Origin of the sequence: Paenibacillus sp. XY044, assembly GCF_002257645.1 — a bacterium.
Lineage (GTDB): Bacteria > Bacillota > Bacilli > Paenibacillales > Paenibacillaceae > Paenibacillus_AQ.
Genome location: NZ_NQMO01000002.1, coordinates 284,502 through 394,770 on the forward strand (window position 1 = coordinate 284,502; position 110,269 = coordinate 394,770).

Annotated in this window: 153 protein-coding genes and 2 pseudogenes (1 of these 155 running past the window's edge); 135 read left to right on the forward strand and 20 right to left on the reverse strand. The window is 47.1% G+C overall.

Annotated elements, in window-relative coordinates:
- The 9 genes from CJP46_RS09485 to CJP46_RS09520 all read left to right on the forward strand — a co-directional run.
- A protein-coding gene (locus CJP46_RS09485; protein WP_094595366.1) for a hydantoinase/oxoprolinase family protein crosses the window boundary here: on the forward strand, positions 1–197 show its 3' end. The gene continues 1,354 nt to the left of window position 1, outside the view; only the last 197 of its 1,551 coding nucleotides appear in the window; its start codon lies off the left edge, out of view; the stop codon is at positions 195–197.
- Between the two features lie 692 nt (positions 198–889).
- Positions 890–1,276, forward strand: coding sequence for a VOC family protein (locus CJP46_RS09490; RefSeq protein WP_094595367.1), 387 nt, complete (start codon positions 890–892; stop codon positions 1,274–1,276).
- 35 nt (positions 1,277–1,311) lie between these two features.
- Positions 1,312–2,124, forward strand: a complete 813-nt coding sequence (locus tag CJP46_RS09495) for a class I SAM-dependent methyltransferase (RefSeq protein ID WP_094595368.1) — start codon at positions 1,312–1,314, stop codon at positions 2,122–2,124.
- A gap of 59 nt (positions 2,125–2,183) precedes the next feature.
- Positions 2,184–2,663, forward strand: coding sequence for a GNAT family N-acetyltransferase (locus CJP46_RS09500; RefSeq protein WP_094595369.1), 480 nt, complete (start codon positions 2,184–2,186; stop codon positions 2,661–2,663).
- Positions 2,660–3,721 carry a CHAP domain-containing protein gene (locus CJP46_RS09505; RefSeq protein ID WP_094595370.1) on the forward strand — a complete coding sequence of 354 codons (1,062 nt, stop codon included), beginning with the start codon at positions 2,660–2,662 and terminating at the stop codon, positions 3,719–3,721. The genes CJP46_RS09500 and CJP46_RS09505 overlap by 4 nt, the downstream gene beginning before the upstream one ends.
- Positions 3,722–3,966: 245 nt before the next feature.
- Positions 3,967–4,062, forward strand: a complete 96-nt coding sequence (gene comI / locus CJP46_RS37030) for a competence inhibitor ComI (RefSeq protein WP_019639195.1) — start codon at positions 3,967–3,969, stop codon at positions 4,060–4,062.
- A 375-nt stretch (positions 4,063–4,437) separates the two neighbouring features.
- Positions 4,438–5,184 carry a class I SAM-dependent methyltransferase gene (locus CJP46_RS09510; protein ID WP_094595371.1) on the forward strand — a complete coding sequence of 249 codons (747 nt, stop codon included), beginning with the start codon at positions 4,438–4,440 and terminating at the stop codon, positions 5,182–5,184.
- A gap of 222 nt (positions 5,185–5,406) precedes the next feature.
- Positions 5,407–6,423 (forward strand): serine hydrolase domain-containing protein, encoded by a 1,017-nt coding sequence (locus CJP46_RS09515; RefSeq protein ID WP_094595372.1) that lies wholly within the window; start codon positions 5,407–5,409, stop codon positions 6,421–6,423.
- 48 nt (positions 6,424–6,471) lie between these two features.
- On the forward strand, positions 6,472–6,780 hold the full coding sequence (locus CJP46_RS09520) for a hypothetical protein (protein ID WP_094595373.1): 309 nt from the start codon (positions 6,472–6,474) through the stop codon (positions 6,778–6,780).
- Positions 6,781–7,126: 346 nt separating this feature from the next.
- On the opposite strand, the gene CJP46_RS09525 is transcribed toward CJP46_RS09520, so the two are convergent.
- Entirely contained in the window at positions 7,127–7,354 is a 228-nt protein-coding gene (locus CJP46_RS09525) for a DUF6199 family natural product biosynthesis protein (protein WP_094595374.1), read from the reverse strand.
- A 954-nt stretch (positions 7,355–8,308) separates the two neighbouring features.
- Here CJP46_RS09525 and CJP46_RS09535 point away from each other — a divergent pair.
- The 3 genes from CJP46_RS09535 (at position 8,309) to CJP46_RS09545 (ending at position 9,972) form a co-directional block, all read left to right on the forward strand.
- Positions 8,309–8,608 carry an NUDIX hydrolase gene (locus CJP46_RS09535; protein ID WP_256992328.1) on the forward strand — a complete coding sequence of 100 codons (300 nt, stop codon included), beginning with the start codon at positions 8,309–8,311 and terminating at the stop codon, positions 8,606–8,608.
- A 274-nt stretch (positions 8,609–8,882) separates the two neighbouring features.
- Positions 8,883–9,239, forward strand: a complete 357-nt coding sequence (locus tag CJP46_RS09540) for a hypothetical protein (protein ID WP_094595377.1) — start codon at positions 8,883–8,885, stop codon at positions 9,237–9,239.
- 154 nt (positions 9,240–9,393) lie between these two features.
- Entirely contained in the window at positions 9,394–9,972 is a 579-nt protein-coding gene (locus CJP46_RS09545) for a GNAT family N-acetyltransferase (RefSeq protein WP_094595378.1), read from the forward strand.
- A 218-nt stretch (positions 9,973–10,190) separates the two neighbouring features.
- On the opposite strand, the gene blaOXA is transcribed toward CJP46_RS09545, so the two are convergent.
- Complete coding sequence (blaOXA, locus tag CJP46_RS09550; protein ID WP_094595379.1) at positions 10,191–11,000, reverse strand: class D beta-lactamase; 810 nt, start codon at positions 10,998–11,000, stop codon at positions 10,191–10,193.
- 180 nt (positions 11,001–11,180) lie between these two features.
- Here blaOXA and CJP46_RS09555 point away from each other — a divergent pair, with 180 nt between their 5' ends.
- The 5 genes from CJP46_RS09555 (at position 11,181) to CJP46_RS09580 (ending at position 15,645) form a co-directional block, all read left to right on the forward strand.
- Complete coding sequence (locus tag CJP46_RS09555) at positions 11,181–12,545, forward strand: aminotransferase-like domain-containing protein (RefSeq protein ID WP_094595380.1); 1,365 nt, start codon at positions 11,181–11,183, stop codon at positions 12,543–12,545.
- A 712-nt stretch (positions 12,546–13,257) separates the two neighbouring features.
- Positions 13,258–13,647, forward strand: coding sequence for an SRPBCC family protein (locus tag CJP46_RS09565; protein ID WP_094595382.1), 390 nt, complete (start codon positions 13,258–13,260; stop codon positions 13,645–13,647).
- A gap of 199 nt (positions 13,648–13,846) precedes the next feature.
- Positions 13,847–14,266, forward strand: a complete 420-nt coding sequence (locus tag CJP46_RS09570; protein ID WP_094595383.1) for a GNAT family N-acetyltransferase — start codon at positions 13,847–13,849, stop codon at positions 14,264–14,266.
- A 221-nt stretch (positions 14,267–14,487) separates the two neighbouring features.
- Entirely contained in the window at positions 14,488–14,928 is a 441-nt protein-coding gene (locus CJP46_RS09575) for a pentapeptide repeat-containing protein (RefSeq protein ID WP_094595384.1), read from the forward strand.
- 222 nt (positions 14,929–15,150) lie between these two features.
- The gene (locus CJP46_RS09580; protein ID WP_094595385.1) at positions 15,151–15,645 is read left to right on the forward strand and encodes an NUDIX domain-containing protein; all 495 of its coding nucleotides are present in this window, start codon (positions 15,151–15,153) and stop codon (positions 15,643–15,645) included.
- A 24-nt stretch (positions 15,646–15,669) separates the two neighbouring features.
- Here the strand turns inward: CJP46_RS09580 and CJP46_RS09585 are convergent, their stop codons facing one another.
- Positions 15,670–16,134, reverse strand: coding sequence for an AraC family transcriptional regulator (locus tag CJP46_RS09585; protein ID WP_094595386.1), 465 nt, complete (start codon positions 16,132–16,134; stop codon positions 15,670–15,672).
- Positions 16,135–16,246: 112 nt separating this feature from the next.
- Between CJP46_RS09585 and CJP46_RS09590 the strand changes: the two genes are divergently transcribed.
- From CJP46_RS09590 to CJP46_RS09945, 75 genes and pseudogenes are all read left to right on the forward strand, one after another.
- Positions 16,247–16,852, forward strand: coding sequence for a GyrI-like domain-containing protein (locus tag CJP46_RS09590; protein ID WP_256992281.1), 606 nt, complete (start codon positions 16,247–16,249; stop codon positions 16,850–16,852).
- The gene (locus CJP46_RS09595; RefSeq protein ID WP_094595387.1) at positions 16,836–17,339 is read left to right on the forward strand and encodes a 2,4'-dihydroxyacetophenone dioxygenase family protein; all 504 of its coding nucleotides are present in this window, start codon (positions 16,836–16,838) and stop codon (positions 17,337–17,339) included. Before CJP46_RS09590 ends, CJP46_RS09595 begins: the two co-directional genes overlap by 17 nt.
- A gap of 8 nt (positions 17,340–17,347) precedes the next feature.
- Positions 17,348–17,806, forward strand: coding sequence for a WapI family immunity protein (locus tag CJP46_RS09600; RefSeq protein ID WP_094595388.1), 459 nt, complete (start codon positions 17,348–17,350; stop codon positions 17,804–17,806).
- A gap of 231 nt (positions 17,807–18,037) precedes the next feature.
- On the forward strand, positions 18,038–18,643 hold the full coding sequence (locus CJP46_RS09605; RefSeq protein WP_094595389.1) for a hypothetical protein: 606 nt from the start codon (positions 18,038–18,040) through the stop codon (positions 18,641–18,643).
- A 94-nt stretch (positions 18,644–18,737) separates the two neighbouring features.
- A complete protein-coding gene (locus tag CJP46_RS09610; RefSeq protein ID WP_094595390.1) occupies positions 18,738–19,316 on the forward strand; it encodes a histidine phosphatase family protein in 579 nt (192 codons plus the stop codon).
- Positions 19,317–19,499: 183 nt separating this feature from the next.
- Positions 19,500–20,069: a signal peptidase II gene (gene lspA, locus CJP46_RS09615; RefSeq protein WP_094596121.1), complete on the forward strand. Its 570-nt coding sequence runs from the start codon at positions 19,500–19,502 to the stop codon at positions 20,067–20,069.
- Between the two features lie 116 nt (positions 20,070–20,185).
- The gene (locus CJP46_RS09620; protein WP_094595391.1) at positions 20,186–20,641 is read left to right on the forward strand and encodes a GNAT family N-acetyltransferase; all 456 of its coding nucleotides are present in this window, start codon (positions 20,186–20,188) and stop codon (positions 20,639–20,641) included.
- Between the two features lie 438 nt (positions 20,642–21,079).
- Positions 21,080–21,685, forward strand: coding sequence for a zinc dependent phospholipase C family protein (locus tag CJP46_RS09625; protein ID WP_094595392.1), 606 nt, complete (start codon positions 21,080–21,082; stop codon positions 21,683–21,685).
- 42 nt (positions 21,686–21,727) lie between these two features.
- Entirely contained in the window at positions 21,728–22,084 is a 357-nt protein-coding gene (locus tag CJP46_RS09630; RefSeq protein WP_094595393.1) for a RidA family protein, read from the forward strand.
- A 117-nt stretch (positions 22,085–22,201) separates the two neighbouring features.
- Positions 22,202–22,504 carry a histidine phosphatase family protein gene (locus CJP46_RS09635; protein WP_256992284.1) on the forward strand — a complete coding sequence of 101 codons (303 nt, stop codon included), beginning with the start codon at positions 22,202–22,204 and terminating at the stop codon, positions 22,502–22,504.
- A gap of 103 nt (positions 22,505–22,607) precedes the next feature.
- Positions 22,608–23,087: a DinB family protein gene (locus CJP46_RS09640; RefSeq protein WP_094595394.1), complete on the forward strand. Its 480-nt coding sequence runs from the start codon at positions 22,608–22,610 to the stop codon at positions 23,085–23,087.
- Positions 23,088–23,179: 92 nt separating this feature from the next.
- The gene (locus tag CJP46_RS09645) at positions 23,180–23,554 is read left to right on the forward strand and encodes a VOC family protein (protein ID WP_094595395.1); all 375 of its coding nucleotides are present in this window, start codon (positions 23,180–23,182) and stop codon (positions 23,552–23,554) included.
- A gap of 141 nt (positions 23,555–23,695) precedes the next feature.
- Positions 23,696–24,244, forward strand: a complete 549-nt coding sequence (locus tag CJP46_RS09650; RefSeq protein ID WP_094595396.1) for a GNAT family N-acetyltransferase — start codon at positions 23,696–23,698, stop codon at positions 24,242–24,244.
- A 300-nt stretch (positions 24,245–24,544) separates the two neighbouring features.
- Positions 24,545–24,640: a competence inhibitor ComI gene (comI, locus tag CJP46_RS37035; RefSeq protein WP_019639195.1), complete on the forward strand. Its 96-nt coding sequence runs from the start codon at positions 24,545–24,547 to the stop codon at positions 24,638–24,640.
- Positions 24,641–24,932: 292 nt separating this feature from the next.
- Positions 24,933–25,523, forward strand: coding sequence for an NUDIX hydrolase (locus CJP46_RS09655; protein ID WP_094595397.1), 591 nt, complete (start codon positions 24,933–24,935; stop codon positions 25,521–25,523).
- A 203-nt stretch (positions 25,524–25,726) separates the two neighbouring features.
- On the forward strand, positions 25,727–26,311 hold the full coding sequence (locus CJP46_RS09660; protein ID WP_094595398.1) for a sigma-70 family RNA polymerase sigma factor: 585 nt from the start codon (positions 25,727–25,729) through the stop codon (positions 26,309–26,311).
- Positions 26,301–27,056, forward strand: a complete 756-nt coding sequence (locus tag CJP46_RS09665; RefSeq protein ID WP_094595399.1) for a DUF3600 domain-containing protein — start codon at positions 26,301–26,303, stop codon at positions 27,054–27,056. Before CJP46_RS09660 ends, CJP46_RS09665 begins: the two co-directional genes overlap by 11 nt.
- Positions 27,057–27,206: 150 nt before the next feature.
- Entirely contained in the window at positions 27,207–28,145 is a 939-nt protein-coding gene (locus CJP46_RS09670) for a P-loop NTPase family protein (RefSeq protein WP_094595400.1), read from the forward strand.
- A gap of 223 nt (positions 28,146–28,368) precedes the next feature.
- Positions 28,369–28,857 carry an NUDIX domain-containing protein gene (locus CJP46_RS09675; protein WP_094595401.1) on the forward strand — a complete coding sequence of 163 codons (489 nt, stop codon included), beginning with the start codon at positions 28,369–28,371 and terminating at the stop codon, positions 28,855–28,857.
- Between the two features lie 100 nt (positions 28,858–28,957).
- Positions 28,958–29,551, forward strand: a complete 594-nt coding sequence (locus tag CJP46_RS09680; protein WP_094595402.1) for a YdeI/OmpD-associated family protein — start codon at positions 28,958–28,960, stop codon at positions 29,549–29,551.
- 188 nt (positions 29,552–29,739) lie between these two features.
- Positions 29,740–30,279: a GNAT family N-acetyltransferase gene (locus tag CJP46_RS09685; protein WP_094595403.1), complete on the forward strand. Its 540-nt coding sequence runs from the start codon at positions 29,740–29,742 to the stop codon at positions 30,277–30,279.
- A 214-nt stretch (positions 30,280–30,493) separates the two neighbouring features.
- Positions 30,494–31,678, forward strand: coding sequence for an alanyl-tRNA editing protein (locus CJP46_RS09690; RefSeq protein WP_094595404.1), 1,185 nt, complete (start codon positions 30,494–30,496; stop codon positions 31,676–31,678).
- A gap of 153 nt (positions 31,679–31,831) precedes the next feature.
- Entirely contained in the window at positions 31,832–32,089 is a 258-nt protein-coding gene (locus CJP46_RS09695; protein ID WP_094595405.1) for a hypothetical protein, read from the forward strand.
- On the forward strand, positions 32,079–32,456 hold the full coding sequence (locus CJP46_RS09700) for a retropepsin-like aspartic protease (protein ID WP_094595406.1): 378 nt from the start codon (positions 32,079–32,081) through the stop codon (positions 32,454–32,456). Before CJP46_RS09695 ends, CJP46_RS09700 begins: the two co-directional genes overlap by 11 nt.
- A gap of 111 nt (positions 32,457–32,567) precedes the next feature.
- A complete protein-coding gene (locus CJP46_RS09705; RefSeq protein ID WP_094595407.1) occupies positions 32,568–33,092 on the forward strand; it encodes a DNA topology modulation protein in 525 nt (174 codons plus the stop codon).
- A gap of 53 nt (positions 33,093–33,145) precedes the next feature.
- Positions 33,146–33,583, forward strand: a complete 438-nt coding sequence (locus CJP46_RS09710; protein ID WP_094595408.1) for a GNAT family N-acetyltransferase — start codon at positions 33,146–33,148, stop codon at positions 33,581–33,583.
- Between the two features lie 38 nt (positions 33,584–33,621).
- On the forward strand, positions 33,622–34,179 hold the full coding sequence (locus CJP46_RS09715) for a GNAT family N-acetyltransferase (RefSeq protein ID WP_094595409.1): 558 nt from the start codon (positions 33,622–33,624) through the stop codon (positions 34,177–34,179).
- Positions 34,180–34,202: 23 nt separating this feature from the next.
- Positions 34,203–34,895, forward strand: a complete 693-nt coding sequence (locus CJP46_RS09720) for a tetratricopeptide repeat protein (protein WP_094595410.1) — start codon at positions 34,203–34,205, stop codon at positions 34,893–34,895.
- A 13-nt stretch (positions 34,896–34,908) separates the two neighbouring features.
- Complete coding sequence (locus CJP46_RS09725; protein ID WP_094595411.1) at positions 34,909–35,751, forward strand: P-loop NTPase family protein; 843 nt, start codon at positions 34,909–34,911, stop codon at positions 35,749–35,751.
- 16 nt (positions 35,752–35,767) lie between these two features.
- Entirely contained in the window at positions 35,768–36,274 is a 507-nt protein-coding gene (locus CJP46_RS09730; protein ID WP_094595412.1) for a DUF6886 family protein, read from the forward strand.
- A gap of 19 nt (positions 36,275–36,293) precedes the next feature.
- Positions 36,294–36,782: a GNAT family N-acetyltransferase gene (locus CJP46_RS09735; RefSeq protein ID WP_179281108.1), complete on the forward strand. Its 489-nt coding sequence runs from the start codon at positions 36,294–36,296 to the stop codon at positions 36,780–36,782.
- A 61-nt stretch (positions 36,783–36,843) separates the two neighbouring features.
- Positions 36,844–37,350: a hypothetical protein gene (locus tag CJP46_RS09740; RefSeq protein WP_256992285.1), complete on the forward strand. Its 507-nt coding sequence runs from the start codon at positions 36,844–36,846 to the stop codon at positions 37,348–37,350.
- Between the two features lie 192 nt (positions 37,351–37,542).
- A complete protein-coding gene (locus tag CJP46_RS09745) occupies positions 37,543–37,926 on the forward strand; it encodes a hypothetical protein (protein WP_094595415.1) in 384 nt (127 codons plus the stop codon).
- Positions 37,927–37,987: 61 nt separating this feature from the next.
- Positions 37,988–38,506, forward strand: coding sequence for a DinB family protein (locus tag CJP46_RS09750; protein ID WP_094595416.1), 519 nt, complete (start codon positions 37,988–37,990; stop codon positions 38,504–38,506).
- Positions 38,507–38,649: 143 nt separating this feature from the next.
- On the forward strand, positions 38,650–39,087 hold the full coding sequence (locus CJP46_RS09755; protein ID WP_094595417.1) for a VOC family protein: 438 nt from the start codon (positions 38,650–38,652) through the stop codon (positions 39,085–39,087).
- Between the two features lie 36 nt (positions 39,088–39,123).
- A complete protein-coding gene (locus CJP46_RS09760; RefSeq protein ID WP_094595418.1) occupies positions 39,124–39,492 on the forward strand; it encodes a VOC family protein in 369 nt (122 codons plus the stop codon).
- A gap of 360 nt (positions 39,493–39,852) precedes the next feature.
- On the forward strand, positions 39,853–40,068 hold the full coding sequence (locus CJP46_RS09770) for an immunity protein Imm33 domain-containing protein (protein ID WP_483874439.1): 216 nt from the start codon (positions 39,853–39,855) through the stop codon (positions 40,066–40,068).
- A gap of 318 nt (positions 40,069–40,386) precedes the next feature.
- Positions 40,387–41,076, forward strand: a complete 690-nt coding sequence (locus tag CJP46_RS09775) for a class I SAM-dependent methyltransferase (protein WP_094595420.1) — start codon at positions 40,387–40,389, stop codon at positions 41,074–41,076.
- 88 nt (positions 41,077–41,164) lie between these two features.
- Positions 41,165–41,494 (forward strand): DUF3024 domain-containing protein, encoded by a 330-nt coding sequence (locus CJP46_RS36485; RefSeq protein WP_179281109.1) that lies wholly within the window; start codon positions 41,165–41,167, stop codon positions 41,492–41,494.
- Between the two features lie 51 nt (positions 41,495–41,545).
- On the forward strand, positions 41,546–42,070 hold the full coding sequence (locus CJP46_RS09785; protein WP_094595421.1) for a DinB family protein: 525 nt from the start codon (positions 41,546–41,548) through the stop codon (positions 42,068–42,070).
- A 73-nt stretch (positions 42,071–42,143) separates the two neighbouring features.
- The gene (locus tag CJP46_RS09790; RefSeq protein ID WP_256992286.1) at positions 42,144–43,184 is read left to right on the forward strand and encodes an NAD(P)-dependent alcohol dehydrogenase; all 1,041 of its coding nucleotides are present in this window, start codon (positions 42,144–42,146) and stop codon (positions 43,182–43,184) included.
- A gap of 96 nt (positions 43,185–43,280) precedes the next feature.
- Complete coding sequence (locus CJP46_RS09795; RefSeq protein ID WP_094595422.1) at positions 43,281–43,715, forward strand: VOC family protein; 435 nt, start codon at positions 43,281–43,283, stop codon at positions 43,713–43,715.
- A 40-nt stretch (positions 43,716–43,755) separates the two neighbouring features.
- On the forward strand, positions 43,756–44,193 hold the full coding sequence (locus CJP46_RS09800; protein ID WP_094595423.1) for a GNAT family N-acetyltransferase: 438 nt from the start codon (positions 43,756–43,758) through the stop codon (positions 44,191–44,193).
- 26 nt (positions 44,194–44,219) lie between these two features.
- Positions 44,220–44,744, forward strand: a complete 525-nt coding sequence (locus CJP46_RS09805; RefSeq protein ID WP_306431038.1) for a GNAT family N-acetyltransferase — start codon at positions 44,220–44,222, stop codon at positions 44,742–44,744.
- Positions 44,745–44,803: 59 nt separating this feature from the next.
- Positions 44,804–45,580, forward strand: coding sequence for a Cof-type HAD-IIB family hydrolase (locus CJP46_RS09810; RefSeq protein ID WP_094595425.1), 777 nt, complete (start codon positions 44,804–44,806; stop codon positions 45,578–45,580).
- Positions 45,581–45,619: 39 nt separating this feature from the next.
- Entirely contained in the window at positions 45,620–46,264 is a 645-nt protein-coding gene (locus CJP46_RS09815) for an HAD-IA family hydrolase (RefSeq protein WP_094595426.1), read from the forward strand.
- A gap of 113 nt (positions 46,265–46,377) precedes the next feature.
- Entirely contained in the window at positions 46,378–46,761 is a 384-nt protein-coding gene (locus CJP46_RS09820; RefSeq protein WP_094595427.1) for a hypothetical protein, read from the forward strand.
- 43 nt (positions 46,762–46,804) lie between these two features.
- The gene (locus CJP46_RS09825) at positions 46,805–47,284 is read left to right on the forward strand and encodes a hypothetical protein (RefSeq protein WP_094595428.1); all 480 of its coding nucleotides are present in this window, start codon (positions 46,805–46,807) and stop codon (positions 47,282–47,284) included.
- A gap of 137 nt (positions 47,285–47,421) precedes the next feature.
- Complete coding sequence (gene comI, locus CJP46_RS37040; protein ID WP_256992287.1) at positions 47,422–47,517, forward strand: competence inhibitor ComI; 96 nt, start codon at positions 47,422–47,424, stop codon at positions 47,515–47,517.
- A 230-nt stretch (positions 47,518–47,747) separates the two neighbouring features.
- Entirely contained in the window at positions 47,748–48,185 is a 438-nt protein-coding gene (locus CJP46_RS09830) for a GyrI-like domain-containing protein (protein ID WP_094595429.1), read from the forward strand.
- Positions 48,186–48,201: 16 nt separating this feature from the next.
- Positions 48,202–48,762, forward strand: coding sequence for an HAD-IA family hydrolase (locus CJP46_RS09835; RefSeq protein ID WP_094595430.1), 561 nt, complete (start codon positions 48,202–48,204; stop codon positions 48,760–48,762).
- Between the two features lie 36 nt (positions 48,763–48,798).
- The gene (locus CJP46_RS09840; protein ID WP_094595431.1) at positions 48,799–49,293 is read left to right on the forward strand and encodes a DinB family protein; all 495 of its coding nucleotides are present in this window, start codon (positions 48,799–48,801) and stop codon (positions 49,291–49,293) included.
- 146 nt (positions 49,294–49,439) lie between these two features.
- Positions 49,440–49,676 carry a hypothetical protein gene (locus CJP46_RS09845; protein ID WP_094595432.1) on the forward strand — a complete coding sequence of 79 codons (237 nt, stop codon included), beginning with the start codon at positions 49,440–49,442 and terminating at the stop codon, positions 49,674–49,676.
- A gap of 41 nt (positions 49,677–49,717) precedes the next feature.
- On the forward strand, positions 49,718–50,104 hold the full coding sequence (locus CJP46_RS09850) for a VOC family protein (protein WP_094595433.1): 387 nt from the start codon (positions 49,718–49,720) through the stop codon (positions 50,102–50,104).
- Between the two features lie 41 nt (positions 50,105–50,145).
- Positions 50,146–50,631, forward strand: a complete 486-nt coding sequence (locus tag CJP46_RS09855; RefSeq protein ID WP_094595434.1) for an NUDIX hydrolase — start codon at positions 50,146–50,148, stop codon at positions 50,629–50,631.
- Positions 50,632–50,701: 70 nt separating this feature from the next.
- Positions 50,702–51,349, forward strand: coding sequence for an HAD family hydrolase (locus CJP46_RS09860; protein WP_094595435.1), 648 nt, complete (start codon positions 50,702–50,704; stop codon positions 51,347–51,349).
- 58 nt (positions 51,350–51,407) lie between these two features.
- Positions 51,408–51,872, forward strand: coding sequence for an NUDIX hydrolase (locus CJP46_RS09865; RefSeq protein WP_179281110.1), 465 nt, complete (start codon positions 51,408–51,410; stop codon positions 51,870–51,872).
- Positions 51,873–51,890: 18 nt separating this feature from the next.
- Positions 51,891–52,277, forward strand: a complete 387-nt coding sequence (locus CJP46_RS09870; protein ID WP_094595437.1) for a hypothetical protein — start codon at positions 51,891–51,893, stop codon at positions 52,275–52,277.
- A gap of 14 nt (positions 52,278–52,291) precedes the next feature.
- Positions 52,292–52,678 carry a VOC family protein gene (locus CJP46_RS09875; protein ID WP_179281111.1) on the forward strand — a complete coding sequence of 129 codons (387 nt, stop codon included), beginning with the start codon at positions 52,292–52,294 and terminating at the stop codon, positions 52,676–52,678.
- The gene (locus CJP46_RS09880) at positions 52,675–53,229 is read left to right on the forward strand and encodes an ATP-binding protein (RefSeq protein ID WP_094595439.1); all 555 of its coding nucleotides are present in this window, start codon (positions 52,675–52,677) and stop codon (positions 53,227–53,229) included. Before CJP46_RS09875 ends, CJP46_RS09880 begins: the two co-directional genes overlap by 4 nt.
- Positions 53,230–53,290: 61 nt before the next feature.
- The gene (locus CJP46_RS09885; RefSeq protein WP_094595440.1) at positions 53,291–53,887 is read left to right on the forward strand and encodes a GNAT family N-acetyltransferase; all 597 of its coding nucleotides are present in this window, start codon (positions 53,291–53,293) and stop codon (positions 53,885–53,887) included.
- 64 nt (positions 53,888–53,951) lie between these two features.
- Entirely contained in the window at positions 53,952–54,533 is a 582-nt protein-coding gene (locus CJP46_RS09890; protein WP_094595441.1) for a DJ-1/PfpI family protein, read from the forward strand.
- A gap of 136 nt (positions 54,534–54,669) precedes the next feature.
- On the forward strand, positions 54,670–55,602 hold the full coding sequence (gene cysK / locus CJP46_RS09895) for a cysteine synthase A (RefSeq protein ID WP_094595442.1): 933 nt from the start codon (positions 54,670–54,672) through the stop codon (positions 55,600–55,602).
- Between the two features lie 51 nt (positions 55,603–55,653).
- Positions 55,654–56,040 carry a tautomerase family protein gene (locus CJP46_RS09900; protein ID WP_094595443.1) on the forward strand — a complete coding sequence of 129 codons (387 nt, stop codon included), beginning with the start codon at positions 55,654–55,656 and terminating at the stop codon, positions 56,038–56,040.
- A gap of 60 nt (positions 56,041–56,100) precedes the next feature.
- Positions 56,101–56,871, forward strand: a complete 771-nt coding sequence (locus tag CJP46_RS09905; RefSeq protein ID WP_094595444.1) for a nucleotidyltransferase domain-containing protein — start codon at positions 56,101–56,103, stop codon at positions 56,869–56,871.
- A 33-nt stretch (positions 56,872–56,904) separates the two neighbouring features.
- On the forward strand, positions 56,905–57,042 hold the full coding sequence (locus tag CJP46_RS36490) for a hypothetical protein (RefSeq protein WP_179281112.1): 138 nt from the start codon (positions 56,905–56,907) through the stop codon (positions 57,040–57,042).
- Between the two features lie 106 nt (positions 57,043–57,148).
- The gene (locus CJP46_RS09910; protein ID WP_094595445.1) at positions 57,149–57,694 is read left to right on the forward strand and encodes a GrpB family protein; all 546 of its coding nucleotides are present in this window, start codon (positions 57,149–57,151) and stop codon (positions 57,692–57,694) included.
- A 129-nt stretch (positions 57,695–57,823) separates the two neighbouring features.
- Positions 57,824–58,030, forward strand: a pseudogene (locus CJP46_RS09915) (KGG domain-containing protein); the annotation flags it as partial.
- Positions 58,031–58,248: 218 nt separating this feature from the next.
- The gene (locus tag CJP46_RS09920) at positions 58,249–58,686 is read left to right on the forward strand and encodes a GNAT family N-acetyltransferase (RefSeq protein ID WP_094595447.1); all 438 of its coding nucleotides are present in this window, start codon (positions 58,249–58,251) and stop codon (positions 58,684–58,686) included.
- Between the two features lie 250 nt (positions 58,687–58,936).
- A pseudogene (locus tag CJP46_RS37045) lies at positions 58,937–59,488 on the forward strand (O-acetyl-ADP-ribose deacetylase); the annotation flags it as partial.
- Positions 59,474–59,857 (forward strand): nuclear transport factor 2 family protein, encoded by a 384-nt coding sequence (locus tag CJP46_RS37050; protein WP_256992329.1) that lies wholly within the window; start codon positions 59,474–59,476, stop codon positions 59,855–59,857. The pseudogene CJP46_RS37045 and the gene CJP46_RS37050, both read left to right, overlap by 15 nt.
- A 50-nt stretch (positions 59,858–59,907) precedes the next feature.
- Positions 59,908–60,513, forward strand: coding sequence for a dienelactone hydrolase family protein (locus CJP46_RS09930; protein WP_094595448.1), 606 nt, complete (start codon positions 59,908–59,910; stop codon positions 60,511–60,513).
- Positions 60,510–61,010, forward strand: a complete 501-nt coding sequence (locus CJP46_RS09935) for an NUDIX domain-containing protein (protein WP_094595449.1) — start codon at positions 60,510–60,512, stop codon at positions 61,008–61,010. The genes CJP46_RS09930 and CJP46_RS09935 overlap by 4 nt, the downstream gene beginning before the upstream one ends.
- An 87-nt stretch (positions 61,011–61,097) precedes the next feature.
- On the forward strand, positions 61,098–61,493 hold the full coding sequence (locus CJP46_RS09940; RefSeq protein WP_094595450.1) for a VOC family protein: 396 nt from the start codon (positions 61,098–61,100) through the stop codon (positions 61,491–61,493).
- 37 nt (positions 61,494–61,530) lie between these two features.
- The gene (locus CJP46_RS09945; protein WP_094595451.1) at positions 61,531–62,091 is read left to right on the forward strand and encodes a histidine phosphatase family protein; all 561 of its coding nucleotides are present in this window, start codon (positions 61,531–61,533) and stop codon (positions 62,089–62,091) included.
- A gap of 34 nt (positions 62,092–62,125) precedes the next feature.
- Here the strand turns inward: CJP46_RS09945 and CJP46_RS09950 are convergent, their stop codons facing one another.
- Complete coding sequence (locus CJP46_RS09950) at positions 62,126–62,395, reverse strand: excalibur calcium-binding domain-containing protein (protein WP_094595452.1); 270 nt, start codon at positions 62,393–62,395, stop codon at positions 62,126–62,128.
- A 107-nt stretch (positions 62,396–62,502) separates the two neighbouring features.
- Here CJP46_RS09950 and CJP46_RS09955 point away from each other — a divergent pair, with 107 nt between their 5' ends.
- The 5 genes from CJP46_RS09955 (at position 62,503) to CJP46_RS09975 (ending at position 65,501) form a co-directional block, all read left to right on the forward strand.
- On the forward strand, positions 62,503–62,958 hold the full coding sequence (locus tag CJP46_RS09955) for an NUDIX hydrolase (protein WP_094595453.1): 456 nt from the start codon (positions 62,503–62,505) through the stop codon (positions 62,956–62,958).
- An 83-nt stretch (positions 62,959–63,041) separates the two neighbouring features.
- Entirely contained in the window at positions 63,042–63,497 is a 456-nt protein-coding gene (locus CJP46_RS09960) for a hypothetical protein (protein WP_094595454.1), read from the forward strand.
- 15 nt (positions 63,498–63,512) lie between these two features.
- A complete protein-coding gene (locus tag CJP46_RS09965) occupies positions 63,513–63,953 on the forward strand; it encodes a hypothetical protein (RefSeq protein WP_094595455.1) in 441 nt (146 codons plus the stop codon).
- Between the two features lie 34 nt (positions 63,954–63,987).
- The gene (locus CJP46_RS09970) at positions 63,988–64,998 is read left to right on the forward strand and encodes a serine hydrolase domain-containing protein (protein WP_094595456.1); all 1,011 of its coding nucleotides are present in this window, start codon (positions 63,988–63,990) and stop codon (positions 64,996–64,998) included.
- Positions 64,999–65,024: 26 nt separating this feature from the next.
- Positions 65,025–65,501 carry an SRPBCC family protein gene (locus CJP46_RS09975; protein ID WP_094595457.1) on the forward strand — a complete coding sequence of 159 codons (477 nt, stop codon included), beginning with the start codon at positions 65,025–65,027 and terminating at the stop codon, positions 65,499–65,501.
- 54 nt (positions 65,502–65,555) lie between these two features.
- Here the strand turns inward: CJP46_RS09975 and CJP46_RS09980 are convergent, their stop codons facing one another.
- Both CJP46_RS09980 and CJP46_RS09985 read right to left on the reverse strand, forming a co-directional pair.
- Positions 65,556–66,473, reverse strand: coding sequence for an aldo/keto reductase (locus CJP46_RS09980; protein WP_094595458.1), 918 nt, complete (start codon positions 66,471–66,473; stop codon positions 65,556–65,558).
- 316 nt (positions 66,474–66,789) lie between these two features.
- Complete coding sequence (locus tag CJP46_RS09985) at positions 66,790–67,173, reverse strand: RidA family protein (RefSeq protein ID WP_094595459.1); 384 nt, start codon at positions 67,171–67,173, stop codon at positions 66,790–66,792.
- Positions 67,174–67,278: 105 nt separating this feature from the next.
- Here CJP46_RS09985 and CJP46_RS09990 point away from each other — a divergent pair, with 105 nt between their 5' ends.
- The 3 genes from CJP46_RS09990 to CJP46_RS10000 all read left to right on the forward strand — a co-directional run bounded on the left by CJP46_RS09990 (position 67,279) and on the right by CJP46_RS10000 (position 69,076).
- Positions 67,279–67,617, forward strand: a complete 339-nt coding sequence (locus CJP46_RS09990) for a winged helix-turn-helix transcriptional regulator (RefSeq protein ID WP_094595460.1) — start codon at positions 67,279–67,281, stop codon at positions 67,615–67,617.
- Between the two features lie 328 nt (positions 67,618–67,945).
- Positions 67,946–68,485, forward strand: coding sequence for a methylated-DNA--[protein]-cysteine S-methyltransferase (locus tag CJP46_RS09995; RefSeq protein ID WP_094595461.1), 540 nt, complete (start codon positions 67,946–67,948; stop codon positions 68,483–68,485).
- A 138-nt stretch (positions 68,486–68,623) separates the two neighbouring features.
- Positions 68,624–69,076: a GNAT family N-acetyltransferase gene (locus CJP46_RS10000; RefSeq protein WP_094595462.1), complete on the forward strand. Its 453-nt coding sequence runs from the start codon at positions 68,624–68,626 to the stop codon at positions 69,074–69,076.
- 136 nt (positions 69,077–69,212) lie between these two features.
- Here CJP46_RS10000 and CJP46_RS10005 read toward each other — a convergent pair whose 3' ends face one another.
- Positions 69,213–69,560, reverse strand: a complete 348-nt coding sequence (locus CJP46_RS10005) for a winged helix-turn-helix transcriptional regulator (protein WP_094595463.1) — start codon at positions 69,558–69,560, stop codon at positions 69,213–69,215.
- Positions 69,561–69,748: 188 nt separating this feature from the next.
- On the opposite strand from CJP46_RS10005, the gene CJP46_RS10010 reads away from it, so the two are divergent.
- The 3 genes from CJP46_RS10010 to CJP46_RS10020 all read left to right on the forward strand — a co-directional run bounded on the left by CJP46_RS10010 (position 69,749) and on the right by CJP46_RS10020 (position 72,503).
- Complete coding sequence (locus CJP46_RS10010; protein ID WP_256992288.1) at positions 69,749–70,666, forward strand: alpha/beta fold hydrolase; 918 nt, start codon at positions 69,749–69,751, stop codon at positions 70,664–70,666.
- 23 nt (positions 70,667–70,689) lie between these two features.
- The gene (locus tag CJP46_RS10015; protein ID WP_094595465.1) at positions 70,690–71,199 is read left to right on the forward strand and encodes a dihydrofolate reductase family protein; all 510 of its coding nucleotides are present in this window, start codon (positions 70,690–70,692) and stop codon (positions 71,197–71,199) included.
- Positions 71,200–71,531: 332 nt separating this feature from the next.
- Entirely contained in the window at positions 71,532–72,503 is a 972-nt protein-coding gene (locus CJP46_RS10020; RefSeq protein WP_094595466.1) for a phosphotransferase family protein, read from the forward strand.
- A 51-nt stretch (positions 72,504–72,554) separates the two neighbouring features.
- Here the strand turns inward: CJP46_RS10020 and CJP46_RS10025 are convergent, their stop codons facing one another.
- Positions 72,555–73,136 (reverse strand): TetR/AcrR family transcriptional regulator, encoded by a 582-nt coding sequence (locus CJP46_RS10025; RefSeq protein WP_094595467.1) that lies wholly within the window; start codon positions 73,134–73,136, stop codon positions 72,555–72,557.
- Between the two features lie 323 nt (positions 73,137–73,459).
- Between CJP46_RS10025 and CJP46_RS10030 the strand changes: the two genes are divergently transcribed.
- Positions 73,460–74,683: an MFS transporter gene (locus tag CJP46_RS10030; protein ID WP_094596124.1), complete on the forward strand. Its 1,224-nt coding sequence runs from the start codon at positions 73,460–73,462 to the stop codon at positions 74,681–74,683.
- A gap of 4 nt (positions 74,684–74,687) precedes the next feature.
- On the opposite strand, the gene CJP46_RS10035 is transcribed toward CJP46_RS10030, so the two are convergent.
- The 3 genes from CJP46_RS10035 to CJP46_RS10045 all read right to left on the reverse strand — a co-directional run bounded on the left by CJP46_RS10035 (position 74,688) and on the right by CJP46_RS10045 (position 77,608).
- A complete protein-coding gene (locus tag CJP46_RS10035) occupies positions 74,688–75,446 on the reverse strand; it encodes a hypothetical protein (protein WP_094595468.1) in 759 nt (252 codons plus the stop codon).
- Positions 75,447–75,522: 76 nt separating this feature from the next.
- Positions 75,523–76,269, reverse strand: a complete 747-nt coding sequence (locus tag CJP46_RS10040) for a hypothetical protein (RefSeq protein ID WP_143812952.1) — start codon at positions 76,267–76,269, stop codon at positions 75,523–75,525.
- A 31-nt stretch (positions 76,270–76,300) separates the two neighbouring features.
- A complete protein-coding gene (locus CJP46_RS10045) occupies positions 76,301–77,608 on the reverse strand; it encodes an SPFH domain-containing protein (protein WP_094595470.1) in 1,308 nt (435 codons plus the stop codon).
- 312 nt (positions 77,609–77,920) lie between these two features.
- Between CJP46_RS10045 and CJP46_RS10050 the strand changes: the two genes are divergently transcribed.
- Positions 77,921–78,415, forward strand: a complete 495-nt coding sequence (locus CJP46_RS10050; protein ID WP_094595471.1) for a cysteine hydrolase family protein — start codon at positions 77,921–77,923, stop codon at positions 78,413–78,415.
- Between the two features lie 82 nt (positions 78,416–78,497).
- Here the strand turns inward: CJP46_RS10050 and CJP46_RS10055 are convergent, their stop codons facing one another.
- The gene (locus tag CJP46_RS10055) at positions 78,498–79,718 is read right to left on the reverse strand and encodes an MFS transporter (RefSeq protein ID WP_094595472.1); all 1,221 of its coding nucleotides are present in this window, start codon (positions 79,716–79,718) and stop codon (positions 78,498–78,500) included.
- Between the two features lie 120 nt (positions 79,719–79,838).
- Here CJP46_RS10055 and pdxR point away from each other — a divergent pair, with 120 nt between their 5' ends.
- A complete protein-coding gene (pdxR, locus tag CJP46_RS10060) occupies positions 79,839–81,260 on the forward strand; it encodes a MocR-like pyridoxine biosynthesis transcription factor PdxR (RefSeq protein ID WP_094595473.1) in 1,422 nt (473 codons plus the stop codon).
- A 60-nt stretch (positions 81,261–81,320) separates the two neighbouring features.
- On the opposite strand, the gene CJP46_RS10065 is transcribed toward pdxR, so the two are convergent.
- Together CJP46_RS10065 and CJP46_RS10070 are read right to left on the reverse strand one after the other, a co-directional pair.
- On the reverse strand, positions 81,321–81,980 hold the full coding sequence (locus CJP46_RS10065) for a peroxiredoxin-like family protein (protein WP_094595474.1): 660 nt from the start codon (positions 81,978–81,980) through the stop codon (positions 81,321–81,323).
- A 108-nt stretch (positions 81,981–82,088) separates the two neighbouring features.
- Complete coding sequence (locus CJP46_RS10070; RefSeq protein ID WP_094595475.1) at positions 82,089–83,054, reverse strand: helix-turn-helix transcriptional regulator; 966 nt, start codon at positions 83,052–83,054, stop codon at positions 82,089–82,091.
- A 128-nt stretch (positions 83,055–83,182) separates the two neighbouring features.
- Here CJP46_RS10070 and CJP46_RS10075 point away from each other — a divergent pair, with 128 nt between their 5' ends.
- Positions 83,183–84,157, forward strand: coding sequence for a phosphotransferase family protein (locus CJP46_RS10075; RefSeq protein ID WP_094595476.1), 975 nt, complete (start codon positions 83,183–83,185; stop codon positions 84,155–84,157).
- Between the two features lie 21 nt (positions 84,158–84,178).
- On the forward strand, positions 84,179–84,949 hold the full coding sequence (locus CJP46_RS10080; protein ID WP_094595477.1) for an AAA family ATPase: 771 nt from the start codon (positions 84,179–84,181) through the stop codon (positions 84,947–84,949).
- A gap of 58 nt (positions 84,950–85,007) precedes the next feature.
- Here CJP46_RS10080 and CJP46_RS10085 read toward each other — a convergent pair whose 3' ends face one another.
- Positions 85,008–86,240: a cytochrome P450 gene (locus CJP46_RS10085; RefSeq protein ID WP_094595478.1), complete on the reverse strand. Its 1,233-nt coding sequence runs from the start codon at positions 86,238–86,240 to the stop codon at positions 85,008–85,010.
- Between the two features lie 222 nt (positions 86,241–86,462).
- Between CJP46_RS10085 and CJP46_RS10090 the strand changes: the two genes are divergently transcribed.
- The gene (locus tag CJP46_RS10090; RefSeq protein WP_094595479.1) at positions 86,463–86,984 is read left to right on the forward strand and encodes a PadR family transcriptional regulator; all 522 of its coding nucleotides are present in this window, start codon (positions 86,463–86,465) and stop codon (positions 86,982–86,984) included.
- 61 nt (positions 86,985–87,045) lie between these two features.
- Positions 87,046–87,888, forward strand: coding sequence for a GNAT family N-acetyltransferase (locus tag CJP46_RS10095; RefSeq protein WP_179281114.1), 843 nt, complete (start codon positions 87,046–87,048; stop codon positions 87,886–87,888).
- A 57-nt stretch (positions 87,889–87,945) separates the two neighbouring features.
- On the opposite strand, the gene fabV is transcribed toward CJP46_RS10095, so the two are convergent.
- A complete protein-coding gene (gene fabV / locus CJP46_RS10100; protein ID WP_094595481.1) occupies positions 87,946–89,139 on the reverse strand; it encodes an enoyl-ACP reductase FabV in 1,194 nt (397 codons plus the stop codon).
- A 246-nt stretch (positions 89,140–89,385) separates the two neighbouring features.
- On the opposite strand from fabV, the gene CJP46_RS10105 reads away from it, so the two are divergent.
- From CJP46_RS10105 to CJP46_RS10175, 15 genes are all read left to right on the forward strand, one after another.
- On the forward strand, positions 89,386–90,462 hold the full coding sequence (locus tag CJP46_RS10105) for a M42 family metallopeptidase (RefSeq protein ID WP_373557977.1): 1,077 nt from the start codon (positions 89,386–89,388) through the stop codon (positions 90,460–90,462).
- A gap of 57 nt (positions 90,463–90,519) precedes the next feature.
- Positions 90,520–91,125, forward strand: a complete 606-nt coding sequence (locus CJP46_RS10110) for a hypothetical protein (protein ID WP_143812953.1) — start codon at positions 90,520–90,522, stop codon at positions 91,123–91,125.
- The gene (locus tag CJP46_RS10115) at positions 91,106–91,942 is read left to right on the forward strand and encodes an MBL fold metallo-hydrolase (RefSeq protein WP_094595483.1); all 837 of its coding nucleotides are present in this window, start codon (positions 91,106–91,108) and stop codon (positions 91,940–91,942) included. Before CJP46_RS10110 ends, CJP46_RS10115 begins: the two co-directional genes overlap by 20 nt.
- Before the next feature lie 125 nt (positions 91,943–92,067).
- Entirely contained in the window at positions 92,068–92,622 is a 555-nt protein-coding gene (locus CJP46_RS10120) for a hypothetical protein (protein WP_094595484.1), read from the forward strand.
- Positions 92,623–92,624: 2 nt separating this feature from the next.
- The gene (locus tag CJP46_RS10125; protein ID WP_094595485.1) at positions 92,625–92,837 is read left to right on the forward strand and encodes a helix-hairpin-helix domain-containing protein; all 213 of its coding nucleotides are present in this window, start codon (positions 92,625–92,627) and stop codon (positions 92,835–92,837) included.
- 44 nt (positions 92,838–92,881) lie between these two features.
- Positions 92,882–93,394, forward strand: coding sequence for a GrpB family protein (locus tag CJP46_RS10130; protein ID WP_094595486.1), 513 nt, complete (start codon positions 92,882–92,884; stop codon positions 93,392–93,394).
- Positions 93,395–93,421: 27 nt separating this feature from the next.
- Positions 93,422–93,880 (forward strand): NUDIX domain-containing protein, encoded by a 459-nt coding sequence (locus CJP46_RS10135; protein WP_094595487.1) that lies wholly within the window; start codon positions 93,422–93,424, stop codon positions 93,878–93,880.
- A 4-nt stretch (positions 93,881–93,884) separates the two neighbouring features.
- The gene (locus CJP46_RS10140; RefSeq protein WP_094595488.1) at positions 93,885–94,328 is read left to right on the forward strand and encodes a GNAT family N-acetyltransferase; all 444 of its coding nucleotides are present in this window, start codon (positions 93,885–93,887) and stop codon (positions 94,326–94,328) included.
- Positions 94,315–94,854, forward strand: coding sequence for a YfiT family bacillithiol transferase (locus CJP46_RS10145; protein ID WP_094595489.1), 540 nt, complete (start codon positions 94,315–94,317; stop codon positions 94,852–94,854). Before CJP46_RS10140 ends, CJP46_RS10145 begins: the two co-directional genes overlap by 14 nt.
- Positions 94,855–94,886: 32 nt before the next feature.
- Positions 94,887–95,684 carry a GNAT family N-acetyltransferase gene (locus CJP46_RS10150; protein ID WP_094595490.1) on the forward strand — a complete coding sequence of 266 codons (798 nt, stop codon included), beginning with the start codon at positions 94,887–94,889 and terminating at the stop codon, positions 95,682–95,684.
- A 76-nt stretch (positions 95,685–95,760) separates the two neighbouring features.
- The gene (locus CJP46_RS36500) at positions 95,761–96,213 is read left to right on the forward strand and encodes a hypothetical protein (protein WP_179281115.1); all 453 of its coding nucleotides are present in this window, start codon (positions 95,761–95,763) and stop codon (positions 96,211–96,213) included.
- Positions 96,210–96,788 (forward strand): ribonuclease FAU-1 family protein, encoded by a 579-nt coding sequence (locus CJP46_RS10160; RefSeq protein ID WP_094595491.1) that lies wholly within the window; start codon positions 96,210–96,212, stop codon positions 96,786–96,788. The genes CJP46_RS36500 and CJP46_RS10160 overlap by 4 nt, the downstream gene beginning before the upstream one ends.
- The gene (locus tag CJP46_RS10165; RefSeq protein WP_094595492.1) at positions 96,785–97,102 is read left to right on the forward strand and encodes a hypothetical protein; all 318 of its coding nucleotides are present in this window, start codon (positions 96,785–96,787) and stop codon (positions 97,100–97,102) included. Before CJP46_RS10160 ends, CJP46_RS10165 begins: the two co-directional genes overlap by 4 nt.
- A 40-nt stretch (positions 97,103–97,142) precedes the next feature.
- Entirely contained in the window at positions 97,143–98,372 is a 1,230-nt protein-coding gene (locus tag CJP46_RS10170) for an aminopeptidase (protein ID WP_094596126.1), read from the forward strand.
- A gap of 3 nt (positions 98,373–98,375) precedes the next feature.
- A complete protein-coding gene (locus CJP46_RS10175) occupies positions 98,376–98,855 on the forward strand; it encodes an NUDIX hydrolase (RefSeq protein ID WP_094595493.1) in 480 nt (159 codons plus the stop codon).
- Positions 98,856–98,903: 48 nt separating this feature from the next.
- On the opposite strand, the gene CJP46_RS10180 is transcribed toward CJP46_RS10175, so the two are convergent.
- From CJP46_RS10180 to CJP46_RS36150, 3 genes are read right to left on the reverse strand one after another with little or no spacing between them, the layout of a single operon-like run.
- Positions 98,904–99,776 (reverse strand): alpha/beta fold hydrolase, encoded by an 873-nt coding sequence (locus CJP46_RS10180; protein WP_094595494.1) that lies wholly within the window; start codon positions 99,774–99,776, stop codon positions 98,904–98,906.
- Between the two features lie 31 nt (positions 99,777–99,807).
- A complete protein-coding gene (erm, locus tag CJP46_RS10185; RefSeq protein ID WP_094595495.1) occupies positions 99,808–100,668 on the reverse strand; it encodes a 23S ribosomal RNA methyltransferase Erm in 861 nt (286 codons plus the stop codon).
- Positions 100,641–100,898 (reverse strand): hypothetical protein, encoded by a 258-nt coding sequence (locus CJP46_RS36150; protein ID WP_179281116.1) that lies wholly within the window; start codon positions 100,896–100,898, stop codon positions 100,641–100,643. The genes erm and CJP46_RS36150 overlap by 28 nt, the downstream gene beginning before the upstream one ends.
- Positions 100,899–101,607: 709 nt before the next feature.
- Here CJP46_RS36150 and CJP46_RS10190 point away from each other — a divergent pair.
- The 7 genes from CJP46_RS10190 (at position 101,608) to CJP46_RS10220 (ending at position 105,686) form a co-directional block, all read left to right on the forward strand.
- Positions 101,608–102,339: a Type 1 glutamine amidotransferase-like domain-containing protein gene (locus tag CJP46_RS10190; protein WP_179281159.1), complete on the forward strand. Its 732-nt coding sequence runs from the start codon at positions 101,608–101,610 to the stop codon at positions 102,337–102,339.
- Between the two features lie 19 nt (positions 102,340–102,358).
- Positions 102,359–103,033, forward strand: coding sequence for an HAD family hydrolase (locus CJP46_RS10195; protein ID WP_094595496.1), 675 nt, complete (start codon positions 102,359–102,361; stop codon positions 103,031–103,033).
- Between the two features lie 45 nt (positions 103,034–103,078).
- Complete coding sequence (locus CJP46_RS10200) at positions 103,079–103,426, forward strand: glyoxalase superfamily protein (protein ID WP_179281117.1); 348 nt, start codon at positions 103,079–103,081, stop codon at positions 103,424–103,426.
- Positions 103,423–104,001 (forward strand): CDP-diacylglycerol--glycerol-3-phosphate 3-phosphatidyltransferase, encoded by a 579-nt coding sequence (gene pgsA, locus CJP46_RS10205; RefSeq protein ID WP_094595498.1) that lies wholly within the window; start codon positions 103,423–103,425, stop codon positions 103,999–104,001. Before CJP46_RS10200 ends, pgsA begins: the two co-directional genes overlap by 4 nt.
- A 105-nt stretch (positions 104,002–104,106) precedes the next feature.
- Entirely contained in the window at positions 104,107–104,676 is a 570-nt protein-coding gene (locus CJP46_RS10210; RefSeq protein WP_094595499.1) for a GNAT family N-acetyltransferase, read from the forward strand.
- Positions 104,663–105,142, forward strand: a complete 480-nt coding sequence (locus tag CJP46_RS10215; protein ID WP_179281118.1) for a DinB family protein — start codon at positions 104,663–104,665, stop codon at positions 105,140–105,142. The genes CJP46_RS10210 and CJP46_RS10215 overlap by 14 nt, the downstream gene beginning before the upstream one ends.
- 127 nt (positions 105,143–105,269) lie before the next feature.
- Entirely contained in the window at positions 105,270–105,686 is a 417-nt protein-coding gene (locus CJP46_RS10220) for a GNAT family N-acetyltransferase (protein WP_094595501.1), read from the forward strand.
- A 79-nt stretch (positions 105,687–105,765) separates the two neighbouring features.
- On the opposite strand, the gene CJP46_RS10225 is transcribed toward CJP46_RS10220, so the two are convergent.
- Positions 105,766–107,226 carry a PAS domain-containing sensor histidine kinase gene (locus CJP46_RS10225; RefSeq protein WP_094595502.1) on the reverse strand — a complete coding sequence of 487 codons (1,461 nt, stop codon included), beginning with the start codon at positions 107,224–107,226 and terminating at the stop codon, positions 105,766–105,768.
- Between the two features lie 157 nt (positions 107,227–107,383).
- On the opposite strand from CJP46_RS10225, the gene CJP46_RS10230 reads away from it, so the two are divergent.
- Genes CJP46_RS10230 through CJP46_RS10240 form a run of 3 tightly spaced genes read left to right on the forward strand, consistent with a single transcriptional unit; the run spans position 107,384 to position 110,052 of the window.
- A complete protein-coding gene (locus CJP46_RS10230) occupies positions 107,384–107,893 on the forward strand; it encodes a GNAT family N-acetyltransferase (RefSeq protein WP_094595503.1) in 510 nt (169 codons plus the stop codon).
- Between the two features lie 21 nt (positions 107,894–107,914).
- Positions 107,915–109,402 carry a serine hydrolase domain-containing protein gene (locus tag CJP46_RS10235; protein ID WP_256992289.1) on the forward strand — a complete coding sequence of 496 codons (1,488 nt, stop codon included), beginning with the start codon at positions 107,915–107,917 and terminating at the stop codon, positions 109,400–109,402.
- A complete protein-coding gene (locus CJP46_RS10240; RefSeq protein WP_094595504.1) occupies positions 109,399–110,052 on the forward strand; it encodes an HAD family hydrolase in 654 nt (217 codons plus the stop codon). Before CJP46_RS10235 ends, CJP46_RS10240 begins: the two co-directional genes overlap by 4 nt.
- Positions 110,053–110,269 lie beyond the last annotated feature (217 nt).

A 110,269-nucleotide genomic window follows, 5' to 3' on the forward strand; every position in this document is an offset into this window, starting at 1 on the left:
AACAAATTTATATTTATTCTACAGAGCCCCGTGAGGATTCATTAAGAGATGCGCAAGAAAAAGCCGTGAAGCAGGCGGTGCTGGCTGGCGCTGATCCGGCAACGGTTGAGCTTGTGGAAGTGGAAGAAACCCCGCTGGCTTATCATCCAGGAAATGCGACGAGACTGCGAGTGAAAGTAGTAGGAAACATGAAGTAGATGAGAGGCTTCACACGAGTTATATAACTTGTGTGAGGCTCTTTTTTTGTTAAGAGATCAGAAAGTATAAGTTTCGGAGCTTCACCTTCCTGATCTACAAGAAAAGCTTCCGCTAAACGTGGTCTGTCTTCTTTGAAGGTACGTCGATAGACGTTTTTCTTATCCAAGTGGTGCAACGTGATGAGGGGAAAAGAGGTTTCACTCATTCTATAAGAACGCATTGAGCGTAAATATGATAAAAGGTAAAATATAGTATATTATAGCTACAATAAAATCTTGGGCGGGCATGGTTTCCCTGCGTAAGGAGGTGGGGCCATGGAAGTGAAAGATGCATTAACACAACAAGAGAAAGTAAAAACCCACCCAAAGGTTGAGGCCAGAGGTGGGGGTTGTTCATGTACTACTTAGAGTGGGAATAAGCCATCCATGCCAATTGTACTGACCAAGTGTTCGCAGCATTTGGTCTTTATTACATATATAATAACACAATAAAAAATGTATCAAAGCGTGCATCCCCATCACATAACATTGTATCTACGCTGCGGGCTCTGCCTCTTGATTCGCAAGATATGGAAAGCAGGGAAGCTGATTCAGCTCACAACCTTGCAAGGCTAAGTCCGTCGGATCCAGGACTGAGATGACACCATCAACAGAATGGTAAAGTATTACCATAACAAAAGGGGCTGATTAGAATAAACATCAATCGTTTAGATCATTTAGTGTTGACTGTTTCAGATATTGATCAAACATGTGAGTTTTATTCTCGAGTCTTAGGAATGCGAACTATAACATTTGGAGAAGGACGAAAGGCACTGCATTTTGGGCATCAGAAAATAAACCTACATGAAGCAGGCAAAGAGTTTGAACCAAAAGCGAAAATGCCTATGCCAGGCACTGCTGATTTATGTTTTATAACCGATGTTCGGATACCCGATGTTATACATCATTTGGAATATTGCAACGTAATGATTGAGGAAGGTCCTGTATTAAGAACAGGAGCATTAGGATCGATAACGTCAGTTTATCTTAGGGATCCAGATGGGAATCTAATCGAAATCTCTAATTACAACGGATCCTAGATGATAGTTTTAAAAGGGAATCAAGGGGGATAGCTATGGAAATGAATGACAAGTATATTTTTCCGGATCCTTCAAAACATCCAGATTGGATCACCCCTCATAGTCCGGAATGGTATTCGAAATTAAATAGTAGTGTTGGTGCATATCGATATCCATGGAATTCCACATTTGAAATGCCGAATGCAGAAATGATGTTTGCTGAGCATCTATCTTCCCGCATAACTCCAGACTCTCGAGTGTTAGATGTTGGTTGCGGGCATGGAGATTTTACAAGTATCTGGGGTTATAAAGCGAAAGAAGTAATCGGAATCGATAATAGAGAAAACTTTATTAAAAGGGCTGAAATAAACAATAACCATGAATCAACTAAATACTTAGTAGTTAACGCAGATGATGAATTGCCCTTTCCAGATCATTATTTCGATATTGTTTACACCAAGAAAGGTCCATGGTTATATAAAGAGGCATCTCGTATCTTAAAGCAAAGCGGAATTATTCTGGGATTATATCATGGAGGAACGGATGGGGGGTTAAGAGACCTGTTCCCCGGATTGTTTTCTCCGTTACCTTATGACCCGTACAACTTGGATGCCGTAGAAGAACGATATAAATTATATCAAAGCGTGGGTTTATCCCAAGTGAGGATTCGTCTACTGGAGGAAGTGGAGTATCTTTCTGCACCTGAAGATGTTTTGATCAAAAAGTGTTTTGGTCAGAGTGAGGAACTAAAAGATTTTGTTTGGAGTCAATGTCTTAAGGGAGTAAAAGAAATCTTCTATAAGCATGCGACTGAGAAAGGGATAAGAGTTATCAATTATCATCATTTAATAACTGCGAAAGTCGGATAAGGGAACTTATTGTTAGCCGATATCAACGAAATAGGGATTAATCGAAAGGGATATAAAGTATGAATTTAATCCGCATTGAACCAATAGGTAAAAGTAATTGGGAAGAAGCTCTTTCGATATCTTTACTTCAATCACAAGAGAAGCTTGTACCCTCTGTTATCGAATCTTTAGCATGGGCTTATATAAAACCGTGGGATGAGGCTTTTGATCCCTATATTTTGTGTAAGGATGATAAGACATTCGGATTCTTCTATCTTTCTTATACACCTAATAGTACGAATAATTACTGGATCGGTGGTTTTCAAATAAGCAAAGAATATCAAGGGATTGGATTAGGAACACAATCTCTAGAAAGAATAGTAGCATTTATTCAGGAAATGCACAGACCATGCGAATTAATTTCTCTGACAATCGAAAAAAGTAATGTTCACGCTCGAAAGCTTTACGAGAAATTAGGATTTGTAAATCAGGATAGAGAGAATCAATATGGCGAGATTATATATAAACTAAGGTTAAAACCAAGGAGACAAAAGCTTTGAATAATAAACGGCTGGAGAGCATTCGTATACTTGTTCAAGAAATGATCAGTTCAATGGATCGTGAAGCACAGCGACAGGAAGCTTGTGTTCAATTATATGGGGCGTCCAACACGGCCTCTCTGCTTGCAAAGAGAAGGGATCAAAATCAAGAAATCGCAGCAATTAGCGGCCTTCTTCATGATTATTATCGTTATAATACTGGAATTATTGAATTCCCTGGCACCAATAGTGCTGAATCTGTAAGACCCATATTGAGAGAGCTGAATGCCTTTACTACAGAAGAGCAAATCACTATTTTGCAGGCAATCTTTTATAGGGATTACAGAGATCGGATTCATGGTCCTCTTGATGAAATCCTTAAGGATGCATATGTTCTGCATTTATATTTACAAAATCCGAGTTGTATCGTACAGCAACAAGATGCCGACAGACTGCGGAAGGTTTTTCGTGAACTGGCAATCCCGGGGGATTGCACAGTTGAGGAGAGCAACAAAGAAGAAGGTGTTTTCAGTAGCGTAGATAAGCGAATCAGGATGGCTGAAATTGCAGAAGACCTGGGAAGAGCAAACATCATCGGATTGCCAGGAGATCAGCGGTATCGGGAAATCTGTAAATATTGGCCTGATCGAGCAATCTATACAGTTTTACAGAACAGTTGGTGTGCTGCTTTTGTGTATCATTGTTGTTTTAAAGCCGGATTTTTAATGCCGATCCGCCACCCTAATGGTAAATATCGACTTGCTGGTGTAGGAGCGTTGCTGGAATGGGCGCAGTTACCTGAAACGGGTTATTTTTATATAGATAAGGATAATGGATTTACCCCTCAACGTGGCGATATCGTGATATATGAAAAATTACTTTCCAATGATTCACATGACCACACGGGTATTGTACTGGCATGCAATGAGAATGAAATTTTAGTTGCCGAAGGGAATAGGGATAATCAGAATTACTCCAGTGTTTTTTACAGGAACAGGTGGCATTGTATATTAGGGTATATCCGGATAGATAACAACTATGAATATCATTTTAATGGCACTTACAACCCGATGATATGAGTACGTAAACTGATAAAGTGGGAATTTCAAAGAAGGTGCTTATGTTCAGTTATACGGAGTGTCTAACACTGCCTTGATGCTTGTAAAAAGAAAGGATCAAAATCAGGAAATCGCAGCAATTAGTAGCCCTCTTGATGATTATTATCGTTTCACAGAACACTTGTACGTAGATGTAAATAAAGGTAAAATATAACTACAATTGAATCTTGGGTGGGCATGGTTTCCCTTCGAAAGGAGGTGAAGCCATGGAAGTGAAGGATGCATTAACGATCATGTTCCTCTTTGGGACGTTCATTCTTGCTCTTTTAACATACATTAATAATAACAACAAGAGAAAGTAAAAAACCCACCCAAAGGTTGAGGCCAAAGGTGGGTTTTGTTCCCATGCGACTTAGAAGGGAATAAACCATCCAAGCCAATTGTATTGACCAAGTGTTCACAGCACTTGGTCTTTATTACATATATAATAGCACAAAGAAAAAAATGTATCAAAGCGTGAAATAAAATTGAAGGTGGTATTAAGAAAAAAGGATAAGTTGAAAGGTAAAATGAAGAAGGCATCTCCATCTTATAACATCGTGCGGGCTTTGCCCTTGGTTCAGAATCTGCGAACAACCCTGTGAGGATAAGCCCGTCGGACCCAGTATAACAATCACGCATCGGAGCCTGAAACGTATGAGCAACGAACAAAATTTATATTAGAGGAGGTCATCATGATGAACAAGCATAGTGTTTATGAAACAAACAGCTTCTATTGGGATACAAAAGGAAATGACTTTTTAAGAGCCATCGTGCTTCCTTTTTATGGAGCATTCGTCTCGGAAGAAAAATGCCAACTGTTTGGCGATGTTTCAGGAAAAAAGATGTTAGAGATAGGCTGTGGAAACGGCCAATCCTTGCAATATCACGGGGATCGCAAAGCATCTGAACTGTGGGGCATAGATTTATCAGAAAAACAAATTGAAAAAGCAAAGCAACATTTGACGGAGTGCGGTCTTTCAGCAACATTGATCTGTTCCCCCATGGAAGAAGAGTGTAACATACCCGTGGATTATTTTGACTTTGTTTATTCGATCTACGCCATAGGCTGGACAACCGACCTAGAAGGAACTTTTAGTCGGATCGCTTCTTACTTAAAAAAAGACGGCGTATTTATTTTCAGTTGGTCTCATCCGATACACAAATGTGTTGTTGAAGATAATGATAGGTTTGCTTTTAACAAGAGTTATTTCGATGAATCTTGGTATTCGGTATCTCCTGATTTTTGCCAAGGCGCGCTAACCTTATCTGACCGTAAACTATCAACCTATATCAATGCGTTGGCGAAAACAGGGTTTGTTATTGAACAAATGATTGAAGAAACCGACAATGAAATCATACAATCGCACGATGAAAATAATAATTTCGTAAAACGAGCGAAGATGTTTCCTGTAACCTTTGTTATTAAAGCAAGAAAACTTTAAAATTGCTGACGCCTTAAGTCTGAGGGATGTCAATTTATATGAAAAGAAGATTTGTGAGTAAGCCAGAAACAGTGTAATGCCCATCGAAGCTTACGGATAACCGGATATTTAGCTGGATACAAACCGTACCACCTAACATCGCGGCCGTTCACTGCCGAGTCCTTAGGGGGTTGGCTTGCGTAATGAATATTGGTAAAGTTGCTAAAAATCAAATGAAAAGAGATGATAAAGATCGTTTCAATCGCTCAAGAAATTGATCAATATATGGTATCCTTCTTAACCTGGGAATCATATTTCTCTGGATACTTTAATGGGGCTGTGCTTGTAGCCCAAAAAGGAGAAGTATTGCTATCTAAAGGGTATGGATTCTCTAACATGGAACATAATGTTCCTAACTATTCGAAAACAAAATTTAGAATTGGATCAATGACGAAACAGTTTACGGCTGTTGCGATATTACATCTTTTTGAAGTGAATAATTTAAATATCCATGAAGGGATAAATAAGTATCTTCCCGATTACCCCAATGGACAATCCATCACTGTTCACCATCTTTTAACACACACTTCCGGTATTTCAAACCTAAATTATTTTCATTCGATGAGGTTGTATATTACAACTGAGAAGTTAGTTGAGCGCATTAAAGAATTGCCACTATTGTCTGAACCAGGCGAACAATTTTCTTACAGCAATGCCGGTTATATTTTATTGGCCTATATACTTGAGAAGATTTCTGGAATGAGCTATGAGGATTACTTAAGAATCAATCTTTTGGAGCCGCTTTCAATGAATTCAACCGGATGTGATAATTTCAGAACTATACTTAAAGATAGAGCATCTGGTTATAGTAAGTGGGAGGAAGTAAATAATACAGAATTTATAGATATGTCTACTGCTCATGGAGCCGGGAATTTATTTTCCACAGTTGAGGACCTCTTTTTATGGGATCGGGCTATATCTGAAAAAAAGTATTTATTCTCTGAAGAATTCACGAAATTATTATTTACCCCATTTTTGAATAACTACGGATATGGTTGGTTTATTACAGAAAATAATTATACAAATTCCCCCCAAAATAAGTTAAGAGTTCACCACTCCGGCGGAATAAATGGCTTTAGTGCTGAGTACAGTCGAATTATACCGGATGATATAACTATTATCCTGCTAAGTAATTTTGACTCAACTCCTGTGTATACAATAACAAAACGACTAATTGAAATCGTTCTTGAAAGCAATTAGAAGGGGTCTTAACACCTAATAACGTCGATACAGAAATGAGGAATATCAATGAAGACAAGATTAATATTGATTGATGGAATGCCTGGGTCAGGTAAGTCAACAACCGGAAGCTTTATAAGTGAAAGATTGAATGAGCGGAATGTTCTGAATAGGTTTTATCATGAACTAGAAGACAATCATCCCTTGCGAATATACGACAAGCAGTTTACTTCTTTTACTAATTTAGAAGAAGCAGAATCGTTTACTGCAAGAGTTGAACAGCTATTTACTAATTTTGTTAATGAAAGAGCAGATAGAGATGTAATCACAATCATAGAGAGTTACGTATTTCAGGATACGATTGGTTTTAGTGTCTAAATCAATTCTCATAAAGAGAGTAACAATGAAAATTGGATCAAAAAATGTTACCACTGTATTGTTTGAAGCAAGACGGAATTAACATTAAAGTCAAAGAAGAATTAGGGCATTTATTAATAATAGAAGCAGCTGATTGTGATGAAATGTTCTTTCTGGCCGTTTATTTCGACACTCTATGAAAAGCCGAGAGTCCTTATGCACATAATAGAAAAACTCATAAACATAGATTTTCGAATTGAGCCGGTTTAACAAATGAAGAATTGATGCAGGTAGATAGCGAGTATAAACCACAGATTTTCTTGAATTTTGTAATGACTGGGCTTCCTACCTTCATTACAATGAGAGCTTAATATATGAATATGAGTAGAACTCCAAGTGCAAAGAAAAATGAACCAATCACTATTGCAATAAACCCACCGAATTTTCGGGCTTCAATGTAGGCGTCACTTGGCTCGGAATCATCTTTTACTTTCCACGCTTCATTCATATTCCAACCAAGCGTGGGTTTAATACGACTCAGGATACCGAGTGCAATAAATATAGCACCGAAAACAATGAAGGTTGCTTGAACCATGGGTAAATCAGCTCCTATTATAACAATGCCTACCGACGAGGAGGAAACCCGTCGATAAGTTAACAACGCAAGGCGCTTCTTAATGTTTATTTAGGATAATTGAGAAGATGAACAACGCACCTAAAATCAAAGACAATATTCCACGAATCCGGGTGAACTTATAACGTTTCTCTGTGGCATAGGGATCGCCAAATAAAACGAACCATCTTGCATTTGGTCTTAAGATCGCAGATAGACCGTAAGCCAATACAAAAATACCAAACAGTATCAAAGCCACGCGAATCAACTCCTACTTATATAAAATGCAAGAACTAAGGAATAGTTAGATGAGCAGAGGAGGGGACGATTGGCATCTCCTATTTTTTTCGACGCTGAATAAAGAATATTCTTACAGCTATTAATGTGGGAATCACAATAATTGGCCAGATAGGACTGATCATAAAACCAAGCTCCTAATAAATAATGGGTAACTGACGGATCGAGGTACCGCCACAGCAATGAATATAAGCAAGGGAGAGGTGAACGCAACTCAATGTCTATTGAGTTGGTGGTTCCGCCGTCGCCAAAAAATAGGCTCCAATCAACCCGATTTCGATAATTATGAAAATGAGGACTACCAACAGGAAAAATTTTTTACCACTCATGTTATCACCTCCCAATAGACTGTAACAGGGGAATATTCAGGGAGAGTGGATGGAAGCAGAAGTTAGATTCGAAAACGCCGGTGCCGATATTTATGAATTAAAAGCAAACCATATGATCAAATAAATTAACCCATAGATAGCTATTAATCCACATACACAGATAAGCACGATCAAGAGCACAAGTTTTTTACCATTCATGGATGCACCTCATATAGACCTTAGCATAGAATAGGGGATTTATTCCATCAATCATCATTAACAATCCATCATCAATTAGGATAGCGGTAATAAGAAGACATAAAACATTGCCATACCTAATTGGGAATTAGCCGGTGGCATGACCGAACCAGGGGAAACACTGAGAGAATGTGCATTAAGGGAAATGCTCGAAGAAACCAATCAGATTCCAGAAAGAATGAGATTTAAGGGGTTGATGAAATTTACGCTAAAGAGTGGAAAGGTTGAATATGGGGGGCTTTTCAGTGCGGACATTGAAGTTGAAAGGCCTTTTATCAAAAATGATGAAGCAAATAAGATGATTTTTTGGGACGGAATGAAAGACATTGGATATATTGATGAAATTGATATGGAATTATTAAAGTACTATTAGCATGCTATTGTAGTTCATTCGAAGAGACTCAACACTGCACGTCGCGGTCCGGCTGGCTGTCGCTGTCGCGTCTAGGCTTAAAGGTTCTCAGCTCTTACAAAACCGTTATAGGCAATCCTCGAGAGAGAGGGAAAATCATGAACACAGTCAGTAAGGCAACAAAGGTGCTCTTTTATAAGATACATAAGGGAATTGCTTTAGGCTCAGATTACTTGAAATGGGCATACAAAATGATTGAAGAAGAGAAATCATCAAATTCCATATACTGTCGTCGATGGACAAAAATGATAACATATTTGAATTTGAAGAATATCTCAAAAGATCATTAGGCGAACTAAATGTCACTGTCCCACCATTTGAAGAATGTGCCAGGGTAATTATAGAAGATCTTTGCCTGGAGATTATCAAGAATAAAAGAGACTCATTTGATATTACTAAGGAGATATTTAAAGTTACAGTTGAAATTGATAACCCCTTAGAGTTATCTGTTTGGAACGAATTAGATGATGGGGTCGATCGTATTTTCTATGATGATGAGTATTATAAACCTGACGAGAGAGAACTAAGAGAAAGAATCAAGTTAGAAGCAAGGAGGTATTTAGCATCACAGGATTCCGAGGGCATCCGATAACATAATATTTTACGCAGAGGGACTGATGCCCCTCGGCCATAGGATGTATAATCATGGAGGATGTTCCAGATGACATAAGAGCCGTTTCAAGATAGGTTCGATCTATATACCGAAATTGATGAAGTATTAAAAAATCGCAAACCGGAGGATCCATATGCCTTTTAAAGATGTATTTACTACTTTTCCTAAGCTTGAAACTGAAAGATTTGTATTGAGAGAATTACATTCCGATGATGCCAAGGAATACTACAGTTATTTCTCAGATGATGAAGTAACAAAATATTGGGGATATCCAGGACCCAAAAATATGGAGACAGCCTCAAAGACATTTACGCGGTTTCAAAACGCATTTACTAGAAAAGAAATGATCACTTGGGGAATAGCTGCGAAAGAGGATGATCAAATTATTGGGACCTGCATATTGAACGATTTCGTTAGAGCATCCATGGTTAACTTATCCTATAACTTATCAAGAGATTATTGGGGGAAAGGAATCATGACCGAAGTGCTCAAAACGATTATTCCTTTTGCATTTCATGAGCTGGATATGAATCGAATACAAGCTAAAGTAATGCCGGAAAACAATGCATCTGTAAAGCTTTTATCAAAGTTGGGTTTTGTACAGGAGGGTTTACTTCGGGACTTTATATTTGGTGAGTTCATTACGGATACATTAATATTCTCCATGCTAAAGAAAGATTTAATTGAAAGGCACTATGAGTCAATTCAGTGATGTCATCAACGTCAGTTAACTAGAAAAATGTTCGCTCGTTGGAGCAGCGAGCAGCCTCAGTCTAAATAAAGCTATTATTTGTAGATTATCCATGGAAAACAGGGTCCTGACGAATTATTCGTCAGGACCCTGTCTTGTTTCGCTGAATGAATCAAGGCTTCATTCCGGACCTCTTAAGTGTACGAGTAATCGAACAGAAGGACCATCAACTCAAATTCCTACTGATTCAAGATCTTCATCTTTTCCAATGTTGCCAGAGTCAGTTGCTTAGCGAAAGCACCGCTGCCGGCTACATTCGCTGCGAACACCCAGGTGTTCTTATCCGTTTCGACATAACCGACATACCAGCCAAGCCCCATATCGGACAGCCTCGAACCGGTTTTTCCATGAATCGTATATTCATCCTGCTCATCATCGATCATGATCCGCTTGACCGTTTTCATCGTTTTCTTCTGAAAGGGCAGATCCTCTTTAACCAGCTTTTCGATAAAATCCGCTTGTTCTACGGCAGAGATCTTCAAGCTGCTGTTTAACCAGAATGTATCGATGCCTCCGCTGATGTCGCGGTTACCATAATCGATCCGATTCACGTATTTCCGCATCTGTTCTTGGCCGATATCGCGAGCCATCGCTTGGTAATACCAAATCGCTGAATCCCTCATACCCGAAGCAAGCGAATGATCCCGGTTCCAAACCGGGAATTCTCTGACGATACCGTCCCATCTCTTGACTTCATATTCGTCAGCGACAGCCTTGACTTCCAGACCGATAAGGGCATTGGCTACTTTGAAACTGGACTCTGGTGTAAACCGCTGTTTACTTCGTTCAGGATTGAATGTATATACTTGATTGGTGTTCAAGTTCTTGAGGACGAGGGTCCCGTTGATTTTACGGAAATTTTGTTCCAGTTCAAGTCGAGGAGAGCTTGGCTTTGCTTCGGCATTGGGCGAGTACGTGAACAAGCAAACGACTGCAAGGAAGATAAGTACAAATGCTGATAGGAGGTTATTCTTTTTTATCTGTAACACGGCTGTATCACTCCTTGTATAACTTATTTCGGGAATGGTCTCGATGGCCATCGAATCGAACAAGTTCCCCTTATCAAATGCATTTTGATACTATTAGTCTATGGTGTCAGGTGCTGCAAGTAAATCTGGTTATTTAAGGTTTGTACCTATACAGATTGATGATAGGAAGAGGGGATACATGTGATCTATGCCGAGGTCATGAATCAGATCGAACAGCTCATCGACAGCGGGGAGTTGAAACCGGGTAAGAGACTCCCATCCATACGATCGCTGGCTAAGAGGTTCGGCTGCAGCGTCAATACCATCATCAAAGCGTATTCCGAATTGGAAAAGAAGCATAAAATCTATTCCGTCTCGAAGAGCGGTTATTACGTTGTGGAGCGCGTTCCCTCAGGCCATTCAGATTCAACTAACACGGGATTCATCGATTTTCTGTCGGCGGGTCCCGACAAGAACGCCATGCCTTACCGGGACTATCAGCACTGCATCAATCAAGCCATTGAAGTATATAAAGAAGAGATGTTTACCTATTCGGAGATCCAAGGGCTGCCTTCGCTAAGAGAGGAACTGGCCCGACATCTGCGCGACCTGCAAGTGTTTACGGTTTCTGATCGAATCTGCGTGGTATCCGGATCACAGCAAGCGATTCATCTGTTGATTTCGCTTCCTTTTCCGAATGGCAAAAAGAATATCTGCGTAGAACAGCCCACGCATGTCAGTATGATCGAATCGATCAAGTATCAGCAGGCCACGACATACGGAATCGAAATCACGGACAAAGGACTCGACATGGACCGGCTGGAGCATCTGTTTAAATATCATGAAATTAAATGCTTTTACACGGTGACCCGATTTCAAAATCCGACAGGCTACAGCTATTCGAATAAGGAACGACGGAAAATCGTGGAGTTGGCCCAAAAATACGATGTTTATATCATTGAGGACGATTATTTAGGCGATCTCGATCCTGACAAGAATCAGGACCCGATGTTCACATACGATCCATCAGGAAGGGTCATTTATATCAAAAGTTTTTCCAAAGTGATGCTCCCCGGCTTAAGATTGGGGCTTGCAGTCATTCCGGACTTCCTGCGTGACTCATTCTTAAGCGCCAAATTCGCTACTGATCTGCATACGCCGGTCCTTACGCAAGCGGCATTGGAAATATATTTGAAGAGCGGCATGTTCAAGGCTCATATTCAGCGCATGAGATCCATCTACAGAAGGAAAGCGGCCTTATTGCAAAAGGCATATCAAGAGAAGCTGCCGCCCGGCGCGGCATATTCGGGATCGGATTCGGGATTCTATTCGACGATCCGGTTACCTAGTCCGCTGAAGGCTAGGACATTTATTGAGGATCTGAAGAAGGAAAACGTATACGTTGACGATGCACGAAAAATGTATCTGCCCGAGTTTGTCCAGGATTCAGTGATCCGTTTGAGCGTATCGCAGGTGGAGGAGAAGCACATCGAGATCGGGGTTCAAACCATAGCTCGCGTCATACAAGAGCAACTCAGCAGCGTGCATACTGTGAAATTTATATGATTATGGAGAAAAGACTGCTTTTGTAAACGTGTACTCCATATCTGTACGGGTACAGTGCCTTAAAACAATCATTCCCGCCGTATGACTCTCAAGGTATACTCACGATACAACATGAATCGAGTGCGATGGAATGTTTTTTATAAGAATGCGGGGTGTTGGGAGTAGATTTGTTCTTATCGTATGAAGGTTATGGAGTTTACGCTCTTATTGGATGCTATCAGGCGTGGGCTTATTGGTCACGAAGATCCACCAAAGTAAAATTGCTCCCCTTATGGATTTTGTTGTTTGGGAGTGTTGTCATCCAAGCTGCTGCCGCCTCACTCCTATGGTTTGTGCTTCTGTTCCCGATTACCGAAGCCTTGCTGTGGTGCCTGACTGGGGTAACGCTGATTGAAGCCATCGTTGCCGTCTACCGGAAGCAGTACTGGAAGTGTGCGGGGTTATTCATCTTGGTGCTTATGTTAATGTTCCTGCTTAACCTGTTATCAAGGGCTTTTTAGAATAATTGCCCGGATGTTAGCTGTTTTGATTGCATTTAATCAAGGGGCAAATGGATCAAGTTGGTTTTTCTCGAAGGATTTTCGTGATTTTGTTGAGAAGTTGACTACGTGAAAAATAAAGGTACGGAAATCCTTAGTGAGATAAAACACTTTGAAGGTATTTATAAGTTAGGTACTGTCGGAGACAAGAGAATCATAGGAGGGAAAGAGCTATGGCAACCATCTATCGAGAAGTAGAAGTGAATTGCAGCCTCGATAAGGCTTGGGGAGAGCTTCGGGACTTCGGAAACGCCGCTAGACTATTCGCTGGCGTCCTTGTGGATTGCAAGGAGGCCTCGGGTCAGCGAACGGTGACCTTTAACAACGGATATGTGGTCCAGGAGCAACTTGTAACCCTAGATGAGGAGACATGCCGTCTGGCCTATACTGTAATTAATGGCGACTTCACTCATCACAGCGCGTCTATGCAGATGCTCCCGACTGCTGAAGGAGTAAAATTCGTTTGGATCAGTGACTTCTTGCCAGATGAAGCGACACAGAGCGTCGAACCTCTAGTCGAGGCAGGCTGCCAAGCAATCAAGCGATTCCTTCAGTCCCTCTGACTTTGCTGGCAGACACGCGCTACTTATATTAGAAACCCGTAGCATAAAAATGCTGCGTTTTTTTTGTTTTTACGGTATTTCGCTTTCCAAGCTTAATAGCGTGCTAATGAAAACTGACATCCTGCTGCTTGAAGGAGTTTCACCATATCCTTTATTATGTTTATAACTCATGATTTTTTATAGATAGGGGATTGATCTTATTATTATCAGAGAAGCAAGTAAAATAGACTACCCTCAGTTAAGACAAATATATCTTGAATCGCGTCGTAAGAGCTTTCACTGGGCGAACGCAGAAGAGATGAATTTAAATGATTTTGATAGGGATACAACTGAAGAATATATACTATTAGCTGAAGAAGACTCGCGCATCCTAGGATTCGCATCTTTATATTTACCTGATCGTTTTATTCACAATTTATTTGTACACCCCGATTTTAGCGGTAAAGGGGTTGGTACTCAGTTAGTTAAGAATGCCATAGAAAAAATGGGCACGCCAGTAAGATTAAAGTGTGTATCTGAAAATCATAAAGCATTGAGTTTCTATGAAAAAAGTGGATGGAAGAAAGTTGTTGAAGAAGGAAAGCCCGGGGAGAGGTATTGGGTTTTAATATATGAATAATACATAACATCATACTCACACTTTGGGGCTTACGCCCTTTGGTTGCCAGATGTATAATCATGGAAGATGGATCAGACAACACACGACCCGGCCTAAGATAGGAGTTATCTAAGGCCGGGTCGCGTCCTTAATACGGGAGATGTTATTTGAAACCAGTATAAACCTATTATTAAACATCATTGAAATTCACATACAAACCTAAATTGAAAAGGAGAATGAGTATGGGATTAGAAGTTGCAAAGATGGAATTGGAGATGAAAGACATTTCAGGATCTAAATTCAAAGAAGTTAATGCGGAGGGATTAGACTTTGATAATGTAAATTTATCAAAGTCTAAGATTAATAATGCAAATATGAGTGGAATGACCTTAAATGACGTTAATGCTAGTGAAGTTGATATTAGAAATGCTAACCTATCCGCCACTTCAGTTCAGCATGCAAATATGAGTCATATGAAGGTAGATCATGTACACCTATTCGGGACTGAGTTTGTAAATATTGTTTTGCCTCAGGAAGGTGACAGAAATTATGATCCAAACGGAGATTACAAGCCTATAGTGTTTCATAATTGTAATCTGAGCAATATGGAGATAAATAACTGTGACATTACCGGCCTAAAGATCAACGGGATACTGATAGAAGAGCTGCTTAAGAACAAATGATAAACTTTTTGTGAGTAACTCGAAGATAGCACTGGCATCAGATAACATAGTAATCACGCTGCAGATCGGATTACGCCGATCTTTGGTTCACCCGAAGCTGGATCAGGTGGACACATCGATCTCCCTAAGATAGGAGCAATCCAAGGGAGATCGACGTCGTGAATACGAGAGCGTTAGGTAAAAGTGATGCATATTCACTAATAATTTATAGAGGTGTCATAGATGATTAGAAATACAGCTCGGGCACTGATTATTCAAGACGGACAATTACTCGCAATTAAGAAAGAACGTCACGAAGTGGGAGTGTATTATACTTTGCCAGGAGGGGCTCAGGAGATAGGCGAAACCATAGAGCAGACATTAGAACGTGAATGCTTAGAGGAACTTGGAATCGACATCGTGGAGCATAAGTTCATTTGTATAAGAGAATACATATCAAAGAATCATGAATACTCTTTTATTTTGAAGGAAGTACATTCAGTAGAGTTTATTTATGAATGCAGCATCAATGCGACTGCTGCTTTTATCAGCTCACAGGCTGATATTGGACAAATCGGAACGGAATGGATACCCATTGAAAAAATAAAACAAGGTATATCCGAGTCAGACCAACTATCAATAACTTATCAATTCCCTGAAACAACAAAGGATTTTTTTAAAGAATACTTTAGAAATCAGAGCTTAGAACCATATCGAAATAAGAATTATGAAAGTTAATCACATCATCGAGGAAATGCTGGTCTATAACGCTTTTACAGGTATACATATCTCACAATAATTGTTGTATAACATATCGCCAATGTATCTTTCGAAAATGGGCTTGTTGTCCATTTGATATCCACTATAATATAACGCAGGAAAAATATCGGCCCATGCTTTTTGAATGTCTTCGGCTGTATGTTTCACCTCATAGGTAACATAATGGCCACCGGCAAGCTCAGTTTCGAAAATGTCGTTATCCGTTGGATCGATTCGATAATCGTCTGAAATAACAATACCAGCATCATAACGGCAGTTCTCGGGATGTGTAGTTTCCGGATTATCTTGTGCTATTCCAAGTAGTATGGATGATCCGTCGAGTAAATTTTTTGCTTTAGCCCACTTCTTTAACGCTTCCATTGCCTGAATGTTCATCGGACCATATGGACCTACTTGTCGCACAAATGCAATACGGGTGTTTGGCATCATTTCAACTTTAATAGCCATTTTTTCATTTCCTTTCTGGATTATATTGGATACACAACGAATGCTAACATGATATAAAAATATATGCACTAGTTAGTTTGTATTAAATGTTTCGAAAAAAGTGGGTTCATCTATGCCAATGATCATGATGAAGGTGACTTTAAAATATATGAGTTTGAATTTCATGATTGAAGGAACTATAAAACCAAACCACCCTATGGAGCGTGTAATTATGTCCGTACACATTGAAGAAAAGACCTCTTTTACAGTCATCGGAAAGTTAAGCCAAGGGGCGTCATCAGAAGGCCCAAAATGGATTGCCCCACTTTGGAAAGAGGCAAATGATAATTTCAATGAGATTAGAAACTTAGCTAAAAAAGATACTGCAGGTAATATCATTGGGATATGGGGCGCTATGAGCGATATCTCAGAGCGATTTGAACGATGGACAGATCAAGGCAAATATTTAGCGGGATGTGAAGTGTTCGATGATTCAGTAGCCCCAAATGGGTGGACTAAATGGGTCATTCCCTCATATAAATACGCTGTAATTAAATGCAACCAGAACACTTATCAGAAACAGTTCGATTATATGATGAACGATTTCTTACCGGCTCATCATTATTCCATTGTCGGGGCAGTACATGAATATTATCGTCCTGCGGATACAAATGGAGATTTATATTTGTATTTTCCCATTGAGAAAAAAGGAGAACTATCTCATGAATCCATTGATTAAAGATGCTGTAGTAAAACTGGCAGAGAATCTTCAATTACCTGAAAGGGTGTTTGATATGGAAGATTTACCTTGGGTGCCTTTCGATGAGGGGAAAGAAGCAAATTGTTATTTTAAACCACTTCGATTTGACCTTGCAACCGGCACATGGATATACCTCTTTAAAATAAAGAGTAATCAAGTGCTGACACGCCACCGGCATACTGGAGGATCTGTTATAGGATACAACATTCAGGGACAATGGAGATATGAAGGACGTAATTGGATTGCGAAACCAGGAACCTTTATTTTTGAGCCGCCTGGGGATATTCATACACTTATTACGGAAGATGAGGAAGTTATTACTTTATTCATTCTGGGCGGATCATTGCAATATTTCGATCATGACAATCTAGTTATTGGTCAAGATGATATTTTTACAGTACTGAAGAAATATAGAGATTATTGCAATGAGATGGGAATCGAAGTGCGTGAAGATCTTGTTTATTAGGAGTTGTGATGCTTAAGATTATGAACCAATTTCAAATATATGGTGAGAATAACCAGTACGTGATGATTCAATTAGAGAAGATACATGGATTTCCGCAAACCACTTCTCATTCCGGTGGCTATGATACGGAGAGTTCAATTAAAATTAAGAGTGGAAGTTACTATGCCTCAGGATCCGTTTGGATCTCAACTGGAGAAATATATGTATTTAAGAATCAGCTAAAAGAAATATATGAGAGTTGCATTGGGACTGCAAAATTAACCAATGACGAAGCCGATCTAGAAGTGACTGTTACGATTGAAAATCGAGGAAGAGCCATAATTGAAGGCAGATATAAAGAATATCCGTCCATTGATAATGAATTAATATTCTTTTTTGAAGCGGATCAAAGCTATATTGGTAAAACTCTTGAGGAAATAAATGAAATGACTACGATATATGGAGGAATGAATGGAATTATAGGCTAGTAAGTAACCTGCAGAAGCTGGAAACATCTTTTATATAAATAAACGGGAGGGAGAATACTATGAAGCAATTAAACAGAACATTGGAAAGTGAGAGGCTTTACCTTCGGCCGCTTGTATTCACGCGGCGGGGCTATATGGGATTGCTAGAACTTCCGGGTTATTGAGCAAATCTTCCAGTTAGCAAGCGAGTAAACAGGCGAAAACATAACTTTATAGTGGGAAATGTGAAATATGAAAAAAATATTATTGGTTTGTATTATGATAATGTTGATGCTAGCATCGGCTTGTGGAAATGTTGAAATGACATCAAATCCAAACACTTCTAGTGAGCCTAAACCTGAAACGGATGAGTCTATTATTCCAAAAAACACATCCGAATATTGTACTGTAGAACGTATCAATTTGGATAATGAGACTGAAAAATATTTCTATGGAACTTGGAAAGTTGAGAAGCTTTTAGGATTTGCAAACTCATATAATGATGCTTCTGAATATCCAACAGGGCAAAAATTTATTGGAGATGAAATTATAATCAAAAAAGACCTTTTTTCATCAAAAGGACTTAAAAAGTATAAAAAATATCAATATGAACTAAAAAATCCATTATATCAGATTACAGCGGCATGCTATAACTCTGACTCTTTTTATAGATATTATAAAATAGATATCCCAGACTTAGATATAAATGATGTAGTAAAAGCAATAGAGATAAGTGACCCTTCTACAAAACTCAGCATACCTGTGGGTTTAAGTTTTTTTGTTGTTAATAACGATAGGCTTATCTTGTTATCAGAGGCAACTATTTTTGAGCTTAAAAAAATTACTTTTACTGATTAAATGAATTGAGGTTATGTAATAAGTTCTGTGCTAATAGAATAGAAAATTCCGTAAAGAGCCGTATCTACTATGGAATGGCTCCAGGGGAGTGCTTATGAAAACCTATATCTATATGGTGAGGCATGGCGAATCGCCTAAACTGGAAGGAAACGAAAGAACACGTGGGCTGACGGACAAGGGAAAGTCGGACACCATTCGGATTACTGAAGTATTGATGAATGAGGGAATCGATACGTTTGTTTCAAGCCCTTATAGCAGGGCGATTTTAACGATTGAAGATTTAGCGCGCGCTCAAGGCAAAGAGATCATCGTTTATGAAGATCTGAAAGAACTGGTCTTTTTAGACGAAGGGCAAATTGTACCTGACCAGGAGTTGATGCCAACGGTAAGGAGGATGTTTTCGAATCCGGGCTTTTCGCTGCCGGGAGGAGAATCTCTTGAGAATTGCCAAAGGCGGGTATTCGCGACTTTTAAAGACATATTGAACCGCTACAAGGGGCACAAAGTTGTAATCGGTACCCATGGATTGGTCATGACGTTAATGATGGGGTATTTTGATCAACAATACAACTTGGAATTTTTATTAGGAACTTCAAAACCTGATATTTACAAGATGGAGTTTGACGAAGGCGTGTTTAAAGGATCGAAACGATTGTGGATAGAACCATTTTGATGAAGCTTGAAGAAGAGCCTATAGTTAAAAAGGGGTGCCACAAGGTCATGATGCAATGGCTATTGAGACACTCCTTTTTGCTATGTAACGACATACGCTGTTTGAGGCTTTTATCGAATTTTAATCATTTCCGTATCAACCTTTTATTTTTTGAAAGGGAGCTTTTAATTTTCAGTGATTAAGATGGAAGACAAGGTTATCACCGAAGATTACTGCCGGCCGGGAAACTTTACTGGCGCTTTCGTCCAAAATGAGGGAGGAGTTCTTATCGTGTATCGCTACTACTTTATAGCCATGTGCGTGATTATCGCGGACCATGCAGCCAAATGGCTTGTGTCGGCTTACATGAAAATCGGACAGGAAATCCCCTTAATACCTGGGATTCTTGATCTTGCCTCCATCCGAAACAGAGGAGCTGCTTTTGGTATTTTGCAGGGACAGATCCTGTTTTTTATTATCGCGACGACCGTTGTCCTTATCGGAATTATGCTCTATTTACCCAAAGCGCACCGTGAGAATACGATTTTGCCTTATGGTCTAGCCCTGATATTAGGCGGAGCAATGGGCAATTTTATCGATCGAGTTTTTAAAGGGGAAGTTGTGGACATGATACAAGTTCATTTTTTCAACTTTCCCGTTTTTAATGTAGCCGATTCCTTCTTATGCATTGGGGTTATTATTGGGATGATCCATCCTTTGATAGGGTCACGTAATAAGGATAAAGAATTGCAGGAACTGGTTCATAAAAAGTAAATGCCGCCAGCTGAGATATCAGATTGGCGTTAAAATCAGAGAGACGTATGTTGTGAACAAGGCTGTTAGGTGGACTGAAATATCCATTAAGATAACTCAATGAATTGGAGGTTAACATGGATAAAAATGTTACATATAGGAAGCTACAAGTAGGTAATGAATCACTGTTTTTTGATTTAGTATTGCTGTTCAATAAGGAGTTTGAGACACCTAATACGGACTTCGTCAATAATGATAATATTGCAGAGCTTTTATCAAATCCTTTATTTATTTGTATCGTTGGAATAAAAGGTAACGAGGTTATTGGTGGATTAACAGGATACGAACTACCCATGTATGATCGATTGGGTTCCAGTTTGTACTTATATGACATAGCGGTAAGAAGGAATGATCAACGTAAGGGAATAGGAAGCCGTCTGGTCAGGGAATTAGTTGAGAATTGTAAAACAAAGCAAATCAATGAAATTTTTGTTCAAGCAGATGCTTTGGATCAACACGCGGTTGAATTCTATAGAAAACTTGGTGGAGAGATATCCAGTGTTTATCATTTTACATTTACTGATAAATCATAAACGAGCCTAAAAGACCTCGCGAATTATAATTTGAGTGGAATAACCACATTAAGGGGAGAATTTCGATTCCCCCTTTTTTTACAACTGTAGTATATACCCCTACCGATCGGGTTCCCGCATTCACTTCTTAAGACACGAATTCATCAATTAATGTTTTGAATACAAAGTGCATTCCTGTCTCAACTCCGAAATTCCTAGCCAACCTATACAAGATATTTTATTGGAATAAGAGATGAGATTTGATGGTATAATCAGGAAAATATGCATGTTAGCACTTGTTGGAGATGGTAACATGGATGCTAAAATAATTGTGATTTGCAGCAGTATTGAAGTATATCAACATGCACTTACTAGAGGCAGGGAATATCATTTATCCCTATAAATTAGAGTTCAAGATATATTGCCTGAGGATAGATTACAAATGAGGTGATATTCATAATGGGATCCAGAATCATGCACTTAATTATTGGCCATAGAATTGCCGAAAGATTTAATATCGAAGATCGAACTTCGTTTCTACTTGGAAGCGTTGCTCCCGATGCTGTTCAAACAAAGGATGAATCCCATTTTTTTAAGGGTGAACATCAGAATTACACGCGGTACATTGACTATCATGGGTTTCTCGATAAGTATAAATCATACTCGGATAACTTATATGTGCTTGGATATTTTACACATCTAATAGCCGACGATCAGTGGTTGAAGGGCTTTTATATGCCTTGGCTGAGGAATCGAATGGAGGCGGACGCAGGCGTATATCCGCTGTATCACAATGATTTCAGATTACTGAATGGGAAATTGTTAGAACACTATGGCTATATCGAAGAAATGAGGCAAGCAATCGGTGGTTCACCTGAGGCCATTGATCTACAAGAGGTTAAATCCAAAGAAGCCATTGAATTTGTTCCACATGTTTTAGGGGACATGAATTATAAAAAACAAGTAATCGATGAACCCTTAAATGTCTTTAGCTTTATTCAGATCGAAGGATATATTGAAACATCGGTGAATATAGCAGTAATGAATTTACAGCGTATGATTTGAGGAGAAAATGCAAAATCAACTACTTAAGAAGAAAGGAAGAATATGAAAGAGTATATTAAAAACAATCTTCCGCTAGCTTATTCAGATGCTGTAAAGGTAGACAATACGATTTATGTAGCGGGACAGGGGCCAAATAGCCTGGAAGATAATCCGGATGAGCAAATTAGACAAACATTAGGTAATATTGAGAAATTACTTCAAAAATTCGAAGCCGGTCTTAAAGATGTAATCAAAGTTACCGTGATCCTTAATTATGATGAGATTACTCCGCAAATGCTAGAACCCATCTATAAAGAATACTTTAAAGAGCCTTACCCCGCACGGACAGTTTTTAAAAGTGATATCGGATTTAATATCCAAATGGATGTTATAGCAGTAAAGATGGATAAAATGGAATAGCTGTTTCGACCGCATCGCGCCCGATTCCTTCGGGGTCGTAAGTCTGTGGAATGCCATACACCGGGAACGTTGGATGATTCTCGGAGCAATTAAACAGTTCATTTAAGGAGCACCAGGATGATTTATGTAGTAAGACATGGACAAACTGATTTGAATAAAGAAGGAAGACTCCAAGGTAGAAGGGGCTTACCATTAAATGCTTATGGAATCCAACAGGCAGAGGCCCTTAGAGACGAACTAAAAGAAGTTCACTTTGATTATGTATTTTCTTCACCCCAAGTTCGAGCAATTCAAACTGCAGAAATCATTAGTGGATTGAAATCTTTGGTAGAGCGACGTATTGACGTGTTTGATTTAGGGGATGCGGACCTCTTACGAAGGGAAGTTTTATGGGTCTCCCTAATGATGGTAATTTACTAAAATACTCCTCAGATAATGGGAGATATAAGGTATACCCGTTTGAGTAAGTTTTTTGAGAACTTATTGCAGGGGCAACCCCATATTTATTCAAGGAGGCTACAGCATGCTGAAATTATTCGAGTATAACTGGCAGGTTCGCAAAGATTGGTTAGACTGGTGTGATACGGTGAGCGAAGAAGAGTTGCTTAAAAAACGCACCGGGGGCATAGGCTACTTCCTTCCCACGCTGTATCATATTGTCGGAGTCGAGTACGGCTGGATATGCGGTGGAATACAAGAAAAGGCGGTTGAAATCCCTCCGTTCGAGAAAGTGGCTAGTGTGCAGCAGATTAAAGATTTTTCTGCACGTTGCCATGAGGAACTTGCCCCATTTGTCTATGATTGGAATGACAGCCTGGAAGACCGCATTATGATAGATATCACAGATGATGGGGAACGAGAAGCCCATACATACGGCGAAGTTATGCGGCACTTGATCGCCCACGAGATCCACCACATTGGTCAATTGTCTATATGGGCACGAGAAATCGGTAAGAAGCCCGTTACTGCAAACCTCATTGGCAGAGGCTTATTCGATATTTAACGTTTGAACCAATGAGACGTAAATTCTTTAAACCAGAAGGAAACTTATCTGAAACTGGTGCAAGCTCAATTGATGAACGGAGGTATTCGAAGATGAATCAGGCTGCATTTTCCGGACCATCGATGGTTTTACTTGTTAGAAATATTGAAAAATCAATCGATTTTTATAAGAAGCTGGGTTTCAATTATGAACTAGTTGGTGGTCCAACTGTCCAACATGTACACATGACACGAGATAAAGTAACCTTTATTCTTCATCAAGCAGCTGATCCAGCAGATATAAGACCATCTTCTGCAGTTAAAAACGGACTCTATTTTGACGCTTTTTGTTATACAAATGTTCGACAATTGCTAGAAGAGATCAAGGATAAAGGAATCCCCATTGTACAGGGTCCGGATTTGAATGATTTTTTTAGTGAATTTACGATTCAAGACATTGATGGATATAGAATTGCGTTCGGGGGATAGGATGCTTTAAGGAAATGAGTCATGGAAAATAACTCAGACAACACTCGAGCCGGCCAAAGATAGGAGCTATCTAAGGCTGGCTCTTGCCGCGAATGCAGGAACTTTAGGCGAAATGTCCTCATCATGAAGGGAGAAGAAAAGATGACCCCATTCCCCATATTAGAAACGGAAAGATTAGTCCTAAGACAGATTGCACCGGAAGATTCAAGAGACCTATTCCATTATTTCTCTCTAGATGAAGTAACAAAATTTTATGACTTGGAGAGCTTTACGAATATTAAACAAGCCGAGGAATTAATTGATAGGTGGCAGCAGAGGTTTGAAAAAAATCTAGGTGTTCGCTGGGGGATTACTCTAAAGTCGGAAAACCGTCTGATTGGAACATGTGGATATCACGGTTGGATGAAACATCATTATAAAGCTGAGATTGGATATGAACTGACACCAGAGTACTGGGGCAAAGGTTTTATGACGGAGGCCATTCAGAAGGCGATTGAATACGGATTTCATCATTTGGAATTAAACCGGATCGAAGCATTCGTTGTACCGGAAAATGTGAATTCAAGAAAGGTGCTCGGTAAAGCCGGATTTAGAGAAGAAGGGATTTTAAAGGAACATTTTTTTTGGAGAAATCGGTTTGTGGATACTGCGATATTTGCATTGCTTAAGAGAGATTATAATGTACGATAAGTAGCAGGTAGGTTTACGAAAAAGAAGTCAGTTTGCCAAACACTGTGTCTAACACCGAATCGTATTGGTCTACCAGGGTATTCGATCGTTGGACAATCTCGCACCGATTGAGTGCATTGCGCTGGAAAGGGGGGACACGGAAACGGTATGTGGTAGAGATACAAATAATAACAGAAAAAAACCAAGAAAGAATAACTTACTTTATGTGAGAACGCTTGTACGCATGTGCCGATAAAGGTAAAATATAACTACAATTGAATCTTGGGTGGGCATGGTTTCCCTTCGAAAGGAGGTGAAGCCATGGAAGTGAAAGATGCATTAACGATCATGTTCCTCTTTGGAACGTTCATTCTTGCTCTTTTAACATACATCAACAATAACAACAAGAGAAAGTAAAAAACCCACCCAAAGGTTGAGGCCGAAGGTGGGTTTTGTTCTTATTCGACTTAGAAGGGAATAAACCATCCAAGCCAGTTGTACTGACCAAGTGTTGCTGCACTTGGTCTTTATTACTTATATAATAACATAATGAAAAAATGTATCAAAGCGTGAATTAATTTTAGGAAAGGAAAGTTTGTTTGAAGGGTAAACGAAAATGGCAACTTCATCACATAATATCGTTTCAATATGCGTGCTTAAGCCTTGGTTTACGAAACCTCTTTATACGTTATCTGAAAGGCGGTTATTCATGTTTAAATACAACATTTGCTTCCTTAAACAAAACGATCAAATCTTACTTCTTAACCGGGAAAAGCCGAGTTGGATGGGAAGGTGGAATGGCGTGGGCGGAAAAATCGAAGAGAACGAATCACCAAGAGAGTCTGCGCTGAGAGAGATCGAGGAAGAGACAGGAATTGCCCTAGACTCCATTGATTTTAAGAGTATTGTTACTTGGATTGTAGATGGTAAGTTAACCGGTGGGATGTATGCTTATTTTGCTGAGTTGCCGTCCGATTTCATCTACGAGACTCCCATAAAAACACCGGAAGGAATCCTGGACTGGAAGAGTATGGAGTGGATTATGCACCCGGAAAATAACGGGATCGCGGACATCATTCCGAAAAGCATACATCGATTTATAGGCGACGTAAACTGTTATGAGCACCGTTGTTTTTATGAAAATGACAAATGGACACACGATATTTTGATTGAAATGAACAAGGATATGGAACAAATGACAGATAAAGAAATGATAAATGCTTGGTACTTTCGTGAGCAGTTTAGAAAAGGCAATAGATCAGATAACAATGTATTCACGCTGCAGCCCGACAGAGGTTGAGGATTTATATCATTGCAATTAACACTTACATATTTATCATTGGCGACCACATTAGCAAAGACACCCCAAAAAAAGTCCTTCGATTGTTATCCGGAGGGCTTTTACCATTTCTTTGGCCATTGCACAGAATCATCTAGAAAATAATTCGAACGATATCATTCGTTTTTACCAATAAATAATGTAGGCATAAGGGGAGGTGGCAAATGAATCATCCAACTGAATATGCAAAGCTCGTTGCACTTACACTTACGGGAAGTCGTGATGCATTTGGAGAGTTATATGAAGCAACCATTAAGGACGTTTACAAAACCGTTTATTTTCTAGTTAAAGAACAGTCTGATGCCGAGGATGTTATTCAGGAGATTTATATTCAAGTATATCGGTCTCTTGAAAAGTTTGATGCAAACAGGCCGTTTCGGCCTTGGTTAATGGGAATCGTGATGCGGCAAATTCAAGCACATCGAAGAAAGCGTTGGACACATGTACGAATCATCAAAAGAGTGGAACAGATTGATCAAGCGGTGGTCTACGATTTCTCCAATGAAGTGGTTAACAAGGTATCGAACCGTTCGCTGCTTGCATGCGTAGATCGGCTTCCTTTTAAGCTAAAGATCGTAATTACCCTGCATTATTTAAACGATTACACGCAAGAAGAGATTGCAGCCATACTAGAGATACCTCTTGGTACCGTAAAATCAAGGATCCATGCTGCTCTGCAAAAAATTCGTAAAAAACAGAATATGAGCATTCTGGCAACGGGAAGGGTGGAGAAGCTAAATGAGTCTTGATGAAAGATTGAAAACTGCCTTTACGGAGGAAACCAAAGATTGGAACGTACCCGCTGATCTTAAGGGGAAAATACTGAACCGGGTCGTAACTCATCAACCTGGACGGCGAATGAAGAAATGGATTGCTGCAGGTATTTTGACCGCTGCCTTGTTAATCCCGACTGGCGCATATGCCGGGTACAGTTACCTAGCGGATTCCATCTATGGTTCACAGGAGAATATCGCCAAGTATGGGGTGGGTCAAGAACAGTACGCAGAGCTTGAGGCAAAACTGCAGAGCGCCAAACAAAACCTCAGTGAAGAGGAATTTACAAAATGGCTGCCTTTACTTAAAGAGTTGGGAACGATGAATATGAAGATTGCCGATGCCAATGGGGACATTCATCCTGATCGATTGAGCGCAGATGAACAAAAACAATATAATAGCTTATTATCTGAGCTTGAGCCTATCTTTAGTAAATTAAACGAAATTCAATCATCCCCGAAAAGGGAAGTTAAAATGGCAGATAACGCTGCTTTCTGGGGAGGAATCGTAGACCAAGCCAGGCTGGCATTCAGCAAAGAAGAATTCGATGAGTTTCAGAAATTAATCGATGAATTGAAGGCGTATGACGCCAAAACCCTTGATCCGGATGGGAGCGTCCATCTAGAGCGAATTTCAGTGGAAGATGAATCGAATATAGATCGGGTGACAGAGCAGCTGCAACCGTATTTTAAAAAGTTGGGCATTACAGTTAAGCCATGATCTTAATTTTCTCTGATTTACATGAGTTTCTTTTTGAAAAGCATTCTATAATCGTAGTAAGTCTATTAACATCGGGACAGCATCATTACCGCGGGCCGACAAACGGCCCCTTGGTGTGCCCGGTCCAAATCAATTTTTAAGGATGATTCCATGAAGAAAAATCTCATACTCATTGAAGGCATTCCTGGTTCAGGGAAATCCACATTTGCCCGGTTTTTAGCCAATCAATTTGAACGGAATGGACTCTCGTGTGGGTTATATCTTGAAACTACATACGATCACCCGATTATCGAGTTTACCGGTTACGAAGATAACGCCTTGTTCCTTGCAGAACATTATGATCGATGGTCAAAGTTCCTGGATCATGATCCTAATGAAGAAGTTGTAGTGATGGAATCCGCATTTTTGCAGAGTCCGATGGTTCATTTGCTCCATAAAGAGGCGGAACGAGAACTTATTAAATCATTGGTACATAAAGTGAGCGACCGGCTGAGTAAGGAAAATTGTGGTTTGATCTACTTTTACCAGAAGGATGCACTAGCCGCTATTAACAAGATGGTCGAGGCTCGCGGCGGTAAAGGATATCTGCTGCGAAAACATGATGAATATAAAGATGAGCCTTATTTTAGAAACCGGCAAGAGCAAGGGCCCGAGTCGCACCTATCGTTCTTTTTGGAATATGCCGAAATTGCCAATAAGATCGTTCGTGAATTAAACATCCCCGCTGAGATCATAGAGAACTCGTCGGCAGATTACGGGGTGTATCAACAACAAGCGCTTGAAAAATTCAATTTGAAATACTTTCCGGATCCCGTCCTTGAAACTTCATTACTGAAGACATATTCGGGTTTATATCATAATCAGGATATGGATCTTAAAATTTCAGTAGAATTCATCAAGGATGAACTGTGGATCTTTGGAAATAAAAAAATGAGGCCAAAAGGGACTGACCAATTTTATCTGGATGATATCAGCGTAACTGTAAGATTTATTACAGATCATAAGAATGTAACTAGTTTATTGATAACCGAAAAGGATTTGTATGCGAACCGGAACAATGAGGGAACATTATTTGAAAGAATCACATAAAAGTGGAGTTATGGAGTTTGCTCACAAGGAGCATCTAAGAAAAAAGGATGAAGCGGACAACTGCGAATAACGCATCGTCGTCTGTCCTTTAGGGCCACTATATGAGAAATCAAGCAAATTGAATATACTTATAGGACAGCATGATCCATTTGTTTTATGTATTGGCATACGTCTTCCTCTATATGGTAAATTCACAGTCAAATGAACTTTCGGGAGGAAGTATATGAATCATTTCTCAATTTCAGCAGGTGGTATTTTATTTAACAATCACTCCGTTCTGTTGGTGAAGATTGATTATGGGGCTAATCGAGGAATGTGGATGATTCCGGGTGGCTTTGCCGAACAAGGAGAATCCATTGAAGAAGCTGCTGAAAGAGAGTTTAAAGAGGAAACGGGTTTAGTAACCAAATCAGATCGAATTGTATGTCTTCGCTCCGGAACACAAGAACGAAATGGTAAAATACAAACGAGTTTGTATATCGTTTTTGAAATGAAGTTTGTCTCAGGATCCATGATAAAAGATGAAGCAGAAATAGCTGATATGAAATATTGGGATATAGAAGAAGTGCAAAAATCAAATGAGATTATTGAGTTAAGTAAGAATATCATTACGACGGCCTGGGAAACTAAGAATGGTTTATATGCAGGGGATAAAATAAGGACAAACAACAATTATAGGACTTATAACTACTATCTCCCCAATCCATTGTGAGACTAATTCAAGGCAGGGCTGCCCACACCGTATCAGCAAACAACTTTCTGTAAACAAATAAGGATATAATACTAAACTATTGCGAGAAAAGGACATAACCATGGAAAACAAAATGAATCCCAAGGTAGATGCATATATAGGCAGAGCCACGATGTGGCTTGAAGAAATGGAGAAATTGAGAGAGATCCTGCTTGACTGTGGGCTGACCGAGGAATTGAAGTGGGGCAAACCTTGTTACGCGTCTGAGGGGCGAAACATCGTGATCATCCAAGGGTTTAAAGCCTATTTGGCACTTCTGTTTTTCAAAGGGTACATGTTACAAGATCCCCAGGGCATTCTAGTCAAAACCGGGGAGAATACGAAGGTAGGACGCCAGATTCGGTTTAACGATACCAAAGACATCGTTGAGCTGGAACCTATCTTGAAAGCTTATATTGCGGAAGCAATTGAAGTAGAACAATCCGGTGTGAAAGTGGATATCATCCAGGATACAGAACTCGAGATTCCCGAAGAACTTCAACATCAATTAGATGAAAATCCCGCTTTGAAGGCTGCTTTTGAGGCATTGACGCCAGGGCGGCAAAGAGCATATGTGCTTTATTTTTCCGCGCCTAAACAATCCAAAACCCGGGTGTCACGGGTCGAAAAATGCATGCAGCAAATCCTCGATGGCAAGGGATTAAACGAACGGTAATATCCGGTGCACAGGGCATAGCCAAATCCAGTTTTTAAAGACGGATTTAACATCTGGAAAATGCAGCATTCATCTAATCCTCCAAGTCCTTTTATATACTTAGAAAGATTAAACTAAAGCAATGTCAAACTTTAGTTCAATCTATAAATCTAAGTATAGCCAATCACAAGGACTAGGGTGGCGATGAAATGTTAAAGCAACGTGATTTGCACGAATGCCATGCACTGTACAACCTGATGACGGATCCGGCCGTTTTTCCCTATGTCCGTTATCCATGCCAATCCTATGAGGAATACTTATTCATCACCAAGCAGTTGATCGTTGAAGAAGAGCAGGGGACGTGCATTTCCAGAACGATTCTTGACGAGATCGGCCATCCCATCGGCACCATGGATTTGTATCAAATCAATCATCGAACAGGCTTTCTGGCTACATGGATCGGGGCACCTTATTTTGGAAAAGGGTATAACCAACGCGCGAAAGAGGTATTTTTTGCCGAACTGTTTCTTGGGCATGAAATTGAAACGATCTATTTGAAGATCCGCACTCAAAACATCCGATCGAGGAAAGCAGTGGAAAAGCTGCCGTATGTTCAATTAGCAAATGAGCGAAATAAGCAGCTCTATCAATCGATTAATCATCCGCAGCAGCGCTATGATTTATATTGTGTGGAGCGGTTAGAATTTTTGGAAAGCAGCGGAGGCATGCAGCATGGGGTTGCTACATAACCGATCGTGCAAAAATGTCTTCCATGAAATTTCGCTTCCCGGCTTAAAAAGGATTTGAGGCTGGGGCGCATCGTCGACACCTATGATAAAGACCGTTCTGTAAGGATGACTGCAGACGGTTTTTTTATTTTCAGGAGGATTTGGCGCATAGGGACCGTTTTATAGTAAGCTGAGATTAACATAAATTTAACCATGAAACAGTGAGGACACGGACATGACGAAAAAGCTATATTACGAATCTGCATATACCCGGGAGTGGGAGACGCGTATTACGCGCAAAGTGGAGCGGGAAGACGGAACTTATGTGGTCATGGAGGAGACGGCCTTTTATCCGCATGGCGGCGGGCAGCCCTGTGACCTGGGGTGGATCGATACCATTCCGGTGCTGGATGTCGTTTTGGAGGAAGAAGACATTCTGCATAAGGTCGAGCGTTTTCCTGAAAAAGAAGACGTTCGCTGCCGATTGGATTGGGAGAGAAGGTTCGACCATATGCAGCATCACAGCGGCCAGCATTTGCTGTCGGCCATGTGTCTGGAGGTATGCCAGGCGGAGACGCTCAGTTTCCACTTGGGCGAGGATTACGCCACCATTGATATCGCCCGGTCCGATCTGCCTTCGCATGAGCTCATGATGCTGGAGCTGGAAGTCAATGATCAGATCTACCTGAATCGAAAAGTGACGAATTATTTTGTGAGCCGGGAGCAGGCTGCCGCCCTGCCGCTGGTGAAGCAGCCGAAGGTAACCGAAAATATCCGCATCGTTGAGATAGAAGGAATCGAGTATAACGCCTGCGGCGGCACGCATGTTTCCGCGACTGGTGAGATCGGCATGATCAAACTGCTGAGGGTTGAGAAGCAAAAGGGGCATACGCGTGTTTATTTTAAGTGCGGCTATCGGGCGCTCAGAGAATTTAATGCCGGCATGGAGATTCTCGGCAGTTTGTCGGCCAGGTTCAATACCGCCAAGGAAGAAATTGTGGACCGGATTGCAAAATGGGATCAGGAGCAGAAGCAACTCCAGGCTGAACTGAGCGCGGTTAAAGCCGAGAATGACGTTTACCTGGCTGATAAGCTGTTGGCCGACCGTCAGGGCAGCTTGATTAAGCATGCATTTGCGGACAAGCCGCTGAAGGATATGCAGAATCTGGCGGCCAAACTCACCGAGCAAGCTGATGCGATCGTGCTTTTCGTATCGGGTGCGGACCATAAGGTACTTCTCGCCCGGGGAGGGGAAAGCGAAGTCGCCTGCGGCGCACTTTTTAAGCAGCACTTGGCCGACTATCGCGGTAAAGGCGGAGGCAGCGATAAAATGGCGCAGGCCGGTTTTGCCAACGGGGAGGATGCCATGGCGTTTTACCAATTTGCGGGGGAGTTAATAGCGTCTGTGGATGAGGAGTAAGTTGTTCAGGGTATGTGTATGCGAAGTGAATGGTCTTTGAAATATAAAGAGCCTGTATTTCAAGTCATAAATACTTTGGAATTACTCGATTTTAAGTATGATAAAATCAAGGTAGCAAGGCTAATAAGGACGATTTTATAGGAGGTAGAACGAATGAAATGGCAAGAAGTAAGGGAACTATTCCCTGACCAATTTGTTCTGGTTTCCATACTTAATTTTCATGAGGAAGGCAACTTAAAAATAGTAGACGATGTTGCTCCGATTCGCACTATATCTGAAGAAGATGCTAATAAGGAGTTTTTTCAAGCGAAGCCTGGGAATGTCGTGTATCATACCTCCAATCAAGACTTTGTGATTCATCTACGCCGGGACCCATTAATGAGAGTAAGACGTAATAGTAATGAAAATTAACTTTGACGGACAGTTAATCTCGACTTCAATTGCCGTTACATTCAGAGGAAGAGTATTAATAATAGATGATGTAATTATTGATACCGGATCTTCCCACACTATAATTAGTCCTGATATTTTAGAGGAAATTGGTGTGACCTACGAAACAGGGGATGTAATATATGAAGCATACGGGATCGGCGGAAGCGTCCCTTTCTATACAAAAATTATGGACATGATTGAAATAGGTACAAGCCGTATTGAAAACATAGAAATCGATATAGGCATACTGCCTAAAGATCATAAAGGTTTACTCGGATTGGATATCCTAAAACAACACAATTTTATTATTGACTTAAAAGGATTAGAATTACGTTTTGAACATTGAAAATAAAAGGAATCAAAGGCGTCTAAGACCCGACTTAAGATAATAATGATCTAAGGTCGGGTCGCATTATAGATGGCGGGGAAAGTTAGAATAACGAAAGGAGGATAACCCTTGACGAATCGAATCGCGATCATCGGCTCAGCTGGCTCCGGTAAATCTACCTTATCTCAAAAGTTAGGTAAGATTCTTGCATTACCGGTAGTTCATCTGGACCGCTTTTATTGGAAACCCCATTGGACTCCAACCTCAAACGACGAATGGGATGAATTTGTGATAGATGCTGTGAACGGTGATCAATGGATTATCGATGGCAATTATTCCAGAACTCTTGGGATTCGATTGAATGAAGCAGATGCGGTCATATTTTTAGATATGCCCAGACTCCTATGCATTTATAGAATTATAAAAAGAAGAATCAAATATCATGGAAAAACACGACCCGATCTGAACGAGGAATGTCCCGAAAAACTGGATTGGGCTTTTTTTATTTGGGTCTGGAATTATAAGAAAAGAAGCAGATCAAAGGTTATGGAAGCGCTCGAACAAGTAAAGGGTCGAAAGCAGGTTGTCATATTAAAGTCAAGGAAAGAGGTACAGGAGTTTTTGGACCGAATTAAAAGTGATGGGAAATTTTAGTTTATATGGAGTATTGGCAAATTTCTTTTTAAAAACCGAGGAGAAGTTATTAAATGATTACAATAAGAGAAGTGACCAAAAGCGATCTGAATGACTTATGCCGTCTGTATGAGGAACTCATGGATCAGCCTACCAATTACGAAAAACTGGTCGAAGTATATGAAGTCATGCAAGCAATCGGTAACTACCATGTCCTAGGGGCATTTAAGGATGGAGAACTGGCAGGGTCCGTTATGGGGATTGTTTGCCAGGATCTTGTCGGAGAGTGCAGACCCTTTATGGTTATTGAGAACGTTGTGGTTTCAGATCGTTTTCGCAGGCTTGGCATAGGAAAGCAGTTAATGATGAATATCGAGGCCATTGCGCGGGAGAAAGACTGTTATTATGTTATTTTTGTTTCGGGTGGACAGAGAAAGGAAGCCCATGCTTTTTATGAGAAATTAGGATTTAAAGATGAACAGGTCGAGGGGTATAGGAAGCACTTGTCTTGAAAAATAGATGAAAATAAAATCTATAAGGATGTGTCACCATGCCGCAACTTATCGGCAACCGGATTGTTTTGCGAGAGTACAGAAAAGAAGATTTAGTTTTTATGAGAAAGTGGTGTAATGATCCAGAGATCGTAGATAACCTATCAGACATTTTCTTATTTCCACATACCTTAAATGGGACAGAGCAGTACTTAAATTCAATACTTGAGGGCAAAACGGAACAAAAAGGATTTGTCATAGCAGACAAAGATACTGAAGAATACATTGGGCAAATTGATTTGTTTCGATTAGATTGGAAAAATAGATCGGCGGAGCTTGGCATTGTCATCGGAATAAAAGAGCATCTTGGCAAGGGATATGGAACGGAGGCCATAAAGGTACTACAGGAGTTTGTTTTTAACAGATTGAATTTGAATCGATTGCAATTAGAAGTACATGATTTCAATGAACGGGCTTATCAATGTTATTTAAAATGTGGATTTAAGGAAGAAGGAAGGTTACGGGAAAAGGTTTTTATCAACGGACGTTATTCGGATACGATTTATATGAGTATTTTGAAAAGTGAATACGAGGAGCTAAATAACCACTTGATATAACAATTGGAGGGATCAATCCTTAGATGTCCCTATACGATATTGGTGATCAATTATATTTTGAAGGTAGATATCAACAAGCAGCTGACGTTTTTAAAGAGTGCATCGATAAACAGCTTGAATTGGACTCAAGTTTAAATTATCTGGGGTGCTGTGAGTTACAAATGGAAAACTTAGAGCAAGCATTGTATTGGTTTGATGAAGCTATAGGGAGAGCCCCACATTGGGAAAGACCTTACATGAATAAGAGCAGGATTTATATAAAGCAGGGAAACTTAAGTGAAGCAAAAAGGTGTTTAGATGATGCCCTAAAATTAAACCCTGACAATGAAGATGCTTATTATTATCTTGGAATTTACTTTGAAAAGTGCGGAGACCTAATCAAAGCAGAAGAGGCATATAACAAATCCTTGGATATCGAAGCCAATCAACCGGAAACGTTACTAAATCAAGGAATTGTTGCATCCCGTTTAGATAAGTATGTAGAGGCGATCGGATGTTTTCAAAAGGTCATTGTGCTTGATCCGAATGAAAGTAACGCGTATTGGAATTTGGCTCAGGTCTATGAAGCGATAAAAGACTATAACCAGGCATTATTGTATTTAGATAAATATATGATTTTAAATAAGGATGATGATGAAGCCAAGGAACTAAGAACAACATTGGAGATGGAAATATTGTTATCCAAGGACTCCAATAACAAAAGAAACGGGCTATAAAGGAGATAACATCTTGAGCCAAACAAAATTAATACTTGTGGAAGGTATACCCGGATCAGGTAAGACCTCTACTGCTCGATATATTAAGGGGCTGCTGGATGCTCACGGTAAAGACAATCAATTGTATCTGGAAGGGGATTTAAATCATCCGGCTGATTATGAATCCGTGGCTTGTTTGGATGGCAGCGAATATGAATTGCTGTTAAATAAGTACCCTGAATTAATCGACACCATAGCTTTGTTTACTCAAAACGTCAGAAAATATCAACTAATTTACTACGGTAAATTACAACAACATATATCGATGGAAAAAAATAAGAGTCTCATAGACGAGCTGGCTGGATTTGATGTATACAATGGATCGTTGGATCGATATCAAGAGCTCATCATTGAGAGATGGACGGAATTCGTTACATACGCTCAACAAACGGAAAGAATAGTTATTTTAGAGTGCTGCTTTTTGCAGAATCCGCTGACCATGATGCTTGGGCGGTTCAATCAGTCACAACAAATGATTACTGAATTTATGAAGAGGTTAGAAACGATTATTCAGCCTTTAAATCCTAAAATCATTTACTTTTACCAAGATGATATCAGATCGACCATCAACAGAGTCATTCAGGAACGCTCGGATGATTGGCTGTGCCATATTACCTGGTACTTCACAGAGCAGGGATACGGCAAAGCAAATGGATATCACGGCGTGGATGGTCTTTGTGAGGTGCTGAAAGAACGAAAGAAATATGAATTAGCCATCATGGATCAATTGAAAATCGCTAAATTGACGATGAATAATACGGAATTTGATGGGGAATCCCTTTTACAGGAGGTAAGGGGTTTCTTGGATGTAGGCTAATGAAGGAGTGAATATTATGAAGCTGTTTCATTTTAGCGAAGAGCCCGATATCCAAATCTTCGAACCGCGGACCATATACGATCAAACCGATGCGAAAGTCTGGACGATCGATGAGTATCATGCGCCGCATTATTATTTTCCACGAGAATGTCCGAGAGTCTGCCTCTGGCCCAAGGATGACACCCGTGATATGGATGTTGAACGTTTTTTTGGAATGTCGAAAGCAAATCGGATCATAGCTATTGAAACAGGGTGGTATGAACGGGTAAAACAGGGGACTATTTATCGTTACGCTTTTGATTCGGCCGATTTCGAATTGGAAGAAGAGAATGCGGGATACTACGTATCAAGACATCCGGTTATCCCAATGGAAGTAGAAAGAATTGACGATTTGATAGCAGCTATATTAAATGAGGGAATAGAGCTAAGGATCACTCCATCGTTACAGCCCCTGAGAGAACAAATATTGAAGTCCACCGTCAACTTTTCCATGATCCGTATGAAGAATGCAAAGCTGGAATAACTACGAGGAGAGGCAGACCATGAAGATTACAAGAGTTGAAAAGAGCGACAAAGATATTCTCAAACAATTAATAGCTCTATTCCTGCATGATTTATCAGAGTTTAATCGTGATTTAGAAATGAACTCAAGTAATGGTTTATTTGAATTTGACGTTTTAGACTGGTTTTTTGAAAAGGATGGATTGACCCCTTATTTCATTTATAAAAAGGATAAAATTATTGGGTTTATTTTACTTCAAAGTGGTCCATTCTCGAATCAAAAATTTGCTGATTATGTATTAAATTCATTTTTCATTCTGAAGAAGTATCGTAGACAGGGCTTGGGGAAAGAAGCGTGCAAGGCGTTCTTTACACAACTCCCTGGAAGGTATGCTGTAAGCCAAATTAAAACGAATACGCCGGCCATTCAGTTTTGGAGGAACATTTACGAATCTTTTTATATAGAATTCTATGAGAAGGAAGAACTGGAGGAAGGACATGAAGTTATATATCAATATTTTAAAGTCTAGATAAGGACATTTGATTACGACACATTAATCACTGGTAGGCACCTCAGGTTCCTCAGGTTTCGTGAATACAAAACGTTATATGAAATGGGGAAAAATGAATAAAAAAACTCCAATCTTAATCATAGTTTTATTTCTTATCGGTGCCGGCTACCTTTACCAAAGCTTTTTGAAAGATGAATTAAAGCCAAATAGAAGCATCTCAGTAAATGAAATTGTAAGTACGGAAATGTCGAAGGTAGTTTATTCAAGAGATACAACTCCAAATATCAACTTTGTTGATATTAAATTAACAAATGCCCAAATTCGATCTATTGCTGAATGGATAAATTCTGTACCAGATTCCTCAGTAATTAAAATGAATCAAATCCCTCCGAATATAAGCGCGGGTATCGTTTTTCGACTTAAAGCCAATAAAGAAGTCCGCATCCAATACGATCTTGAAAAAATCTTTATTACGAGAACTGACGTGAAAAATGCGCAAATGTATTCAATCGAGCAGGAAGAACTAAAGAACTTTTTTGACCAGCAGCTTAAAGGTTTTTATTTTGGTAATGATTCAGTAAATTAATATGTACGTTTTTGGGGCTTTCTCCTATTGGTCATCTACATGTATAATCATGGAAAAAGCTCCAGACAACAAACGACCCAGCCTAAGATAAGAGTGATCTATGGCTGGTTTTTTTTCATGATTGAATCCCTACAGCATGAACTCCATTTTTCCAAAGCGGAATCTATGATTTAGGGAGAAAGGAACTTCAGAATGAAATTCATAAACCTATTGCTAACTTTAGTTGTGGTTTCCGTTTTAACATCAAGCTGCACACAACATCATAAATCCTCAATTCTTGGTGTTTGGGAGGCGGATCAAGCAACTCAGCAAGTTGGAAGTGATGAGGAGTTAGGGTATTATAACCATTTGGAAATAACAGAAACCCATATTCGTGCCACATCGTTTAATATGGTGGCCATAGAAGGTGGGGATACTCAGAAGAAATTCAATGAGAGAGAAAGAAATATGAACTATGCATGGAAAGCGGAGAACAAAATCTTAGTGGAGGACGCCTTATTTGACATTGAATTTATGAAAAAAGAAATGATTTTAAAGAACGACCATATTGAAATTCACTTCAATAAGCAGAAATAAGGAAATCTTTATACAGGACAAGAACGAGCGATTTTTCTAATAAATGAGAGGAGAAGCTAGGATGCTCTACGACCTAAAAGGTGAAGCCAATATGGCGCCAATGGTAGGAATCTTATATTCCGCTGTAAAAGAGAACAGCCAACGACTACAGTCCATCACCGCCGGCATGTCGCAAGAAGAGGTGGATTACAAGGGACCCGATAGCATTTTTAATAACACAGCTCAGTTAATCAGGCATATCCTGTACGTTGATCTAAATTGGGTTTACAGAATAAAGGGACTCCCGCTTCCACAGTCACTTCAAGAGCAGTATGGCCCTATGATCGATGAACATGGCGGGCTTCCGATGTTCCAAGGAGTGTCTTTGAGTACACTTATGTCTCAATATGATAGTGTGTTAGACATGCTGAAAGAGGCATGTACGCAGCTAACAGATGCTGATTTAGAAAAAATAGTCACCTTTGGACATGAAAATGAGAAGCAGGCAACGATACGCTGGGGTTTGTGGCATATGGCTGACCATAACCGCTATCATCAAGCGCATATCAATCAGCTTAGAAAATGGCATAAAGAAAAGTGAATTCAAGACAAAGTAACTAGTGAATAGACATGGCCGGGATTTATATGCAGGTGAAGGATAAGTACACTAAGGGAAGTACAGTTTATGAAATAAAGGCGTTCGGGATATTCAGCCACTTTTTTGATTACTAAGGAGTGTGTCCAATGAGTCAAACATTTGCGTTCTCCCGTATTGGCTACGTATATGTTCCGACAACCCGTATTGATGAATCTATTGCGTGGTACACGGAAAACTTGGATTTTAAGTTAATGAATAAGTTCCAGTACCGGGGGTCCTTTATTGCCGTGCTGCATCATCCCCATCAACACTCGATTGCTATGCTGCTCATTGAAACAGGGGACAAGCAGCCGCTTGAAATCATGAGGAACGGCAAACCTTTTCCAATCATGGCGATGAACTGCCCCGACATTGAGTACACCCATCAACTCCTCACAGACAAAGGGCTGGTGGTCGAAGATTTACAGACTCTCGGAGCTGGGGGAGCTAAATATTTTTACTTTAGAGATAACCAGGGGAATTTACTGGAGGCCGCTTGGTCCAAGTGGGATCCGCAGGACGAAATGAAAGAGGATTTTGTATGAAGGTAATCATAGATTGAGAGGGGAGGTCTTAGTTTTATGGAACTGTTGAACGGTTACTTTTATATTCCTGTGACGAACCTGGCACGCTCCGTAGAATGGTATGCCAAATATCTGCATTTTGAAACTGCGTTTGAAGATCCTTTGTACGTGGAAATGAGGTCAACAACGGGAATTCGGATCCTGCTGATCGTAAGTGAAGAAGCGGTAAACTCACAGATGACGTATTCAAGCGGTCCTCAAGCTGCGTATGGTTTCGTCGTTTCTGATATCGATGAAGCCAGGCAGTGGCTGATGGATCATGGGGTTGAAGTCAGACGGATTTCGAATTACCAGGGGAAGTCTTTTGGGTTCTATGATCCGGATGGGAACATCATTGAATTGTGGAGCGACTATCCGAAAGCATAACCCAGGTCTGAAATGATTGCAAAAGGGTGATTGCAAAAATGATGAAGAGGTTAGCGCTAATTCCATATAACATGCTAATGCTGCTCATTTGGATGTATGGGTACAGACTTCTTTATTGGTGTATGGAAGGGTACGTGCCTGCCTATCTAGTCATCGGAAGCTGCTTGTTCCTTGCGCTTGTGTGGATTTGCGGGAATGTTTTTTGGATAAGAAGGGCTCACATTTCTTGGGGAAGTTCTGTCTTGATCATTGGATTGACCCTGCTTTTGATGTGCGTCGACCCTTTATTAAAGCCCATCTATTTTGAGATCAATTCGAAAGCGATGCATCATTCTTTTCAAATACTAGATTACTTTAAGGATTGGAAATAACAGCGGATGGCGGTACATGGCCGGTGACGAAGACGAAGATTACATGGACAATGACGATAACCATACCATCTATCTGGTGACACGATTTGCAATTACGATCCTGACATTATCCCTTTTCTTAATTCGCCGCCTGGGACGGCATTCATACGGAATGAACATGGTGTATTGGTACTGGGATGTAGAGTGGGAGGAACCTAATGAGTAAGGGACGCAGCGAAACACTTCAAGTTCCTGATCGAGATTTTATGTTGAAATAATTCACCGGTCACAAAAATATAAAAATTGAACTAAAGAATAGGATGCAGGCAAGGGAGTAAAAGGATTCCGAAGAAGCGAAGCGGTCGTATTTGGCTTTCGGATTTCTACCTTAAGTAGGCTCTATACCATCAAGAAATCTGAAAACAAGAGCGATCGTAGGAACATTTTACGTACTTGCCCCATCATCCATTCATGGATCAACTTATATAGCGGGTATATCTATATCTATCCTGCACAAAAATACTACTTTTGAGGAGCTTTTTCTATGACAACCCAAGATCCTATTTATACGAATCACTCCAACAGGTATGACGCCATGGTCAGCCGCCAGCCTGATTTATATGACATCATCAATAAAATCAGGGTGTTTAAAAACTTGGATGTGCTGGATTTAGGAGCAGGGGCGGGAAGGTTATCGACGGTGATTGCTCCCGAGGTTAAATCTCTGATCTGTACGGATATCTCTCGTCCGATGCTGGACATCTTGGAGAACAAGCTGCAGAAGATGAGCATTCCGTTGAATTGGAAAACCGTGGTGTCGGACCATCGGCAGCTGCCCATACCAGATCAGACCGTTGACCTGGTTGTTTCGGGGTGGAGTATTTGTTACCTGGCCGATGCGTCAGAAAATAACTGGGAACAGAATCTGGAACGGATGATGAGCGAGATGCAGCGCGTATTAAAGCCAAATGGAACGATCATCATTTTTGAAACGATGGGTACAGGATATGAGACGCCGCATCCCCCTGAGTTTTTGCAGCCGTACTACGCATGGCTTCAAGATCAATACGGATTTGATCATCAATGGATTAGAACCGATTATGACTTTGGGAGTGTCGATGAATCCATTCACCATACGGAGTTTTTCTTCGGACAAGAACTCGTTGATCGGATCATTCAGAATCAGTGGTCTACGGTTCCGGAGTGTGCCGGGATTTGGTGGAAGCATTTGTAACTCAGCAGAGAGCTATGGGATTTGAGATTTATAGGATCTTTATCAATAAGGTATAATCATGAGATACGTGACAGCTGGAGGGAAATTTATGGATGATTTTACGAAAAAGCGCATTATCAAAATAATGGATCAATATATAAAAGGGGCAGTACCCGAACATGTGCAAAGTGAACTGAAGGTCAGCTATAAAATCAGGGGAAACCATGTGACCTTATTTGAGGAAAGAAAAGCATTTCAAAGTGACCGCTGGGTGCTACTGCCCGTGGCCCAGTTCAGGCTGCTTGAGAAGGTATGGAGGGTCTACTGGCAAGACAGTAAAGAAAAGTGGCATTTCATAGATGACATTGAACCCAATGAAGATTTTGAAGCACAATTAAAGATCGTAGATGAAGGACATAACGGACTGTTTTGGACTTAAATCGAGTTGAATCCATAATGTCAAAGATGGATAGCCGAGAGGAGTGCTGGTATGAACTTTCATATGAATGAAGCCCTCGAGATTTTGGAGCGCACGCCGAAAACCTTGGAGCAATTCTTGTCCGGTATATCCGAGGGATGGCTGCATAGCAATGAAGGGGAAGGAACCTGGAACCCGCTTGAAGTCGTTGAGCACCTCATTGAAGCGGAGAAGCATAACTGGATCCCACGGATGGAATCCATTCTTGCGGAAGGGGAAAACAATCCGTTTCCCGCATTTGACCGGTTTTTCCACTTGAAAGAAGCGTCCGAAAGAACCGTTGAAGAAGCGTTACTAGAGTTCCACAGCATTAGAATGGAGAACCTTTCCAAAGTCAGAGAGTTCGTTGATCCAGCCCTTATTGAAAAGACCGGCCTGCATCCGGAATTCGGCGTCGTCAAGTTGAGGGAGCTGCTCTCTACGTGGGTTGTTCATGATTTTACGCATATGGCGCAAATTGTGCGGGTGATGGCGGAGAGATACCGGGCAGACGTTGGGCCATGGAGTGCATATTTAGGCATTTTAAAAAGGAGCTGATCCTTCTGCTTTAGAAGAGCTGCCTAGCTCGCCTCAGCCTTTACCCTAATTTGAAGGTAGGATGGTGTCGGCCATGAAGACCGAGATCGAGACGAAAGACCGTCAAGTAAGTTTAGGATCAGGTACGATGAGGGCGCTTGTCTATGAAACCTACGGACAGCCGGATGTTCTTCGGATAGAAGAGGTGGAAATTCCTAAGCCGAGGGACCATGAAGTGTTGATCGCAGTCCACGCTGCATCAGTGAATTCCTGGGACTGGGATCTCCTTCGGGGAAAACCGTTTGTGAACCGTATTGGTGGGATGCGGAAACCCCGGTACAGCATTTTAGGCGCGGACATTGCAGGAAGGGTCATCGCTGTGGGGGCGTCCGCCAAGCGGTTTCGAACCGGAGACGAAGTATTCGGAGATATCTCCGGCTGTGGCTGGGGAGGGTTTGCAGAATATGTCTGCGCTGACGAAAAAGCACTGACGCCGAAGGCGGAAGGGATGAGCTTCGAGCAGGCGGCAGCCATTCCTCAAGCAGCGGTCCTGGCCTTACAAGGACTACGCGACAAAGGAAAGCTTGCGAAAGGTTATCACGTTCTAATCAATGGAGCAGGCGGCGGTGTAGGTACGTTCGGGATTCAATATGCCAAGCTGCAAGGGGCCGTGGTAACCGGCGTGGATCGGGCCGAGAAGCTGGAAACGCTGCTTACCGTGGGGGCGGATCATGTTATGGATTATATGAATGAGGACTTCACTGCAGGGGAAAAGCGGTATGATCTGATCCTCGATGTGGTCGGAAACCGATCTGTATTTGCGATCAAGCGCGCACTTCGACCAGGAGGCACCTATGTCATGGTGGGTGGTTCCTTTGCTCGTATCTTTCAGACATTATTGGCAGCACCATGGACGGCTAAGCTTCAAAAGAAGAAGTTGGGATTGCTGATCCATAAGCCGAACCATGACGACCAGTTGATCTGGAGGTCTTTGGTGGAAACGGGTCAAGTCAAGCCTATCATAGATCGGGTTTATTCGTTGGGGGACGCTGCCAAGGCCTTTGAGTATTTCGGCCAAGGTCGAGCAATAGGGAAGGTAGTCGTTCGTATGGATCGAGGCGTTCCGGAGAAATGAGTTGTTTTCAAGGGAAAACCTTGTAAATTTCAGGAATACATATAAAATGAATTCAACGTTTCATTGGATTTCGGAGAAATCGGAGGAGAAAAGGATATGATTCAATCCATCGTGCACATCGCTTTAGTGGTTAAGGATTACGATGAGGCAATCGATTTTTATACGAAGAAGCTTCATTTTACGTTAGTTGAGGATACGTATCAGCCGGAACAGGATAAGCGTTGGGTGGTCGTTGCTCCTCCAGGCTCGGCAGGCACAACCATTTTGCTCGCAAGGGCATCGAAACCCGAACAGGAAGCATTCATCGGAAACCAGTCCGGCGGAAGGGTCTTTTTATTTCTGAATACGGATGATTTCTGGAGAGATTATCACGATATGATTGCCAAAGGAATCGAATTTGTGAGGGAGCCGAAAGAGCAGTCCTATGGAATCGTCGCCGTTTTTAAAGATCTGTATGGGAATCTATGGGACTTGCTTCAATTGAAAGAAGGCCACCCGATTATGGAACGAATGAAGGCAGGTCATTCCTAAGAAGAGAAAATAGACGATATGAATCCAACAGGAGGATACGATGTCGGGAATTCCTAAAATAATTAGAGGAACAGCGGATGAGGCGAATTACGTAAGAAATAAACTGATTGAGTTTAATTCGAGGCATGCGCCCAATGGCATTTACGAAGAAACGAACCTTTGCGTGAAGGACGAAACGGGCAACATCATAGCCGGTCTAAATAGTGCGATATGCTGGAATTGGATGGAAATTGATATTTTGTGGGTAGATGATGAATATCGTGGATGCGGACATGGGAAAAGGTTACTGGAGGAAGCGGAACGAATTGCAGTTTCGAAGCACTGTACGTTCATTAAATTGAACACCTTCAGTTTTCAGGCTCCGGAATTCTATAAGAAATACGGGTATCGGGAAATGGCCGTGATCGAGAATGCGCCATTGGGATATCAACATTATTACTTCATCAAGGACCTGACCGATAATGAAGAGAACTTGTAACGCCTACATTATATCAAGGGGAGCGGGTGATATCATTGAAGATTGAGCTAAAAGCTTTATCAGAGACCGACGACAGGGACATTTTTGAAATGATTAATGAAATTGGGCTAGGAGAGAACGGGTTTACTACCAATTTCCCAGAGCATGATTTCGATCAATTTAAAGGTAGTTTACCTAGACTGGTTGAAATCTCCAATGGAGTGAACCTGCCTGAGGGGCATGTTCCACAAACTATTTATTGGATGTACATCAATGATCGTCCGGTTGCCTATGGAAAATTGAGACATCGATTGAACGAACGCTTATTGGAATATGGCGGACACATCGGTTATATCGTACGGCCAAGTGAACGAGGAAAGGGGTATGGAAAGCTTTTCTTGTCGGAGCTCGTAAAGATGGCCAAAAATTTTGGGATTGAAAAATTATTACTCACTTGTGATGAAGTAAACATACAGTCCAGGAAAGTAATCGAAAGCAACCACGGGACTCTGGAAGAAATCAATAATGGGATTTGTAAGTATTGGATACATATTAATGGAAGTTCGGGATAAGGGGATCCGCATCGGGTAACCCGTGTGTTCATTGGTATTTCATTGAAGGGAGAATTTCAATGAAGCTTGCAGCAGTTGTTTTGGATTTAGACGGAACTCTCCTCAACTCAGACAAACAAATAACTGACCGGAACTATAAGGCTATTCAGGATTGTTACGAGAAAGGAATGAAAATCATCTTTGCGACCGCACGGCCACCAAGAGCTGTGAGATGGTTATTACCTGAAGAATTACTGAGGATGGGCTCAACTATTTTTTACAACGGAGCCTATATCCAATGCGAACAAACAGGAATTCATCATCATGAACCTATTGAAGCTCGAATTACCGCTGAGGTCTTGGAGTATGGATTAAGCTGCGACTTGGATTTGAAAATAAGTCTGGAAGTAATGGATGAATGGTTGAGCCTTGAGGAATATGATTATACAGCCCATATGAAGGTTCAGGAAAATCCCACCGCGAAATCGTTGGAAGAACTAAAAAAGCTGGATGCAACAAAAATCCTTTTTTACGGAAATATGGATACCGACTCATTTAATGAGAAGCTTGCAGCCCAATTAAACGTGATCGTTACAGATCATGGAGAACTTGTTCAGATTACGTCTAAAAAGGCTTCAAAGGAAAAAGCTGTCGAAATACTATGCAAAAGGTTGAATGTCCCCCTCGAAAATGTAATCGCCTTTGGTGACGATCGAAATGATCTCGGATTATTTAGAGTTTGTGGTTGGCCCGTAGCAATGGGAAATGCAGTGGAAGAACTAAAGGTGTTGGCAAAAGAGGTCACGGATACGAATGATAACGATGGAGTTGCGAAGATACTGGAAACCATTCTGTAAACACCAAAATCACAATTAGAAAGCAGGTCACGCTCACGCATGAGATACAAACATCTTTTATTTGATCTGGACGGCACGATTACGGATCCTAAAATCGGGATTACCAAGTCGGTACAGTATGCACTAAACAAGTTCGGGATTCGAGAGGATGACTTGGATCAGTTGGAGCCGTTTATTGGTCCCCCGCTGAAAAACTCGTTTATGGAAATCTATTCTTTTTCCGAGGACCAGGCACTGCAAGGTGTTGAATATTATAGGGAGTATTTTAGGGAATACGGAATGTTTGAAAACGAATTGTATCCCGGGATGCAAAACGTATTAAAGAAGCTGCAAGACGACGGATTTATGCTCTATGTCGCCACCTCTAAACCGAAAGTATTTGCCGATGAGATCCTGAAGTATTTTGAAGTAGACCATCATTTTGAATGGGTCGTTGGCAGTCATCTGGACGGGACGCTGTCCGACAAAACCGAAATCATCACACACATCCTCCAGAACAGAGACCTCGTGAAAAGTGAAGTAGTCATGATCGGCGACCGAAAGCACGATATCATCGGGGCGAGAAACAACGGGATTGATTCCATTGGAGCCGAGTATGGATATGGGGGCGACGGAGAGCTGCTCCGGGAAAATTGCACGTATTACATGAAGAAGATCGAAGACATTCTGAATGTAGTCTATTAGAAATGGAGTGTCACGGCTGGTCTGACGATAAAAGATGTGATTGAGTCACGCGCTGTCAGAGGAAAACGGATTTTCACCCAGACGGCTTCAATTTTAGGGAGAGTGGGTTGACCGTGTTGGTATCCATATCGGCGATAGTATTCACTGTTTTAATGTTTATTGTTGTGCTTTTTCAACTGGCCTTGGCGCTAGGGATGCCATGGGGAAGTTATGCTATGGGTGGAAAGTTCCCGGGAAAATATCCACCGGGCATGCGTGTGGGGGCGATTATTCAGGCCATCGTTCTTCTCGTTATCGCGTCTATTGTGCTGGGCAAGTCGGGCTTGTTCCTCCCGGCATGGGATTCGTTTGCCGACAAAGCGATCTGGTTTGTGGTTGCTTTTTCAATGGTTTCAACCGTGCTAAACCTGATCACAAGAAGCAAATGGGAGAGAAGGATCTGGGCGCCCGTCTCGGTGTTATTGCTCGTAACGAGTGTGATTGTTGCGGTAGGGTAGCTTAAAGAGCAATCCGATTGATAGAGACTTAGGAGAGGGTAGTATGTTTGAAAAGAAGAGACATATCCGGATTGGCGCAGAGAACTGGATTAAGGAACCGGAGCAGACTCATGTGGATGTAGTGGTTACTTTCCCCGACACAACACGATGGATATCGAATTTCTATACGATCCCATGCATCGAATCCATGAGAAAAGATTATTTAACAAGCGGAGCATGCCTCAATGGAGCCTATTGGTGTGCATCCACACCGGTTATTATCTTTGACACCATTAACCGGGAGCGAATCGAACAAGTCGTTGACGATTTAATAGAAAAAGAGGGCTTTCCGTATGTATTTGAGTATTTTGGGCCGGTAGGGGAGAGAGATCTAGAGTCATCTGATTATCCTCCAGAATTTTTTAACAAGGGCTCCAAGATGGATCGTTGGTATATTTCTTGGCATGCTGTGCGGCTGAAGCAGATGCTAGATAAGGCAGATGTGGATGTGCGAGAGAAGCTCAAGAAGCAGCTGTTTGGGTAATCTTCATAAGATTTTTAAGGATTATGATTCCTGGATAAAGTGACGGGAACGCTTGTGCGCATATGTAATAAAAGGTAAAATATAACTACAATTGAATCTTGGGTGGGCATGGTTTCCCTTCGAAGGAAGGTGAAGCCATGGAAGTAAAAGACGCATTAACGATCATGTTCCTATTTGGGGCGTTCATTCTTGCTCTTTTAACATACATTAATAATAACAACAAGAGAAAGTAAAAACCCACCCTAAGGTTGGAAGCAAAAGGTGGGTTTTTTCCTTTGAACTGACTAAGAAGGGGAATCCCATCCAAGCCAATTGTATTGACCAAGTGTTACCAGCACTTGGTCTTTATTGAATATATGATAGCACAAAAATAATATGTATCAAAGTAGAAGCAATTTAATACAGATGCCTTTTGGAAAAAACGATGGTACGAGAATGTAATCCAGTGTCGGAGGAGATGACGATGGGGCCAACAATTTATGAATTGCAAGAAAAAAAGGTGGTAGGAATTGGAGGCATAGGGAAACCAGCTAATCCAACGGATGTTTGGCCGGCTTTGTTTGCTAGGATCCAAGAGATCCCCGGACAGGTGAGCAAGACCGAAACACTTGGTGTCATTAAGCGAAATGAACATGGTTATCTGGCTGGCGTCCAGGTCGATGAATGGAGCGAGCCTCCAGAGGGGATGTATTCATATGAAATTCCAGCCGGCCGGTTTGCGGGTATGACTCACAAAGGGCCCGTAAGCAGAATCAATGAAACATTTGAGATGATCGTGAATTGGTTGTCTGCAAACCACCATGAGACATGGGATATCATTTGTTTTGAAGTTTATGATGATAGATATAAAGGCGAAGCCGAAGAAAGTGAATTCGATATATACGTACAATTAAAATCATGATGGGAGGAGGGGGATATTGAACATATTATGGGACTTCGATGGTACCTTGTTTAATACATACCCGGCCTATACGAACATTTTTTATGAGGTGTTGGAACAGCAAAGATCCAAAGAAGAAATTTTGCAGCATCTGAAAATATCGTTTACTCACGCAGTTAAGTACTTCAAGCTAACAGAGTTTCAAATCAAAGAAATTTTTAGCAGGGAAGAGAGTCTGCTGCCCGAACAAACACCGCCCTTCCCCGACGTAGAAAACATTTTGCGGGCAGCTGAAAAGAATGTAATCATGACGCACAAACCTCGCAGAGAAGTCATTCAAATACTCCAACATTATCAATGGGACCTCTATTTTGTGGACATCGTCGCTGGTGACGACGGCTTTCCCAGAAAGCCGGACCCGGCGTCGTATCTTCATTTGCACCATAGAAACCGGATCGATTTCATTATCGGTGATCGGGAGATCGATATAATGCCTGGCAAGACTTTGGGGATTAAAACTTGTTTATTTCAGAACGAAACCCCAGGCGCAGATTTTTACCTATCCAACTACAAAGACTTTTTCAACGTTATACCTTAAGGAAAGAGCGATATTCTTAAAAAAAGATCACTAAAAATGATTAGAATTGAGGTGATGAAGTTGCTAGCCAACCAATATGCCTTGATCCAAGGATCGCGGGAAGTCGTTATTTCATTTTGCGAAGGATTCAAGGAGGGAGACTTTATTCTACCCATAGATGACTTTGGCAGGGGAAGCATACGTGATACATTAGTACATATCGCCAACGTCTATGAATTTTGGATCGGCCATTTTGCCATGCAGTCACTCCGGGCGACTACTGAAACGAACCTCATTCGCACGACGCAGGACATACGAAACCTATTTTCAGCAGTTGATGAAATGGTAGAGTTATTTTTGCAGGAAAACAGCCACCGTCCCGATGAACGTATTGTTGGCGAGATTCCTTCGCTGCATGCTCAGAAAGAATACTCCGTGTTGCAGCTGATGACTCATGTCATGACGCACGAATTTCACCACAAGGGACAGATTATGACGATGGGGAGAATGCTGGGATATACTCCGCCGGATGCGGATGTGATCCGTTTTTAATCTGGAGTAAGCTCCGGGGACAGGACAGGACAGGATTATACACCCGAAGAGCTGCAGGAAACGGTGGATTACATTAGAGAACAGGCGGATATCCTCGGTGAAGATCATATACGATCTGGTCGACGATATAAGATTGGAGCGCGATCATGAGCCCGACTGATAAGAGGAATAAGCTCAGTGACGAAGTATTTACTTACAGAGCGACGAAAGACAATAAGGTCATCATTTACTGGCAGGGGAAGCAGGTCACCATTTTATCCGGCAAGGAAAGTGAGCGTTTCCTGCAGCAGATCACGAATGCAGATCCTATAGAAGCCCAACTCATCATGGCAAAGGCAACAGGTAATTTTAAACGGGGCAATGAAAAGGGTCCTCGCAAGTAGATAGTTATGTCCGATCCATTACATCTTATTGGAGGTCTGCAATGAAAAATATTGTCGGTCACATTGATTGCGTCTATCTGCCGGTTATCGACCGGGAAGAAACGATCCGGTGGTATCAAGAGAAGCTCGGATTTCATTGGACGGGATTTAGTTTTGACCTGGGTCATGGAGCGGAAATCATGCTGGTTACCGTGAACAATCAAGAAGATGTGAAACTGACTTATAAGACAGACCATTGGGAAGGAAAAGACTACGATATGCACCTCCTGACCTACAAATCCGACAATATTGAAGAGACCTATGCTGCGTTGAAAGAAAGAGGAGTCCGTGTATCGGAAATCAAGCTATACGACGGTAACCGGAAGAACTTTAGATTTTATGATTTGAACGGAAACCGGTTTGACGTATGGTCCGGCTGGATTGGGTAGAGTTCATGTTGCCATATCTCATAGAATAAGAGGAGGGCGCTATGTTTTTCGTCAATGCAAGGGCCATTATTGAACGCGTTCATCGCAACCAAACGGAAGTCATTCTTCAGACCCGTAACAAGCCGGGCGAAGAATCATTGGAATTGCCAGGAGGGAGATTGGAGCTCTATGAACCGATCCTGGATGGATTAAGACGCGAAGTGCGCGAAGAGACGGGGCTCACAATCGTCGAAGTGGAAGGCAGCGAGAAAAGGATCGATACCTGCGGGATCAACCCGGGGTTTGAGGTGGAGTGTGTCGAACCCTATTGTGTATACCAGACTATCAAAGGTCCGGTTGATTCCATAGGCATGTACTTTTTATGCAGAGCTGAAGGGGCCTTGCTGCGAAATGGCGATGAAACAGCGGATGTAGGTTGGAGACCGGTCGAGGAGATCTATCGAATGATGAAAGAGGACCCAAGACAGTTTTCCGACGTGGACCGGGCTGGGTTAAAATATTATTTGAAGCATAAGTTTGGCTGGTGAAAGCAGAACCACTGTAGAACCAATGAACATATTCTTAGTTGCAGGTTGGTATAAGAGAGGGAGGAACTTCATGAACCGCGCATTTATTTTCGACATGGACGGCGTCATTATTGACAGCGAACCGATCCATTTTGACGTGGATATCAAAACGCTGGATTACTTTGGCGTGACAACGACGGAACAGGAACTGGAGCGGTTTGTCGGGATGACCAATCCCGAGATGCTGGGTATTTTTAGGCAGGAGCACAACCTGGTGCATACGATTCAGGAAATGATCGAGTATCAACTGAATCTGAAAATGAACATTCTCAACAATCTCGAAATAGAGCCTATAGCAGGCATTCGGGAGCTGATTGCTAAACTGGAACAGCAAAATATTCCGATGGCGGTCGCTTCGTCTTCCCCGAGGATTTTTATTGAAGGCGTTCTTGGCAAATTCGGGCTGAGCCATTTTTTCAAGACGGTGGTCAGCGGTGAAGAGGTTCCGAAAGGAAAACCCGCACCCGATATTTACCTCGAGACGGCGAAGCAGTTGGGAGTCGATCCGCAGAATTGCGTAGTTCTGGAGGATTCGAGAAACGGTGTGATTGCCGCCAAGAAGGCCGGCATGAAATGCATAGGATATCTGAATCCGAATTCAGGCAACCAGAACCTGGACCAAGCGGATATCACCGTTCAATCTTATGATGAAATTAAGTTTGGGGAGATCTTTGAGTAGCTAACATGTATGGTTTCCGGTAAGTATTTCGTTATATCTCATGAAGGGGAAGATCAGGATGCCGATTTGCATAAATCAGAATGGAGATGCGTTTGACGAATTTCTGACTGTTTCCGAAGAAGAAGTGGCCCAAATGAATCTGGATTTTCCAATCACTCACGCTCTGGTCGTTGCCAGGAATAGAGAAGGATATCTACTCCTCCATAATACATGGAAGAATCACTGGGAGTTACCCGGCGGAATGTTGGAACCTGATGAATCCCTTCGAGAATGCGCTATTCGCGAGATGGCTGAGGAGACCAACCAAGCCTCGGATCGAGTTGTATTTAGAGGACTGATGAAGTTCCGGTTAAAGGACGGCAGGATCGAATATGGCGGACTGTTTTGTGCGGATATTGACCAGGAGAGGCCTTTTGTCATCAATGATGAAGCGAGCAGGATTGTGTACTGGGATGGGCAAGAAGATATCGGTTATATCGATGAGATCGACAAGGAATTGTTGAATTATTATGAGGCTACCTAATTCAAAGGAGAGAAGCGCATGAAATCTCCAGGAGGCTCGACCTACCCCTATTACTATAAAGGCGGAGAAATCCATTGCTTGAAATATGGAAGCAAATACAAAAATCATGATCAGCTTTTTGCCTTGATGAGGCAGGAGGAAGCGTTTATTTTTCAACACAGCAACAAGAAGCTGAAGATTTGGGTCGATTTCTACAAAACATCCGTGACGAAGTCCGTGATCCAAGAACTGATCCATAACATGGATCGCCTGAATGCCCGTATTCAGAAGCTTTCGTTTGTGGGATTGTCCGGGGTTAATCGGTGGCGAGTCAGACGGGGACTGAAGAAGCTAAAGCCGGATTACATGGTATCCTATTTCTCGGACCCGGAAGAAGCCAAAACTTGGTTGATTCGCGAAGAATGAAGGGGGAAAGTATTTTGAACCATCTCGTAGAGAACGTGGATCATGTGCAATTGCCTGTGCAAGATATTCCGCAAGCGGTTGAGTGGTATAACAAGGTGCTAGGCCTTGAGATTATGACGGTGTATGATCACGCAGCTTGGTTAAAATTTACCTCCGGTCCGGTTCTCATGCTGCACCTCAGCACGAAGAATGAGCAGACCTTTTGGCTGGCGGAAGATGAATTTCCGATGCCGTCTTTCATGTTTATTACCCGGCAGATTGACCGCCTGCATGATGTCCTGCAGGACAACGAAGTACATATCAGACAGTATGAAGATCACGGTTTCGGTTGGGTCATCAAATTCGTCGACCCGTTCGGAAATGAACTGGGCGCCTACCAGCCTAAGGAGCAGCCATTGTGAAAAGGCTCGTCATCCTGACCGTTGGGGTAACCCACAGCGGCAAAACGACATTTGCCCAAGCTTTGGAAGGACAACTGCAAAACTCCCTGGTCATTGATCAGGACAACCATGCGGATTTTATCAATACCCATTACCGGGCACTGCTGCCGAAACAGGGACCCAATCGGATCAAATATGCCGTGACTCAGACCATTGTGGATTATGCGGTAAACCAGACCTCCTATCACCTCATCCTGTGCAATTCCAACCGCCATCGTCATGCCCGCCTCAAACAGATCGAATATTACCGAAACCACGGGTTTACGACGGTTGTCGTATATTTTGACCTTCCGGATGCCGTCCTTCAAGAACGGGTGGCTTACAGCCAGCGCAGCACCACCATCTTCAGCAAGGTCTCTTCTTTTCAAGAGGTTCTGGATCGGCAGCAGGCGGAGTCTGCAGACAGCGGCGTCATAAAGCCAACGGCGGAAGAAGCGGACCATTTCTTTGTGATCCGGAACGGTGATGATGTCGGGGCTGTTATCCGTCAGGTTGCTGAACTGGTGGAGTAAAACGTGCTAATTCATGCCACTACGCTCAAGAAGATAACCCCCATAAGGAGGCCATACGATTTTGAACACGGAACTACTATTTAATACCTTTCCTAGCTTACATAACGACAGTATCGAACTCGGTAAAATCGAACCGGCCTATCTAGATGACCTATACGCGATTTATTCCAACGACCGCGTGTTTGACTACTGCGGGATCCTACCCAAGCACAATAAAGATACCGTGAACAAAATGATCGGACACTTTGAACGTGACTACAACAAAAAGGCGAGAGTAAAATGGGGCATCTTTATCCCCGGTTCTCCTCAAAAGCTGGTTGGCATCACCGAATTGTATGACATCAACTCCAAGGTGAATATGATGACCATCGGCTACTTTTTAAATGAACATTATTGGGGCCAGGGCATCGCCACGAAGGTGGTGCAGCTGCTGACCGGCTATTTATTCGAACAGGTGGGGGTCAATCGGCTGCAGGCTGAGGTGATGCCGGCCAACGATGCCTCAAAGCGCGTGCTGCAGAAGAACGGTTTTATGCTGGAAGGGACGTTAAGGCAGGCCACCGTCTGGTCGGGTAAAGGCGTTGTCGATTTGGAGATCTATAGCTTACTGAGGGAAGAGTATGCTGCATCCCATGCAGCATTGAGCAGTTCAATATAAGAGGGGCCGGGGCTCGTATCGGATAAGCGGTCACCTAGTAGACCATTTTGAGAGGATGATTCCGATGAAAATTGCGCTGGTCTTGTTCAATGGCGTTACGTTTCTGGATTTTGTCGGCTTTTATGATGTTATTTACCGCTTGCGGCAGTTTGAGCCAACGAAAGATACGACATGGGACATTTGCGGCTTAACGGAGGAAGTAACCGATGAACTGGGGATGCGGGTCAGTGTGAATGTGATCCGGCCTGATTTATCGGCGTTTGACCTAGTGTTCATCCCTGGGGGAATGGGGACGCGAAAGCTGCGAGAGGATCCGGACTTTATCGACTGGATTCGAACGGCTAAATCGGCTGAATTCAAAGTATCCGTATGCACGGGTTCGCTGCTGTGGGGAGCTGCGGGATTTTTGAAAGGAAGGAAAGCGACGACACATCCCAACGTCTACGATTTATTGCAGCCTTACTGTGAAGAGGTGGTTCACGCCCGAATTGTAAAAGATGGACATTTCATCACGGCCGGCGGGGTGGCCACCTCGATTGATTTGGGTGTATACGTCATTGAACGATTTGCGGGAGCCGAAGCGGCGCAGCTCGTGAAAAAGCAGATCGATTACCCTTATCAAGCCGTTGGTATCGTAGAGGTATGACCGGGTTCGCGCGGGTTCGCTGCCAGCCTTAGGTGATTCACGGGCTGTATACATTGTTTTTATTTTCCGGAAATGATAACTTGAAGTAATGACCAACGGACGAAGTTGGATTTTATACTCAGGAGTGTTAACGGAAATGACAATCGCCAAGAACTTAACTGAACTTATAGGAAATACACCGCTGCTGGAGTTGGGCCATGTGATGGAGAAGCACGAGCTTCAGGCGACTCTCATTGCTAAACTGGAATATTTCAACCCTGCGGGCAGCGTAAAGGACCGCATCGGTTATGCCATGATCAAGGATGCCGAGGAACGCGGACTGCTGAACAAGGACTCGGTGATCATCGAGCCGACGAGCGGAAATACCGGGGTAGGCCTGGCTTTTGCGGCAGCGGCTCTGGGTTACAAGCTGATCATTACCCTGCCGGAGAGCTTTAGCTTGGAGCGCCGCAAGCTGCTGCTTGCGCTTGGAGCCGAGCTGGTGCTGACACCGGCTAATGAGGGAATGGGAGGCGCCATCCGCAAAGCCGAAGAAATCGCGGCATCCACCCCGAACTCGTTTATTCCGCAGCAATTTAACAACCCGGCCAATCCGGCGATTCACCGGAAGACGACGGCGGAGGAGATCTGGAGAGATACCGGCGGAGACGTGGATATTTTCATCAGCGGCGTCGGTACAGGCGGCACCATCACCGGGGTTGGCGAAGTGCTTAAGGAAAGAAATCCGTCCGTGCGGATCGTGGCGGTGGAGCCTTTTTCATCGGCGGTTCTTTCCGGAGGGAAGAAGGGAGCTCACCAGATTCAGGGCATCGGGGCAGGCTTTGTTCCGGATAACTTCAATCCTTCCATCGTAGATGAGATCATCCAGGTTAAGGACGAAGACGCACTGGAAACGGCCCGTTCGCTGTCCAGATGGGAAGGGTTGCTGGTGGGCATTTCGTCCGGGGCAGCCGTTTACGCGGCCATTCAACTGGCCAAAAGACCGGAGCATCACAATAAACGGATAGTAGTTCTGCTGCCTGATACAGGGGAAAGATATCTCTCGACGCCTCTTTTTCCTAACGTATAATGAGGTCAGTACCGGGGACGATCATGCTTTCATATGGAAGGGGAGAGCTGTATGGCTCAAATTAAAATTTTCGGTCTGCGCTCAACGCTGAAGCCGATCCAGAGTGCTTTCTCGGATGTGCTTCATACTTGTGCCGTGGATGCGCTGCATCTGCCTCAGGATAAAAGGTTTCACCGGTTCTTTTTCATGGATGAAGAAGACTTCATTTACCCCGGTGACCGCACCGACAAATATACGATTATTGAAATCAGCATGTTCGAAGGACGATCGGCTGCCGTGAAGAAGCAGCTGATCCAGCTCCTATTCGACAGAATCTCCGCTCTTGGGATCGGCGTTTCGGACCTGGAAATCACGATTTTTGAAACACCGAAAGCGAATTGGGGAATTCGCGGCGTCCCGGGTGACGAGCTGCATCTCAATTATCGGGTGGACGTGTAGAAAGCAGGTAGGCGGGAATGGACAGGGAAATCATAACAGGCATGCCGGAGGAGGTAAGCAGTGAAAGAGATCATAAAACAGAGCTTAGTAGAAATTGAACAGAAGCATCAGGTTAAAATTCTTTTCGCTGTGGAATCAGGAAGCCGTGCGTGGGGTTTTCCTTCCAAGGACAGCGACTACGATGTCCGTTTTATCTATCTGAACAGACCGGAATGGTACCTGTCTATCGATGATAAAAGGGACGTTATCGAACTGCCGATCAACGATATGCTGGATATCAACGGATGGGACATTCGAAAAGCGCTGAAGCTGTTTAGAAAGTCTAATCCCCCGCTGTTAGAATGGCTCGTTTCTGACATCGTTTATGATGAAAACTATGGGTTTAGAGACGAATTGTTAGGCATCAAAGAGAAGGTTTTTTCTCCCAAAGCATCCATGCATCATTATCTAAGCATGGCCCAAGGTAATTTTCGTGAGTATTTGCGCGGTGAGCATGTGAAGATTAAAAAGTACTTCTATGTGCTGCGGCCGATTCTAGCCTGCAAATGGATCGAAAAGTATAACACGAGTCCTCCGATTCTCTTTCAAGATCTCGTTGCGGATTTAATTTCAGATAGGCCTCTTTTAGATGAGGTTCATTCGCTCTTAAGTCGCAAGATGGCTGGGGAGGAACTGGATTATGAAAAGCGGATCGATCGCATCAATGACTTTATCGAAGCCGAAATCGAGCACATTATCGATTTTTTAAAGGACTTTAAGACAGATCTTCAAGATCCGACTCCATGGCTGGATGAATTATTTCGAAAATATTTGAAGGTGGTTTGGAGTTAGTGCAAGCAGTTATAACGATTGGAGGACGATCACATGCTATTTCTGTTTGTCATCCTGCTGATCGCTTTGGTTGCCATCATCAGCAATCAATATGCAAGCCTGAAGAAGATGGATGCGCTGCAGCAAACTCTGCGGGAAATCAGCGAAAAATTAAGCGACCGCAGCAGGTAGTAACGCCGCCATACATCCCATCCCTATACATCAAGTTGTTGACATGGAGAAAGAGAGGTGTCCCGCGTGGATCCCTCTCTTTTGTGTCGCCAGGAAAGGAGCCAGAATGGAAAACCAGTGGAGAATCGCGCCGTACGATCCGGCATGGACAAATCTCTTTTCTGAATTGGGGAAGAAATTAAGAGGAGCCTTAGGGGAGACGGCCGTCCGAATCGACCATGTGGGATCGACCTCGATTGCCGGGATGGATGCGAAGCCGATTGTAGATATTCAGGTGTCGGTTGCGGCACTGCAGGATGTTGCCCGTTATCGGGCAGAGATCGAATCCGTCGGTTTTGTGCACAGGGAGGATAATCCTGACTTGACGAAAAAGTACTTTCGTGAAGTTCCAGGCAATCGCAGGACACATATCCATGTACGGCAGGCAGGGAGCTGGTCCGAACAGCTCACTTTATTATTCAGGGACTACCTGCGCGAGCATCCCCAAGACTGCCGGCGTTATGCGGCCGAGAAGCATCGCCTGATGCAGCTGTTTCAGCATGAACGCGAGAAATACGTGGAGGGGAAGGGGCCCGTCGTATGGGAGATTCTGCGGAGAGCCCATGAGTGGTCGCAAGCGACCGGCTGGACCCCGCCGAAATCAGACGCATAGCGGGGCGGACATCAGTTTGCCACTGGATTGTAACCACCATGCTGAGGCAGACCCCTGTTTAATATTTCTCCATACGGTTAAATACATGGCGTGAAGGAAATTCCTAAAAATTCAGAGGAGTGATGGATCATGGCAAATAACCAAAATGGCAAAATGAGTCGGGAAGAAAGAGGCCGTATGGGGGGAGAAGCCACGGCGAAAAATCATGACAAAGAATTTTATCAGGAAATCGGCCGCAAGGGCGGGGAAGCCACATCCGAGTCGCATGACAAGGATTTTTACCGCAAGATCGGTGAAAAAGGCGGCGAAGCCCGATCACGTCAACGGGACAACGATTAATACGATGACCCCTTAATTGGAATATCGCTTTAGGGTATACGGCGCTTAAAGCGGGTTTTTCGAAGGAAAACCGGCCCCGGTACCCCGTGGGAGCCCAGTCAAAGAACAAGGCCCGAGATCTCTCGGGCTTTGTTCTTTTTATTTTGCAAAAAACGATTGAACTTTGGAGGCAGACTTGTTACTATAGCCCTTAAATACATACGGGGTGGATATAAATGGAAAACAATTTTGATGATGTAGTGATCAGCACCGACAAGTCAAAACTGGACGTGGAGAAGGTTTGCGATTTTCTGTCGAGGAGCTATTGGGCGGATAAACGGCCCAGAGAGAGAATTCTGAAATCGATCGAAAATTCCATTTGTTACGGGGCTTATATCGGAGACAGGCTGGTCGGTTTTGCGAGGGTTGTGACCGACGGGGCAACGATGTATTGGTTGTGTGATGTGTTTGTGGATGAGGAATACAGGGGGCACGGCATCGGGAAAAAGCTCGTCGGGACGATTACCAACTCCGATGAGTTCAAAGATTTGAACGGCCTCCTCGGCACGAAAGACGCTCACGGGTTGTATGAACAATACCATTTTAAAAGAATGGAAATGATGCGGAGAACGGCGGATTACATCAGAAATATGGATACGAGCGGCTCTGTATAAAACGATCCGTATCGATCAGAAAGGATAACCAGCAGCAGATGGCCCCGTGGGGGATTATGGACAAAGCATCGGGCAAGCTGATTGGAACCTGCGGGTTTGTGAGTTGGGATGCGAATCAAGTCGGGCATGCAGTTTGAAGGCCTGTTAAGAAAAAGCATATTTACGAAAGGCGTCTATCAGGATTTGAAGTTGTATGCCCTAGTTAAATAGAACATGGAACCCTTGCCTTAGGACTCGGGCAGAAAGGAGAATGGGGCTCTTGAAACGAAACATTCATTCTACCGTGATCGAATGGGCACAGGGAGACATTACCCGCGCTGATGTAGATGGTATCGTGAACGCTGCAAATTCGAGCTTGCTGGGCGGAGGCGGCGTGGACGGGGCCATTCACCGTGCTGGAGGGAGCGAGATTCTCGAGCAATGCAAGAAAATCAGGGCTAAACAAGGAGGCTGTGCTGTAGGCGAAGCCGTGATTACGACGGCTGGCCGGCTTCCGGCCCAATATGTCATTCATACCGTGGGACCGGTGTGGAACGGCGGCCAGAATGGAGAAGAGGCTAAGCTGCACAGCTGCTATATCCAATCTTTAGAGCTGGCTGATCAGTACGGTCTGAGAAGCGTAGCTTTTCCGAACATCAGCACGGGAATCTATGGTTTTCCCAAAATGCTGGCAGCCCCGATCGCCTTCCGTGCGGTGAAGGATTACTTGCGGGCACATCCGCAAACCTCGATTAAGATGGTGCAGTTCGTTTGTTTTGACGAGGAAAATGGTGAGATTTACCGGAAGTTGTTTGACCAGGATGCGGAGCGGATCATTCGGTATTATATTGAGGCTTATAACGCTTTTGACATTGAGGGGATGCTAAGTGTGCTTCATCCGGATATCATCTTCAGAAATATCGTCGGTAACGAGGTTTCGGTAGAAACGAGAGGGCTGCAACCATTTCGGGCATTGGCGGAAAAAGCTGCGGCTATGTTTTCAACCCGGCTTCAGACCATCTTGGAGCTTCGTGAGGTGAACGGCCGGATCGAGGCGGACATTGATTACACGGGTGTGTTGGCGTCGGATCTTCCTGACGGTATAAAGACTGGAGATACCATTCGCTTACAAGGAAGGTCGGTATTTACGATCAGGGATGGAAAGCTGTATCTTATTGAGGATTACAGTTAATCACTTAAGCGGGATTTCTAGCTATTTAATACAGAAAAGAGATGGCGAACATGGGTTTCCCAACATCCAGAAAGGCATTGGTCATCATTCTCCATGAAATCTATGGGCTTAACGAGCATATTCTTGCTTTTGGCGACAAGGTCTCCCGGACGGATTACGAGGTTCTGACCCCTGACCTTCTCCAAAGGGAGCCTTTTCCGTACGAACAAGAGGAAGAGGCCTATTCCTATTTCGTGCACCAGATCGGCTTGGATCGGGCCGTCGATGAAGTGAGCCGGATCGTACAGGAGCATCGGAAGAGACATGATCGCATTTTTATCATCGGCTTCAGTATCGGTGCCACCATTGCCTGGCGGTGCACTGAAACGGGAATCGACGGGATCGTCGGATTCTACGGATCGAGAATTCGCAATTACGCCGAAATGGAGCCGATGTGTCCGTCGTTGTTGTTTTTTGCAAGCAACGAGAAGTCCTTCGACGTATCGGAGCTCGCAGAGAAACTGGAGTATTGCCGGAATACGAACGTCCACGTCATCGAAGGGGAACATGGGTTTATGAACCCTTACACCAAAAGCTATCTCCCCCAAGCGTATCAGGGTTGTCTGGAGATGAGCTTTAATTTTTTGCGGAGGATTGAGGAGGGGAACTGTAGTTGAAGCTTCGGCAAATGACAGCGGCATATTTGTTCCGGAATGATTACGTGCTCATGATCAAAAAATCGGGGAGCCGGTTCCATCAAGAGGAATTCTGGAGCGGCTTGGGCGGTCATGTGGAGCCGGACGAGCTGAATGACCCGCTGACGGCATGTAGGCGGGAGATTTACGAGGAATCCGGGATTCAGGCTTCGGAGATGGAAGATCTTAAATTGCGTTACATTTTACTGCGGTTAAAAGAGGACGAAATCAGGCAGCAGTACGTTTATTTTGGTACCACGAGGAAAGAGAAGCTGGTGGAATCGGAGGAAGGGCAGTTGCAGTGGATCAAGCAAAGTGAGATACAGGAACTGCATATGTCCGCGATCAATAAATTCATGCTGGAACATTACATGAATCACAACAACCAAAGCGGAGTATTGGTTGGGACCCTGACGGTTAATGAGCAGTCTATGCCCAGGATTGAATGGAGTGAGCTGAAGGATCCTGTAGTATTTTAAAAAGATAGAAACTTAGCCTTTTCCTGCTTTACATACGAACATACATTCTTGTAAAATAGGATGTAAATTCCAGTGGGGGGTAGGCGTATGGAATCTGGACGAATTCTAGGGATTGCTTATAATGTCATTCCGGTGAAAGACGTGGAGAAGTCGGCGACATGGTTTGTGAAGCATTTCGGATTTAACATTCGCAATCAGCGCGACGGTTATCTAAGTTTATTCCGAGAGAATCGGCCGATTCTCGATTTGATCCAAAGCGAGCACGAATCCAGAGCGGTGTTCGAAGTGAACGGAAGAAAGCGGTGGGTTATCACCTTTTTTTCGGATGATATCGTGTCGCTGCACAGCCGGTTACAAGCCGAGGACGTCAAGGTTGGCAGCCTAAGCGATGAAGGGAAGTATGGGAAGTTTTTCGTGCTCGAGGATTTGGATGGCAACCTGTTTGACGTATGGGAGCATCGGGATTGCGAGCTGGTCTACTAGAGCCAGTGAGAAGAGGATCGGGAGGGGAATTCGCTGCATGACGACGTTTTATATGATCCGCCACGGGGAGCCTTATTGGGAGCTCAATGAATCCTATCCATTGCACCGATTAAAAGGGCACGGCCGGGATCTGGTTCCGCTAACATCGAACGGAATCAGCCAAGTATATACGGCGGCAAAGGATGAACGGCTTCGGAAAGCCGAAATCATTATTTCTTCCCCTTATACCAGGGCTCTTCAAACCGCCGCTATTTTATCGAAAGAGCTTCGACTGGACATCACCGTTGAGTTTGACTTGCGGGAATGGCAGCCGGACCTGACATTTGAATTCGATTCTTTGGAAGCATTGACGGAGCTCGGGGATGATTATGACCGCCATCAGGGCATTTACCCGGCGGGGGAAGCGAAAAAGTGGGAATCCCGTGAGATGATGAAGAAGCGAATGGACGGCGTGCTGGAACGGTATTTGCACTACGACGATGTGATTGTAACCGGGCATGGCATGGCGTTTCGAACGCAGACCGACGTATCCGACATTCCTCACGCCGCCATCATCGAATTGGTCAAAAGCAAAACGAATACAAGCATGACCCCATAGATGAGGGATCATGCTGCTGAAGCACTACTTGCCGTTATCTTTCGCACGCGATCCCATCTTTGTCCCGGTCTTTGCCTTTGTTGACGTCATAAAGCTCCTGGGAAACGTACGGCTTATATTTGGTCTTGCCGCCTTTGTTCTTAACGGAAGCCGAGCGGGCGACGCCCCCCTTGTAATCTTTGTTCAATTCAGTACAGTTATTGTACTTCTTCACTTGACCTGCCGCTTGCGCATGACTGATGGTGCCAAGACTGATCCCGGTACATAGAATCACACTTAGAGAAAGTAAAATGCTTTTTTTCATTCTCCAAATCACCCCTGTTCGTCTATTGAAAGTTCATAGAACCATCGCTATCATAGCATGTTGTAACGGGGATTTGGAGGATAAAATTGAAAATACGGAGAGATGGAATGAACTCAGAGGAGCATATTATCGTCGCCAGTGTTTCCGTTCTTCGAAACGGAGAGGTGCTCATGGTCCGCGAGAAGAAGGCCTCCGCCTATGGTCTGTGGAACTTTCCATCAGGACGGCGGGAGACGGGCGAGGACTTGGCACAGACTGCCATTCGGGAAGTCAAGGAGGAGACTGGACTGGACGTACGGCTCAAGGCTGCAACGGGCGTGTATCCGTTCCGAAGCGCCAGTGGTCAGCAGGTGATCCTGTTTCATTTTGTCGGCGAAGCAGCGGATGGCGCTTTAAGGATTCAGGATGATGAGATCATGGATGGCCAGTGGGTCGCCATCGATACGCTGCCCGATCGGCCGGATGAACAGCTTCGGGAAGCGAAGGTCATCAAGCAGATCACCGGGCGATTGTTACGGGAAGAGTTCTATCCGCTGGACATATTTCATGGAATGATTCGATGAGTATCCATGAAATTGGTATCGTAGTTGAGAACGAATGAGGCCGCTCTTTGGCAGAACAATCTAGTAACCGTTAGGAGAGCCGCATGAAGCTAATGCCTGAATACGCCCAGCATATTATCGTCGGCGTTGTTTTTCACAACAAGTGGAGCTGGTTCATTACGGAGAGAGAATATTGGTTTTTGAATGTGGAAATGGAGGATCGCTTCGGCATCGAAGTATTAGACGAAACCACGGCAGCGGAATTTTTTCGACTTATCGCGGACTTTCAGGTGTCTTCAACTGAACTCTCTCAAGTTCTATTGGAACTGCAGGACTCTTTTCAGCATCAGGATGAGGTCCTCGAGTTTATTCCGGCGCTTTACGTCCATTTCGACGACCGCGTGCTGTATTCGCTGTTCCCGGAACCGATGTCCTTTGAGCATTATGTCCCCGAGGGCTGGGTTGGAGCATATCGGGACTTTTTGGATCTGGTACCCGAAGCAGAACAGTATTGGATGATCCAGGGGAAGAGCTTTTTCAGTACGATGTCGCAAAGGTAGCAGAGGAGGGGGCTTTTGATATACATTTTGGAGGAACCCCGCGCGGGAGCTTACCAGGCTCTAATCTCGATGGCATTCCGTGCGTGCGATGAATTCATTCTGGTTAAAAGGGATCAACTATCCCTAACACCTGCAACAGAGGCGCTGCTCGAACGATTAAGGCCTTATGTCAAAGCCGTCAGGAAGCAGGATGCTTGGCCGGGAACCCAACTGTTTGGGCATTATGCCGACGTATATTATTTTGATTGCCAGCCGCCATTGAAAAAGCTGGTCTTGGAGTCTGCTGATGGCCTGTATGATTGGGTGTGGCCGAATTTGCTGGAAGACCTATGCTTTTTTAAAAGCAATGAGCCCTGGCTCGTTAATATCGCCCATGAGCATGAGGCGTGGATCAAGACGGAGGACTGGGAGGAAATTTTGCAGTTTAGGGAGATCGAAGGATTGATGTTCTACTAGCCCTAGAATAATCAAAGATAAAGGGGGGATTCCATTGAAGCGTACCCAAAGCAACCACTTTCAACCCCTGAATGATTATGTGCATCAGGTTCAACGCAGGATCGGAGCTACGGCGGCAGCAACCTACATCATCCATAAGGATACGGTGGTGAACGAATGGTACGCCGGACGGCATGGATCCGAACCGGATTCCCGGCCCGTGGATGAGAAAACCCAGTTCAACGTAGGCTCCATTCGCAAAACGTATTTGGGCCTTGCCATCAGCCTGCTGATCGAGCAGGGGGAAATTCACAGCATTGACGATACTATCTGTCGTTATTTGGATAGTGACATCCCACAAGCCGAAGAAGTGACGCTGCGGCACCTCCTTACCCATACCCATGGGTTAATGGAGGTGGAGGGCAAACTCGTTCGGGAATTTCCCGCCGGCGGCGGCTGGGCCTATCGAAATACAGGCATCGCTCTGCTTACCGCACTGGTCCATCAATTAACGGGATATCCGCTCAGTACATATGTGCAAAGAAACGTGTTCGACCTTTACGGGCTTCATGAGACAGGCTGGAGAACGGAAAAACAGGAAGAGCTGATTTACAACTATTATGAGAATCCGGACACCTGGGTTGGACCTAATGATAGTGCGGCAGGGGACCAGAGTAATTTGTTTGCCAGTGCAAGGGATTTGGCACGCTGGGGTGCGATTCATTTGAACAAAGGGGACATTGGAGGAAAGCAGCTGATTTCCCAAAGCGTATTTGATCGTATCGTTTCGCCGCAAACTCCGCAATCGTTGCCGGATCATGAGCCGCTCAACGGATTCATTTGGTGGCTGCAAAGGGATACTACCCTGAACCAGCTAGGTGAGCGACTGCCTGGCGGGGCCTACCAGGTGTTGGGGATTACCGGATGTGCTTGCCTCGTCATTCCGGAGTATCGTGCGGTGGTCGTTCGGATGTACAATCAGCTTAGCAACCCGGACGGTTACGACTATTTAGCAGATATTCGGCAGTTCGGAAATAGGGCAGGCGATCTGCTGAGGACATTTTAACACATCATTAGGACAGGATGAATTGTATGCCGATTATACGAGAAGAAATGATCATCCATGCCCCGATCGGCGTCTGCTTCGACGCTTCCCGGAATGTTGATGACCACTCCCGAACGGTCTGGCCGCACACCAAGGAGAGGGTCGTCGGGGGAGTGATGAGCGGTTTGCTCGAAGCCGGGGATACAGTGGTGTTTGAAGCAAGGCACTTCGGGATACGGCAGCGGCTGACCTCGAAGGTGGCCGAGATGGACAAGCCTTATTCTTTTACCGACGAGATGCAAAAGGGGGCCTTTCGCCATTTGACCCATCGCCATGAATTTGAGGAGGTTACTGAAGGAACGCTGGTCAGGGACATTCTCGATTTCAGCGCCCCGTTCGGATGGGTCGGGCGGGTGTTCGATGCACTCGTGTTGGAAAAATATATGAGTGCCTTTATCCGCTACCGCCAACGGCAGCTCAAGGCACTCATCGAAAACGAAAACAGCCCCAAGTCGTCGACTTGAGGCTGTTTTTTGTTCCTGGCCGTACGTGTATACGACCGGTCGTTATACAGTGGTTTATGGCAAAATATTACCGGCTGCACGGAAAATTTCGTACCATTCTTCACGGGTCAGCGTCACATCGCTGGCTTTGATGCAGTCTTGAAGACGCTCAAGATTCATCGTGCCGATGATCGGCTGCATGTTGGCCGGATGACGAAGGAGCCACGCGATGGCAATGGTCGTATTGGTTACGCCGTATTTACCGGCAATTTCGTCGATCTTCTGGTTCAGTTCCGGGAATTTATCGTTTCCAAGGAATACGCCCTCAAAGAAGCCGTATTGGAAAGGCGACCAAGGCTGAACGGTAATATCGTTCAGTCTGCAGAAATCGAGCACGCTGCCGTCACGGTTTACGGCCGAGTCATTTTCCATGTTCACGTTAACGCCGGCTGAAATCATGGTGGCGTTCGTGATGCTGAGCTGCAGCTGGTTGGCCACGATCGGCTGCTTCACGAATTTTTGCAGCAGCTGAATCTGCATCGGGTTCTGGTTGGATACGCCGAAATGGCGCACTTTGCCGGAGGATTCCAGTTGGTCGAATGCTTCTGCTACCTCTTCCGGTTCCACCAATGCATCCGGACGGTGCAGCAGCAGAACATCCAGATAGTCGGTATTCAGTCTTTTCAGAATGCCGTCTACCGAATTCAGGATATGCTCCTTGGAAAAGTCGAACATGCCCTGACGGATGCCGCATTTGGATTGAAGAATGATTTGTTCACGGACGTCGCTGTTCATATGGATGGCGTCTGCGAAAATTTCCTCGCATTTACCGCCGCCATAGATATCGGCATGGTCAAAGAAATTGGCTCCTTGCTCCAGTGCCGTTTGCACGAAACGCTCCGCTTCGTTTTTGTCCAGGGAGTTGATGCGCATGCAGCCTACTGCAACTGCAGGTACTTCCAAGTTGCTGCTGCCAAGCTTAATCGTTTTCATGAATCCTGTCCTCCGTATTCATATGGGTTTGGATGTTTCGACTCCAACACGAAAGTTCCGGCTTCCTGCTGGAGTTTTCCTCTAGTAAGCGTGATCTAATGATGAATAGTTTTGCAGACAGTCCCCTGTTTATAATGACACCGCGTGTGGTAGGATTCAAGTCTTTTTATAAGGAAAATGGCAAGTTATGAATTATGGAGGCAGATCGGCGGCAAGAAGAGAGAAGAGACCCTTGTTCAGTGACAATAAAGTTGGGATCTGAAGGGTATTCAAACCCGGAGCGCATATAAGAGTCCGACCAACCGCGGTAACCGAGTTAGTCCGTGTGCGCGACGGCGCTGATTTCAATCAGTTGCTCGGGAGACGCCAGGTATGTCACGCCGATGCAGCTGCCGGCCGGCCTGTGTTGTTCGATGTATTCCTTGAACAGCCGAATGCAAGGCTCGAAGTGCTCTTGCGCGTTTGTCAGATAGATCTCCACATAAGCCAGGTTCGACTTGGTGACACCAAATCCCGCCAGCACACGATCAAGATTTTCCAGCGTCTGCCGGGTCTGTGCCTCGATATCTCCCTCGCCAACAAACGCTCCCTCTGTATCGTGGGAAAATTGTCCCGAGATGTAAATGGTGCCGTTGACGCTATAGCCCTGGGTGATGCCGTGATCCCAAAGATCGTGATTGTAGGTTGTAACATTAGTCATGTTCTTCTCTCCTTTACTTCAAAGTAAGGCAAGTATAAGATGAGAGAAAACAAAAGTGTAGTACGCACTTTATTGATAGGTACTATCAGAAAGGATAGTGTAAATATGAGTATGGCCGAGTATAAAGGCAAAGTTAAAAATATTCAGGATACACCTTTTGGTTACACATTATCCGTTATTGGCGGTAAATGGAAAATGGTGATTATGTACCTCTTGGCAGAAAATCAACCGGTTCGCTTTAATGATCTGAAAAGACAGATCGGAGCCATTACTTATAAAACATTGAGTTCACAACTTAAAGAATTGGAAGCAGATGGTATGGTGAACCGGAAAGAGTATCCTCAAGTTCCTCCTAAAGTCGAGTACAGTCTTACAGATAAAGCGGAAACACTCTTACCCGTTTTGGAAGAGTTATGTGAGTGGGGAGTAAAAAATCAACCCTAGGCATGATTGGCTTTCCACACCTTACAATAGGGAAAGACTGAAGCGTTATCGTCGTGGTGTCCCCTCAAAAACCATGTACGAAAATGGCCAGACCTTTTGGACAACATGATATAATAAAACCAGGTCAGGAAAGGGTTGACCAACCTTTCGCCCACGGCCTTACGAAAACGGAATTTGATGAAAAAAAGCATAAAGACAACATTACTTTATCATTAAGCTACCATCCGCCTTATACAGCCCTACACATCAAAGGAATTACTGAAAATGGCGGCCGTGGCGCAGTGATGCCACCATCAACCTTTGGAACAAGCTATAAGGAGGCAGGAACATGTTTTATCAGACAACCTACCCGACACCCGTAGGAATCATTACCCTTGCATCTGATGGAAGTGGTCTTGTTGGTACATGGATTGAGGGGCAAAAATATCACGGGGCTACTATACCTGAAGGTGTGACAGTGCGTGACGACATGCCGATATTCGAAACCGTGAAAAAATGGCTGAACAAATACTTTGCGGGCGAGAAGCCCGACATTTCAGAATTGCCGCTCTGTCCCATTGGCAGCGGGTTCCGTCAAGAGGTATGGAGCATTCTATGTGAGATACCATACGGCGAAGTGATCACCTATGGCGACATTGCAAAAAAAATGGCGGCAAAGATGAACAAGGAAAGCATGTCAAGCCAAGCAGTAGGTGGAGCTGTTGGGCATAATCCGATTTCAATCATCATCCCCTGCCATCGAGTTGTAGGTTCAAACGGCAGCTTGACAGGGTACGCCGGGGGTGTTCATAAAAAGGTGAAATTGCTTGAATTGGAGGGTGCCGATATGTCGGGGCTGTTTGTGCCCACAAGAGGTACAGCCATTTGATGTTGAAAAGACGGTGCAGAGCTGAAAATGAATTCTATAAATCTGACTGATCCGCAACAATTATGCGGGAGAGTCCTGCTTGCATCCACGACTTGCATTAACTGGTGCATGGGAAATCCCTGAGCGAGGTGAGTAAAACTGCAAATCCGAAAGTTAAATGCGAATGAAAAACCACCATTTGGACTACTATTATTAGCGGATCCATCACTGAAGCTTGTTGAGGATTATCTTCGAAGAGGATATTGCTTTATCGGCTCGCTGAATGATCAAATAATAGGTGTCTATGTCTTACTGCCAACAAGACCCGATACAGTTGAATTAGTAAATGTAGCAATCGATGAAAAGCATCAAGGCCAAGGAAATGGAAAACGGTTAGTTGAGCATGCCATACGTATTGCTGAAGAATTGGGATTTAAAACCATTGAAGTCGGTACAGGGAATTCTGGTATGGGGCAACTTGCCCTTTATCAGAAATGCGGCTTTAGAATAATTGGAATAGACAGAGACTTTTTTGTTAGACATTACGACGAAGAAATATTTGAGAATGGTATTCAAGTTTTAGATATGATACGACTATCACAAGATTTATAATCCCACGATTATTCAACTAACGGGAAACGTTTTTAAACCAACTTTCATAATATCTGATCGCCTTGAGTTTACGCATTTTTGCTGATACCAACTCTAATGTCCGAACCCCCTTCCAAACAGAAGGGGGTTCGTGTATTTAAACCTGGGCTTCCTGCAATTCCGCAGTATGCGTCGATGGACAGGGCTGCTCGGCCCACTCCCGCATGGCGGCAAAGATCGGCTGAAGGCGCCGGCCTTTATCCGTCAGCTCATATTCCACATGCAGCGGCACCTCCGAAAAAATAGTCCGTGTGACGATGTGATTCTCTTCGAGCAGGCGCAGCCGGTCGGTCAGCGTTTTCGGGCTGATGGGATGCAGCGACCGGCGAAGCTCTCCGAACCGGTTCATTCCGTTGAAGAGGTCGCGCAGGATCAGGAGCGTCCATTTTCCCTCCAGCAATTCGATGACCGGAGTTATCGTATCCGGGCATTTGGGATCGATCATGTCTAAACCCTCCCAGTTCATTTTTTGAAACTAGTGCACTTAAATGTAACTACTTTTCAAATGTACCACAGTCGACTAATCTTAGGAAAGGGAACGGATTCCATAACATTCCGGTCCCGACCCATAATCGGTTATCGGGCTTGCTGGATCCAAGTCTTGGAATAAACTTGTATGAAGATAGGTGAAATATGATGCAAAGACCTTTTGAGGTAGACGCTTCGGAATATCCGTTTCAGGATCATTGGCTGCCTTACCGCGACGGTGCGATTCATTATATCGATGAAGGTGAGGGGCCGGTTGTTGTGCTCCTGCACGGCAATCCCACGTGGTCCTATTTGTACCGGAATGTAATTAAAGAGCTGAGCGGCCGGTGCCGGCTAATCGCCCCGGATTATCCCGGCTTCGGAATGTCGAAAGCCCCTACGGGTTATGGCTATACACCCCAAGAACATGCGGAAGCAGTGACGGCCCTGATTCGGCAGCTGGACCTGCAAATTGTGGTCCTCGTCGTTCAGGATTGGGGCGGACCGGTTGGACTTCATTATGCGGTGCATCATCCTGACAACGTGCGAGGCATCGTCCTCATGAATACATGGGCTTGGCCGGCCAAAATTTTGCCGATGAAGCTGTTTTCGATGGCCATGGGCGGCTGGCCGCTCGGATATTGGCTTCAGACCCGGCGAAACTTTTTTGCCAATACGATTGTGCCCAGCGGGATTCACCATAAAGAGAGGATCACGGCTGTCTTGAGGAAGGCGTATACCGATCCTTTTCCTACCCCGGCGCTTCGCAAACCGACCTGGATGTTCCCCAGAAGCATTCGAAAAGCCGGGCCATGGCTGGCCGAAATTGAGTCCAGATTGCCTCTGCTGGCTGAGGTTCCTGCGCAAATTTTGTGGGGGCTGAAGGACAGCGCCGGTTTTCCGGTAGAGGAAATGCAGCGCTGGCAGGGCATTTTGCGAATGCACGAAACCGAGGCTTTGAGCGATGCCTCCCATTATGTGCAGGAGGACCGCCCGGACCGGGTGGCGGCATCCATCCGCAGAGTGTTGGAGAGAACAAACGGCATAGTAGGCAAGCAGCCGAGCAAAACCAAATATGCATAAACGAAACCGAGGAGGATATCCATATGAAAACGATTCTTTGGGCGGCGCTGTCCGCCAACGGAAACTATGCACAGTCGGGACCCGACAACCCGCCGAAACCGGAGGCTCTGGCCGATTTTGCGGCCCATGCCGGACGAACGGGGAACTTTATCGTGGGGCGCAGAACCTTTGAGGGCATGCAATCCGGCGGCGGTGGCGCAGCCTTTGAAGGACTTGATATCGTAGTTGTCACCAAGAGTGTCAAGGAGATCGCGGGCGTAACGGTCGTAAGTTCTCCCGAAGAGGCACTGCAGCATCTCACGAGCCGGGGGCATTCCACCGCACTTTTGGCGGGAGGGGCCGATTTGCATAATGCTTTTCTGGGAAGCGGGCTTGTCGATGAGCTGGTGTTCAATGTGGCTCCGGTGCTGGAAGGAAAAGGACTGAACTTGGTCACGGACCAACATGAGTATCAATTTAAAGACGTACAGCTGCTGGATTGTAAACCGCTGGGGTCAGGTGTGGTACAGCTGCATTATGCGGTCACGGATTAGTAATGGATGCTGCGCCAGAAAAATTAGTGGATATGAAGAAAAGCTTCTTCCTGCAGTATCGGGGGAGGCTTTTCTCATGTTTAGTAACCATTCAACTTATATAAGCAGTTTTTGTTTAAAATGATGAGTCTGCGGCCTAAAATCCATGCTAAAATAGATCCACATCACAATGGGCATCGGAGAACGGAATATAAGTTTTGCACCTGTTTCAGATCGGGGGAATCGGATGGGCCAAGTGTATAGCCGCACTTGGTCTTTCTCGTAGAGTTAGTAGCTTTGAGGCCTGGGATTTTGAATACATCGGTTTGTAACAAGCCGAAGGGGGAGTAGTTATGTACAACCACCTAAGCCAATTCGTCCTGCCGGACGGAACGTTAAGCGGGGAAAGGCTATGGACGCGAGAAGCCCTGTACCAGGGAATGAACGGCAAATTCGTGGAACGGTTCTATCCGGATCGGCAGCACAGCTACATCTTCAAACCGCTGACCAACGGGGAGAGCGTGGACAGGGAAGCCTGGATCTACCGGCACCTGCTGTCCGGCTTTCCGAACATTTATCCGGCGCTGCTGGCCTCATCGGAGGAGGGGGCCGGGGAGGCGGGATGGTCGATTTTTGAAGACCTTGGCCCGCTTCGCCACGAGTACGATGTTGAAACCGCCATGAAAGTGGTACAGCAGGTCGCCTGGTGGCATGCGCTGCCGGAGGAGCGCTGGGAAGGCTTGAGCGGGGCGGGGCCGAAGCCGCAGATTGAGCAGATCGCCGCCGATCTCTTGAACAAGCGGGACGAGGCTGTGGCGGTCATGGCCGAAATCGGCGAGCCGTGGAAGCTGGACGGCATGCTTCTCAGCTTGGCGGAGGGCCGGGCTCTCCCCAAAACAAAGGCGGTATCCCACGGGGACCTGCATCTGGGCAACTATGCCGTTGCGGCTAACGGCCGCTTGTACATCATGGATTGGGAGCATGCCCATCTGAATACCCCGTTCTGGGACCTGTATCATCTCATCGACATGTCGCATCCCTTGTTTCCGAAACAGGTGACCGCGGAAGATCGGGAAAAGCTTCTGACCTATTATGTAGAGCAGTCGGCGCTGTATGGCGCGGAGTGGGACCTTGTCGATTTTATCCGCGATTACTGCCGCTTCTCCACGGTGTTCTCCATTTGGATGCTGCTCCTGATTTCAGGCGATTTGAAACGGGGAGACAGCGTCTGGCCGCAGGACCGGCTGCTGGCACAAAGGGAAGAAGCGATCGCTGGCTTGAAAGGATGCCTGACGAGGCTGTCGCTCGAGCGGGATTCGGCTTAATCCGCTGCCCACCGGCTGCTTTTTCCCTGGATGCAGGAGTCGGTTCAAATCTTATTGAATCAACGTGAGAATCACCTCAACCGAATGATCGACAAAGGAACGCTCCGGGCGGGCTTTCATCATGACCGTCAGACCAATCAAGGATATGACTAGGGTCTGCGCCAGGGACCTGGCGTCCACACTGGTGTGTAGCTCGCCTGAACGGAGCCCCCGTTCAATCGCCTCCTGAAAAATCGCCGCCAAATACATCTCGTGCTCCCGTGTCAAAATCTCGAATTTTTCGTCATGCGGAGCTATCTCTACCATCGTATTAATGCAGAAGCACCCGCGGTTTTGCGGGTCGGCATAAGACTCTTCGACAATCCCCTCAAAATAATGTCTGAACGCTTCCTTGACGGATTCGCCATGCTGGAGCCTGGATCTGGCCTGCGCTGCGTGCGCGGCGGTATATTTCCGCAAAGCCGCTTCAAACAGCTCCTTCTTATCCCCAAACGCGGAGTATATGCTTGGGCGCTGAATGCCCATTCCCGCCGTCAAATCGCTTAAGGACGTTGCCTCATAGCCTGTATTCCAAAATATATGCATGGCGTCTTCCAGCGCCTGATCTACATCGAATTCACGCTGCCTAACCATTTCTCTGCACCTCATTTCATATCGAATGGTATGTTTTGATTGTAGGGTAACCCCCCCTTTCTGTCAATGCTGTCCGTTCGGTCCGGTGCTGGACTTTCCCTCGAAATTTCATGGTATTACCGGGATACATCAGCGTGGACTAACCATATTAATTCAGAATCCTCTTGACAGCATTTTACCCGGGAGGGTAATGTAAGCACTAATCATAACGTACTGATCGGTATTTTATGAAAACCGAAAGATCAGGAGGGGTTCTTGTGAACAATTTGCAGGAAAATGAATCGACTGTACCTCGAGAAAGGAAGGGGGTGGAAAATAGGGAGATGGTCTCCGCTCCAGCCGCCGCATCGGCTGCACAGATACAGCCGCTAACCCGCTGGGCTGCGCTGCTGTTTGCCGCGGCGTGCGGCTTGGCGGTCGCCAACGTCTATTACGCCCAGCCTCTGCTGGATTCCTTGGCGGAGCAGTTCGGCATTTCGCATTCGTCGGTTGGGGTGGTGATTACCGTTACGCAGATTTGCTATGCCTTGGGTTTGATTCTGCTCGTTCCGCTGGGAGATCTGTTGAACCGCCGCAGGTTGATTCCGGGGATGATGCTGATATCCGTGGCTGCCCTGGTCGTCGTAGGAACGGCTTCCAATCGGGGCATTTTGCTTGGAGGGATGGCGGTCGTCGGGCTTTTGGCCGTGGTCACGCAAGTGCTGGTTGCTTATGCCGCGACGCTGGCGGCGCCCGAATCACGAGGGCGGATCGTCGGCGTGGTGACGAGCGGGGTGGTAGTCGGGATTTTACTGGCCCGAACGTTCGCCGGCCTGCTAACGGATGCCGCCGGCTGGCGCTCCGTCTACCTGGCGTCTGCGGGTCTGATGCTGATCGTAGCCTGCATTCTGCTTAAGGTACTGCCGAGCAGGGACCCGGAGAAGGCTTCGCTGAACTATCCTCAGCTGCTTCGGTCGGTGCTGGGTCTGTACGTACAGGAGCGGATTCTGCGTAATCGCGCCGTGCTGGCGCTGCTTATTTTTATGGCGTTCAGCATATTGTGGACCTCTCTGGTGCTTCCGCTCAGCAGCCCGCCGCTTTCCCTGTCGCACACCGCAATCGGGGCGTTCGGACTGGCAGGAGCCGCCGGGGCGGTCGCAGCGGCAAGAGCCGGACGGCTGGCCGACCGGGGGCTGGGACAGCGTACCGCAGGCGTCGCCTTGGCGCTGCTGCTCCTTTCATGGCTTCCGATCCGATATACGGAGCATTCCCTGCTGTCTTTGATCCTGGGCATCCTTCTGCTTGATACGGCGGTGCAGGCCGTCCATGTGACGAATCAGAGCATGATTCTGAGCGTACGTCCGGAAGCGCGCAGCCGATTGACTGCGGCTTACATGACGTTTTACTCGATCGGCAGCGCGACGGGCTCCATTGCCTCGACGAGCATTTATGCCAGATTCGGCTGGGATGGTGTATGCATGCTTGGGGCAGGCGTCAGTGCGCTGGCGCTGTTATTCTGGGCATGGACCCGGCGGAGCGGGGAAAAAGGGAGGGTGAAGCCCAACTAAGCGGCTAGGCGCAAACGACATTGCCGCAGTACTCGCATTCTTTTTCCCGATCCGTACCCAGAAATACTTTTGCTCCGCAGCCGGGACATTCGACGGTTTTCGGAGAGGACGTCTGTCCGGAAACCGGGGAGTGAAATCCCGAAGGCCGCCCGTGACCGTTTTCATCAGAGATAGAGTCCTCGTCATCATACTCACCGTCGTACTCTTCGTCATACTCCTCGTTAAGGTAATCATCAAAGGCCTGCTGATGGATGTAGACGGCTCCGTTGATGATTCTGCCTTCCGGGAGGAGTCCTTCCTCAAACATAAACGTCAAATCCCGTGTGACATCGGCAGCGGATGTTTGTGAAAGGCTGCGGATCTGCTCAACGGAGGTCAGGCGCATGCTCACAACGGCTTCCTGATAGACCTGAAGCAAAGTGCCGAATTTTTTATCGAGCTTATGGGCGACCAGGAAAAAGATCAGGGTAGGAAGAAACCAATATATCGCCAGAACAATCCCTGAGGTCAAATAATCGATCTGTTCCTCCTCTCCAAACGTATCGTAGGTCAAATAGAGAATGATCATGATGGAGATATAGGAAAAGACCATGGCCCATCCCAATAGCCGCAAGTTTCTGCCTTTGGCTTTGTTATGATGGTGGGTAGATGCCAAGCGGATGAAAGCCAGCAGTCCGCCGACGGGAAATACGAGCAGGGTCAGGACCAATATCCACGTGTCAAATGCCGAAAATCTAACTTTATATGGAACCGGAATCTCCATATGAGGGTCTCCTTTATGAATGATGATGTTTATGTATACAGAATGAACTAAAGGAATTGTTAAACTTTAGCTCAATCTATGTAGAGCCAGTTTTAGCTTGTAATAACTGCGAATTTCTTTCTAACGCTGTACGCTGGAGATCCTGGGCCAGAAGCAAGGCTTCATTGGCTAATTCTTCACGCTGGTCCGGCAAAGCGGCGGCGATCAGGCTTATTTGATCCTCCAGAAGCGATATTTTCTGCAGAAGCAGCTGCTCCACTTCGTATAAGGCCGGGACGGAATTAGGATCGCTGTACCGAAGCGTATCCTCCAGGCCGCGGATTTGTTTTTGAACATGATCGAGCCGTGGCTGATCCGGCAGCGATTGAAGCTTCTGACGGATGGTAATCAGCCGATTTGCCGTATCCCTTCCTTTGCTCCAGTTACGGTTATCCCGCCGCTCTAGCCTGGAAGCATAGGCTCCGGAAAGTTCGACCGTCCCTGTGATGATGACGAATCCGATCAGGGTAAGGATTTGGCTCCATAAGTAGGAGGAGGTGGAGAGCGTGGTCCAATGACTGAATAATGAAATCTCCAGCAGTACCGCTCCGGCGTATAATCCGGCTGCTATACCGGAGCCAATATAAAAGGGAGCAGGCATACTTGAGCCCTGACGGCGGTTCACCAGGCAATAAACAAACCGGATAATGGCTGCTGCCGCGCAACCTGCACCGGCACCGGATATCCAGGACCGGCTCTCGGCCCAGTCGGAGCTCCACCCAAACCCGATGAACATGGCCAAGGGAATGAGGACGACAGCGGTATAAAACCAGCTTTTATGCATCAGTGTGGTTTCCCTTCCTTTCGTCCCATTTTCAGGTTTGCGCATGACCGCATTCCATGCAGAATTTTTGTCCTTGCTGAACCTCCGCCTGACAATTTGAGCATTTCAGGATGCTGCTGGTTCCGCAGCCCGGGCAGAAGCGAGCCTTCGGGTCCATCCACTCCCCGCACTCCCGGCACAGCTTCGGCAGCAGGGTCCCGCAGTTGCCGCAGTTCACCGATCCGATCTTGAAGTCATAGCCGCACGAAGGGCAGGCGTTGTACGGATCGCCGCAGTTCAGGCAAAACTTGGCGTTCGGCGGAAGCGGTTGTCCGCAATCGCTGCACGCGATTTTCTTCGCAGGTACTCCAGCTGATCCCGCCGCCAAATTCTGGCCGCAGGCAGAGCAAAATTTCGAATCGGCGGCGTTCAGCTGCCCGCATGTCACGCAGGCTTTCTGCTTAACGTCCATATCGCCGGCGGTTTGAACCCTCACATTTCCGGCCATCTGCTGGACCGCGTCGTACATCGATCCTGCCATGCCCAATCCCATGCCGAGCCCGCTGCCGACGATTCCGGCGGTGCTGCCCGGATTTTTGGCGGCGCTTTCGAGCGTATCGTAGGACCGCTCCTGTTGATAGGTGAAGCCGATAATGTCCATTTCCGCCTTCTTGGCGAGCGCTTCCTTAATGCGCTGTGTGGACGGGTCATTATCCGGAAAGTTAATCGAATCGATAAAGAAATTCACAAGGGATATGCCCATTTCTTCAAAAGAAGGCGCGATCGTGTCCCGGACGTGCTTTGAAATTTCGGCGGCATAGGCGTTAATTTCGACCACGCTGATTTTTTTGTGGATAATGTAAGATGAAATCATTTCGTTAATATTCGAAGTCAGAACCCCGCGGTAATACTTTACCAACGTATCTTGATCGAACGACGGAAGCGTGCCGACCAATTTCAGCAAAAACTTGCGTGCATCTTCAATCTGCACCCCGAATTGGCCGTAGGCTCTGAGCGATACAATAATGTTGAACTTCGGGTCCTGCAGTTGGATGGGAGACGCGGTTCCCCATTTCACATCCAGCGACCGAAGCTTATTCACAAACCACACCTCTGCGGTAAACGGCGACTTGCCGCCGAATGGCAGATTAATAAGGTTGGAGAGGATCGGAATATTAGCCGTGCTCAGGGTGTGTCGTCCCGCCGCGAAGGAATCGAGAGCTTTGCCGCTTTTAAATAATACGGCTTCCTGCGTTTCATGAACGATCAACTGGGTCCAGGTCCCAAGCTCCTGGTTCGGGTAGCGCCAGGCGAACACCCCCGGTGGCCCCTCGTATTCCACTACTTCAATGATAGCCATTTACTGCACTCCTTTATTGACACGGTTCGCCTTCATTCCAGGACATTCCATGGAAAAAGGTACTAATTGACTACTATTGTATACGATAATAGCCCTATTTGGTGGTCAAAATTTGGAAAAAACATTTTCTCAGGAAGTTCAATGCAAAACTTTAGTTCAATCTATACAGGAAATTCTGCATAGGAATCCGAATTGTATGGTATACGTATCTGCACCCTGTCAGGTTAATGAGGGGGGCGATACGCGAGATCTCTTGCTTTACCATTTCAACCGGAAGAGCGATGAGACAAATGAAACGAGGAGGAATACACATTGAAACTGGGTCTGCTGGTAATCGATATGCAGAAGCATCTGCTGAACGGGTACGTGGATCAGCAAACGATTGACGGAGCCTGCGAATATATTAATTACACTGCCGGTCTGCTGCGCTCTAAGGGCCATCCGGTCATCCATATTAAAGATGTGGAGGGCGAGGAAGACGTCCATGATGATCGGATCGGCTTTATCCCGGGTATCCAGGTGGAGCCTTGCGATACGGAGGTTCATAAAACTTTTTCCAATGCTTTCTGGAAAACGGAACTGGAGGCGATTCTTGCGGAAAAGGGCGTCGATCTGCTGATCGTATCCGGATTTGCCGCGGAATACTGCGTTCTGTTCACCTATAATGGTGCACTGGAAAGAGGGATTCGGGCAGCCATTCTGCAAAGGGGAATTGTGACCACAAAGCAGGGCGCGGTGCAGGAAGTTTACCGTGACCGGCATCTCATTTCGTATCCTGTCATTGAGGCATTAGCGGAATTGGGTTAAGGCAGGAAAAGAATAAAATGAAGACCCGCATAGAGGGAAGCGATCCCCGCTGCGGGTCTTTGGGTTTCATATCGGTTTTTTCCTATTCGGAGAGATCAACCCTCTTTGCCGGCACTGCCTTGGAATGGGCCTTTTTATCGGTTTGAAAAGGAGCCACGAACCATTGAACCACGATGAGCGCCACAGTTACCCCCATCAAGCCGTAAAGCGCAAACGAAAATGGACCTGCGGCATCGTGGATGAGGCCGAAGATAAAAGGTCCGGCGGCCCCGATCAAATAACCGGCGGATTGCGTCATAGCGGCCCATGATGCGGCTTCATGGCTGGTTGCGGTTGCGTCCATCGGGAGGAGCAGGCCCAGCGCAAACAAAGTTCCGCTGGCCAGGCCGATCAAGGCCGCGGCCAGCCAGGGCAGGGGCGAGAACAGCAGGATCAGACCGGCCAGCTGCGTAAACGACGATACCCATAGCCACAGCAGGCGGGAAGGGCAGCGTCTCAGCAGCCGCTGCAGGATCGTCCCGGCCGGGATCTGCGTGATGGCAAAGATGGTGAGCATGACGGCTGCTTCCGACGAGGTGTACCCCAGGCTTTGCATCACGGGAGGCAGCCAGGCGAGGAGGGAATAGAAGCAGGCTGCCATGAGGCCGAAGTGGAGGGTGAGCAGCCATGCTTCGGGATTCCGCCAAGGGAGGCCGGCGGAGGGAGATACGCTAATTTTTCGCGAACCGGAACGATTCTTCTGGTGCATGGTCCACCAGACGGCGGCTCCGGCAGCCCCGAGTGCCGACCATACCGCTAAGGCGGCTTGCCACGATTGGGAGTCCGACTGGAAGGGGAGGGACAAGCTCGAAGCCAGCGCAGCCCCGAGAGATAGGCCGGCAGAGTAGACGGCGATCATCGCAGGGACGTTGTTGGGAAAATGCAGCTTAATAAATCCGGACAGCAGGGGGCCCATGGCTGCAATGCCAAGCCCTGCAATCAGGGCGGTCAGCAGCAATACGCCGGCCGAGTTCACGAACAGCCGCAGGATCGTTCCGAATCCAATAAGCACTAGGGACCAGCGGATCACGCGTTCAGTCCCCACGCGTCCGGCCAGCTTGGCCGAAACCGGGGATAGCAATCCCATACACAGCACGGGGATGGATGTCAGGAGGCTTGCAGCTGCGGACGACATGCCCAGGTCGTCCCGAATGAGCGCGAGCAGCGGGGATACCGAACTGATGGCAGGGCGCAAGTTCAAAGCGGCCAAAAAGAGAGCGGCGGTAATGAGACCGCCATGGGTTGGTTTTGGAGATCGATGCATAGGCGTCACCTTCCTTCCAGATCATTGCAAAATCCATCCTACCATGCTAGATTGGCTGTAATAAGCACCACTATGGAGCGATTTTGATCATACCAATTTGAAGGAAGGGAGCGGGCCGAGATGCCACAGGGCCATACAGGCGTGCAGGCAGCAGACACCAAAACGAGACAAATCTACTCCTTGCTCAGGGAGCGGATCTTCCAGGGGCAATATTTCGCGGGTATGCGTCTGCCGTCGAGCAGGGAACTGGCGCTGGAACTTGGCGTGTCACGCACGCTGGTCGTCAGCGTCTATGAGCAGCTTGTAGCGGAGGGGTATTTGGAAGGGCGGCTGGGATCGGGGACGTACGTGGTCGATTTAGGAGACAGGAAGCCTGAGCGATCCGAACCCTCGGATCAGAGCCTTCATTCGCCCCGGATGCAGCCCGATGACGGTTACGGTTTTGACGGAGTCGATTTCCGTCCGAGCTTTCCGTCGATGGATCATGTGCCGCGTAAAAAGTGGCGCGAGGTCGCCTATAAGGTCTATGACCAGCTGGACGACCGGGAATACGGATATGCCGGCCCTGCGGGGCATTGGGGGCTGCGCCTGCAGATTTGCGAAATGCTGCTGAATACGAAAGGCATCGTATGCGATCCCGAACAGGTCGTGGTCACGGCAGGTGCCACACAGGCGATCACGCTGTTGTGCAAGCTGCTTCTGCTTCCTGGGGAGACCATCATCTCGGAGGATCCGACGTCCACGTTTATTCATGGGATTTTTCAGACCGCCGGCGCGGACATCGTGCCGGTTCCGGTGGACGCCCAGGGGCTGCGGGTTCAGGATATTCCCGGCCAGGCCCGTCCCCGCCTTGTCTTTGTCACGCCGTCGCATCAGTTTCCGTTCGGCAGCATTTTATCCATCGGGCGGCGAATGGAACTGCTGGAGTATGCGCGCCATACCGGCTGCTACATTATTGAGGATGACTATGACAGCGAGTTTCGATACGCAGGCATGCCGGTCCATGCTTTAAGGGAGCTGGATGCGGAGCGGGTGATCTACATCGGCACCTTTAGTAAAAATCTGTTCCCGGCACTCCGCATCGGCTATATGGTTTTGCCGCGGGACTTGGTCACGCCCATAGAAGGGATCAAGCGGCTTATGGATATGCATACGCCTACGCTGGATCAGGCCGTCCTGGCGCAGTTTATTGCGGATCAGCATCTGCAGCGCCATGTCACCCGCATGAAGCGGGTATACAGCCGGAGAAGAAAGCTGTTGATCCGAAGTTTGGGCGAAACTTTCGGGGACCGGGTGCACGTGAGCGGCGACGCCGCAGGCCTTCACCTGATTGCCGGTTTTCCGGGGCATGTTTTTGGCGAGGAGTGGGTCGAAGCATTGGCGGGAAGGGGTGTCCGGATTTATCCGGCCGAAAAATATGCCATCGTGAAGGGACGGTTTGAGGACCGGCTGATTATGGGATTCGGCGATGTCGCCGAGCAGCAGATTCCGGAAGGGGTCCGGCGTATTGCGGAGGTGTTGAGGAGGCAAGGCGAAATATAAAGAGCCCGGTATGACCTTATGGGTCGTTCCGGGCCTTTTTTGTGTGCGCGAGCCGTTATGCTAGATGCGTTCCGCGAATCGCACCACATCTTCCGGCTCAGCGCGCGTCCGGTAATCCGGATCCACGCTTGCAAAACGGATCACGCCCTGCGGATCGATGACGTAAGTGGCAGGCACGGGAAGCTCCCACGAATCGTCATCGTTGAATTGGTCCAAGGCAATGCCAATGGACTGGTACACCTGCTGCACATCTTCCGCCAGCCGGAAGGTGAGCTGGTATTTCTCCGCCACCTTGTTGTGCAGGTCGCTCAGAACATGATAACCGAGCCCGTTTTTTTCCTGTATGGACAAGGAATGATCCGGCGTTTGGGGACTGACGGCCAGCAGCCGGGCTCCGGCTTCATGAATGCGGTCCAAAAGCTGTTGGTAGGCTCTTAATTCCAAATTGCAGAACGGGCACCATTCTCCGCGGTAAAAGGTCAGAATGACCGGACCGTGCGCAAGCTCCTCAGATAATGTAACGGAGTCGCCTGTCTGATTGCTTAACGTAAAATCGGGCGCGTCATCCCCCACCTTCAGACCGCGTGCGGCGCCGGATGTGCGCAAATCTTCGATGGAACGCTCGAATGCATCGGTAACTGCAACGGGCAGCACTTCCAAGCCGTGCCGGGTTGTTGCCGCCAGTTCGTCTTTCAGCTTCACCTCGGGTGAATCGGACATGTCTTCACTCTCCCTTTATCGGATATGTGCTCATCGTATCGTGATCAGGGAATGAAGCACTACCAGAGGACGGAGCGGGATGCTGGTTAGCGGGATTTTTTTGAGGCGTTACGATTTTCGGATCAGTGTGCCCGGGTTCATGCCGTACTTTCCGCGGAACGCTTCGGCGAAATAACTGGGATTGGAATAGCCCACCTCCATGGACACGTCGGTGACGCTGGCATGAGGTTCTTGAAGCAGGCGGTATGCCGTTTCCATCCGGGCGTCCCTCAGATACCCGAACACGGTGCTGCCGTACCGCTCCTTGAAGCCGGTCTTCAGCTTGAATTCGTTCAGGCCGATCAGGCGGGAGAGCTCCGATAAGGATGGCGGATGGCTCATTCTCTCCAGGAGGATTTCCCTCGCCTGTTCCAGTTTGGACAAATCCGTTCTGGATAATCCGGAGGTCCTTTGCTCTCTGTCAAGAAGCATCGAACGGAACGCATGGGACAGCAGCTCCAGAATGCGGCACTCCAATTCTAAGCTCAGCGAGTCCGGCCGGATGGAGGTTTCCATCATCTGCTGCAGGAGATAGGACGAAGCGGGATCATAGGCTTCCTGGAACATCCGGTAAGGCATCGTCCCGATGATTCGATGAAAATCCACGGACCTTGCCCCCTCGGCATTTTCCATGAAACGATGAAAGGCGGGAACGGGGATGGCAATGCTCATCATCTGAAAGGGCTGATTTTTAGTAAAAGGCATGCGGGCTTCCGCCGGGTTGGCAAACTGAAGGCTCCAACTGCCCGGCCTCATCTCGAATTCCCTGCCGGCGACCTCAACTCTCCGGAAGCCTTGAACACAGCAGCTCAGCTCGACCATAGGCACTTGGGTGTGGAGGGCTACAATATAGTCATCGTTCAAACGAAAATCGACTGCCGCAACCCCCAGATCCTGCCGGGGAGCCAGGCGCTGAACCGATCCTTCTCCCATCCATGAATGAAGATTCATGCGTTCGTACCGGCTCCCTGAACCATGCATCTGCAATCCTTCAAAGAACTGCTTGAAATTATGGTGAACGTCAGCCAGTGCCATTTCCTTTGCACCCATTTCCTGTATATTTGTGATACCATTATACGGCTAAAGCGTTGGATTCTCTATAAGGTAAGGGACGGAAATGGAGAAGGCAAACTACTGCAACGGATGAACAGTGGGGGGATTGGATGGAGCCGATGGAGGAGCGGATACGCAAACTATTTGCCGAAATCAGAGAGTGTGTTGGATATGACCGGGCTGAGCCGCTGGAGAAGGGATATTCGGATGCACGGAAGTTTATTTTGTATCAGGCCGATACCCCGGTGTATCTGTTGCGGGTACATGAAGGAAGCGCGTATGCCAGACATCGGGTGGAGTTCGAGCTGCTCCGGAAGCACGAAGCGAATCAGGTGCGCTGCTCCAAGCCGCTGGTGGTGGAACTGGCCCGGCATCTTGACCTCTGCTATTTGCTGCTGTCTTACATCCCCGGTGTTAGCGGGGAGGAGGTTTTGCCCGGATTATCGCCGGAGGCTCAACTTCACCAGGGGGCCGCAGCCGGGAAAGAACTAAAAAAGATCCATGAGGTCACCCCTAATTTCCCCATAGCCTGGGCGCCACAGCGTACAGAAAAATACAGGCAGAAAAAGGAGAAGCTCCGGGGACTGGGCCTTCGTTTCCACCGCCAGAGCTATTTGGAGAGCTACATAGACGATCATTTGGACCTGCTTAAAAAGAGTCCGGTGACCTTTCAGCATGACGATTTTCATCCGTCCAACCTGATTTTTCAAAATCATCGGCTTGCCGGCGTGATCGACTTCGGCCGATTTGATTGGGGAGACCCGTGGGAGGAATTTTTCAAACTGCCGAAGTACACCTGCCAGATCAGCCCGTATTTTGCGAAGGGCCAGGTCCACGGATATTTTCATGATTGCATTCCGGATGACTTTTGGCCGAAATACAATCTGTTTGTGGCGCTGAATCAGCATGCGACCTTGATCGGGGGTGCCCAAAATGATAGAGTTCAGGAAACGATGGAAAAGATTGAGCGGACGATCGACACGCATGATTTTCGAAACGGGGCCGCCGGAATGGTACCGCCTGCAATAGAAGGACGGGGCGGATCCCTCTATCAAAGAAGTACCCTACACACTTATGATTTCTAAAGGAAAGGAGCGGATCGGTTTATGCTGGATGCACGTTCTTTATATTTGCGGAGCGTGATGCTGAGGAGAGAGGAAGTGCCGTCCTTTCGCGCGTATCCTTTCAGCCTGCCGGCTGTCCATGACTTTCACGGCTTGTCGTTTCAACAGCCGGTAACGTTTATCGTCGGCGAAAACGGATCGGGCAAATCCACCCTGCTGGAGGGTATGGCAGTGGCCTGGGGTTTTAATCCCGAAGGAGGCACGATTAATTTTTCCTTTGAGACGATGTCCTCCCACTCGGATTTGCATCGGTACATGCGGCTCGTGCGCGGCGTCGTCCGGCCGAAGGACGGCTTTTTCTTCCGGGCGGAGAGTTATTATAACGTGGCGACGAATATCGACCAGTTGGATGAGGATATGGAAGTACCACTACCACTCATTAGGAATTCCTATGGAGGCAAATCGCTGCATGAGCAGTCCCATGGCGAAAGCTTTTTTGCGACGTTTATGCACCGGTTTGGGGGAAGAGGGCTGTACCTGATGGACGAGCCGGAGGCCGCGCTGTCTCCATTGAAGCAGCTCTCCATGCTGTCCCGGATTCACCAGTTGGTGAAGAAGCGGTCGCAGTTCATCATCGCCACGCATTCGCCGATCCTGATGTCATACCCCCATGCGGAAATTTGGCTGCTGGATGATCAAGGCATGCGCCCGGTGAAGCTGGAGGATACGGACCATTACATAATTACTCGAAAAATGATGGAGAGTCCGGAGCAAATGCTGGATATTTTGCTGGAGGAAGATCCGGAATCGTAAACAAACAAAGGCCGCTCCCGTTAATCGGAAGCGGGCCCTTTTCATATAAGAGCGAAGCTTAAGCCCGCTTAACCCGCACAGGCAGGCTTACCAGTCCTTGGCCGGCGGCGGAAGGCGTCAGATTCTCTTCCAGCTGGAAGCCGGGAACCGGCTCGATCATCTCAAAATAATCCATGAACAGCTCCAGCCCGATATTCGCCTCCAAACGGGCCAGCGGCGCGCCCATGCAGAAATGCGGCCCATTCCCGAAGGTCAGATGCTTTTTGCTGTTCGGACGGTGGATGTTCAGGGTAAAGGGATCTTCAAACATCTGTTCATCCATGTTGGCGGCGCTCATCCAGGCGACGACGACATCGCCCTTTTTCAAATCGACGCCGAGCACGTTGTTATCCTGCTTGACGGTCCGGTCCATTTTAGTAATATTGAAGCGGTACCGCAGCATTTCCTCCACGGTGTTCGGAACAAGCTCCCGGTTCGCCCGGACTTCCCCGTAAATCTGGTCGTTATCGTACAGGAACGAATAGAACGTGTTGGCGAGCAGATGGCTCGTCGTTTCCACGCCGGCTCCCAGCAGGAACATCGTAGAGCGGACGATCTCGTCATCCGTGAACCGTTCTCCTTCCACGTCGGCCTGGATCAGGTCGGAAATAATGTCATCGCCGAGCTGGGATCTTTTTTGAACAATATAAGGAAAAAGGTAAGTATAGTACTCTGTGGCAGCCTGGCGCTTCAGTTCGCCGATTTCCGCTGCTTTGTCTTTGTTATAAGGAAGAAATAAGGTGTCCACCCACTCTTTGAACAGCAGGCGGTCTTTGGAAGGCACCCCGAGCAGATCCGCCATCACAATGACGGGCAGTGCGCCGGTAAAGTCCTTGACCACGTCGATGACCGGGGCATCGCCCATATCATCGAGCAGCTGGCGAACGACCTCGTGAATCCGCGGCTCCCACAGCTTCAGGCTTCGCGGCGTAAAAGCGGCAGACAGCAGGGAACGGCGTTTCCGGTGCTCCGGCGGATCGGCATTGATCGTGTTGATTTTGTCGTTTCCCCGGCCTTCGTCATTGTCGGCGCCGACGCTGATCGTCGTGCGCGTTCTCACGCTGGAGAAGTACTCATAGTCGCTGAGCACCCGTTTGACATCTTCGTAGCGGAATACGTTCCAGGTATTCGTGGCTTCGTTGTAGCTGATCGGCTCGTTCTGCAGCTTGTGCCGATACCAATCGTACGGGTTGAATTCTTCGGATCGTGACCGGAATTGGGTAATATCAGCCAAAGCAATGATTTCTTGCATTCCATTCCCTCCCGTTTTGAAGAATAGTGATCCTCATGTTTAAAATATCATATGTTAATTTAACATATCGGACAAAAGGGAGCCACAGCCCAACGCCCCATGACTTTGGGTGCAGTGAAATGCGGAGTTTGTCGGAATTCGTTGAAGAACCCTACCCGAATTGGTATGCTATTAAATACATAAACCCGGAAAGCAGTCATTTCAGACGAGAGGGCAGGATCTATGTATATCGACTTACTTATTTTAATCCAAATTGAAAAATCCCCCAAACACGGGTACGAAATCAAAAAAGAGATCCAAAAAGACCTCGGCTATTTGATGGATGTGAACCATAATCTGCTGTACCCGGCGCTGCGCCGGTTTACGTCGGGAGGGGCCATCATTAGGAAACGCCATGAGCAGGAGGGCCGGCCCAGCCAGTATGTGTACGAAATTACGGATGCGGGCAGGGCGAAAATTGCCGAGCTGATCAACGTTTTTACCGAAAAAGACGCCAAGCATGAAATTGAGTTCATGATCCGGGTATCTCTGTTTGACCGCATTTCCCGTGAGAATCGGCTGAGAATTCTGGATATGCGTAAAAAAGACCTCGAATCCCTTCTGGCTGCCATTCAGCAGCGGCAAGAACAAAACTTGGCGCATGAAATGTTCCTGAATGAGGTCCTTCAGCACACGATATCGCGGGTTGAAGGGGAGATCCGCTGGATCGACGAGCTTGTCCGCAAGACAAATAATGATCAATAGGATGCCTCCCGTGTTGACGGGAAGTATTTTTAGACGATTCGGTGAAAAGGAGGGGGAGCATGTGAACCCCGAATCAATAGAGGACATTCTCGGACTGATCGCCCATATCTCGCCGCAAGCAAGAGACTATGCAGAACGGGCTGTTCGGGATAATAAGCTTGCGGTTATATATCATAAGCATTCGGAGTATGAACATGGGGTCTTTTGTATCGCCGAGGATGATCAATGCGTTATCGCATATTTTGCATTTATCCAGGAGGCGGATTCGGATGTCCTCCTAGATCTTATTGCGAATACCATGACTCCTTATCTTCAGCAGCAAACAGGTACCCAAGAGCTGTGTTTCAATTTATACGGAGAGAATACCCAGGCGATCCATTTCGTCCGTCAATTGGGCTTTCAAACGGATATGGAGGGCTATCATTTGTATTATGACGGGCCGCATGAACCCGATATATCCAATACCGGTCTCATTATAAATACATATGATGCAAGTATGCTGACTCCTTTGGCCGACTTATTTGACAGGGCATACAACGCATTAAATCAAGAAAACGGCTGGCCTTTGGATCAACACCGCATAAATATACGTTTATTTCATGAAAGGTTGGAGGATAAGGTTCGAAATGATGAATTTCGTTCATTTTGGAAGGACGGAAATCTGATCGGGGCTTATATCATTTCTGGTGAATATATTCAGGACATCGTTGTAGCACCGGATCAACAAAACCGCGGGTATGGCAGTACGATTCTTACTCACTGTATCCGGCAAATGGCGAGCAGAAAGATCCCACGAATCTATTTGCGCATCGCCAAATCCAATCAAGGTGCCAGAAGGCTGTATGAGAGACATCATTTTAAAGAGGCGGCGAGCTTTGCGGAACACACCTGGAGAGCAATATAAAAATGGATATTGTTAAAAAACCTAAAGGCAGCCGGATTACACCGGCTGCCTTTTCTGTTACCTTGCGTTTGGAAGGGTTACGTCCGGATCTGTATCCTTGCCGTAGTCGATGCCGTCCGTCTCAAAGCCGAACAGCTGAAAAAACTCGCGCCGGTACTCTTTCAGATCCGTCAGATCATATACATTATTCGTTGTGACTTGATCCCAAATCCGGGCCACTTCCTCCTGAACATCCGGTCGCAGCTCCCAATCGTCGATGCGGATCCGGCCCTCCTCATCTACCGACGTGCCTCCCTCGCGGTACAGTTTGTCGGCAAACAGTCGGTATGACTGCTGGATCGTATTTTCGTGGATGCCCTTTTCCTTCATCACTTTATAGAGCGCGGCAATGTACAAAGGGAAGACCGGAACGGCTGCAGCCGACTGGGTGACCAGGGCCTTGCTGACGACGACGTAAGCTCTGCCGCCCAAGCCGGACAGCTCACGGGTCATTCGCTGCGCGGCTGCCTCCAGATCCTCTTTGGCTTTTCCGATCGTGCCTTCCCGGTAAATTGCCCGGGTGAGATCGGAGCCGATATAGGAGTAGGCGATGGTCACCGCTCCGTCGGCCAGAAGGTCTGCCTGCCGAAGCCGGTCGATCCACCGCTGCCAATCGGCGCCTCCCATCACGGCGATCGTTTGGTCGATGTCATCGCCTTCCGCTGGTTCGGTCGTGACTTCGTCCGTCACTTCACCGGTATGAAAGTTCACGGCCTTACCGGTGAAGGGCGCCCCGATCGGCTTCAGGACCGAGTTGTACGTCTTCCCGCTGTCCGGATCGGTACGCCGGGACGAAGCTACGCTGTACACGACGAGGTCTACCTGGCCGAACTCCTTGGCAATCGTGTCCATGACGCGGTCCTTCGTCTCCTCCGCGAAGGCATCGCCTGAGATGCTGGTTGATTTCAATCCGGCTTCTGCGGCCCGCCGCTCAAAAGCCGCCGAATTGTACCAGCCCGCCGATGCGGTCCGTTTGTCCCGGGCGGAGCTGGGACGGAAGACGCCGACCGTGGCAGCTCCCGCGCCAAAAGCGGCGGTGATCCGTGCCGACAGGCCGTAACCAGTAGAGGCTCCGATGACCAGGACCCGCTTCGGGCCGTTCAATTTAGGCTGCCGCTGTATGTAATCGATCTGCTCCTGTACCTGCTTGGCACAGCCCTCCGGATGCGCCGTCGTGCATATAAAACCGCGGGTTCGGGGTGTAATGATCATGGGGGATGCGTCCTTTCTTTGCGAAGTTTAAGCTTAGGAATATTGTACCTCTCTTATTTTGAAAAGAAAAACGGGTGTCTGCCGGACATCGATGTTAAACACGGGAAAAGCTGAATCGGAGCCTACAAGAGTTTTCCCGGGAAAAGGGAGGTTAACGGAGTAGAGAGAGCGAAGCAATATACGAAGGAACATCGGATGGAGTTCGTCCAAATTTTAATAGAACGCAGATTGGGAGGTTGAAGAACAATGATGGATGAAATGACGCAGCGAATGAAGGTGTTGACCGAGTGTGACGGGGTACCCGGACACGAAGGCGCCGTTCGTACCCAAATGAAAAGCTATCTTGAATCGCTTAGCGAGGAGCTGGTGATGGATCGGCTCGGCAGCGTGTTTGGGGTGAAAACCGGCCTTGCCGGGGGACCAAAGGTGATGCTTGCCGGCCATCTGGACGAGATCGGATTTATGGTCACCCAGATCACGCCGAAAGGTTTTTTGCGTTTTAACCAGCTTGGCGGCTGGTGGGCGCATAACGTTCTTTCCCACCGGGTGAAAGTAAAGACGCGCAAAGGCGAATACATAGGCATCATCGGCTCCAAGCCGCCCCATGTGCTGGAGGCCGAGGAGCGGACCAAGGTCATGAAGCTGAAGGATCTGTACATCGATATCGGGGCAAAAGATGAGGCAGACGCCAAGGAGATGGGGGTTCGTCCCGGCGACTGGGTCGTACCGGTGAGCGATTTCTTTACGATGCGCGATGGCGAGCTATGGGCGGGCAAAGCGCTCGACAACCGCTCCGGCTGCTCGCTGGCGGTCGAAATCCTGTCCCGTCTGCAGAATGATCAGCATCCGAACGTCATTTATGCGGGAGCGACGGTACAGGAGGAAGTTGGCCTCCGTGGTGCGGGAACGGCCGCCAACCTCATTCAGCCGGACGTGGCCTTTGCACTGGACGTCGGTATTGCGCATGACACGCCTGGCAGCGAATCGAACCCGATGAAATGCAATATGGGCGACGGACCGCTGGTGCTCATTTTTGACGCCTCGATGATTCCGAATACAGCGCTGCGGGACCTCGTGATCGACACGGCGGAGGAGCTGGGCATTTCCCTGCAGTTTGACGCCATCACCGGCGGAAGTACGGACGGCGGCCGGATTCATACAAGCGGCATCGGCTGCCCGACCCTGTCCGTGGGGTTTGCCACGCGTTACATCCACAGCCACAATTCTGTGATGTCCAAGTCCGATTTCAGTCAGGCCGCTGACCTGCTGACGGCGGTGATCAAGAAGCTGGACCGCGAAACGGTGGATAAGCTGATCGGGTAGGGCGGGGGAACGCGTCGTACTCCATTTTTTCGCGAATGGTTGAAAGGAACTCTTTAAATGAGCACAGGAAGAAAATGGGCAGTTATGATCATTGCGGTGATCATCGTCATTTTGGGCGGGTACAGGATATATGCATTGAACTATTCGGATGAAGGCATTATGGATCATGTATTCCGCCATGAGGGGTATGCCGTGAATCTCGCAAAGGAGAAGGTACCCGTCAAAATTTTCGTCAAACCGGAGTGGATTGCATTCGGGCATGATGAACGGAAGGATTTAAAAGTCGAAGTCCTAGAGCTGAACCATACGCGTATCCTGCTGGACAATGTGTGGAATCGGGGGAATGACATTTATTTCAGTTTCGAGGCGTTTCCCGGATGGGATCATCGATCGGGTGAATTTATGTATAACGGTAAGCTTAATCCGGACGGTTCCGTCACAACCCAGGGACCGAACCTCCGGTTAACGGACATGAGCGGGCAAGAAATTCCCTTCGGGCAGTCGGGCCAAGGTCCGGGGATATCCTTTTCCTTTGGGATAAATCCGGAATATCACCATTTGATCCGTGATGGATTTTATGTGCAGTACAGCGATTTTAATGTGTATCGTTATGCGAAGAAAATCAACGAGGAGTGGCTGGGCTATGATTCAATTTTCCATTGACCGGATCACCGTGTTTCAAAGCGCCTTGTTTCAGACCACCTCTACCGTCATTCAGTTGAACGAGGGCGTTCTGATCGTGGACCCGAATTGGCTTCCCGGCGAGATCGAGGAAATCAAGGAACACGTTGGCAAGATCCGGGGGGATCGGCCCTGCTATCTGCTGTTTACCCACGGTGACTTCGATCACATTATCGGTTACCGTGCTTTTCCAGGGGCAGTCACGATCGGAAGCGAGGGCCTGAAGCACCATCCGGAGAAGGAGCATAAGCTGCGCCTGATTCGCGATTTTGACGCGACTTACTATGTCACCAGGGACTACCCGGTGGAGTTCCCTGAGCTGGATATCGTGATTACCGGCGACGGTCAGCAGGTGCCGATCGGCGGTGATACGTTGACTTTCTATTTAGCGCCGGGACACACGGCGGACGGTCTGTTTACTGTTATCGATCCGCTCGGTGTGTTTGTGTCCGGAGACTATTTATCCGATTTCGAACTGCCTTTTATTGAAGATAGTGCACGATCCTATGAGCAGACCTTGCATAAGGCTGGCCGGATTCTGAAGGAGCATGCGGTGCAGTGGCTGATTCCCGGTCACGGCCAATACACGGCTGATCGTCCGGAGATGGAGCGGAGGGCGAGCGTGGCGCTTGATCATATCGAGCGGCTGAAACAGGCGGTGCTTGCGGATGACCGGGAGGCGCTGGAACGGCTGCAGCAGGAGCACGGATTCGTGTCCGAATCGACCATCGCGAGTCATGAGGAGAATGTCGGAATCATTCGGCGAGAATATTCGGGAACAGAGTCCGGTTTTCATTGAGAAGGCTTGCCCTTTTGACTAAAATGGAATAAAACGTAAAGCGTTAGACATCGTGGATATGTTCTGACGCTTTATTTTTTGAGTGGGCTGAGGTGTAACCAAGCTGCCGAAAGGAGCGAAGGCCAATGACGTTGGTTCTGTACCACTATTTTGAAGCCGAACTGGGCTCGTTTCGAAACCTGTCAAGCCTGCCGCTGGAAGAAGCCCATGAAGTTTTGGGGCGGATCGTCCAGGATGGAAAGACGTTTGCCAGCCAAAGAGCAGGTGATTACATGGAAACGAGGCTCAAACTGGAAGTCCGGGCCAGAGAGTCGTTTATAGCCAAAGGCGGCCAGCCTGCAAACCCGTATCCGCATTACATGACCCTCGGACCGTGCGATTGGCTGCGTTCCTGGTATGTGGAGCCAAACGTGGTTCAAATCGGCTGGGACGAATTTGATGATCGTTCGATCAGTTTTACGTACGGCGATCTGTTTCCGACGATGCGCTACGAAGATGGCAAGCCCTACCGCAAGCAGGTGTATACGAAGGATGAAATCCGGGAAGTCATCGCCAGGTACGGGTTTCCACAGGAATGGAACAAGCACGGGGACCGGGGGCCTGAACGATACATTGAGGCACAGATTTGGGACGAAAAAGTGATTGGAAGTTACCATCCATCTATTAAAGGAGGTCTGTAAGCATGGCAAAGGACAATCAGAATTCGGCGGAAAGCGGTTTGCCCAAGCTGGCCCAGCCGGCGGTTCGCGCGCTCCGGAATGCGGGAATTATCCGGCTTGAAGAGGTCGCGAATCTCACCGAACCGGAGCTGAAGCAGCTTCACGGTATCGGACCTACGGCGGTAGAGCAGCTTCGGCAGGCACTGGCCGACAAGGGGCTGGATTTTTCCAAATAAGGAGCTGCTCAAAAGAGGAGCAATGATCGGATCGGAGGGAACTCATGGGTATTGATGAAATTATAGAGCTATCTCCTTATCAGGATAAATGGAAGGAAATCTACGAACAAGAGAAGAGGAAGCTGGAGCCTGTGTTTGCGGAACAAGCGGTGGAGTTTGCCCATATCGGGAGCACGTCTGTCGAAGGGATGACGGCCAAGCCGATTGTCGATATCCTGATCGGCCTCAAGGAGCTCCAAATTGGCGAGTGGACAGACCGGCAGCTGGTTTCCATGCAGTATGAGCATATGCTGGGAGTGCCGGGGCGGATTCATTACCGTAAACGTACCGGGCTGAAGATCAATCTGCAAATTACCGAGTGGGACTCCACCATTTGGCGGGATAACCTGCTATTCAGGGATTACCTGCGCTCCCATCCGGAGCAGGCGCATGCCTATGCAGAGGCAAAACGGAACACGTTGGCAAGGGGCATCAACACGTTGTTGGAATATTCGGATGAAAAATCCGGAACGATTGCTGGGCTGTTAGAAAAAGCGCGGGATTGGGCAAAAGGCTGATTTCGCATCAGGAGGGAGGATGCAGCTATGCGCATTATCGTTACAGGCGGCGCTATCATTCAGGATCAAGCCGGCCGCATCCTCATGCAGCGCAGGTCCGATTATGGGGATTGGGGATTGCCCGGCGGTGCGATGGAGCCCGGAGAAACGATTGAGGAAACGATGAAGCGGGAAGTGCTGGAAGAGACTGGACTGGTCGTCCAGAGTCATGAACTGATGGGAGTCTACAGCGGGCCTAAAATGCAGTATACCTATCCCGACGGGAACGAGGTCGTGTTTGTCATGTTCATCTTCAAGGCGGAAGCAAAATTGCAGGGGAGGCTGTCTGATAACGGAATAAGGCTTCTTTTTCGGGATCTCCATCAGGAGTCGCTTCAGCTTGAATTCAAGTCCATGGATGAAATCGAACAGTTGCCGATCAGTTCGGTTCAGCGGCCTGTGTTTGAAGATTTAAAACAAAGGCAAATTGCCATATTAAGGAGCTAGAATTATGAATCCAATCACGGTACGGACGTATCAGGATAAACATATCCCCGCCGCACAGGTGAAACGGCTGTATGAGCACCTGGGCTGGTGGCCGGAAAGAACGTTGGCCGATATCGAATCCATGCTCGGTTCATCCATTGCTGTCGGCGCCTGGGACGAGGACAGGCTGGTCGGGTTTGCAAGGGCGGTCTCGGATGGCCTGTTCCGTGCGTATATCGAGGATATGGGCGTGCATGAGGATTACAGAAACCGGGGTCTGGGACGGGAGATCGTCAACCGCATCACAGCCGAACTGGGAAATATCCACGTGATCAGCTTATTTTGCGAAAGCGGCCTGGTGGATTTTTATAAACAAGCCGGCTACAAACCGACCCGGCAGGTTGTCATGCATAAGAGTCACGAGGCAGCGAAGGTGACAAAAAGGGAAAAGAACGATGAGCGCGCTTGATGCTTTGCGATTTCCGATAGGTTCTTTTGAGCCCGTGATCGCCCCCTCCTCTCAGCAGCGCGAAGATTGGATCGGGCAAATTCCGGAATTGAGCGGCAAGCTGCAAAGCGTTCTAAACCATTTTCTGAAAGAGCAGCTTGATGTTCCTTACCGCCCTGAAGGCTGGACGGTCCGGCAGATCGTTCATCATTTGGCGGATAATGATATGAATGCGTATATTCGTTTTAAAAGAGCCCTGACCGAGCAGGAGCCTCTGGCAAGTTCATACCGGGAAGACCTATGGGCTGAGCTGCCGGATTATATGGATCTGACCATCGAGCATTCATTGTCACTGATTGAGCTTCTGCATTACCGTTTTTATAGACTGCTGCTAAAGCTGACTCCCGTGGACTTTCGCAGAACGCTGCGAACTGAGGTGCTCGGAACGGTCACGCTGGACACGGCCCTGCAAAGGTTCATCTGGCATCATTGTCATCATGCCGCCCAGATTTCCGCTTTTGCCGCGAGAATAAATAGGAATCAATGAACAATGATCAAGCCTGAAAGGACGTCATAAATATGTACATAAGCAAAGAACTGGCCGATATAATGGAGAAATCCGAAATCGATTACATGATCGACCGGATGAAGGCGATTCAGGAACGGCCCGGCAATCCGATGGGAATCGACATCCAAACCTTTGGCGGGGCTACCGCGTTCTATAGTCAAGCGATGCCGTGGCCGCAGTTTAATACGGTGAAGGGGATGGGAGAGCAAGAGGCGGAGCACCTGGATGAAATTATGGATTTTTATCGGAAGCGGCAGGGCCGATGCCAATTTGAAGTGGCTCCTTCCAAATCTCATCCCAAGCTGATGAAGGCTCTCTTTGATCGAGGTTATTACCAGGCCGGGTATCACGCAACCATATACGGCGAACCGCGGTCTTGTGAGACAGTAAGAGAGCATATTACGATCCGGGAACTCGCTGCGGACGAAATGGACTTATATGCCGAAATTCACTGCCTGGGCACCGGTCTGCCGATATCAGGCAAACATCATATCGCCGACAACAACATCGTACTTTATGACAGAGATGGCTGGAAATTCTATGCGGCATGGGTCAACGGCAAGCCGGCGGGCGTAGGCGTGATGTATATTCAGGATGAATCGGCTTCGCTTACGTTTGCCACTACGTTGGAAGAATACCGAAACCAAGGGGTTCAGCAGGCACTTTTGGAAAAAAGGATCACCGAAGCGTATCGAAGCAGCTGCCGGATCGTGGTCGGCCAGGCGGCCTACGCCTCGACCAGCCACCGCAACATGGAGCGGGCAGGTCTGAAGCTGTGCTATACCCGGGGAACATGGGTTCAGGCATAAGCTGCCGGTTGATGTGTAAATAATCCACGGTTGAGCGTTTTTGCTGATGGCTATTTTTTCGGAGGAGGAATGTCATTTGAAAAGAGTGCTGCCTCTATTTTTTGCTTTCATCTTCCTCATTCCGCTATCTATCGCCTCTGCAAGCTGGGCTTATCCATTTGTCGTTTACTCCGGACATATCTACCAGGTCACCGAACAAGCCGTTCAGCCCGAGGACGTCGGCCAAAAAATTGGCAAAGTCACGAAGTATTCGGACCGGGAAGGGACGTACCGGGGGAACTTCTCTAATAGTTATCCCAAAGGAACAGGTTACTACGCCATTCAAGGGCGGAGCAGCCAGGAGGCCATCGCGGTTCGAACCGGTGACAATTCGTACATTCTGGCGATTGAGCAGGGAACTTATTCCGAAGGTCTGGAGAGCCAAACGCATTGGTGGTTATACACGGGAATGGGTATCGTCATTGTCGCTTGCTTTGCGTGGGCGGCCAGAGTCATGCTGAAAAGGAGAGCTCGGGAGGGGAGCAAGTGAAGCGAAAATATGCCGACCGGCAGGGTTGGCGGCGTGTCCTGGAGAGAGACTTTGCCTGCAGGTCGCTATGGTCCGATGAATTTAATGGGCATGTGACAATCCTCTCGATTCGTCAAATCAGCGAGCCTCTTGTCGTGCAGATGAAGAGCCGGAACCTGTGCCTCGCGGATCAGGGATATGTTTGGATGCAGCACTTTCCGGAAGAGGAGCACTACGCGGTCACCACCATGTTTAATGCGGAGCGTGAGGTCATCCAATGGTACGTAGATATAACGAAACGGAACGGCCTGAGCGGGGAGGGCATTCCTTATTGGGATGACCTGTATCTGGACTTGGTCGTCTTTCCTGATGGCAGCTATGTGATCAAAGATGAAGACGAATTGAGCGAAGCACTTCGCAGTTCGAAGATTACGGAGGAGGACTTCAGGCTCGCGTACCGAACCTTGAATGGGCTGTTGCCCCAAATCGAGACGGGGACCCATTGGATATGGAACCATAGTAAGAAACATCTGGATTGGATGCTGGAAAGGAATGAGCCAAGCGGAGCAGATTCCAAGGGAGGTGATTACGCGTGAACAAAGGTATACCGTATTTCCTGATGATTTTGGCCGCGCTGGTCCTTTTGGTGCAAAATCATCAGGATGTATCCGTGGGGGACATGATATTCTCAAGCTTGGGTTTGGATCCATGGATTGGGAGTCCGACGCCAGGCTCGACCCGATATCATCTGCCGGTCATCGCCGGTTTGGCATTGCTCGTCGCAGGCATATTTGGTACCGTGAGATTGTACCGCGCCAAGTACCCGCGGATCCTCAGCTGGATTTTGCTGGCCTGCATCGCGGTCATTTATGCGTTTCCTCTGATCACCAGGGCAATCGGTTCGTTATGAAGATCGTACAATATATAAATAGAAGAGGCAGGGGATGTTATTGACAGATTTTCAGAAGCACATGGAAAAATACGCGGAGCTGCTCGTCCAAGTGGGCGTGAATGTGCAGCCGGGTCAGGTGCTCTATGTGGAGTCACCTATAGAGTCGGCTGATTTTGCGCGGCTGGTTACGGCCAAAGCCTACCAGGCCGGGGCCAAATATGTACAGTTGAACTGGCGTGACGAGACCGTGGTGCGTATGCGCTATGACCTGGCGGGGCCGGAGTCGTTTGCGTTCTATCCCCCTTGGACGGCGCACATGATGGAGAGCATTGCGGAGTCCGGGGGAGCGGTTCTTCTGCTGGACGGGGAGAACCCGAATTTGTATGAGGGCGTAGATCCGGTGAAAATATCGGCTTCCCGGAAAGCCGCTGCCGCCGCCCGCCGGAACTATCTCGGGTACGTGCGCACCAATCGGATCAGCTGGTGCATCGTCAACGTGCCGAGTCAGGCTTGGGCGGATCAAGTGTTTGCCGACCGCCCGCAGGAAGAGCGGGTGAGTGCCTTATGGGAATCGATCTTCCGGATGAACCATATCGACGAAGAGGATCCGGTGGCTGCCTGGCAGACGCACACTCAGCATTTACGGGCCGTCACCGATAAGCTGAACGCCAAGCAGTACCGCAGGCTGCATTACAAGGCACCCGGCACCGATTTGACGGTCGAACTCGTTCCGGGACATATCTGGCTTGGCGGCGGCCAGGTCAACCAGAGCGGGATTCCGTTCGTGGCAAACATGCCGACCGAGGAAGTATATACGATGCCGCACCGCACGGGAACAAACGGAACGGTGTCGAGCACCCGGCCGTTTGTGCTGAACGGTCAGCTGGTGGACCACTTTTCCCTGACGTTTCGTGAGGGGCGTGTGGTGGATTTTGGGGCGGAGACCGGATATGAGGCGTTGAAGCAGTATTTGGATGCCGATGAGGGGACACGGTACTTGGGCGAAGTCGCGATCGTACCCCATGATTCGCCGATCTCCCGTCTGAATCGGATCTTCTATAACGTGGGCATTGATGAGAACGCGTCCTGCCATTTTGCGCTCGGGAACGCGTATCCGACCAATTTGCAGGGCGGGGCGGGACTCGGCGATGAGGAGCTGCTTGCCCGCGGGGCCAACGTCAGCATGCAGCACGAAGATTTTATGGTCGGGTCGGCGGACCTGAGCATCGATGCAGAGCATGAGGACGGCTCGATCGAGCCGCTGCTTCGAAACGGAAGCTGGGTGTGAGCGATGATCACCTTTTCGGAAGGGCAGAACAAATTTAACTTTCGGGTTGCGGGAATCGCCGTTCACTGCCACCGGATTTTGCTGCACACAACGCTGCAGGACGATTTCTGGAACCTGCCTGGCGGGCGGGTGGAGCTTCAGGAATCGACGGACCAGGCTCTTATCCGGGAGATCCGGGAGGAGCTGGGCATCGATATACAGATAGACAAGCTGTTGTATGTCAACGAGGATTTTTTCGAATACGATCGAATGCACTACCATGAAATCGGATTTTATTACACATTTTCTTTTCCCGAGGGCCATGAAATTCTGGAGCGGGAGGGCGAATTTCCAGGGATTGAGGATGGCGGCAGGCTTATATTCAAATGGTTTACGGTTGAGGAATTACAGGACTTGGCGGTATACCCGAAAGAGCTGAAGACGGACATAAAATCAATGATTGATGGCAAATCTGTCTTGAAACATCGGATTCATCATCCATAAGGATACAGAAAGCGGGCAGGGATGAGTCCCTGCCCGCTGCTTTATTAATTATTTTACTGATCCCGATTGGCTCTGCTGGATGCCTGCGGTATGCTGTATGATCGCATCCAAAATCACGCCCCAGTCGCCCAGATGCAGCTCATGGCCGGTTCCTTCCAAGGTTACCAGCCGGGCGCCCGGAATCTCCCGGACCAGCGCTTCCCCGTGGGCATAAGGAATAATCGGATCCTCCGTGCCATGGATAACGAGGGCCGGCACCCTGATGTCCGGTACCCGGGCAATCAGTTCCTCCCCGCCGGTCAGCAGGCCATGGTTGAACATGCTCGCCGTCCAACTGCGGGTCCGCTGCAGCTCCCGTGCGGCCAGCCGGCGGACTTTATCCTCGTCCGGAGCATGCTTAGACCCACGGAGCAAGTTCCATTTTTGGACGCTGAAATTCAGCACCTCCTGTTCGTCCTCCCAATTGACCTGACCGGCCGAAGCAAAAAAAGCAGCAACCTTCTCTTCCATTTCCGGCAGACTCGGGTCACGGAACGAAGAAGTCATGATCAGCGTATCGCTCAGCACCCGCTCGGGATACTTGATCGTAGCCATCAGCGTCAGCAGGCCGCCGAGCGACATGCCTGCCAAATGGGCCCGGTCAATCCCGTAGGCGTCCAGCACGCGGATGGCGTCATCGGCCATGTCCTCTAAGCCGTACTGCGGGTTACCTGGCTCATCGTTCATCGATTGGCCGACGTCCCGGTTGTCGTAACGGATGACAAACCGTCCCGCGTCAGCAAGCCGCTGGCAAAATTCGTCCTCCCACCAGATCATCGAGGCTGTGGCGCCCATAATGAGCAGGATCGCCGGATCTTCCTTTCGTCCAAAGCTTTCGGTGCACAGTTCAATACCATCCATTTTAATGAGTTGTTCTGTCATTTGTGTATCCTCCTTAGATTTCAATTCACGCCTACCTGGCGCTCTTTTTCTTCGTTGTTGCTTTCGGCCAGCGATAAGAGGGGACCTTTTCCCGCATCGTATCAAAGACGTTGGCCCAATCCCGCTCGCGCAGCAAGCATACAGGGGTATTCCGGTCCACCTGGATTTGCTGCAGCAGGTGCCTCATTTGCACAGGTGTAAAAATCCCAGCCAGCGCTTCGCTCACCGGCATTGCCGGGTCGTCCAGCGCATATTCGGCCAATCCGCCGAACGCATGATGATGCCGCGATTCCACCCAGGGCGATTTCCGTCTCCGGATACGGAGAAGGGCTGCGTCCACTTGAGGTGGAGGTGAAAAATGGCGCCGGGGCACGACCTTCACCAGTTCGAAGTCAAAGCACATCCGCCACTTGAGCAGACGCGAGCTGCGAATCTGCCTTGCCGTAAATCCCTTGGCCGCTCCGTGCTGTACGATCAGCACCGCTCCCTGGAACGAAGAACCCGGCGGATCGAGCAGCTTCTCGAGAATGAATGTCGTCATAAAAAATGGAATGTTGGCTACGACATGAAACGGCTCCTTTGGAAAATAAGCTTCGCGAATGTCTCTTTCAATAACGGCCACATTGGAGCCGGGAACTGCCTTTTGCCGAAGCGTGGCGGCGAACGCGGCATCGTTCTCAATAGCCAGCACTCTGCCCGCTTTCTTCGCGAGCGGGAACGTGATGGCTCCCCGCCCGGCGCCCAGATCGAGCACTGTGTCGGCGGATGTGACCTCAGCCATTCCGATCATGTCATGAATGACCGGCTCATAGTGCAGCAGGTGCTGTCCTTTTACTGTGGGTTTCTCTATGTTCAAGCGCGTCTTTATATTTCGTTGTCGATGTTTATGCATCCATGAATCCCTCCGTTATTCAGCGATGGTTTCTGCCATCGGCTGAGCTGTGAAGTGGAGAGACTCAGGATAACGTCGCGGAATCCGGCGGGATTCGCCGAATGATTGGTCACCGCGCGGCCGGATTGGACTGCATGAAGGAGCAGTTCATCGGCGTATAAGCCCGGCTTTCTTTGAAGCGGCGGGTGGCGGCGCATACGCATCGACCAAGCGATTTTTTTCCTGAGCAAAAGGGAGGTTACCTGGCAAAAAGGCAGACCTATCCTGAGTTTCTCTGTACACAGCAAAGCCAACGGCTTTTTTTCTTAGCAGCTGTACACCATGCGAACCCGGATAAACTGATCTACCACACGTAACCCTCCTTGCCCGAAATGATCGTTAGCGTAAAAACAAACACAAAAAAACACAGGCTATCTGCCTGTGTTAACGTTTCGCGAAAGGACCGCCCGGTCCAAGGAACAATAGCTCCTTCGGCCGCAGGATATAGGGTCTTACATGAACGCCGGTTCATGCCTGGAGGGCAGGGGAATGCTGTCATTCCTGTCCTAGAGGGCACAATCCGTAATTCATTCATGTGAGATGAATTTTTAAAGGCAGGCCGGACATCATGAGCTTTCTGCTGACGACATTCCGGCCACGAGAGTGCTGAAGCTGTGGGTTACCTTTAAAAAAGGGCAGACCAATCCTGAGTCCTCCGCGTACAAGCAGAGAATTTTGCAATATGTTAGTTGCAAAACGTGCGAACCCGGATAAACTGATCTACCACACGTAACCCTCCGTTCTTCGTAAATTACTAAAAGGCTACCATATCAATCCATTTTTAGCAAGTACCTGGCGAAGAAAGGGTCTGGGGATTAGCCGTCGAATAGGTAAAATACATTGCTTGCGGCAATTTTGCTAATGACTGTCATTACGCGTCATGGAAAGGAGGTCGTCAGCATCAAACAGATTATCGCTATGGGTGGCGGAGGGTTTTCGATGGAACCGGCTAACCTTTTGCTGGATCTATATATCCTCCGGCAGGCGGACACCGGCAGTCCCAAGGTTTGCTTTGTACCGACGGCGAGCGGTGATGCGCAAGGGTATATCGATCGTTTTTATGATGCGTTCCAGCGCCTGGAATGCACACCATCCCATCTTTCCCTGGTTCAGCCACCCACCGTCGATCTGGAAGACTTTATTCTGGATCAGGACATCATTTACGTCGGGGGCGGCAATACGAAATCAATGCTTGCGGTATGGAAGGAACGAAGCGTGGATCGATATTTAAAGACCGCCTGGGAGAATGGGGTTATTTTATCCGGCTTAAGCGCCGGTTCCATTTGCTGGTTTGAGGAAGGTGTCACGGATTCCGTCCCTGGTGAGCTAACCCGGCTGGAAGGTCTCGGTTTGCTTCCAGGAAGTCACTGCCCCCATTATGACGGGGAAGCGGACCGCAGGCCCGGTTATCAACGACTGATCCAAAGCGGTCAAATCGGCGGAGGAATAGCCGCAGATGATGGAGCAGCACTGCATTATGTGGATGGGATTTTTCACCGGGCAGTCAGTTCGCGTCCAATGGCCAAAGCCTTCGAGGTGCAAGCCGTGGAAGGACATGTGATGGAAACGGTTATTCCGACCGTATATTTGGGGAGCGGACCGGGCCATGATCTAAACCGGGAATCCCGCTGACCAGTAAGGAGGATGAAACTTGGGCACGAAAGCCGTTTTGTTCGATCTGTACGAGACTTTGATCACCGAATTTGCGGATGGCCGCCGGATATCGGGCCGCCGCTACGATTACCCGGGTCTGCTGGGCCTGAGCGAGGAGCAGTTCAAGCTGGAGTGGAGGAGACGGGTGGAACAACGGATGCGCGGGGAGTTCGCAACCTTTCCGGACGTCATCCGGGATATTTGCCGAGGCAGGGGGCTTGATGCGGACGAACAGGCTGTGCAGTCGCTCTACCAGGCAAGGATCCAAGAGAAGCGGATACCTTTTGAGGCCGTACGTCCTGACATTTTGGACATGCTCGAAACCCTTCGGAGCCATGGCTGGAAGCTGGGACTGATCAGCAACTGCTCGGAGGAGGAAGTCCTGGGCTGGGGAGATTCCCCGCTGGCCGGGTATTTTGATGACGTTATTTTTTCATACGAGGTAGAATGCTGCAAACCCGACCCCTCCATTTATGAACTCGCGTGCCGAAGGCTGCAGATGCAACCGGAGGATTGCGTTTTTGTAGGGGATGGAGGCTCCGGGGAGCTGGATGGGGCGCATCAGGCAGGGATGAAGGTGTTCCATGCGGTCTGGTTCAATCCCTATGTGGAGAGCCGGTACGTCCAGCTGTCGGCACCCGTGCAGCTTGCCGCCGCATTGCCTGTATCATAGCCAAGCCGGGCATGAGTTTGTATCACTTCCACAGGAGGATGAGTGATGAAGAAAATAACACCGATCTTTCGGATTTTCGATGAGAACAAGGCCAAGGAGTTTTACGTGGATTTCCTGGAATTTCGAATCGACTGGGAGCATCGCTATGAAGACGATCTTCCCTTGTACATGCAGGTGTCCAGTGGGGGCTGTGAGATCCATTTGAGCGGGCATCACGGCGATTGCTGTCCCGGTTCGGCAATCCGGGTGGAAGTCGAAGACATCGAGAGCCTGCATGCCAAACTGATTGCGAAGAAGTACAAGCATGCGCGGCCGGGACTGGAGCATATGGAGGTCAGCGTGATCGATCCTTTTGGCAACCGGATCACGTTTTTTGAGAGGAAAGATGCATGAACCCGGCGAACAAGCTAACGCTGGCCAGAATTATGCTGATCCCCTTGTTTATCCTTTTTTTCGCAGAGTACCCCGTATGGCTGGCGGATTCCAGCGTGTTTATTCAATTTCTGAACCAATACGGGACCTACATGGCGGTGGGCGTATTCGTCCTGGCTTCCGCTACGGATAAGCTCGACGGTTATATTGCCCGCAAATACCACCTGATTACCAATCTCGGGAAGCTGCTTGATCCGCTTGCGGATAAGCTGCTCGTTTCCGTGGCGTTGATCATGATGGTCGATGCCGGGATGGTTCCGGCCTGGATGGCTTTCGTGATGATCGGCCGTGAATTCATCGTGACCGCACTGCGCATGGCGGCTTCGGGCAGGGGGATCGCTCTGGCGGCAGACCGGTACGGCAAGTGGAAAATGGTGTCCCAGGTCGTCGCCATTACGGTCGTGCTGCTGAATAACTATCCTTTTCAATGGCTGACGAGCCTTCGCGTCGATTCCTTCTTGATGGTGATCGCCGTGATGATGACTGTCTTGTCAGGGTACCACTACGTGGTCAAAAACACGAAACTTTTCATGTGAATAGATCGAACTATTTCTTCAGTTCATACTATGTAATCAGCTGCCTGCTCCCTAAACTCGTGGCAAGCAGCTTATAATCGGAACCTTGCGGGGGGAGGCGTAATTTTGATTCTTTGGAGGAAGCAGGGGATCAGCGTAAGGAGACTGGAGGCGGGCGATGCGGACTGGTTGGTCCGATGGCTCAGCGATCCGCGCGTCCTGGAATATTATGAAGGCCGGGACCGCCCGCATGATATGGCAATGGTGCAGGAGCACTTTTACCGAGATGAGCAAATCGAAGCCTGCATCATTCAACTGGACGACCGGGATATCGGCTATATCCAGTATTATCGGGTCGACCCGGAAGAACGTGAGGCGTATGGCTATGGCGAGGGGGACGGCCGGATTTTCGGCATGGATCAGTTTATAGGAGAGCCCGACTGCTGGAACCGGGGAATCGGCACGAGACTGATTCAAGGCATGGTCTCTTATCTATCCAACACGCTTCAAGCCGATAAAATCGTCATGGATCCGCAAACTTGGAACACCAGGGCCCTGCGCGTATATGAAAAATGCGGTTTCCGCAAGATCAGGCTGCTTGAAAAGCGCGAATGGCATGAAGGAGAATATCGCGATTGCTGGCTGATCGAATACAGTGCAGCCGATGGAGAGGAGAAACAGAATGAACAGTTATAGTCAAACCTTGAACCGTTTGGTCGAATATTTTCAAAACGAACTGAAAGACTTGCCCGAAGAGGTGTTCAGGCACAAACCGGGATCCTCCAAGTGGTCGAAGCAGGAAATCGTGGGCCACTTATGCGATTCGGCGGCGAACAACCATCTTCGTTTTGTCAAAATAAAGCTGTCGGCGCAGCCGGTAACGCTTGAGGGATACGATCAGGACCGGTGGGTGGACCTGCACGGGTATCAGGAGCAGTATACCCAGCCGGATATCATCACGCTGTGGATCATGCTGAACAGGCAAATTGCCCATGTTCTTGAGACGCTGACTACGGATGATTACGGCAAAGCCTGCATTCTTCCCGGCGGCGGCGAAGCGACGCTGGACTGGCTGGTGAACGATTACCTGGAGCATATGCGGCATCACTTCAGGCAGATTCTCGGTCCCGACTCGGTAGAGCGGGCGGAGGCCGGGAAATAGGCAGGACGAGAGCTTCTGAGGCAAAACATCCTTATCTCACAAGAAAACCTCCGCTAAACGCGGTCTGTCTTCTTAGAGATGCTTGGATAGACATTTGTTCTTTTCAATGACTGGAGGAACTAACATCATGGAAACACTGCGAGAGCTGTTGATTGAGGATTATGAACAATGCATGGAACTATGGGGCAATACCGAAGGGATGGGGCTGAGCGGCGCGGATTCGAAAGAATCGATACACCGGTATCTGGTTCGGAACCCGGGCATGAGCTTTGTCGCCACCGAGGAGGAGCGGGTGATCGGCACCATTCTATGCGGCCATGACGGCCGAAGGGGCTATATCTATCACGTTGCGGTGGATCCCGCCTACAGGGGTCGGTCCATCGGACAAAAATTGGCGAAGGCGGGGCTGGATAAGCTCCGGGAAGAGGGCATCGCCAAGTGCCATATCATGGTGATCGCGGAGAATGAAGTCGGCAATCATTTTTGGGCCAAGTCGGGCTGGAACCGGCGGGACGGCATCCTGCTGTATTCCTCCAATACATAGGAGCATACGCGGGAGTACCGTCCTTGGGCATAGGTTATGTTTCTAAAATCAGCCGGTTGAACAGCGGACATGGGCGGTGCTAGGGTGAGGCTGCCTCCGGTTCGGAAATGACGGGAAGCGCCACGGTAAACGTAGTGCCTTCCTGAAGAGTGCTCTGAACCGCAATGTTCCCGCCGTGATTATGGATAATGTTGTGCGTGATCATAAATCCGAGACCGGTGCCCGATTCCTTGGTCGTAAAAAAGGGCTTGCCCAGCGCCTGGATCTGCTCCGGGGTCATGCCGCAGCCTTCGTCCTGCACGCTGATCCAGGCTTCGTTGTTCCGGGACAGCGCATGGATCCGGATGATGCCGCCGTCCGGCATGGCTTCCATCGCATTTTTGAGCAGGTTGATGAAGACCTGTTTCAGCTGGTTGGATTCGCCGGTAATCCAGATGGAAGATTCGGAGAAAACCGAAACGATCTCGATATTTTTTAATGCGGCCTGACCGTTCATCAGCGTGATCACCTGGTCCAGCAGCGGCAGAATGTCCATCGGCTTACTCGCATGCGAAACCTGGGGTTTGGACAGCACCAGCAGCTCATTGACGATAAATTCAATTCGCTTCAGCTCAGACTCCATGATTGCAAAGTACTGGTCATTGTAATGGCTGGAGGAGCGGAGGAGCTTCAAAAAGCCGAAAATGGCGGTCAGCGGATTGCGGATTTCGTGAGCAATGCCTGCGGCAAGCTGCCCTGCTGTCGATAGCTTCTCGGACTGCATGAGCCGGTCCTCTTCCATCTTCTGGTCGGAGATATCTTTGAAAATCCCGATGACGCAGCGCTTTTTCTTATAAGTAATTTTCAGCGAAAATCCTTCCACATGCCGCTGCTGTCCGTTGAGGCAGCGGATGCGGTAGTGCACCGAGCCGATGGGCTTGTTGTTGTAGTGCCGCTGCTTGCGCTCGGCCAGAATTTCGTGGTCGGCGGTGTCGACCAGATTGTCCGTAGACATGCCGATCACATCGTCCAGGCTGTCCGCATGAACGAGCCTGAGTCCTGCAGGATTGGCATACTGAATCAGGCCGTTGTTCGTAATAAGGACGGACAGAGGCAGGCCATCCAACAGCTGCATGAAGGAATCTTCCCGCTCATGAAATTGGGTTTCGGTATAGTGCAGCCGGGTTTCCATCTGCATCATCTGGGTTCTGTTCTCGAATTGCGTGAAGTAAACCTCTGGCTTCCCCTCCTCATTCCGGATCAAGGAGATGCGGATATCGAGGGATAGCCGTTGTCCCGCAGGATGGTAATAATGCTGGTCGATCCGGTGCTGATCCCGTTTCATGGATTGCAGCCATTCCCCGAACTTAACGATGTCGCGGGACAATTCCTGAATAGCGGGAAGAAGGTCGGGGGAAGTGAAGTGGTCAGACGTATAACCGAGGAGGGTGCATAAGGCGGGATTGACCTTCAGGAAGGTTCCGTCAGGCGCGATAAAGGCCATGCCGATCGCAGCCTGCCTAAAGGCAAAGTCGTAATTATGGACTTCAACGGATCGCATGGCAGTTCCCCTCTCTACTATCAAGCCGTGTTATATTTATACATATTATAATCGTGAATCTCTTTAATCATCAATGCTAAAGTAAGTGAACGTTAACTTTTATAAGAGAGGCGCGGACAAGGGAACGAAATCACATTCAATATGGAGGTGCTGTACTATGAAAATCACGCTGACTTTGCTCACTTCTGAAGAATTAAAGCAGCAGTGGAAGCAGGCTTTTACCGAACAGGACATCTTTCGCCCGGATGAGTATTACGACAAATGTCTCGCTGAAAACGCAGCGGGCGCCCGCGAAACGATTATCGCCTATGCGGATGACCAGGTCGCCGGGGTATGTCACCTAAAATACGAATCGGACTATCCTCCTTTCAAGGAACAGGACATTCCGGAAGTGAACGATCTGAACGTATTCCCCGTATTCCAGCGCCAAGGGATCGGTAACCGGATCCTGGAGGAGTTTGAATCGATCGTAAGCCGCAAGGGCAAGCGGATCGGGATTGGCGTGGGCTTGTTCAAGGACTACGGTAAGGCGCAGCGTATTTACTGCCGCAGAGGCTACATCCCCGATGGCCATGGGATCGTTTATAAGAACCAGCCAGTCGTGCCGGGCGAGATGGTTCGGGTGGACGATGATCTGAATCTTTTTTTTATTAAGGAACTTCAATAGCTCGGAATGTGAGGTGTGCGATTGGAATTGGCATTGGAACTGGAAACCGCGCAGCCAGAAAGCCATGGCTTGTCGTCCGGCGATGTGCTTCGGTTCATGGAACGGATCGAAGAGCTGGAGCTTCAGGTCAACCGCTTGATGCTGCTTCAGGAGGGCAGGGTTACGGCCCGTTTTAATCGTCAGCCGTATCGAGACGGGGCACCCACGTTATTATTTTCGCTCAGCAAGAGCTTTACTTCTATTGCCGCAGGAATAGCCTGGGACGAAGGATATATTCGGCTGACGGACCCGGTTATTTCGTATTTTCCCGATAAGCTTACTGGAAACGTCCCGCCCTACTTATCTCAGATGACGATCCACCATCTGCTCTCGATGAATACAGGGCATCATGACAACATCTACGGCCGGGTTATGAACTCAGGGCCCGACTGGGCCACAACGTTCTTATCCCTGAAGCCGGAACATCCGCCGGGAAGCCATTACGTGTATAACACCCATGCGACATATATGGTTGCCGCCGTTCTGGAAAGAGCGACCGGCATGAGCCTCGTCGAATATTTAAAGCCGAGATTGTTCGAGCCCCTCGGAGTAGACTTGGTGGATTGGGAGACATGCCCCATGGGAGTGGCTGCAGGCGGCATGGGGCTGAGCATTCCCATTGACGGCGTGGCAAAGTTCGGACAGATGCTGCTGAACGAGGGCATGTATGGCGGTCGGAGAATCGTATCGGCGGAATACGTCCGGTTAGCCACCTCGGAGCAGAGCGATAATCGCCGGAATGAGACGAGGGCCGATTTTTCCGAAGGGTATGGCTACCAGTTTTTCCGGTGCCGGCAGGGGTGCTACATGGGGAACGGCGGTTTCGGTCAGCTCTGCTTTGTTGCTCCGAAGCACGGCATTGTCATTGCGGCCGCTTCCAGCATGAGCCATATGAAAAAGCAACTGCCACAGCTGCTGGACCTCATCTATGAGCATATCGTAGATCGGGTGTACCGTTCGCAACCAATCAGCTCTGAAGCGTACCCGCTGCTTCTGCAGCGGATCGCACGGATGCAGGGCGAGGCTGCACCCTCGGTGCCTTCAGTGCCGTCCGCACTGCCTGATCATTGGGCAGGTCGATATACTGTCCGGGAGCCAGATCCAAACGGCATCGCCGAGATCAGGGTGTGCCGCATGGAGGAGCGGTCCGAGCTTCGGCTTCATTATGCCGATTGCAGCCGGCGCGAGCTTCCCTTTGATTTGACGAAGATGATACGCACCAAGGACATCTTCCGCAAGGATCTGTCCATGCATCGGCAGGAAGCCGCCATTTCGGCCAGGCTGACCGATGATCTGCAGCTCGAGCTTACCGTGGTGTACATCGAGACACCCTACAGGGTAACGCTCACCTTAACGTTTGCTGACGGGCATGTTGAGCTTGTGGAGGAGATCAACGTCTCTTTTGACAAGAAGACGGCCCGGGTCACGGCCATGAAGCAGGAGCAGCAGGCGGGAAGGAGCAAAGCATGATCAAAGGAGTGTTGTTTGACCTGGACGGCACCTTGCTGGACCGGGATAACTCATTGCTGCGCTTTGCAGAGGATCAGTATGAACGGATTCCGGAACTTCATCACGTGGACCGGGATCAGTATATCCGCCGTTTTATAGAGCTGGACGCGCGGGGATACGTCTGGAAGGACAATGTCTATGAACAGCTTGTCCGGGAGATGGACTTGAAGCTGGCCTGGGAGCGGCTTTTGGAGGACTATGTCGCGGGTTTTCGCCTTCACTGCACAGGTTATCCGCATCTGCGGGAAATGCTGACCGTTCTAAAGGACCGAGGAATGAAGCTTGGGATCATTTCAAACGGATTCGGCGAGTTTCAATGGGGCAGCATTCGAGGGCTCGGCATTGCCGATCATTTTGACGTTATTCTCATTTCCGAGCTGGAAGGGCTCCGCAAGCCGGAGCCGGAAATTTTCCGCAGGGCATTGGACAGGCTGGAACTTCATCCGGAAGAAACGGCGTTTGTCGGGGACCATCCTGTTTATGATGTCGAGGCCAGCCGGAAGGTCGGGATGACTGCCATATGGATGAAGGCGGCCGCCGGAGATGCAAGCTGTGAGACGGATCATTCCATCACCGACTTAATGGAGCTGCCGACCCTTTTACGCAATTAAGCCGGATGCAATATTTGGACAGTGGGACCTTGAGTTCCATTGTCCTTTTTTTCGTGAGATAATGGGGAGAAAGCGAAAAAAACTCTTTACAATGAAAATGAGAATCATTATCATAATAAGTGTGTATACATACACATAAATTGCACTTTTTCACGCATAATGTGTCAACAAAGGCAAACATGCGTTAAACGATACGGCATTTCGACACCACTGAACA

Coding starts and splice junctions, on each gene's coding strand:
- CJP46_RS09495 (WP_094595368.1), top strand. CDS start 1,312: ATGGAAATGAATGACAAGTATATTTTTCCGGATCCTTCAAAACATCCA.
- CJP46_RS09500 (WP_094595369.1), top strand. CDS start 2,184: ATGAATTTAATCCGCATTGAACCAATAGGTAAAAGTAATTGGGAAGAA.
- comI (WP_019639195.1), top strand. CDS start 3,967: ATGGAAGTGAAGGATGCATTAACGATCATGTTCCTCTTTGGGACGTTC.
- CJP46_RS09510 (WP_094595371.1), top strand. CDS start 4,438: ATGAACAAGCATAGTGTTTATGAAACAAACAGCTTCTATTGGGATACA.
- CJP46_RS09515 (WP_094595372.1), top strand. CDS start 5,407: ATGATAAAGATCGTTTCAATCGCTCAAGAAATTGATCAATATATGGTA.
- CJP46_RS09520 (WP_094595373.1), top strand. CDS start 6,472: ATGAAGACAAGATTAATATTGATTGATGGAATGCCTGGGTCAGGTAAG.
- CJP46_RS09525 (WP_094595374.1), bottom strand. CDS start 7,354: ATGGTTCAAGCAACCTTCATTGTTTTCGGTGCTATATTTATTGCACTC.
- CJP46_RS09540 (WP_094595377.1), top strand. CDS start 8,883: ATGGACAAAAATGATAACATATTTGAATTTGAAGAATATCTCAAAAGA.
- CJP46_RS09545 (WP_094595378.1), top strand. CDS start 9,394: ATGCCTTTTAAAGATGTATTTACTACTTTTCCTAAGCTTGAAACTGAA.
- CJP46_RS09565 (WP_094595382.1), top strand. CDS start 13,258: ATGGCAACCATCTATCGAGAAGTAGAAGTGAATTGCAGCCTCGATAAG.
- CJP46_RS09575 (WP_094595384.1), top strand. CDS start 14,488: ATGGGATTAGAAGTTGCAAAGATGGAATTGGAGATGAAAGACATTTCA.
- CJP46_RS09580 (WP_094595385.1), top strand. CDS start 15,151: ATGATTAGAAATACAGCTCGGGCACTGATTATTCAAGACGGACAATTA.
- CJP46_RS09585 (WP_094595386.1), bottom strand. CDS start 16,134: ATGGCTATTAAAGTTGAAATGATGCCAAACACCCGTATTGCATTTGTG.
- CJP46_RS09590 (WP_256992281.1), top strand. CDS start 16,247: ATGCCAATGATCATGATGAAGGTGACTTTAAAATATATGAGTTTGAAT.
- CJP46_RS09595 (WP_094595387.1), top strand. CDS start 16,836: ATGAATCCATTGATTAAAGATGCTGTAGTAAAACTGGCAGAGAATCTT.
- CJP46_RS09600 (WP_094595388.1), top strand. CDS start 17,348: ATGCTTAAGATTATGAACCAATTTCAAATATATGGTGAGAATAACCAG.
- CJP46_RS09605 (WP_094595389.1), top strand. CDS start 18,038: ATGAAAAAAATATTATTGGTTTGTATTATGATAATGTTGATGCTAGCA.
- CJP46_RS09610 (WP_094595390.1), top strand. CDS start 18,738: ATGAAAACCTATATCTATATGGTGAGGCATGGCGAATCGCCTAAACTG.
- lspA (WP_094596121.1), top strand. CDS start 19,500: ATGGAAGACAAGGTTATCACCGAAGATTACTGCCGGCCGGGAAACTTT.
- CJP46_RS09620 (WP_094595391.1), top strand. CDS start 20,186: ATGGATAAAAATGTTACATATAGGAAGCTACAAGTAGGTAATGAATCA.
- CJP46_RS09625 (WP_094595392.1), top strand. CDS start 21,080: ATGGGATCCAGAATCATGCACTTAATTATTGGCCATAGAATTGCCGAA.
- CJP46_RS09630 (WP_094595393.1), top strand. CDS start 21,728: ATGAAAGAGTATATTAAAAACAATCTTCCGCTAGCTTATTCAGATGCT.
- CJP46_RS09635 (WP_256992284.1), top strand. CDS start 22,202: ATGATTTATGTAGTAAGACATGGACAAACTGATTTGAATAAAGAAGGA.
- CJP46_RS09640 (WP_094595394.1), top strand. CDS start 22,608: ATGCTGAAATTATTCGAGTATAACTGGCAGGTTCGCAAAGATTGGTTA.
- CJP46_RS09645 (WP_094595395.1), top strand. CDS start 23,180: ATGAATCAGGCTGCATTTTCCGGACCATCGATGGTTTTACTTGTTAGA.
- CJP46_RS09650 (WP_094595396.1), top strand. CDS start 23,696: ATGACCCCATTCCCCATATTAGAAACGGAAAGATTAGTCCTAAGACAG.
- comI (WP_019639195.1), top strand. CDS start 24,545: ATGGAAGTGAAAGATGCATTAACGATCATGTTCCTCTTTGGAACGTTC.
- CJP46_RS09655 (WP_094595397.1), top strand. CDS start 24,933: ATGTTTAAATACAACATTTGCTTCCTTAAACAAAACGATCAAATCTTA.
- CJP46_RS09660 (WP_094595398.1), top strand. CDS start 25,727: ATGAATCATCCAACTGAATATGCAAAGCTCGTTGCACTTACACTTACG.
- CJP46_RS09665 (WP_094595399.1), top strand. CDS start 26,301: ATGAGTCTTGATGAAAGATTGAAAACTGCCTTTACGGAGGAAACCAAA.
- CJP46_RS09670 (WP_094595400.1), top strand. CDS start 27,207: ATGAAGAAAAATCTCATACTCATTGAAGGCATTCCTGGTTCAGGGAAA.
- CJP46_RS09675 (WP_094595401.1), top strand. CDS start 28,369: ATGAATCATTTCTCAATTTCAGCAGGTGGTATTTTATTTAACAATCAC.
- CJP46_RS09680 (WP_094595402.1), top strand. CDS start 28,958: ATGGAAAACAAAATGAATCCCAAGGTAGATGCATATATAGGCAGAGCC.
- CJP46_RS09685 (WP_094595403.1), top strand. CDS start 29,740: ATGTTAAAGCAACGTGATTTGCACGAATGCCATGCACTGTACAACCTG.
- CJP46_RS09690 (WP_094595404.1), top strand. CDS start 30,494: ATGACGAAAAAGCTATATTACGAATCTGCATATACCCGGGAGTGGGAG.
- CJP46_RS09695 (WP_094595405.1), top strand. CDS start 31,832: ATGAAATGGCAAGAAGTAAGGGAACTATTCCCTGACCAATTTGTTCTG.
- CJP46_RS09700 (WP_094595406.1), top strand. CDS start 32,079: ATGAAAATTAACTTTGACGGACAGTTAATCTCGACTTCAATTGCCGTT.
- CJP46_RS09710 (WP_094595408.1), top strand. CDS start 33,146: ATGATTACAATAAGAGAAGTGACCAAAAGCGATCTGAATGACTTATGC.
- CJP46_RS09715 (WP_094595409.1), top strand. CDS start 33,622: ATGCCGCAACTTATCGGCAACCGGATTGTTTTGCGAGAGTACAGAAAA.
- CJP46_RS09720 (WP_094595410.1), top strand. CDS start 34,203: ATGTCCCTATACGATATTGGTGATCAATTATATTTTGAAGGTAGATAT.
- CJP46_RS09730 (WP_094595412.1), top strand. CDS start 35,768: ATGAAGCTGTTTCATTTTAGCGAAGAGCCCGATATCCAAATCTTCGAA.
- CJP46_RS09735 (WP_179281108.1), top strand. CDS start 36,294: ATGAAGATTACAAGAGTTGAAAAGAGCGACAAAGATATTCTCAAACAA.
- CJP46_RS09745 (WP_094595415.1), top strand. CDS start 37,543: ATGAAATTCATAAACCTATTGCTAACTTTAGTTGTGGTTTCCGTTTTA.
- CJP46_RS09750 (WP_094595416.1), top strand. CDS start 37,988: ATGCTCTACGACCTAAAAGGTGAAGCCAATATGGCGCCAATGGTAGGA.
- CJP46_RS09755 (WP_094595417.1), top strand. CDS start 38,650: ATGAGTCAAACATTTGCGTTCTCCCGTATTGGCTACGTATATGTTCCG.
- CJP46_RS09760 (WP_094595418.1), top strand. CDS start 39,124: ATGGAACTGTTGAACGGTTACTTTTATATTCCTGTGACGAACCTGGCA.
- CJP46_RS09775 (WP_094595420.1), top strand. CDS start 40,387: ATGACAACCCAAGATCCTATTTATACGAATCACTCCAACAGGTATGAC.
- CJP46_RS36485 (WP_179281109.1), top strand. CDS start 41,165: ATGGATGATTTTACGAAAAAGCGCATTATCAAAATAATGGATCAATAT.
- CJP46_RS09785 (WP_094595421.1), top strand. CDS start 41,546: ATGAACTTTCATATGAATGAAGCCCTCGAGATTTTGGAGCGCACGCCG.
- CJP46_RS09790 (WP_256992286.1), top strand. CDS start 42,144: ATGAAGACCGAGATCGAGACGAAAGACCGTCAAGTAAGTTTAGGATCA.
- CJP46_RS09795 (WP_094595422.1), top strand. CDS start 43,281: ATGATTCAATCCATCGTGCACATCGCTTTAGTGGTTAAGGATTACGAT.
- CJP46_RS09800 (WP_094595423.1), top strand. CDS start 43,756: ATGTCGGGAATTCCTAAAATAATTAGAGGAACAGCGGATGAGGCGAAT.
- CJP46_RS09810 (WP_094595425.1), top strand. CDS start 44,804: ATGAAGCTTGCAGCAGTTGTTTTGGATTTAGACGGAACTCTCCTCAAC.
- CJP46_RS09815 (WP_094595426.1), top strand. CDS start 45,620: ATGAGATACAAACATCTTTTATTTGATCTGGACGGCACGATTACGGAT.
- CJP46_RS09825 (WP_094595428.1), top strand. CDS start 46,805: ATGTTTGAAAAGAAGAGACATATCCGGATTGGCGCAGAGAACTGGATT.
- comI (WP_256992287.1), top strand. CDS start 47,422: ATGGAAGTAAAAGACGCATTAACGATCATGTTCCTATTTGGGGCGTTC.
- CJP46_RS09830 (WP_094595429.1), top strand. CDS start 47,748: ATGGGGCCAACAATTTATGAATTGCAAGAAAAAAAGGTGGTAGGAATT.
- CJP46_RS09840 (WP_094595431.1), top strand. CDS start 48,799: ATGATTAGAATTGAGGTGATGAAGTTGCTAGCCAACCAATATGCCTTG.
- CJP46_RS09845 (WP_094595432.1), top strand. CDS start 49,440: ATGAGCCCGACTGATAAGAGGAATAAGCTCAGTGACGAAGTATTTACT.
- CJP46_RS09850 (WP_094595433.1), top strand. CDS start 49,718: ATGAAAAATATTGTCGGTCACATTGATTGCGTCTATCTGCCGGTTATC.
- CJP46_RS09855 (WP_094595434.1), top strand. CDS start 50,146: ATGTTTTTCGTCAATGCAAGGGCCATTATTGAACGCGTTCATCGCAAC.
- CJP46_RS09860 (WP_094595435.1), top strand. CDS start 50,702: ATGAACCGCGCATTTATTTTCGACATGGACGGCGTCATTATTGACAGC.
- CJP46_RS09865 (WP_179281110.1), top strand. CDS start 51,408: ATGCCGATTTGCATAAATCAGAATGGAGATGCGTTTGACGAATTTCTG.
- CJP46_RS09870 (WP_094595437.1), top strand. CDS start 51,891: ATGAAATCTCCAGGAGGCTCGACCTACCCCTATTACTATAAAGGCGGA.
- CJP46_RS09890 (WP_094595441.1), top strand. CDS start 53,952: ATGAAAATTGCGCTGGTCTTGTTCAATGGCGTTACGTTTCTGGATTTT.
- cysK (WP_094595442.1), top strand. CDS start 54,670: ATGACAATCGCCAAGAACTTAACTGAACTTATAGGAAATACACCGCTG.
- CJP46_RS09900 (WP_094595443.1), top strand. CDS start 55,654: ATGGCTCAAATTAAAATTTTCGGTCTGCGCTCAACGCTGAAGCCGATC.
- CJP46_RS36490 (WP_179281112.1), top strand. CDS start 56,905: ATGCTATTTCTGTTTGTCATCCTGCTGATCGCTTTGGTTGCCATCATC.
- CJP46_RS09910 (WP_094595445.1), top strand. CDS start 57,149: ATGGAAAACCAGTGGAGAATCGCGCCGTACGATCCGGCATGGACAAAT.
- CJP46_RS09920 (WP_094595447.1), top strand. CDS start 58,249: ATGGAAAACAATTTTGATGATGTAGTGATCAGCACCGACAAGTCAAAA.
- CJP46_RS09930 (WP_094595448.1), top strand. CDS start 59,908: ATGGGTTTCCCAACATCCAGAAAGGCATTGGTCATCATTCTCCATGAA.
- CJP46_RS09940 (WP_094595450.1), top strand. CDS start 61,098: ATGGAATCTGGACGAATTCTAGGGATTGCTTATAATGTCATTCCGGTG.
- CJP46_RS09945 (WP_094595451.1), top strand. CDS start 61,531: ATGACGACGTTTTATATGATCCGCCACGGGGAGCCTTATTGGGAGCTC.
- CJP46_RS09950 (WP_094595452.1), bottom strand. CDS start 62,395: ATGAAAAAAAGCATTTTACTTTCTCTAAGTGTGATTCTATGTACCGGG.
- CJP46_RS09955 (WP_094595453.1), top strand. CDS start 62,503: ATGAACTCAGAGGAGCATATTATCGTCGCCAGTGTTTCCGTTCTTCGA.
- CJP46_RS09960 (WP_094595454.1), top strand. CDS start 63,042: ATGAAGCTAATGCCTGAATACGCCCAGCATATTATCGTCGGCGTTGTT.
- CJP46_RS09975 (WP_094595457.1), top strand. CDS start 65,025: ATGCCGATTATACGAGAAGAAATGATCATCCATGCCCCGATCGGCGTC.
- CJP46_RS09980 (WP_094595458.1), bottom strand. CDS start 66,473: ATGAAAACGATTAAGCTTGGCAGCAGCAACTTGGAAGTACCTGCAGTT.
- CJP46_RS09985 (WP_094595459.1), bottom strand. CDS start 67,173: ATGACTAATGTTACAACCTACAATCACGATCTTTGGGATCACGGCATC.
- CJP46_RS09990 (WP_094595460.1), top strand. CDS start 67,279: ATGAGTATGGCCGAGTATAAAGGCAAAGTTAAAAATATTCAGGATACA.
- CJP46_RS09995 (WP_094595461.1), top strand. CDS start 67,946: ATGTTTTATCAGACAACCTACCCGACACCCGTAGGAATCATTACCCTT.
- CJP46_RS10005 (WP_094595463.1), bottom strand. CDS start 69,560: ATGATCGATCCCAAATGCCCGGATACGATAACTCCGGTCATCGAATTG.
- CJP46_RS10010 (WP_256992288.1), top strand. CDS start 69,749: ATGATGCAAAGACCTTTTGAGGTAGACGCTTCGGAATATCCGTTTCAG.
- CJP46_RS10015 (WP_094595465.1), top strand. CDS start 70,690: ATGAAAACGATTCTTTGGGCGGCGCTGTCCGCCAACGGAAACTATGCA.
- CJP46_RS10020 (WP_094595466.1), top strand. CDS start 71,532: ATGTACAACCACCTAAGCCAATTCGTCCTGCCGGACGGAACGTTAAGC.
- CJP46_RS10025 (WP_094595467.1), bottom strand. CDS start 73,136: ATGGTTAGGCAGCGTGAATTCGATGTAGATCAGGCGCTGGAAGACGCC.
- CJP46_RS10030 (WP_094596124.1), top strand. CDS start 73,460: ATGGTCTCCGCTCCAGCCGCCGCATCGGCTGCACAGATACAGCCGCTA.
- CJP46_RS10035 (WP_094595468.1), bottom strand. CDS start 75,446: ATGGAGATTCCGGTTCCATATAAAGTTAGATTTTCGGCATTTGACACG.
- CJP46_RS10040 (WP_143812952.1), bottom strand. CDS start 76,269: ATGCATAAAAGCTGGTTTTATACCGCTGTCGTCCTCATTCCCTTGGCC.
- CJP46_RS10045 (WP_094595470.1), bottom strand. CDS start 77,608: ATGGCTATCATTGAAGTAGTGGAATACGAGGGGCCACCGGGGGTGTTC.
- CJP46_RS10055 (WP_094595472.1), bottom strand. CDS start 79,718: ATGCATCGATCTCCAAAACCAACCCATGGCGGTCTCATTACCGCCGCT.
- pdxR (WP_094595473.1), top strand. CDS start 79,839: ATGCCACAGGGCCATACAGGCGTGCAGGCAGCAGACACCAAAACGAGA.
- CJP46_RS10065 (WP_094595474.1), bottom strand. CDS start 81,980: ATGTCCGATTCACCCGAGGTGAAGCTGAAAGACGAACTGGCGGCAACA.
- CJP46_RS10070 (WP_094595475.1), bottom strand. CDS start 83,054: ATGGCACTGGCTGACGTTCACCATAATTTCAAGCAGTTCTTTGAAGGA.
- CJP46_RS10075 (WP_094595476.1), top strand. CDS start 83,183: ATGGAGCCGATGGAGGAGCGGATACGCAAACTATTTGCCGAAATCAGA.
- CJP46_RS10080 (WP_094595477.1), top strand. CDS start 84,179: ATGCTGGATGCACGTTCTTTATATTTGCGGAGCGTGATGCTGAGGAGA.
- CJP46_RS10085 (WP_094595478.1), bottom strand. CDS start 86,240: ATGCAAGAAATCATTGCTTTGGCTGATATTACCCAATTCCGGTCACGA.
- CJP46_RS10090 (WP_094595479.1), top strand. CDS start 86,463: ATGTATATCGACTTACTTATTTTAATCCAAATTGAAAAATCCCCCAAA.
- fabV (WP_094595481.1), bottom strand. CDS start 89,139: ATGATCATTACACCCCGAACCCGCGGTTTTATATGCACGACGGCGCAT.
- CJP46_RS10105 (WP_373557977.1), top strand. CDS start 89,386: ATGATGGATGAAATGACGCAGCGAATGAAGGTGTTGACCGAGTGTGAC.
- CJP46_RS10110 (WP_143812953.1), top strand. CDS start 90,520: ATGAGCACAGGAAGAAAATGGGCAGTTATGATCATTGCGGTGATCATC.
- CJP46_RS10115 (WP_094595483.1), top strand. CDS start 91,106: ATGATTCAATTTTCCATTGACCGGATCACCGTGTTTCAAAGCGCCTTG.
- CJP46_RS10120 (WP_094595484.1), top strand. CDS start 92,068: ATGACGTTGGTTCTGTACCACTATTTTGAAGCCGAACTGGGCTCGTTT.
- CJP46_RS10125 (WP_094595485.1), top strand. CDS start 92,625: ATGGCAAAGGACAATCAGAATTCGGCGGAAAGCGGTTTGCCCAAGCTG.
- CJP46_RS10130 (WP_094595486.1), top strand. CDS start 92,882: ATGGGTATTGATGAAATTATAGAGCTATCTCCTTATCAGGATAAATGG.
- CJP46_RS10135 (WP_094595487.1), top strand. CDS start 93,422: ATGCGCATTATCGTTACAGGCGGCGCTATCATTCAGGATCAAGCCGGC.
- CJP46_RS10140 (WP_094595488.1), top strand. CDS start 93,885: ATGAATCCAATCACGGTACGGACGTATCAGGATAAACATATCCCCGCC.
- CJP46_RS10145 (WP_094595489.1), top strand. CDS start 94,315: ATGAGCGCGCTTGATGCTTTGCGATTTCCGATAGGTTCTTTTGAGCCC.
- CJP46_RS10150 (WP_094595490.1), top strand. CDS start 94,887: ATGTACATAAGCAAAGAACTGGCCGATATAATGGAGAAATCCGAAATC.
- CJP46_RS10175 (WP_094595493.1), top strand. CDS start 98,376: ATGATCACCTTTTCGGAAGGGCAGAACAAATTTAACTTTCGGGTTGCG.
- CJP46_RS10180 (WP_094595494.1), bottom strand. CDS start 99,776: ATGACAGAACAACTCATTAAAATGGATGGTATTGAACTGTGCACCGAA.
- erm (WP_094595495.1), bottom strand. CDS start 100,668: ATGCATAAACATCGACAACGAAATATAAAGACGCGCTTGAACATAGAG.
- CJP46_RS10200 (WP_179281117.1), top strand. CDS start 103,079: ATGAAGAAAATAACACCGATCTTTCGGATTTTCGATGAGAACAAGGCC.
- pgsA (WP_094595498.1), top strand. CDS start 103,423: ATGAACCCGGCGAACAAGCTAACGCTGGCCAGAATTATGCTGATCCCC.
- CJP46_RS10215 (WP_179281118.1), top strand. CDS start 104,663: ATGAACAGTTATAGTCAAACCTTGAACCGTTTGGTCGAATATTTTCAA.
- CJP46_RS10220 (WP_094595501.1), top strand. CDS start 105,270: ATGGAAACACTGCGAGAGCTGTTGATTGAGGATTATGAACAATGCATG.
- CJP46_RS10225 (WP_094595502.1), bottom strand. CDS start 107,226: ATGCGATCCGTTGAAGTCCATAATTACGACTTTGCCTTTAGGCAGGCT.
- CJP46_RS10230 (WP_094595503.1), top strand. CDS start 107,384: ATGAAAATCACGCTGACTTTGCTCACTTCTGAAGAATTAAAGCAGCAG.
- CJP46_RS10240 (WP_094595504.1), top strand. CDS start 109,399: ATGATCAAAGGAGTGTTGTTTGACCTGGACGGCACCTTGCTGGACCGG.